The organism is Acinetobacter sp. ANC 4636 (assembly GCF_054454555.1).
The window spans coordinates 1-115,343 of the sequence record NZ_JBTKVD010000004.1; the positions used below are offsets into that span (position 1 = coordinate 1).

Here is a 115,343-nt window from a genome sequence, read left to right on the forward strand (position 1 = left end):
GATTGCACTGGGTCATCCACTCGGTGCTTCAGGCGCGCGTCTGGTGACTACAGCACTGAACCAGCTTGAACAGACTGGCGGCAAGTACGCGTTATGTTCAATGTGTATCGGTGTCGGTCAGGGTATTGCTTTGATTATTGAGCGAGTTTAAGTATGAGCCAGTTATATGCCAGCTTATTTTATCAGGATGATGTGACTGAAATTTTCAGTGATCGGTCTTTGATTTCTTACATGATTCAAGCTGAAGTGGCACTGGCAAAAGCTCAGGCTCAGGTTGGGGTAGTTCCTCAATCTGCGGCAGATTCGATTGAAGCAATTGCACAAAAAACAGCATTGGAACAGATCGATTTTGAGGTGTTGGCAACCGCAACAGGGCTTGCAGGCAATATCGCAATTCCTTTTGTAAAACAGTTGACTGCAATTGTGAAACAGCAAGACGAAGCTGCTTCACGTTTTGTGCACTGGGGTGCAACCAGTCAAGATATTTTAGATACTGCCTGTATTTTACAGTGCCGTGATGCGTTGCAGCATGTTGAACAGAGCGTGCAGAAAAACTACCAAACGGCATTGACGCAGGCACAAGTTTATCGTGATCAGGTGATGATTGGGCGGACATGGCTACAACAAGCTTTACCAATTACGCTGGGTCACAAGTTTGCTCGTTGGGCAAGTGCATTTAAACGTGATTTGGATCGGATTCAGGCAATGAAAGCCCGCGTACTGGCTGTTCAGCTCGGCGGTGCAGTGGGTTCATTGGCATCACTGCTTGATCAGGGATCCGCAGTTGTCGAAGCATTTGCCCAACAGCTCCAATTAGCGACACCAAGTTGCACATGGCATGGTGAGCGCGACCGTATCGTTGAGATCGCCAGTGTACTCGGCATGATTGTTGGTAACACAGGCAAAATGGCACGTGACTGGTCTCTGATGATGCAGACAGAAATTGCTGAAGTGTTTGAGCCAACAGCAAAAGGTCGCGGTGGTTCATCGACCATGCCGCACAAGCGTAACCCTGTTGCAGCAGCATCGGTACTTGCAGCTGCAAACCGTGTACCCGCATTAATGTCGAGCATTTATCAAAGCATGGTACAGGAACACGAGCGTAGTCTTGGCGCATGGCATGCCGAATGGTTGGCGTTGCCTGAGATTTTTCAGCTTTGCGCAGGTGCATTGTCACGTACCTTGGAAGTTTTACAAGGGATGGAAGTTAACCCGAGCAACATGCAACGCAATCTGGACTGTACTCAAGGTTTGATTATGGCTGAAGCAGTCATGATGGCATTGGCACCGAAAATGGGACGCCTCAATGCGCATCATGTGGTCGAAGCTGCATGTAAAACAGCAGTCTCTGAGCAAAAGCACTTAAAAGAAGTCATCGCTGAGCTTGATGACGTCAAAAATAATTTTTCTACAGCAGAAATTTCCACGATTTTTAAACCTGAATCTTATTTAGGCAATATTCAGGCACAAATTGACGCAGTTTTGCAGGAAGCACAGACAGGAGTGGCAAAGTGATGATCACGATTACCAATCGTCAAGGCAAACATTTATCGGTTTATGTGGAAGGTCTTGAGAATGCGCCTGCCATTGTTTTTTCCAACTCTTTGGGAACCGATCATGCCATGTGGCAGCCACAGGTTGCTGAACTGAAAAAACAGTTCAAAGTGATTACTTATGATACTCGTGGACATGGTCAAAGCGATGTAATCGCAGAGACAACTGTGCAAAACCTTGCAGAAGATGTAATTGATATTTTAGATGCGTTGGACATTGAAAAAGCACATTTTTGCGGTATTTCAATGGGCGGATTGACTGCACTGTATTTAGGTATTCACCATGCTGATCGTTTTAACAGCATTACAGTTGCCAACTCCGCAGCCAAAATTGGAACAGCAGAAGCGTGGCTAACACGTGCTGAAGCGGTTGAGCAAAATGGTTTGGCAGATTTGGTTGCATCGACGCATAGTCGTTGGTTTAGCAGTGAATTTGATTATCAGGAAAATACATTGGCACAGCAAACCATTCAAAGTTTAGCCAATACACCAGCACAAGGTTATGCCAATGCCTGCCGAGCTTTGGCACATGAAGATTTGCGTGAACAGATTGCCAATATTCAGATTCCAACCTTGTTGATCGCAGGTAAGTTTGACCCGATCACCACAGTCGCTGATGCTGAATTTATGCAGCAGCGCATTGCCCATAGCCAACTCAATATTTTGCCAGCATCGCATTTGTCAAATATTGAGCAACCTGAAGGATTTACTCAGGCTCTTCAGCGCTTTATTGAAGTGACTGCATAAAAGCCCACTGTTTTAAAAGGATTTTCGCCTAAGGAGGCAAATATGGCGTTTCAGGACACTGCTCGCCCAAATATGAGCATGGATGCACAGGCACTGATTAATGATTCACCATTAAGTGCTTATCAGTGGATGATTGCAGCCATTTGTTTTTTCATTGTTTTTTTAGACGGTATTGATACCGCAGCTATGGGCTTTATTGCGCCTGCACTGGCTCAGGACTGGGGGCTTGACCGTTCTCAGTTGGGCCCTGTGATGAGTGCTGCTCTTGGCGGCATGATCATCGGTGCATTGGTCTCGGGTCCAACGGCTGACCGTTTTGGTCGTAAGGTGGTGCTGTCATTTTCCATGCTGATTTTTGGTGGTTTTACCATTGGCTGTGCTTATGCCAATAACCTCGATACTTTGGTTATTTTGCGTTTCTTGACAGGAATCGGGTTGGGGGCAGCCATGCCAAATGCCACCACGCTGTTTTCTGAATATTGCCCGACACGTATTCGCTCTTTGCTCGTGACTTGTATGTTCTGTGGTTACAACCTCGGTATGGCGATTGGCGGATTCTTAAGTAGCTGGATGATTCCAAACTTCGGCTGGCACAGTTTATTCCTGTTTGGTGGCTGGAGCCCAATGATTCTGACTTTCTTCGTGGTTGGTTTCTTGCCAGAGTCTTATCGCTTCTTGATTGTTCGTGGTGGCAATAACGAAAAAGTTCGCAAGATCTTGAGCCGTATTGCACCGACTCAAGTTCAGAATGTGACTGAGTTTCATGTTCCTGAAGAAAAAAGTGCAGTACAGCAAAAGCAAAATGTGTTTTCGATGCTCTTTTCGCCAACGTACATCAAAGGCACGTTATTGCTTTGGTTCACCTATTTCATGGGTTTGGTCATGATTTACCTGCTCACGAGCTGGTTACCAACCTTGATGCGTGAAACTGGCGCGAGCATGGAACGTGCAGCCTTTATCGGCGGTCTGTTCCAGTTCGGTGGTGTTCTTAGTGCGCTATTTATTGGCTGGGCTATGGATCGCTTTAACCCGAACCGCATTATTGCAGGCTTTTATTTGGCAGCAGGTGTTTTTGCCTTCACCGTGGGTCAAAGCTTGAGTAGTCCGATTTTGCTTGCCGTCCTAGTGCTTTGTGCAGGTGTTGCAATCAATGGTGCACAGTCTTCTATGCCAGCACTCAGTGCACGTTTTTACCCAACCCAATGCCGTGCAACAGGTGTGGCGTGGATGTCAGGGATCGGGCGTTTTGGTGCGGTGTTTGGAGCGTGGATTGGTGCAGTACTTCTCGGTCAACACTGGTCATTTACCGCAATTCTGAGCATGTTGCTGATTCCAGCGACCGCTGCCGCAGTCTCTATTTTTGTCAAATCACTGGTTGCACATACTGATGCAACCTAATGAGGGTTTTCTTATGAATGATGATGAACGCTACAAACAAGGTATTCAAGTTCGCACGGAAGTTTTAGGCGAAAAGCACGTCAACCGTTCGATTGAAAACCTGAATGAGTTCAATAGCGACTTTCAGAATTTTATTAGCCGTTTTGCTTGGGGTGAAGTGTGGTCTCGCCCTGGCATGCCACGCCATACCCGTAGTCTGGTGACTATAGCGGTGTTGTTGGCACTGGGTCGTGAAGCAGAGTTACGTATGCATATTCGTGCGTGCTTTAACAATGGTGTCACTCAAGACGACCTCAAAGAATTATTTCTTCATTGTTCATTGTATGCAGGTTTGCCAGCAGCAAATGCCGCGATGCATATGGCAGAAGAAGTATTTAAAGAGCTAGGAATTTCACCTGGCCAGCAAGCGTAATGGATGCAATTTTTTTAAAATTTAAAGGAGAAATATGATGTCTCAGATTATTTGGGGTGCCTACGCACAGCGTAATACAGATCATCATCCGCCAGCACATACACCAGGCTATAAAACCAGTGTGTTACGTTCGCCAAGCAATGCATTGATTTCAATTGCGGAAACACTCACTGAGGTGACAGCACCACATTTTAGTCCAAATCAGTTTGGCCCTAAAGATAACGACTTAATCTTAAATTATGCAAAAGATGGTTTGCCAATTGGTGAACGAGTGATTGTGCATGGTTATGTACGTGATCAGTTTGGTCGTCCTGTAAAAAATGCACTACTTGAAGTTTGGCAAGCCAACGCTTCAGGTCGTTATCGCCATCCAAATGACCAGTTTATTGGTGCGATTGATCCTAACTTCGGTGGTTGTGGTCGTATGTTGACCGATGAAAACGGCTACTTTGTTTTCCGTACCATCAAGCCAGGTCCATATCCGTGGCGTAACCGTATCAATGAATGGCGTCCTGCGCATATTCACTTCTCTTTAATTGCAGATGGTTGGGCACAGCGCTTGATTTCACAGCTTTATTTTGAAGGCGATACATTAATTGATTCTTGTCCAATTATTAAAACTATTCCTTTAGAAGAACAACGTCGTGCCCTGATTGCTTTGGAAGATAAGAGCAATTTCATTGAAGCAGATAGCCGTTGCTACCGTTTCGACATCACCTTGCGTGGTCGTCGCGCAACGTACTTCGAAAACGATTTAACTTAATGGATGGAGTAGAAAAAATGAATGGCTGGAATTTTCAAGAATTAGCAGAAACCCCATCTCAAACAGGTGGTCCTTACGTACACATTGGCCTGTTGCCGAAACAAGCCAACATTGAAGTATTTGACAACAACTTCAACAACAATCTTTTGCAAGAACACACTCATGGCGAACGTATTCGCCTTGAAGGTCAAGTCTTTGACGGTTTAGGTTTGCCACTACGTGATGTATTGGTTGAAATCTGGCAAGCCGATGCCAATGGCGTTTACCCAAGTCAAGCCGACATTCAGGGCAAAACTGCTGATCCGCATTTCCAAGGTTGGGGACGTGCAGGCGCTGATTTCCAGACTGGCGTATGGCACTTTGACACCATTAAACCGGGTGCAGTTCCAGGGCGCAAAGGTACACAGCAAGCACCGCATATTGCACTGGTTATTTTTGCACGTGGAATAAACATTGGTTTACATACCCGCGTGTATTTTGAAGATGAAGCTGAAGCAAATGCCAAAGATCCGATCTTAAATGGTATTGAGTGGGCGCCACGTCGCAATACTTTGCTGGCTAAACGTGTAGAGCGTGATGGTCAGGTCGTTTATCGCTTTGATATTCGTATCCAAGGCGAAAATGAAACCGTATTTTTTGATATCTAAGCTGCGCGCTGTATGGATTTTTCATACAGCGACATTACACAAGGAATGGTAATGATAAACCTTAAACATAAAGTACTTCAGATGGCACTAGCATGCAGCATGTTGGGGACAGCATCCGTTGCGTTGGCACAACCACTGATGGCAGATCATTATGTCGTGAAAAATGTTGATATTGGTGTGATGCCAGTAAAGACCATCGTGCCGATTACAGCACAAACTGCTGATGAGGCAATTGCTCAGGCAAAAGTGATTGCGAGCAATCCCAATGCAGATATTGCTGAATTCCGTATTGATTTGTTGAACTTCGCAACGGATACCAAACAGGTGATTGCTTTAGGACAGCAGCTTAATCAGATTTTAAAAGACAAACCACTCCTTGCAACAATCCGTACTGCCAATGAAGGCGGTAAACTGAAAGTCAGCGATGAAGAATACGGCAAAATCTATAGTGCGTATTTGAAAAAACCGTTTATGCAATTGCTTGATATTGAAATGTTCCGCGATGCAAAAGTGGTACGTAAGGTAACGGATTTGGCGCATGAAAAACATGTGTTGGTGGTGATGTCGAATCATGATTTTGCCAAAACACCAAGCGAACAGGAAATTGTTGATCGTTTGCTCAAACAAGACCAAATGGGTGCAGATATTTTAAAAATTGCAGTCATGCCACAGTCTAAAGCAGATGTATTTACCTTGATGAATGCAACATTGAAAGTGAGCCAACAAAGCAAAAAACCATTGTTAACCATGTCAATGGGACGCTTGGGCACCATTTCCCGAATCGCAACTGCAAGTTCAGGTGGCAGTTTAAGTTTCGGCATGATTGGTCAGGCTTCAGCACCAGGTCAAATTGATGTGACCCAACTGCGCCAGTTCTTACAAACTGTACAACCCACACCATAATAAAAAGTGAATTAAAGGAATATCTGGAATGAAAGCAATTTCTTTGCGAGTGACCGCACTAAGTTTAGGACTATTGGCTTCAGGTTGGGCGGCTGCTTCAACCTACGTGGTTGATCGTTATCAAGATGACCAGAATCAGGGATCATTGCGCTGGGCGATTGAGCAGTCGAATGCCAATCCATCGGATGACAATCAAATCTTGATTCAGGCTGTAGGTAAAGCACCTTATAGCATTAAGGTAAATTCGCCACTTCCTGAAATTAAAGGCCCTGTAAAAATCATTGGAACACAATGGGACAAAACAGGTGAGTTTATTGCCATTGATGGTTCTAACTATATTCAGGGCGAAGGGGCAAAAGCCTGCCCAGGTGCTGTGCCTGGACAATATGGTACCAACGTACGCACGATGACTTTGCCAGGTCTAGTATTGCGTGACACACATCATGTTGTGCTGAAAGGTCTGGATATTCATCGCTTCTGTATCGGTATTTTGGTCAACCGTTCGAGCAATAACCTGATTCAGCATAACCGTATTAGCAATAACTACGGTGGTGCTGGGGTCATGTTTACAGGAGATGACGGCAAGGGTAATCCAACCTCAACCACGACCAACAATAACAAGTTCTTGGACAATATCCTTCAGGATAATGGCGATGGTTTAGAGTTGACCCGTGGTGCGGCGTTTAACTTAATTGCCAATAACCTATTTACCAACACCAAAGCCAACCCAGAGCCATCACAAGGTATTGAAATCTTGTGGGGCAATGACAACGCGGTTGTCGGTAACAAATTTGAAAATTACTCTGATGGTTTACAAATTAACTGGGGCAAGCGCAACTACATTGCCTATAACGAATTGACTGCCAATTCAACAGGATTCAACCTGACAGGTGATGGCAACATCTTTGACAGTAACAAAGTCCATGGTAACCGTATTGGGATTGCCGTGCGTTCAGAAAAAGATGCCAATGCACATATTACCTTCACTAAAAACCAGATTTGGGACAATGGCAAGGACATCAAACGCTGTGAAGCGGGCGGGACTTGTGTGCCAAATCAGCGGTTAGGTGCGATCGTATTTGGTGTGCCAGCACTGGAACATGAAGGTTTTGTCGGTTCACGTGGTGGCGGTGTGGTCATTGATCCGAGCAAATTGCAAAAAACCTGTACTGAGCCAACTCAGCAAGGTTGTAATGCTCAGCCGAACCAATGGATTCAGGCACCTAAACTGACTGCACATCAGGGGCAGCTTGTGGTGAGTTTCAAAGGTCAGGCGAACCAGCGTTACCGCGTGGAGTTCTTTGGTAACCGCAACGCACAGTCTAAAGAAGCAGAACAATTTGTCGGTGCAGCAACAGTTGCAACCAATGCACAAGGTCAAGCCACTTTGACTTGGAAACCAACCGAGAAATTTGCCAATTACACAGCAAATATCACAGATCACCTCGGCGCAAGTTCAGAACTCAGCCAACCCGTAAAACTAAAATGATGAAATATAGGCACTTTGACATCAGGTTAGAGTGCCTAACCCGATTAGGCTAAGGATAAGCAAATATGAAAAAAGTTAATTTAATGAAAATGAGTGCAGTTTCACTCGCGATTTTATGTAGCCAAGGTGTTATGGCAAATGAGCCATGGTCACAAGATCGTCAATGGCTATTTGGGGACTGGAATGGTAAGCGTCAGCAACTCGAAGACCAAGGCTATAAATTTACAGCATCGATCATGAGTCAGGCTGCGACCAATATTGATGGTGGCTACAACGATAACAATACGACTACGGTTGCATCACAGCTTACCCTTGGGGCAAATTTTGATTTAAATAAAATCGCAGGTTGGAATGATACAACAGCGGGCATCATGATTACCAAACGTGATGGTAATGCGCTGACCAATGAGCGGATTAAAGACCTTCGTTCTACCACGTTAGGTAATTCACAAGAGATTTATGGGCGTGGAAAAATCTGGCGTTTGACTCAAGCATGGGTGAAAAAAGGCTTTGATGACAACAAGGTTCAAGTCAAAGCGGGTCGTATGGGCATGTCAGATGACTTTAACAGCTCACAATGTGAGTTCCAGAACTTGCTACTTTGCGGTGGTCAGCTGGGTAAGTCGATTGGTTCAATCTGGTACAACTGGCCAGTTAGCGTCTGGGCAGCCAATGTCAAATACCAGTTCGCACCTGAGTGGACAATTGGTGTCGGGGTTTATGAAGTCAATCCAGATGACATTAAAACCCAGTCAGCCAGTGATGGTTTTAACCTTGGCATGAACAATGTTCAGGGGGCAACGATTCCTGTTGAGTTGGCGTGGAAACCAAAACTTAATGGCTTGCCTGGCGAATATAAAATCGGTGCATTGTATTCAACCGCTGAAGCCAAAGACATTAAAACCGCAGGTAAAGTCCATGATGGCAAACACAGTTTCTGGTTCAATTCACAGCAACAGTTGACCCAGCACGGTAGTGACTCAAAACGTGGTTTGTATGTCGGTTTTAATGCTGTATTCAATGATAAAGCTACTACATTTGTTGATAACACTGAACAATTGGCATTTTGGTACAAGGGCATGTTTGATAGCCGCCCAGCCGACACCATTGCACTTGGTTTTGCTCGCTATGGCGTTAATGACCGTGCTCGTGATAAGGAAATTGCAACCGACATCAGTCGTGGCTACTTCTCTTATGATCCGTTAGCAAGCAATTATGTTCCGATACAACGTAGTGAGTTGAATGTGGAACTAAATTATACCTATCAATTGTCACCTGCCGTCATGATTCGTCCAAACTTGCAATATATTCATCAGCCAGCAGGGGTGAAGGAAGTTGATGATGCTTGGGTTGCAGGTTTAAGTATGCGTGTAAATTTCTAATGTGAACTGGGAGCTTGCTGGGAATTTTGATGTAAGTACTCAGCAAGGTTCCAATATGGTTTCGACGATTAAGCACTATTTTTTCGGTTTTGAATTGTGTACAGATTCAAAACCACCGTTTTTAAACTGCGCTGCTTTATGGGTTGATGAGCCATCTGCTTTTTAGATTGCCGCATTAACATAAAGATGAAAGGAATCATCGTGACTATAGCAAAGGAGTGAAGCCGTTTTTATGCCAAAGGGTGTGAAAGCGATTTTTGGGTTTTTTGTTTTGGCGCATTGTGCAAATCCGTTGCAGCATCACAAGGTGTTGTTCTGTATCAGATGAAAAACTGATTTGACATCAAAACTGGAGATAGTTGTATGTCTGATTCACATACTCAGCCACACCCCATATTTAAGATATGGTGTGCGATCTTAGGATTGGCATTACTGGCTACAGGTTTATTCTATGTGATTGGTGGGGGTAAGCTCATCAGTCTCGGTGGTTCTTGGTACTTCTTGCTGGCAGGGGTTTTCATGACCCTTGCAGCTATTCTCATGTTGAGAAGAAAAGCACTCAGTGGCTTTATTTATGCTGCTGTATTTATTTTAACGCTGATTTGGTCACTGTTCGACAAAGGCTGGGATTTCTGGGGCTTGTTCTCTAACCTCATGTTCCCATCTGGATTATTTGTAGCCATCATGTTAACGCTGCCAAGCTTACGCTGTTATGAGCGAAAAGCGCGCTGTGCTACACCAGCATATGGTTCCGGTTTAGTGGTACTTGTGGGAATGTTGGTGGCATTTTATCAAATGTTCCAGCCACACCCGACCGTTGCAGCATCGGGTCAGGCATTGCCTTTAGTCCCTGTAGATGCAACAAAACAGCAAAAAAACTGGGATCACTATGGTAATGATGCAGGTGGTAGCCGTTTTGCTGCATTAGACCAAATTAACCGTGATAACGTCAAAGACCTGAAAGTGGCTTGGACTTATCAGACAGGGGATAAAACTACAGGTACAGGAAACGGTGCTGAAGATCAGGAAACACCATTACAAGTCGGCAATAAAGTGTTCTTGTGTACCCCACATAACAACGTGATTGCGGTTGATGCCGATACAGGTAAGCAATTGTGGAAAGCGGAAGTCAATTCACATGCTGATGCTTGGGAGCGCTGTCGTGGCGTTGCTTATTTTGATTCAACGCAAACCATTGAACAACCAAAATTTGCAGGTGCAACACCTGTAACTGCAGTTGCAAACAATACAGCTTGTCCACGTCGTTTATATACCAATACACCAGATGGGCGTTTAATTGCGATCAATGCTGACAATGGTCAACGCTGTGAAGATTTTGGTGATCATGGTACGGTAAATCTGCTTGAAGGCATGGGAGATGGTACGAAAGCTCCTCGCTTTGAGGTCACTTCTGCTCCGACACTGGCAGGTACAACACTGGTTGTAGGTAGTCGTATTGCCGATAACGTTGCTGCAGACATGCCAGGGGGCGTAATCCGTGGTTATGATGTGATCACAGGTAAATTACGCTGGGCATTTGATCCACGTAACCCGAATCCAAACTATGTGTTAAAACCAGGCGAAACTTATAAACGTAGTTCAGCAAACTCTTGGGCGCCAATGTCTTATGACCCGAAAATGAATACTGTGTACTTGCCAATGGGCAGTTCATCGGTAGATGTTTGGGGTGGTAACCGTAATGCACTAGATCACAAATATAATACTTCTGTGTTGGCGCTTGATGCGACAACAGGGAAAGAAAAATGGATTTACCAAACTGTACATAATGACCTTTGGGACTTTGACTTACCAATGCAACCAAGCTTGGTCGATTTCCCAATGAAAGATGGTACAACTAAACCTGCTGTCGTGATTGGTACTAAATCTGGTCAGTTCTTTGTTCTTGACCGTGTGACAGGTAAACCACTGACCAAAGTCATTGAACAGCCTGTAAAAGTTGCAGACATTCCAGACGAGCAGTATTCAAAAACTCAACCACGCTCAGTGGAAATGCCACAAATTGGCAATCAGACTTTAAAAGAGTCTGACATGTGGGGTGCAACACCATTTGACCAGTTGATGTGTCGTATCAACTTTAAATCTATGCGTTACGATGGTCTGTTCACTGCACCAGGGACTGATGTTTCACTCAGCTTCCCTGGTTCTTTGGGTGGTATGAACTGGGGCAGTATCTCATTTGACCCAACACATCGTTATATGTTCGTGAACGACATGCGTTTGGGTTTATGGATTCAGTTGATTAAACAAACACCTGAAGACATCAAAATTCAGGCGAGCGGTGGTGAGAAAGTCAACACAGGTATGGGTGCTGTACCAATGAAAGGTACGCCGTACAAAGTCAACAAAAACCGCTTCATGTCGGCTTTGGGTATTCCATGTCAAAAACCGCCATTTGGTACTATGACTGCGATTGACATGAAAACTCGTCAAATTGCATGGCAAGTACCATTGGGTACAGTTCAAGACACTGGACCTCTAGGCTTCAAAATGGGCTTGAAAGCACCGATTGGTATGCCAACCATTGGTGGTTCAATGGCAACTCAAGGTGGCTTGGTGTTCTTTGCTGCAACACAAGACTACTACCTACGTGCCTTTGATTCATCAACAGGGAAAGAGCTGTGGAAAGCCCGCTTACCTGTGGGTAGCCAAGGTACACCAATCAGCTATATTTCACCAAAAACAGGAAAACAATACATTGTGATTTCTGCTGGCGGTGCGCGTCAATCACCAGACCATGGTGACTACGTGGTGGCTTATGCGTTGCCTGAGAAAAAATAAGTGATGTGCTGTTGTCGAGCTGCATGTTGCTAGACAACAGATACTGAACAAAAATGGGCTGGTCTAGATGATCAGCCTGTTTTTTTTATGTATATAAAAGCGAACTCATACAGCCAAATGTATAAATCCTCATTTCAACAGAAAAGGTAACACACAGGATTAAGCACGTGAGTATAAGAAGAAAAGATGTGTTCGGAGCAGGCTAGAATAGGTAGATATCAAAATCGCACAAGTATCAAAAAAGATGATTTAGATGAAATAAAAAGGCGCCAGAAAAAGCATTTTTATTTGTAATGGAAAGTTTTATTCATATTCAACACTTTGGGTATGAGGTATCCCATACCCAAAATCAAGGCTTATGCTTTCAGAACAGGTGGGAAACCATCTTCTGTTAAAGCTTCGGTCAGTTGTTCAACACTGGCGCTGGTTTGGACTTCAACCAGTTTGCTTGCAACATCAATATTCACCTGTGCATTGGGATCAAGATCTTTAATGGTTGCTGTAACGCTACGTGCACAGCCGCCACAAGTCATATTGGCAATTTCAAATTTCATGATTGCTGCCTGATTTAAAGAAGAGAATTGCATTGTAAAGCTTACCCTCATGGTAAGGTCAAGTGGCTTTAAATCAGAATATTTTAAATCTGTATCTTGACCTTGCCCTTATGTCAAGGTTTAAGCTGAACAGTATAAATGATCATCAACAGAACTGTAGACGCACTGCTTGGTTGCGGTACAAGGAGGCAGCATGAGTCAGTCACAACATCCTTATCATCAATCACTTGATATTGAGGGCATGACGTGTGCCTCGTGTGTCGGGCGGGTGGAGAAGGCATTAAAAAAAGTGGACGGTGTCGCAGAGGTTGCAGTCAATCTTGCCACCGAAAAAGCCGTGATCCATAGTGATAAGGCTGTGCCGCGTGAAGATTTAGTGCATGCGGTCGAGCGGGCAGGCTATGAGGTTCGTACGCAGCCTGAGCAGCTATTTGAACTGAATATTCAGGGCATGACTTGTGCCTCATGTGTTGGGCGCGTAGAAAAAGCCTTAAAAAAAGTTGAAGGCGTGAGTGATGCAACGGTCAACCTTGCTACCGAAAAAGCCGTGGTTCATGCACATTTAGCCGATGCGAATGCATTAATTGCAGCGGTACAAAAAGCAGGTTATGAGGCACAGTTACAGCCACAGCATGTAGCACAACCTGGCAATGAATTGAGCGAACGCCGTGAACAGGAAGCCAGTCAGTTAAAGCGTGACTTATTGATTTCAGCTTGTTTAAGCCTGCCTGTGTTTATTCTGGAAATGGGTGGGCATTTGATTCCTGCCTTTCATCATTGGGTGATGCAGCACATTGGCATGCAAAACAGTTGGCTACTCCAGTTTGTTTTGACGACGTTGGTACTGTTATTTCCAGGGCGACGTTTTTATCAAAAAGGCATTCCTGCCTTACTGCGTTTTGCCCCCGATATGAACTCACTGGTTGCGGTGGGAACGCTGGCAGCCTATGGATTTTCCTGCGTTGCTACCTTTATCCCAACGTGGCTACCTGAGAATAATGTAAATGTGTATTTTGAATCGGCTGCAGTGATTGTGACCCTGATTCTGCTTGGTCGTTATTTGGAAGCCAAAGCCAAAGGGCGAACTTCACAGGCGATTCAGCACTTACTCGGCTTACAGCCAGAAACTGCACGCATTATTGTCAATGGACAAGTGCAAGAGGTGGAAATTGCCCAAGTGCAACTTGGCATGCAATTACTCATTCAACCAGGGGAGAAAATTCCTGTCGATGCGACAGTGATCGAAGGGCAAAGTTTTGTCGATGAATCCATGATCACGGGTGAGCCGATTCCCGTGGCGAAAAATCTGGGCATGACCGTGGTGGCAGGCACGATTAACCAACAAGGTTCGCTGACCATTCAAGCTACAGCCGTGGGTGCGAATACGGTTTTGTCACAAATTATTCGTTTGGTGGAGCAGGCACAGGGTTCCAAGTTACCGATTCAGGCTTTGGTGGATCGAGTGACCATGTGGTTTGTGCCTGTGGTGATGGGTTTAGCGCTCCTGACTTTTGTGGTGTGGTTTTTCTTCGGCCCTGAACCTGCGCTAAGCTTGAGTTTGGTCAATGCTGTAGCTGTGCTGATTATTGCTTGCCCATGTGCAATGGGACTGGCAACACCAACCTCGATCATGGTCAGTACAGGACGTGGTGCAGAACTGGGAATATTGTTTAAACAAGGGCAAGCCTTGCAGCAATTGCAGGAAACCCAGATTATCGCTGTCGATAAAACAGGCACAGTGACCGAAGGCAAACCGACACTGACCGATTTTGTAGCGTTTGATCCAGATCAAACTCAACACATCTTACAGGTAGTCGCTTCGGTTGAAGCCAAATCAGAACACCCAATTGCAGTGGCGATTGTGCAACATGCGAAGCAGCAAGGTTTAGCCTTGCTTCCTGTTGAGCAATTCCAAGCCTTGACGGGGTATGGTGTTGAAGCAACGGTCAATCAGCAGCAGATTCATTTGGGTGCAACACGCTTAATGCAACAGTTGGGTTTAAATGTCGAGGTCTTTTCCGAGCAGGTACAACAGTTGGCGGAACAAGGCAAAACCCCGATTTATGCCGCAATTGATCGAGAGTTAGTGGCGATGTTAGTGGTATCTGACTCGATTAAGCCAAGTAGTTACAGTGCGATTCAAAATTTGCACCAATTGGGTTTAAAAGTCGCCATGATCACAGGTGATCATCATGTTACGGCGCAGGCGATTGCCAAGCAGTTGGGTATAGATGAAGTGATCGCTGAAGTATTGCCAGAAGGTAAGGTCAACGCCGTACAGGCTTTGCAGCAGAAATATGGCAAATTGGCATTTGTGGGCGATGGTATTAATGATGCCCCTGCGTTGGCAGCAGCCGATATCGGTATTGCCGTGGGAACAGGAACGGATGTCGCGATTGAATCTGCCGATGTGGTGTTGATGTCTGGTAATCTGCAAGGAGTGAGCAACGCCATTGCTTTAAGCCAAGCCACCATTCGCAATATTCGCCAAAACCTGTTTTGGGCATTTGTCTATAACGCAGCGCTGATTCCTGTGGCAGCAGGGGTGTTGTATCCAGCCTATGGCATTTTACTGTCGCCAATGTTTGCAGCATTTGCCATGGGCATGTCTTCAGTGTTTGTACTGGGTAATGCCTTGCGCTTGAAACGCTTTCGGGGAGTTTTTGCATGAATATCGGGCAAGTTGCCAAACAGACAGGGCTGTCGAGTAAGATGATTCGCTACTACGAAGAAGTTGGATTGCTGCCCAATATTCAGCGAACGAGTGCAGGTTATCGAGTTTATACCGCGCAAGATCTTCAAGCCTTGCGTTTTATTCGCCATGCCAGAACACTGGATTTTTCAGTGGAGCAAATCAAGGAATTACTCAGTTTATGGCGTAACCAGTCGCGGCAGAGTGCTGAAGTCAAACAGTTGGCACTGGCACATATTCAGCAGTTACAGCAGCGTATAGCAGCATTGCAAAACATGGTGGAAATTTTGCAGCACACGGCAGATTGCTGCGCGGGGAATGAAACCGCAGATTGTCCGATTCTTGAGCAGATTGAACATGGGCAAACGGATTGAATGGTTGGCTAAAAAATCAGCGCCAAAATGGTGCGATCTGTGTTTATAATGCTAAGGCAACCATCAGGATAGATAGTCTATGTTTCAGCATGTTGAGCCTTATGCAGGCGACCCGATTTTAACTTTAATGGAAAAATTCCAAAAAGATGAACGCAACAATAAAGTCAATTTAAGTATTGGTTTATATTACACCGAAGAAGGGATTGTGCCGCAGTTAAATGCTGTGAAACAAGCTGCACTGCGCACCAATCAAGACGTGGATAAAGCCAAACTGTATTTGCCAATGTCAGGCTTGAAATCTTACTGCGACATTACTCAAGAATTACTTTTGGGTGCAGACAGTCAGGCGCGTAAAGAACAACGTGCAGTGACCATTCAGACTTTGGGTGGTTCAGGTGCATTGAAAGTTGGTGCAGACTTTCTGCATAAATATTTCCCAAGCTCTAAAGTCTGGGTGAGCCGTCCAACATGGGAAAACCACATTGCGATTTTCCAAGGTTCAGGCTTTGAAGTCGCTGAGTACCCATACTTCGATGCCAATACCAACGGCGTGGCATTCGACGACATGCTGGCGTGCTTAAAACAAATTCCAGAGCAAGACGTTGTATTGTTGCACCCTTGCTGTCATAACCCGACAGGTGCAGATTTGACTCCTGAGCAATGGGATCAAGTGATTGCGGTATTACTGGAACGTAACCTGATTCCATTCCTGGATATTGCTTACCAAGGCTTTGCAGAAGATCTGGATAAAGATGCCTATGCAATTCGTGCGCTAGACCGTGCAGGTGCAAAATTCTTGCTCAGCAACTCATTCTCAAAAATTTTCTCGTTGTATGGCGAACGTATTGGTGGGTTGACTGCAATTTGTGAATCGACTGAGTCGGCTGAACATGTCTTGGGTCAGTTTAAAGCGACTGTTCGTAAAATCTACTCAAGCCCACCAACGACAGGTGCGGTTTTAGTCGATACTGTATTGCGTGATGATGCACTACGTCTGGACTGGCAAGAAGAGTTGCAAGAAATGTGTGACCGCATTACCAAAATGCGTACCATCTTGCGCGATGAGTTAACCCAACGTGTACCAGGTCGTGACTTTAGCTACTTGGTGAAACAACGTGGCATGTTCAGTTATACAGGCTTAACAGGCGAGCAAGCTGACATTTTACGTGACGAATTCGCGATTTATTTGCTTCGCAGTGGTCGTATCTGTGTTGCAGGTTTGAACCAGAAAAATGTGTATTACGTTGCTGAATCTATTGCAAAAGTTTTGACACGTTAATCGGTGTAAAAACCAAAAAAGATTAAGTTATTATGCCAATCAGTTGAAAAATTGATTGGCATTTTTCATATTTAAGATGACAGATATGTCATGGAAATGTCATCCGCAACTGTTTGAGGCGGCAAGATTTTAAAAATATGCTGTTTCTGCGATTTATTTATCCAATGAATAATTTTGCCGAATTTTGCGGTAAATGGATTTCTTGCGAAGCTCAACTTCTTATTTGGCGAAACAAAAGAACGGATGAGCTTCTAAAGTATATTTAATATTGTTAGATCGCTATTTTTTTCGGGGTACGCCATGTCCAAAACAGTCCCCAAATAAAAGCCAATAAACCCACTGCAAAACTTTGTTGCAATGAACCGCCATGTTCAATCCAGAGTTTTGCCAACCACGGGCCAAATAACTGTGCGCCTGCATAAATGGTAATCATAGCTGCGGAAAGTTTCGGCCCTTGATGCGGCTGGAAAAAACGTGCCAGACGCTGGGTACACATGACTGAGCCAAGAAATCCAGCACCGACGAAGACCGCACAGCCTAAAATACCCCAAATATTTGGCATAAGCAAAATCAGTAATACGCCTAACGCTTGCATCCAGTATGAACCGAGCAATGCCTGACGATCTCCCCAACGTGCGCCTAAACTGTTCCAGATGGGAATAAACAGCGAACAGGACAGTGAGGTTATCAGCCAGACATTTTTCACCAAAAATGTATGCTCACCACCCACCTGATGTGCTAAAGCAGGCAAAAAGGTCATCGGTAAAATATAGCCTAAACCTGCACCAATATAAGAAATAAACAGTGGTGTACTGTTGGTATCAAACAGTTTTTGGTTTGCATGTGCTGTTTTAATTTGTGGATGAATCTGGATTTTTGAAATTTGATACAGGCTAAAGACCAATAGGGGAATGCAAGCGATGGCGATCGGTAGCCAGCGCCATTGCCCAGTAAAAAACGGGGCTGTCCAGTCCACCAAAATACCGCTGACGATTAATCCCAAACCTACACCAAAGTACACAAGGCCGCTTAAACGCGTCAGTTGATGTTCACTGAGCCATTCCAAAATCAGAGCAGGCGCAAGCACAAACACCAAGCCATTACTCATGCCATTGGCAAGGCGTAGCAATAACAGGGGTGTATAAGCAGCACTCAAACATTGCATTATGGTGAGAGCGGCATTGATCACTAAACCAAAGCATACATAACGTTTCAGTCGATCAGGTCGGTTTAAATAGACCGCCATTAATGCCCCAATCAAATAACCTAGATAATTACTGGTTGCGAGATCTGCACCTTGGTTAATGCTGATGAGATGATCTTGGATGAAATAGGGTAATAGCGGGGTAAAGGCAAAACGCCCAATGGCATGCACAAGCATTAAACTGCTAATCCCTGCAGCAATATAACCATAAGCCTGATAACGCAGTGAATGATCTATAGATGCCATTGCTTATCCCTCAGCATTTATGTGATTTTTCCTATTTTTCATAGCATACGGTAAATAATTCGAGAAAAGAATCAGTATAAAAAATGGACAGGATCAACATTACATAAAGATATACAGGCAAAAATCCATTTTTCAGTGCAGTATGCTATTGTCTAAAAAATCATCCAAAAACAACACGGAGAATAATATGAGCAAGCAGCTACTCATGCTCGTTGGTGATTATGCAGAAGATTATGAAACCATGGTGCCTTTTCAGTTTTTGACAGGACTCGGTTATGTGGTGCATGCCGTTTGTCCAGATAAAAAAGCAGGGGATCATATTGCGACCGCGATTCATGACTTTGAAGGTGAGCAGACCTATAGTGAAAAACGTGGGCATAATTTTGCAATCAACTATGACTTCGATGCAGTCAACCCTGAAGACTATGTCGGTTTAGTCATTCCAGGTGGGCGTGCGCCTGAATATTTGCGTATGTATGCACGCGTGGTAGAAATTGTACAAGCATTCGACGCTGCTCAAAAACCGATTGCAGCGGTCTGCCATGGGGCACAGTTATTGGCTGCTGCGAATGTATTGCAAGGTAAAACCTGTTCTGCATATCCTGCCTGTGCGGCTGAGGTCAAACTCGCAGGTGGAACCTATGCCGATATTGCAGTGACAGACGCCGTAACCGATGGGCACTTGGTGACTGCACCTGCGTGGCCTGCACATCCTGCTTGGTTGGCGCAGTTTGTGAAGTTACTCGGTGCTGAAATTCGGATTTAAACAAGCGATCTTGAAAAAGATAGGATTGAAAAAAAGGCTGCATTGCAGCCTGTTTTTTATCGCAATACATTGTCATTCTATTTTAAGTTAAGGTTGTTGTTTTTTAAGCTCACGAATTAACTGGGCTTCATAATCATCTAGAACCTGATTGATATTGGCAATCCATTTGCTGCCATTGGCAATTTGGCCAGAATTGGTCACTTTGCTATAAATATGAATGGGTTGGGATGAGGTTTTATTGTTGAGCACATCGCTGTCAATTTCAGAGTGAATTTTAATCGAGGTAAAACCAGGTTGAAACCAAGACCAGAACTTATTAATTTTTACAGTAAGAACCAAATTTGCAGTGGCTTTATTGGCGTCAGTATTTGGGAGTACCTGATAACCTGATTGGGTTAAGGCACGTTCTACGCGTTGTTGTACAACCTGAGTCACACTACCATCTTGCAATAAAATATCGCCTAAAGCATGCCCATAAGCATTGCGCTTACGTGCAAATGCACGGGCTTTTTCATCTTGAGTTGCTTGTGCCAGCCCACCTTTTAATGACGGGATATCTGGAGTTTTCGGGGCTTCTTGAAAAATACGGTCATCTTCAACCAGTGCAATCACTGCTGTATGTTGGTTGCTTTGTTGTGACGTTGTTACTGGGAGAGGTGTCGTTGCTGGCAGTTGAATCAGTCCGCGTGACGTAGCGCAGCCAGTGAGCGTTACAGATAAGAGCAAGGTCAAATTTAAACATATTTTTTGCATAATGATTTTCCATTGTTATTAAAATTGTAGATTAATTAATCATAATATATTTAAGCTGATCGATGAAACACGCTTGATCGGTTATTTTTCTGACGATAGAATATAAAAAACCGCATTTTTCGATGCGGTTAAAATTTATGTATTTTAAATACTTACAATAAACTTGGTAATAAAATTGCACCAATAATCACTAAAAATAAAATCCATTTGATTAAATAATACATGCGACGGTTTTTAGCTTTTAGCTCACGGCCTTTGGCATGAATCGCATAAAAATATTTAAAAATACGGTTAATAAAGCCTGTCTGGTCTTGCGCATCGTTAGGCGATGCTGATGCTGACATCACATTGCGACCGAACCAGTGATTGAAGTTTTGTGCCCATTGCCATTTCATTGGGCGTTCAATGTCACAAAACAAAATAATACGGGTTTGCTCAGCCTTGTTTTGTGCCCAGTGTACATAGGTTTCATCAAACACTGTCGCTTCACCATCGCGCCAGCTATAACGCTCCTGATCAACTTCAATAAAACACTCATCACTATTGGGTGTGCTTAATCCCAAATGATAACGTACTGAACCTGCATAGGGGTCACGGTGTTTACCCAAGTAGCTGCCTGAAGGTAATTCGGCAAACATAGCGGCTTTGACGGATGGAATTTTCTCTAAGATTGCGACGGTTTTGGGGCAAAGTTGTTGAGCTGAAGGATGACTGTCCTGATACCATTTTAGGTAAAAACGCTTCCAGCCACGTTTAAAGAAAGTATTAAAACCTGCGTCATTGTTACTTGAAGCCGCTTTAATTTGGCTTTGTAATGCAATGGCTTCGTCACGAATGATCTGCCAGTTATCCTGTAGTGGTTTCAACTCAGGGAAATCTTCAACTGGATAAAACGGCTGGGCAGGCAAACGGGAAAAACCCGTCATAAACATATTGACTGGACCTAAGAAGGTTGAATGATCAAATAGTTGACGTGACAGCTTTAGGCGCTCTTTCCCCCGAAAATAGGTATAGAGCAAGCTAATCACAAAAATCGTTACAATAATAATCGCGTACATAGAGAAGAATCACCACCATAATCACAATCAATGCAGATTGTATTTTAGTTCATTCTAGCAGAATCAGGTTGTTGGCGGATTTTAAACTGAATTCGTTAGAATCATCATCGATAAATTGTAAAAAAGTAATGGATTTTTTGATTAAATACAGCCATAAACTTGCAAAACAATGTCCTGAAAATGACACGGCATTTGCAACACTGTGAAGATGTGATGTGTTATAAAGCGACAAGCAAGAGACAGAATGATAAAAAGAATTCCGTTTTTTAGGCTTATTTTTATAGACCACACCAATCTGATATCACACTACATTTGATTTCTCATGTAGACAATGGCGTGAATTCGATAACATCCAGAATCCAAAAGTAAAATAGACTTCGTTGATTAAGCTATTTTATTGCTCTTGCGCTTCATTGAAATAGATTTGCATTGCTCAGAGAGAAAAACAAAAAGGCTGCATGTAAACTCTGATGAAAAAACCGAATATGCTTTAAATTGCTCATGGATCAATAGGAACATATTTGTACTTTTTTGATTGAGGTTTACAAAAAATAAAAACATCATGCCTAAGCGTTACTTACACTGTTTTTGCAACAGGTCCTTAGCTTAAACAGTTATAATCAGCTCAGGCAGAATTTCAAAATTAGATGGAATATCCCCACAGCATGTTTAAATCGTTTTTTCCTGCACCACGTGCATTTTTTCTTTCAGTTGTCGCATGGCTGTCGTTAAACCTGATCTTGTGGTACTCAGGTGGAAAGGCGTGGGGCACTTTACTGGGCTGGGCACAGGGGTATGCAGAAGCGCCGTCGGCGATTGGCGTGAGTCGCTTTTGGTCACCTGCATTTTTATGGTTTTATATCTGGTTCTTTGTTGCAACCGCCATTTTTGCAGGTTTTTGGCGTTTTTTTTCAGACAACAAATGGCAACGCTGGTCAGTCTGGGGATCCGCCCTCATTTTGTTTAATATCTGGTTTGGTGTGCAAGTCAGTGTCGCGGTCAATGCATGGTATGGTCCATTTTGGGACATGATCCAGAAAATGCTGGGAAGTGGCGGTGGCGACATCAAAGACCTGTATATGGGGACATTAACGTTCTTATACATTGCCATGGTTGCAGTAACATTTGCAGTATTGAACTCATTTTTGGTGAGTCATTACATTTTCCGTTGGCGTACTGCCATGAATGAATATTACAGCGAGCATTGGTTAAAATTACGCAATATAGAAGGCGCATCACAGCGGGTACAAGAAGATACCATGCGTTTTGCGACCACGATGGAAGATTTAGGTGTCCGCTTTGTCAAAGCGATTATGATCCTGATCGCGTTTTTACCGATTTTATTTCAGCTTTCAGCACATGTTCCCGCACTGCCAATCATTGGTGAAATTAAACATTCTTTAGTGTATGCAGCAGTGGCATGGGCAGCTTTTGGTACATTCCTGTTAATGTTTGTCGGTATTAAATTACCTGGTTTAGAATTTAATAATCAAAGGGTTGAAGCCGCTTACCGTAAAGAACTAGTGTATGGTGAAGACTGCATTGAACGTGCAGAACCTGCGACACTCAGAGAGTTGTTTGGTCATGTCCGTAAAAACTATTTCCGCCTGTATTTTCACTACACTTACTTTAACTTGGTGAGTACGTGGTATATGCAGCTCGATGTCTTGTATAGCCTTGTGGTGCTGTTCCCATCCATTGCTGCAGGGAAAATGACTTTGGGTTTACTCAACCAGATTGGTAACGTGTTCGATAAAGTACGTGAGTCATTTCAGTATTTGATTAGCTCATGGAAAACCATTATTGAATTGCTCTCGATTTATAAGCGTCTAAAAGCCTTTGAGTCGATTTTGCATAAATAAGTTTCTAAACGTCTAAATGAAAGAAGTCAGTCAATCAAAATATTGACTGGCTTTTTTTTGGCGGTGATTTATGTTCAGTATATTTTTAGTATTGTATAAGAGGCCATGATCATCAATCAGATGCATTTTGCCTGCGTTAAATGTTAAATACTTCACCTAAAAAATGTGCGATAGGGCGAAAAATACCCATCACCAGATTGGGAAGAAACTCAACAAATGCTTCTGCTAAAACCTCTTTCCAAAAAGAAGGCTCATTTTCTTCACTTTGAGATTCTGACATCGGATCTTGCATAAACCACCTGAATATAAAAATCTACAGAACAGCAGTTTGATCATGTTCATCAGTGTGACATAAACTTATAAAAAACACACGCCCAGCACTGCACCCAGCAACATAACCCAAAGCGGATGCACTGTTTTAAATAAGCCAAGTCCTGCTGTTGCCAAAATAATCACAGTCAATAAAAGATTTTGTGCTGATGCCGAACCAATCAGCCATGCACTGACCAAGACCAGTCCAACTGTCACAGGTTTTAGGGCTTTTTCAAAGCGTGAATGTAAAGGATGATCTTTGACTTGTCGCCAGAACTTGAGTGCATAAACCGTAATCACCGAAGATGGCGCAAACTGGGCAATCGAAGTCACCAGTAAACCTGCTGTCCCTGCAACATGCCAGCCAATCAGAGGGATAATCATCATGTTTGGGCCAGGCGCTGCTTGCGCCATTGCGAACAGGGCACTAAATTCTTCAGCAGTCAGCCAATGGTGGACATAGACCACCTGATACTGCATTTCAGGCAAAATCGCATTACCACCGCCAAATGCCAGTAAGGATAATTCTGCAAATACCAATGCCAGTGACCATAACACCCAAATCATGCGCGTTTTGCTCCCAAACTTAAAACCCACATATTCAGACCCAGCAAAATGATCAGGGTAAATAACAACGGTATTTTCACCACGACCATGAGCATAAAGGTCAGCACAATACTGCTGGCCGTCAAATAATTTTTCGCAATCGGTTTAAGCATTTTTAAACCTGTGGAAAATAACAGGCCTGCTGCCGCTGCAGCCAAACCTTGAATCGCATGCTGTATTGCAGGTAAATTTTGAAACTGGCTATAAATCTGATAAATCAGCAATACAATAATGGTCGGCGCACAGATTAATCCTAAAATGGCACACAGCGCACCCTTGACGCCATGAAACTCCATGCCAATCGCCACAGACATATTAATAATATTGCCACCTGGTAAAATCTGACAGACCCCAAGCAGGTCGGTAAACTGAGCCGTACTTAACCAGCGGTTTTCTTCCACAATCATACGATGTGCAAGTGGCAGAACACCGCCAAAACCCATCAATCCCAATTTTAAGAAACCTAAAAACAATGCTTTGCATGTTGGTATGTTGAGTACTTGTTCGCTCACCAGATCACCTTAACCTGTCCCAAGATGTATATAGCATGCAGCGCTTATGCTATATTGACAAATGCTATTTTTACCTTAAACCATGCCTAAAAAGTATAGCAATGATTGAGATTCATAAACTTAATGCCTTTGTTGCCGTGGTTGAAGAAAGTAATATTTCTAAAGCTGCAAATCGTTTGTATATGCAGCAACCGCCTTTAACACGATTGATTAAAAGTCTGGAACGAGAACTTGGAACAGTATTGTTTAAACGCTTGCCACGTGGGGTAGAAGTGACAGAAGCAGGGCGGGTATTGTATCAAGAGGCCGTGAGTATCCTGGCGCATGCACAGGCGATTCCCAAACGGGTGCAAAATATCGCACAGGGGCTGGAAGGACAGCTTCATATTGGATTTACCCACTCAGTAGGCTTGCATCCTTTTTTACCCACGCTACTTCGCCAGTTTCGTGAACAGTTTCCTGCAGTTACGATTCAGCTAGAAGAAGAAAGCAGTCGTGATTTAATTGATGCTGTCCTCAATGAAAAACTAGATCTCATTTTTTTGCGTAAGCCCGCACCACTTCGCGCCGAGTTGCATAGTGTACATGTGCTGGATGAACCATTAATTGTGGCGCTGCCGAGTAATCATCCTCTGACAGAAAAAAGTGGCGCAATTCGCTTGCTCGATTTAGAACCCTATGAGTTTGTCTTATATCGGCGACTGGCAGGGCAGGATTTATTCGATAATATTTTAGCGCATTGTTATCAGGCAGGTTTTAGCCCCAATATTGTTCAGGAAGCACCGCGTTTAACCTCGAGTCTAAATCTGATTGCCGCAGGGATTGGCGTGTCGATTGTGCCTGCTTCAATTCAGGATTTTTGGAATAAACAGATTGTATATAAGATGCTTAAAGCCGAGTCGCCGTGTATTGCCCCGATTTATGCGGTGTATCGGGCAGATGCAAATGTTCGGGTACAGCATGTGCTGGAATTGCTGGCTGCACCTGCCAGATCGATACAGAGTCATAACACCTAAGCATCATGTCGTATGTTAAAAAGAAGCCAATGACTGAATGGAGTTTTAGAATGTCCACACAACGTAAACATGTATCTTTGAGTCGAGCACTTTTGATGGCAGCCGCTGTCTTTGGCACCACCCAAGTCACGATGGCAAGCCCAACCGTTGATCGACTCAGTGATTGCTTGATGAAATCTACTACTGCAACCGATAAAACCGCAGTGTTGCAGTGGACGTTTGTGGCGTTGTCTAGTCATCCCGATTTAAAACAGTTTAGTCATGTGACAGATGAGCAAAAAACTGCACTGGATAAAAACGTAGCACAGGTGTTGCAGCGCATTTTGGTTGACCAATGTTCGACTCAGACCAAAGCTGTGATACAGGCGGAAGGCGTGCAAGCGGTAGGAGAGAGCTTCCAGCAGTTGGGACAGATTACAGGTGAGGAAATTATTAAAAACCCTGAGGTGAAGCATCAGCTTAATGGTTTGTTGCGTTATGTGGATGTAAATAAGTTGGTGGTGACGTTTTTGACGCCTGATATTTGGAATCAGTTGGGGACGATTCGAGGGAAGTAATCTCTCACTAACCCTCTCCTAAAAGGAGAGGGCTAGCACGTAAAGAATGACTTAGATGTTTAGATAAGTGCTAATTAATTTTTATTGCTAACTTTTATCCAAATTTTTGATTTTCTAAAAAATTAGTTAAATCATCATTTGAATTAATTTGATTATCTTTGATTTTTAGTATTATTTTTATAATACTCATGGCTAAGTAATATCTTATTTGTTTTAAATCTTTAATTTCAATATTGATATTTCCACCATGAGCAATACCACTACGTTTTGAATATAAATCAATCATGGTTTTGTATATCTGCTTTCGACTTTCAATATCATTTTTGGCTATTAAAAAAGCAGTATTTTCTGCTAATGTTTTTGTAATTGCATCTCTGCCTGAATTTAATAATGATTCTATTCCAATTGCACAGAATAGAAAACTTTCATTTATATTTGTTGATTTAATTGATGAGCTATACCAATTTATGGCTGTACGGAGTTTGTCTAATAGATCATTTTTAAAGTCAGTAGATAGTAGAGGGAAACATAAATCTATAAATGTAAAGCCTATCTTATTTTGATCTTCATTTTTTTTTGATAAGTCAAAAGCTACATTATAAATAATCTCATCATTTAGCGCACTTGTACTTAATTCATCATAATTTAGACATAATGGTTCTATGAGTTGTTCATTTTGATATGTACTAAATTTAATATTAAATCTATAAGGTACAGATATATCAGAAATAAAAATTATTTGATTTATGAGATCTTCAGCTTCAATTTTACTTTTTTCTTTAGCTATTAATGGGTCTCCAGAATTAGAAACTTCAATAACTAATTTGTTCTTATATTTTCTTATTGTTTTCTTAAGTTCCAATAAAAATATATCATTAGGGTTGAAAGTCCCTAATTTTTTATGTTCCTTTTCGACCAGTTTTATATTTTTCTTTATTTTTTCGGAAAAAGAAGGGGTGGTTGTTTTTTTATTGAAGTTACCTAAAGTTAAATTTCCAAAGGAATATATCTCATTACAGATCAATCCATCTATAGGGAAATAAAAAAAATTAGTTTGATTGGCATAAATTTTTAATTCTAAAATGAGTTGATGAAACTCATTAAATAAATTTAAATTACTTTTGATTAAGTATTCTTGAAATAGTTCTTTCATTTTTTTATCAATGGTTTTTATAGAAATCAAGTCAATTAGGTTAGCTTTTTTTAATATAGATATTAAGAAAGAATTCCACTTAATAGATGTTTCTCTTGTAAACCCGTAACTTACATTTCCAAGAGTGGCGAAACCACCTTCATTTATTGAATTCATAGCGGTATGAAAATCGAGAGTATTATCTTTAAAATAATCAAAGCATTGTTGTATAGATCTTGATTTATCTATTTTAATGTTATTGAAATCCATATAAAAACCCCACATGAAGTGAGGTTTTTATATCATGAAATTAATTGACTAGCTAATAAATCAACCAATCAACTTCTTCATCAATTCATTGACTTGTGCAGGGTTAGCTTTGCCTTTTGCAGCTTTCATCACTTGACCGACAAGACCATTAAAGGCTTTTTCTTTACCAGACTTGTACTCTTCAACCATTTTTTCATTGGCTGCAAGCACTTCTTTGATGATCGCTTCAATTGCACCTGTGTCAGTTTCCTGCTTCAAGCCTTTTTCAGCAATAATAGCATCGGCAGTTTTGCCTTCTTCCCACATAAAGCCAAACACTTGCTTCGCGATTTTGCCGTTAATGGTGTTGTCCACAATACGTGCAATCATGCCGCCAAGTTGCTCAGCAGATACAGGAGAGTCAGCCAAGTCCAAGCCTGCCTTGTTTAAAGCACCTGAGAATTCACCCATGACCCAGTTTGCAGACACTTTACCCTGAGCCGCACCACCTGCCGCCGCAACGACTGCCTCATAAAAGTCAGACATTTCACGAGAAAGCGTAAGGACATGCGCATCGTACTCAGTCACGCCAAAGTCAGCGACAAAGCGTTCACGACGTGCCGCAGGTAACTCAGGCATGGTGGCTTTAATCGCTTCAATTTGCGCATCTGGAATAATCACAGGCAACAAGTCAGGGTCAGGGAAGTAGCGGTAATCGTTCGCTTCTTCTTTAGAACGCATTGAACGCGTTTCCATTTTCACAGGGTCGAACAAACGGGTTTCTTGATCAATCGTGCCATCCCATTCCAAAATTTCCATTTGGCGTTCAATTTCAACATTGATCGCTTGTTCAATGAAACGGAATGAGTTGAGGTTTTTCAATTCACAACGTGTACCAAACGGCTGACCTGGACGACGCAAAGATACGTTACAGTCACAGCGGAACGAACCTTCTGCCATATTACCGTCAGAAATACCGAGCCAACGCACTAACGTGTGAATTGCTTTAATGTAGGCAACCGCTTCTTCAACCGAACGCATGTCAGGTTCAGATACGATTTCAAGTAAAGGCGTACCTGCACGGTTCAAGTCAATGCCTGACATACCTTCAAACTGGTCATGGATTGATTTACCTGCATCTTCCTCAAGGTGGGCACGGGTGACGCCAATGCGCTTCACTGTGCCATCTTCAAGTTGAATGTCGATATGACCCAAGCCCACAATCGGGTTGTCCATCTGGCTAATCTGGTAGCCTTTTGGAGAGTCAGGGTAGAAGTAGTTTTTACGGGCAAACACAGACGCTTGGTCGATGTAGGCATCGATACCCAAACCAAAACGGATCGCCAGATCAACCACTTCAGCATTTAGCACAGGTAAAACACCAGGCATCGCCAAATCAACAAGGCTGGCCTGAGTATTTGGGTCTTGACCGAACTCAGTCGATGAACCTGAGAAAATTTTTGATTTAGTTGCAAGTTGAGTGTGAATCTCAATCCCGATTACCACTTCCCAACCATCAATCAGGTTTGATTTAGGCTTTTTTTGAGCTTGTGCCATTATGCATTCTCCTCAGCAATTGCCGCACGTTGGGTGTGGAAGTCGGTGTTTTGTTGGTATTGATGCACAATCGACAACAATTGTGATTCAGACCAGTAGTTACCAATCAACTGCAAGCCGACAGGCAAGTTGTGATCATCTAAACCTACAGGTGCGTTAATCGCTGGCAGACCTGCCAAGTTGACTGCAAGGGTGTACACGTCACCCAAATACATTTCTGTTGGGCTAAGGTTCGCACCGATTTTGTAAGCTGTAGTTGGTGCAGATGGCGCAGCAATCACATCGACCTGTTCAAAGGCTTTTAAGAAGTCTTGTTGAATTAAACGACGAACTTTCTGTGCTTTGACATAGTACGCATCGTAATAACCCGCAGAAAGCGCATAAGTCCCGATCAGGATACGACGCTTCACTTCTTCACCAAAACCTTCAGAACGAGAACGCTTGTACAAGTCCATCAAGTCCACAGGGTTTTCACAGCGGTAGCCATAGCGTACGCCGTCATAACGAGACAAGTTTGAAGATGCTTCAGCAGGCGCGATTAGGTAATAGGTTGGCACATAAGCTTCAACCATATTCAGGTCAACTTCGACCAAGATCGCGCCCATGTCTTCAAGTTTCTTCAAAGATTCTTCAACACGTGTTTTAACGTCAGCGGCTAAACCTGCAACATTAAAGTATTGTTTAGGAATACCAATGCGTAAACCTTTCACCGAAGTTGCATTCAAGTTTGCAACATAGTCATCAACCTCTTTATCGACAGAAGTTGAGTCTTTGGCATCGTGACCTGCAATGACATTCATCAGGTAAGCACAGTCTTCAGCCGAACGTGCCATTGGGCCTGCTTGGTCTAAAGATGAAGCGAATGCGATGATCCCGAAACGAGAAACGCGACCATAACTTGGTTTTAAACCCGTCAAACCACAAAAAGATGCAGGTTGGCGAATTGAACCGCCTGTGTCTGTACCCGTTGCAAACGGTGCAAGGTCTGCTGCAACTACCGCTGCTGAACCACCTGAAGAACCACCTGGTACATAGTCCAAGTTCCACGGGTTTTTGGTTGCGCCGTAGTATGAGCTTTCCGAGGTTGAACCCATGGCAAACTCGTCCATGTTCACTTTACCCAAAGTCACCAGACCCGCTGCTTTGGCTTTGGTCACCACAGTGGCATCGTAAGGTGAAATGAAGTTGTCGAGCATTTTTGAGCCCGCAGAAGTGCGCACACCTTGGGTACAGAAAATGTCTTTATGCGCAAGCGGAATCCCAGCAAGAGCCATCGCATTACCTGCTTTGATCGCGGCATCGGCAGCATCGGCTTGGCTAAGTGCAAGTTCAGGCGTTACGGTGACATAACTTTTGACCTGAGCGTCAATTTTTTCAATACGCTTTAAATAATGTTGTGTCAGCTCACGAGAAGAAAATTTGCCTTGTTGCAAACCTTCTGATAACTCGCGAATAGAGAGACGATGTAAATTAGTCATAATTTAAAATCTGATCTAAAAAGTAGCACGATTTGGTTATTTCGTTGGAAAGTACGACAAAAGTGCGAGTATTTACAAAATGAAACAAAAGATTATTCGATCACACGTGGTACAAGATACAAGCCATCTTGGGTTGCAGGTGCAACAGCTTGATATTCTTCACGGTGGTTTGTTTCAGTGACCACATCAGGGCGTAAAGGTTGTGGATGGTCAAATGGGCTTTTTAATGGCTCAATACCAGTAGTATCAATGCCTTTTAAGGTTTCCATCATGCCTAAAATTTTATTTAGACTTTGTGCGTACTCTGCAGATTGCGTATCATTGAACGATAAACGTGCAAGATTGGCAATTTGCGATACGGTTTGAGCATTTAGATCTGAATGCTGAGCATCCGATGTAGACATAACATCACCTTGTCAGTATCAAAAAATTTCAAAATATCGTGCTATATGATAAGCGATTGACTTGTTCAAATCATCACATTTAGTTAAAGTTGCGACCTTGCGTCCACATTTGTAAAAACTGAGTACGACCCGTGATTTTAAAACGACTAATTGGCTTGTTTTCGCCAGATCTTGCGATTGATTTAGGTACAGCTAACACACTCATTTATGCACCAGGACGGGGCATTATCTTGAATGAACCGACGGTGGTGGCAATTCGCCACAGTGGTTCACAAAAAATTGTTGCAGCCGTTGGTCTAGATGCGAAACAAATGCTAGGTCGTACCCCTGCCAATATTTCTGCAATTCGTCCGATGAAAGATGGTGTGATTGCAGACTTTGAAGTCACCGAAACCATGTTAAACCAATTTATTGGTAAAGTGCATGAAAAACGTTTATTCCCACCAGCGCCGCGTGTTGTCGTCTGTGTGCCATGCAAATCAACACTGGTTGAACGCCGTGCCATTCGTGAGGCAGTTTACAATGCGGGTGCCCGTGATGTTCGCCTGATTGAAGAGCCGATGGCAGCAGCAATTGGTGCTGGTTTGCCAGTTGAGCAAGCATGTGGTTCGATGGTGGTCGATGTAGGTGGTGGTACGACAGAAATTGCCATCATTTCTTTACAAGGTTGTGTATACGCAGATTCTTTACGTATTGGTGGTGATGTCTTTGATGAACAGATCATTAATTATGTTCGTAAAGCACACGGCTGTGTGATTGGTGAAACAACTGCTGAACTCATTAAGAAAGAAGTGGGTATGGCCGTTGAAGATGAACACACCAAGAAACTTGAAATTGAAGTGCGTGGTCGTAATCTGGCAGAAGGTGTACCTCGCTCAATTACCGTGACTTCTGAGGAAGTGATGCAAGCGATTGCAGACCCTCTACAAAGCATTGTCAGTGCGGTAAAATCTGCACTTGAGCAAACACCTCCTGAACTTTCTTCAGATATCGCCGAACGTGGCATCGTCTTGACAGGTGGTGGTGCATTACTACGTAACTTGGATAAATTATTGGCACAAGAAACTGGCTTGCCAGTGGTTGTGGCTGAAGATCCTTTAACTTGCGTGACACGCGGTGGTGGAAAAGTCCTTGAGTTCTTTGACAACCCAAACCATGACATGCTTTTTGTAGGATAAAATAGGACAGGGCGGTGCAACCGAATATTTTTTCAAGACAACCGCCATCTTTTCGCTCATTCATTATTGCAGTCATTACGTGTTTGCTAGTGCTTTTCTTTGATTGGCGCATGCCTCATGTAGTGAAACCTGCGAGGGATGTCTTGTACGCAGCATATAATCCCATTTATGCGCTTGCAAGCTATCCAGTCATGTCGCGAGAGTGGCTGAATCAACAAACCAAGTCTGAAGAACAACTGCGTCGTGAAAATACTGCAATGCATGCTGAGTTGTTACAAGCGCAAGTACGTCTGCAAAAACTTTCTGAACTTTCAGCCGAAAACGCCCGTTTACGTGGTCTGCTCGACACGCCTTTAATTATTGATGGCCGTATGGCAATTGCTGAAGTCATTGGGACTGATGTAGATCCATTACGTCATATTATTGTGATTAACCGAGGCAAAGCTGACCGTCTTTATCTGGGACAAACGGTGTTGGATGACCACGGAATTATGGGGCAGATTATTAACGTCTACCCACATAGTGCGCGTGTACTCCTATTGTCTGATAAAGAAAGTTCTCTATCTATTCGGATTGAGCGCACAGGTATGCGTGCAATTGTGTCGGGTACAGGTGATTCTGGAATCTTGCAAATGCAATATGTTCCAACCAGTGCAGATCTTGTTGTTGGGGATCGTGTGTATAGTTCAGGTTTGGGCGAGCATTTTCCAGCAGGGTATCTGGTCGGTACAGTGTCGAAAATTCAGCGACATAATTCAGGGGAATTTGCCCAGATTGATGTCACACCAGCAGGTCAACTTGCAGGCGGACATTATGTCGTCGTGCTGTTTTCTGACTCTCTAGCGAAGGAGCAGCCTTATGCTAGTCGCTAATTATCGGCCTCAGAAACCTAGAGATCCATTTATCTGGATTGTGATTTCGACAGTGTTGGCATCTGTGCTGGTGGTCTATCCATTGGCATATGATGCGTCAGCATGGCGACCATGTATCATGCTGTTGGTGATGCTGTTTTGGGTACTGTGTCAGCCAACATGGTGTGGCGTATGGTTTGCTTTTGGTCTGGGTATTTTTACCGACTTGCTGCTTGACGCACCGCTTGGGCAAAATGCGCTGATTTATGTCGTGATTACTTTTGCAGCACGTTACTTTATTCGTGAACGTCGAGTTCTCACTTTTCTGAATTTATGGATTATTGCGATTCTTGCGATTTTGGCTTATGTCATTTTTGTTTGGGTGACGCAGGTGATGGCGGGTATTAACTATCCTGTCATGCGCCGTTGGCCACCATTAATCAGCAGTGTTTTTGCTTGGCCTGTGTTATATTATTGCTTGAAAAAATGGCGCGCTTGATTTTGGCTTCAAGCTCACCACGTCGTCGTGAGTTGCTTTTACAGCTTGGTTTACAATTTGAGGTCTTTAGCCCTGAAATTGATGAAAGCATCTTGGAAGGTGAGTTGGCCTCTGAGTATGTTGCGCGGCTTGCACAAGCCAAGGCTCAAGCAGTATTACGCAGGTTTTCAGATGCAACCGTGATTGCTGCTGATACCAGTTTGTCTGTCGATGATGAAATTATCGGGAAACCTGAATCCAAAGCACATGCGTTTAGCATTTGGCAAAAACTCTCAGGACGTTGTCATGATGTATTGACAGGTGTTTGTGTTGCAAATGCTGAGCAGATTTTATATCAAGTGGTGCAGACTCAAGTCGAGTTTCAGCCACTTACGCCGAATGATATGGAAAATTATTGGGCCACAGGCGAGCCTGTGGGGAAAGCAGGTGCTTATGCCATACAAGGGCAGGCAGCGCAGTATATTCCCCGTATTGTAGGCAGTTACACCAATGTGGTTGGATTGCCGTTGCATGAAACAATCAAGCTATTAAAAGCGGTTAATGCATCAAACTGATCGCTTTACAAGAATTCTTATAATGTTTTGAGTTTATTATGTCAGATGAATTGCTGATTAATGTCACGCCGATGGAGTGCCGCGTCGCATTAATTGAAAATGGAACAGTAAATGAGCTTTTTGTCGAACGTACGGTAAAACGTGGTTTGGTTGGTAATATCTATAAAGGCAAAGTCGTGCGCGTACTTCCTGGTATGCAGGCTGCTTTTGTCGATATTGGTTTATCGAGAACTGCATTTTTACATATTAACGATATGGTCTGGTCACGTAACCAGCCAACGCCCAATGTTTTTGATCTCCTTCAACCTGGGCAAATCCTGACGGTTCAGGTGATGAAAGATATGCTGGGAACCAAAGGCGCACGCCTAAGTACCGATCTTTCAATTCCCTCGCGTTATTTGGTTTTAATGCCGTTTGGTAACCATATCGGAGTTTCTCAGCGTATTGAATCAGAACAAGAGCGTGATCGCTTGCGGACATTGATTGAAAAAATCCAGAAAGAGCATCAGTTACCAGGTAGTGTGATTGTGAGAACGGCTGCTGAAGGAATTGATGAAGCCTCAATTGCACAGGATATGAATTATCTGGCAAAACTCTGGGAATATATCCAGCGTAAGCAAAAAAGTATTGCGGTGCCTTCTCTTATTTTTGAAGAATTACCATTACATCAGCGTATCGTACGTGATCTGGCATCTGAATCGACCAGTAAGATTTGCATCGATTCACGAGAAATTCATGCAAAACTCAAAGATTTTATTGATGAGTTTATGCCAGAAATGCAAAGCCGCCTGATTCATTATCCAGGTGAGCGTCCGCTATTTGATCTTTACAATGTTGAAGAGGATATTCAAAAAGCCTTACAAACCCGCGTGGCATTGAAGTCTGGTGGCTACCTGATGATTGATCAGACTGAAGCCATGACCACTATTGATGTTAATACGGGGTCTTATGTGGGTGGACGTAGCCTTGAAGACACTGTGTTTAAAACCAATATGGAAGCGACTCAGGTGATTGCCCGCCAGTTACGCTTACGTAATTTGGGTGGCATTATTATTATTGACTTTATTGATATGCAAGAAGCCACGCATCGTGATGAAGTCATGAAGCAGTTTGAGCGCATGCTTGAGCGCGATCATGCTAAAACTAAAATTACACAGGTTTCCGAGCTTGGTCTGGTCGAAATGACGCGTAAGCGTACCCGTGAATCACTTGAACACTTGTTGTGTGAGTCATGTCCAACCTGTCAGGGGCGCGGTTTTGTAAAAACAGCAGAAACGGTATGCTATGAAATTTTCCGTGAAATTTTACGCTATGCACGTGCTTATCAATCTCAGGCAGGATTTATGGTGGTTGCCAATCCATTAGTGATTGACAGATTGTTAACTGCCGAAGCGCCAGCAGTGGCAGATTTAGAGCACTTTATTAACCGAGTAATCAAATTTCAGGTGGAAAACCTCTATACGCAAGAGCAATACGATATCATTCTTAGTTGATTTTGTAACAGAATTTCGCATAAGCCTTGTTACAACTCGCTGTTTACTTTCATTGAGCATTTCCCAATACTATAAACTTAAGTGAGTAGCCAAAGACCTTTAGTCTTAGCCAGATGGGGAATTGAAATATGCATATGCGAGAAGATAACAATTTGACAAACCATACTCAAACCAACGCAGAGCATCGTCCTGTTAAAAACGATTGTTATATGGTTGATGAACACGGTAAAGAAGTCCAGATCACCACTTCAATGGTACAAGATATTTGTATTAAGTTGCTTGAGCAATGTCGTACAGTCAGAAGTTAAAATAAAAGGGCGAATCATACGCCCTTTTATTTGTGTTAAAAAATTGAAAAGTTGGGTTTAACCCACGTGTTTTAAATCTGCTTTCTGCTCTTCAGAGACAGATACCGTTCCAAGGTGGCGCTCATAATTTTGAATTTCTTGTTCAAGGAGCATCAGTAAACTTTGTACTTTAGGTAAAGTATTACGGCATGCCACAATTCCCACTTCAAGTTTATCTAAATAACTCGTCAGCGTAATATTCAATGCCTGTCCATCAAAGACAACAGATGCGGGATATAGCGCTTCTAGTTTCGCTCCATTCCAGTACAGCGGTTCACGTGGACCTGGAACATTGGAAATCACGAGATTAAATGCCTGATGCTTAGGCATCAGCCCAGAAATAATATTTAAACCCGCAGCAGCATATACAAATGCGCTATAGCCTAAAATTTGGTCTTGGGTCATGCGCTTAAAGCGGGTTTTGGCGTTACTGACGCTACGCGAAATAATTTTTGCACGTTCAATCGGGTCACTGATATGTGTTGCCAGATTGGCAAGAATCATGGTGATGCGGTTGCTGGTATCAGAGTCATTATCTGAACGGATTGAGGTCGGTACCATTGCAATCAGTGGCTTGGCAGGCAGGCTGTTCAAGCTTATCAAGTATTCACGTAAAGCACCTGAGCAGACCGAAAGAATCACATCATTTAAGGTAATCTGTAAGGCTTTGGCAATATGACGGAAGCGCTGCAGGTTAAAAGATTGTGCTGCAAAACGTCGAGATGCACTGATACGCTGGTTTAAAATACAGGCAGGGGCCTGAAAGCTTGAGACGTAGTCAGGGTCATGGCGACGGTCATGTAGAGCCTGAGTCAGTTCATGATATACGCCAGGCACAATATTCATTTGTTGTTTTAAGTGGTCTAGCTTACTGCTCAAGCGGCGAACGGGATTCTTGTTCTCTTGTTGTGGGCGGCGCTTTTCAATACACCACGGCGGTACGATGCTGTGAATATTCGGATCTTTGGCAAAAGATTTTTCCATCAAACGCATACTGGCGACACCATCAACCATGGCATGATGAATTTTGAAGTACATTGCAAAACGGTTGCCTTCAATACCTTCAATGATAGTACATGTCCAAAGTGGTTTGGCGCGGTCAATTAAAGTGCCATGTTCTTGTGAAATGTAAATCAGCAGCTCGCGAATACGTCCAGGGTGAGGCAGGGCAATATGTCGAAAGTGATGGTCAAGATCAAATTCGTCATCTTTATCCCAAAATAGGCCATTGAGGGTATTGTTGAATGGTGCAACGGGTTTGCATTTTGAATTACGAATATCAGTAACCAAGTCCTGAATAAAGGTCGTAGGAGAGTTTTTGGGAATTTGAAATAGAAACAATCCCCCTACATGCATAGGCTGCTGTCTTTTTTCTAGAGATAAAAAAATAAAGTCGATTGGGTGTAATGGTCGCATTACGATGTGCCTCACTGCCTATGCCTATTTATTCAGTATATGACTGATTGTCATTCTATTTTTGCTTACTTTTGTTATAAGTATATACTGAAAAATCAGTCGTCCAAACTATCAGTATAAATAAATAACCACTGCAAAGCAGTGGTTATTTATAAAAAGTCTATAACAAATTATTTTTTCAAGTTGCCAGCATGCAAGCCACATTCTTTATGTGTCGCTTCTTCCCACCACCAGCGACCTTCACGTTCGTGCTGGTTGGGTAAAACTGCACGTGTACAAGGTTCACAGCCGATGGATATAAAACCACGCTCATGTAGTGCGTTATATGGGATTTCCATCATGCGAATATAATTCCACACGTCAGCACTTGACCAGTTGGCAAGCGGGTTGTATTTGATGAGTTGTTTGCCTGGGCCTGAAAAGCCTGCATCGGCTTGAATCACTGGAATTTCATTACGTGTGCCTGGACTTTGATCTTTGCGCTGACCTGTAATCCAGCCATCAAGTGTTGCCAGTTTTTTACGAAGCGGCTGAACTTTACGCACACCACAACATTCCTGATGCCCATCTGCAAAAAAGCTAAACATGCCTTTTTCAGTCACCAGTTTTTGTACAGCTTCAGATTCTGGGAAGCAGATTTCAATATCGATTTTATAAAATTTGCGAACGGCTTCTAAAAATTGATAGGTTTCTGGATGTAAGCGTCCTGTATCTAAGCTAAACACGCGAAACGGTTTGCGCAGGCGATAGGCCATATCAATCAGCACGACGTCTTCTGCACCTGAGAAGGAAATGGCAACTTCGCCCTGTTGGTTTAAAGCAAGCTCAAGAATTTCACTTGGTGATTTGTCTGTATATTCGGCAGCAAGTGCATCAATCAGATCAATAGAGGGAATGGTGTCGGTCATGGTTATTCCTGGCTGTCAGCTTGGATGCTTATTAATAAGACAGAGATAAAGTCAAAATGAAATAAAGTAAAGCATAAAATCAAGAGATAAATAAAAGGTAAATACTTATAAGTAAAATCGATTTAAGTAATATCATCCAATTCGTCAGGTTTGGCGCTATGATCCTCAAATTTTGAACAACGAACAATATGAGAAAAGGTCGATAGAAATCATTTGCCTTGACCTGAATAGCGATATCATTTTGCTTGAAAATAGCGTTTAAGCAATCAGAAGCATATAACTTGCCATATTCCAAAGCATGACATGTGGGTCATGCACCATTTAAATGGTTTAAAACTGCATGACTTATTATTGAATGTTCCAACAATATAATTTAGCAATTTTCAGATATTTATAAAGATGAAAAGTTAAAAGATATCGTGCATTGAGTGTCATCGCGTACGATGATAAACTAAAATGTGAAGGTGTAGAGCATCTATGTCTTATTCGTATTTTGCAAAAATCCAACTAAAATAATCAAAATTTTATTGAAATGACGCATAGCATTTTTTACTGAGCAGTATAATCGTGGCATTGTTTTTCCTTATCTCCCAAACTTTAAGATGGTTATGTCTATATCTACTCAACCAGCGCAGCAAGGAAGCTGGATTAGTGTGATAGCACTCGCTTTAGCCGCTTTTATTTTTAATACCACAGAATTTGTGCCTGTTGCATTGCTCAGTGATATTGCACAAAGTTTTCATATGCAGGCTGAACAGGTCGGCATTATGTTGACGATTTATGCATGGGTGGTGGCTCTGACTTCATTACCAATGATGCTGATGACCCGCAATATGGAACGCAAGGCATTATTACTGTCGATCTTTTTACTGTTTATGATGAGTCATTTGCTGTCGAGTATTGCCAGTAATTTTATGATTCTCTTGATCAGCCGTATCGGGATTGCTTTTGCACATGCTATTTTCTGGTCAATTACCGCGTCATTAGCGGTGCGTGTTGCCCCCGCAGGAAAAGGGGTGCAGGCACTTGGATTACTTTCTACAGGAACGGTACTGGCACTGGTACTGGGGATTCCATTTGGTCGGGTGATTGGTGAATGGTTTGGCTGGCGCAATACCTTTGCACTGATTGCAGGCTTGGCGCTGTTGACCATGCTTATTCTTTGGACCACGCTACCTAAATTGCCAAGTCAAAACTCGGGTTCATTGAGTAGTTTACCTATCTTGCTCAAACGTCCTGCATTGCTCTTATTGTATCTTGCAACGATTGTGGTGATTACCGCGCAATTTACTGGCTATAGTTATATAGAACCTTTTACCTTGCATATTGCACATTTTCAATCGGCACAAACCACGTCACTATTGTTGATTTATGGTGGTTCAGGAATTTTGGCGTCAGTTTTGTTTAGCCGATTTAGTCGTAAATTCCCAAAAACTTTTGTGATGGCATCTAGTCTAGGAATCAGTATCTCAATGTTGCTGTTGTTGCCATTGGCAACTCATGTAATGGGTTTAATGACGCTCACCGTATTTTGGGGGCTGGCAATTATGAGTTTTGGTCTGGCATTGCAGTCCAAAGTTTTGCAATTAGCCCCTGATGCCACAGATGTTGCCATGTCATTATTTTCAGGGTTATATAATGTCGGAATTGGCGGCGGCGCGTTGCTCGGCAGCATCGTCAGTTTGCATTATGGTTTACAGTCGATTGGAATGATTGGTGGCGTTTTGGGCTTAATCGGTTGTGTAATCTGTTTTGTGATGATCAAACGACCTGATTTTATGCCAAAAGCAAGACATTAATTAATAAGCAACGGTACGCGTAAAGAGTAACGGTTCAGCTCCCAGATTGGCATAGCTGTAGGGAACGGAGCTGGCATAGACAAAAGATGAACCTGCACTGAGCTGATGTTGCACACCATCTAGCGTCAGGGTCAATGAACCTTGCACAATATACAGCAGTTCGCTCCAGCCTTCGGGATCGGCTTCTGCCTGATAAACATCACCACTGGCAAGTGACCATGTCCATAATTCAACCTGTTGCTGGGCAGGGGCAGAGCAGTGTAGCTCGGCAAAGCTATTGCCATTTGTACTTTGCCAAGTTTTAACACGATGAATATGTGGATTTTTTGCAGTAGGTGAGCTGACTAACTCGGCAAAAGAAACCTGTAAAACACTGGCAATCGCAGCCAGTTTGGTCAGGCTGATATTCATTTCGCCTGATTCCAAGCCTGCAATGGTACGCCGACTGACCCCAGACTGATCTGCCAATTGTTGTTGGCTGAGTTGGTGTTGTTCGCGTAAGCGTTTCAGGTTATCACTGACATATTCTAAAATTCCCTGTTGAGTCATGCATGAACACCATAAAACTGCGAATTAACCGTCGGGAAGATTAGCATATTTGTGCAATATATTGCGCAAAAAACTTAATGATTATATGATGTGCAGTATATTGCACAATTTGTTCAAAATCATGCCTAAAACTTTTTTGCATACTTATGCGCCGCAGCTCTCCTTAATCTTGATCACCTTGATTTGGGGCAGTACATTTCTCATCGTCCAGCATGCATTGAGTGCCAGTTCGCCGATGTTTTTTGTGGGTTGCCGTTTTGCAGCAGCAGCGGGCATTATGACGGTATTGTCTTGGAAAATACTGTCTGGCATATCGCGCTATGATGTCATTGCAGGTGGATACATTGGGATCATGATTGCAATTGGTTATGGTGCACAAACCATTGGTCTGCAAACAATTTCGAGTAGTGAGTCTGCTTTTTTAACCGCGCTTTATGTCCCGATGGTCCCTATTTTACAATTGTTGATCTTTAAGAAAGTACCCAAACCGATGATGTGGTGCGCCGCAGCTTTTGCATTTATTGGCTTAATTTTATTGACTGGAAATGGTTTTTCACGCATTCAGCTGAATGCAGGGCAAATGATTACTTTATTTGGTGCGATTGCGATTGCCATGGAAATTATTCTGATCAGTTACTTTGCAGGACGGGTTAATACGCAATGCGTCACGGTTATTCAGTTATTGATTGCTTCAGTTTGTGCATTTGTCAGTATGCCAATGGTCGGGGAAGTGAGCATTCCACATTTTAGCTGGACCTTATTCTTTACGGTCACTGGATTAGGCCTTGCGAGTGCACTGATTCAGTTAACCATGAACTGGGCGCAACGTTCGGTTGACCCTTCACAAGCGGCGATTATTTATGCGGGTGAACCTGTTTGGGCAGGTGTCTTTGGGCGCTTGGCAGGTGAGCGCTTAGGGGGAATGGCATTGCTGGGTGGATTGTGTGTGGTTTTTGGAGTGATCTTAAGTGAAATGAAGTGGAGTCGGAAAAAGAAGCCTTCTAAAGTTGCTTATGAAGATCACAGCTAATATAGCGGATCATTGAATTCAGTCTCACACGAAAAACCTTATGAAATAGTATTTTACGAAAATACTTTTGCACGATGATCTTTAAAGTTGAGTTATCGCATTTCAAAGCATCTATGTGATAGCAAACTGGATTACTGTTTTATATTGCGATAGCTCGACAACTTACGCTGTTTCAAGACTCGGCACTTCAAGGGCTGTATAAGCATGTTGCAGATCATTGGATTGAGCCCAAATTATTTCATTATTTAAACCAATGGTTTCTTTCATCATCTTTACTCGCCGTTGTTCTTCCTAAGCAACATTGAGGTTCCATTTCAATGAAGCACAAGAGAAATCAAATCGACTTATGAAAGAAAATCTATGGAGTATCCATGGCAATCTGTATTTTTTATTTAAGAGCAGATTGAATCAGTGGATAGGCATTATTCAGCAATATACCTTGTGCTTTTGCATTGGGATGAACCAGATCTTTTTGCATGAGTTGATTATTGCCTGCAATGCCTTGCATGAAAAATGGCAATAACTGAACTTTGTATTGTTGACTCACCGTACGGTAACTTTGTTCAAAGGCTTTACTGTATGCCGTGCCGTAATTGGGTGGAATCTTCATACCTAGCACAATCACTTTGGCATGAGCTTGCTGGCTCAGTTGAATCATTTTTGCCAGATTCTGCTGTAACGTTTGCGGGGGTTGCCCACGTAAACCATCATTGCCGCCCAGTTCCAAAACCACAACATCGGGGCGATGAGTTTTTAAGGCTAAAGGAAAACGTGCCAGCCCGCCTGAAGTGGTTTCGCCACTCACACTGGCATTGACCACGTTGTGTTTTTTCGGATACTGTTGTTCAAGACGTTTTTGTAATAAATGAACCCAACCTTGTTCGGGGTTCAAACCATAACCAGCACTAATACTATCACCATAGACCATCACAGTTTTTGCTGTTGCTGTATGTGTACCCAATATACCTGTGCCAATCAATGCAAGTACTGAAACATAGACCGCGTGTTTGTTATTTTGCATTTGGCTTGTCCTATGATTTTTTATGGATGTTTCTCATCATGCCACAACCGATTCTTCGCGCCCAGCATTTAAGCCAGCAAATTCAGGTTCAAAACAAAACCCTGCAAATCTTACAAGATATTCAGCTTGAAATTTTTGCAGGAGAGCAGGTTGCGATTACGGGGCGTTCGGGTTCAGGCAAATCAACTTTATTGGGTTTGTTGGCAACGCTGGATCAAGCCAGTTCAGGGCAGCTCTGGTTATGTGAGCAACCTGTACATGAGCTAAATGAAGAACAGCGGGCAAAATTGCGTTTGCAATACACAGGATTTGTTTTCCAGTCTTTTCAGTTACTCAGTCATTTGTCAGCATTGGAAAATGTACTGTTACCGTTACGCCTACAGCCTAATTTTCATTATGCCACTGCGGTTGCCAAGGCTAAAAAACTGTTGCAACAAGTGGGTTTGGAACGTCAAATTGATCAGACGCCACAAGTTTTGTCGGGTGGAGAGCAGCAGCGTGTTGCGATTGCCCGAGCACTGGTGGCAGAACCGAAAATCATCTTTGCCGATGAACCGACTGGAAACTTAGATGAACAAACAGCGCAAGAAGTAGAGCAGCTGTTATTTCGTCTCAATCAGGACATGGGCGTAACGCTGGTACTGGTGACGCATGACATGAATCTGGCATCGCAATGTCAGCGGCATTTTATTTTGCATGATGGACAGCTTTGTGAACAACAGGGGTAGCCTATGAATCATTTGATTAAACCCTTATTGCAGCAGAGTTTTCGCAGTCAGGGCGTGTGGCTGCTGATTGTGGCTCTCAGTCTGGCGATTTGTGCTACAACTGCCTTGAAATTTAGTAATGGGCAAATTCAGCAAGCGATTTTATTGCAAGCAGCGCAATTGCTGGGTGGTGATATGGCGATCACAGATACCAAGCCGATTGCTGCCGAATATATCCAGCAGGCAAAACAACAGCAGTTGCAACAGGCTCAGGTGACGGTCTTTAGCAGTATGGCACATACGCAAGATCAGTTTGTGATGGTCACGGTCAAAGCCATTGATCAGGCATTTCCGTTGCGAGGGAGTTTACAGATTCACCCTGCTACGCGACAGATTCAGGCGGGAGAGGTCTGGTTGAGTCAACGTGCCCAAGACTTGTTGCACGTCAAACTGGGTGACGCGGTGTTTATTGCCGATGCTGAATTTAAATTTACAGGGTTGATTGAGCAAGACAGCAATCAGGAAACAGGCTTTTCTGGTTTCTCGCCAACAGTGATGATCAATCAGCAAGATGTGGTACGCACACATGCCATTCAGGCAGGCAGTCGGATTGAATACCGTTTGTTACTGGCAGGTCAGGCTCAGGCGGTAGAGGATTATCAGCACTGGTTTAACTTAAAAAATCCACATGCCAGTGACCCACAGCGTGATCCTGCCAATGCCGATAATAATCTGCAATTACGCTCTGCAAAACAGGGCAATACCCGTTTACTCAAGCCGCTAGAAAATCTAGATACTTTCCTGCAACTCACCAATTTGCTGACGATTTTACTCTGTGGTGTTGCGATTGCCTTGTCGAGTCGCCGTTATGTGCAACAAACTCAAGATCAGATTGCGTTACTGCGTTGTCTAGGCGCCAGTCAACGTCAAATCATGGGTGCAATTGCGATTTTACTCTTAATTGTCATGCTGATTGCTTCAGGCATCGGAGGGATTTTAGGCGGGTTATTGGGTATCGGGTTATTACAACTGATGCTGCAATTTGTGCCGAGTCTTCAGATGCAAATTGAAGTGCTTAGCAGTATTTTACAACCTTTACCGATTGGCTTTTTAACCAGTGCCATCGTCTTACTTGGGTTTATTTTCCCCAATATTTACCAGCTCTTGCGGACACCACCAATTCGGGTGATTCGCCAAGTACCCGCTTTTGGGCGAGTTTATGTCTGGACATTTTTAACAGGTCTAACCAGCCTGATTTTATTTAGTGTGTTGTTGACGCATGCGATTCAACTGACCTTGCTCGTGCTGCTGAGTGTTTGTGTTGTTGGGCTGTTGATGTATGGCATGTTATGGCTGGTTTTGCGTGAGATTAAACGCAGCCAAAGTAACTGGGCAATGTATGTGCGTGTGCCATCGCAAACAGCGTTACAAATGACGGCGTTGGCACTTGGAATTAGCCTGATTTCGGTGCTGATTGTGCTGCGTACAGACTTGTTATCGCGTTGGCAGCAAGAACTTCCAGCCAATACGCCGAATCAGTTTATTTATGGTTTGTCACCCATGGATAAGCCAAGTTTTGAGCAACAACTGCAACGCTATGGCTGGGGAAATACGCTACTCTATCCCAATGTACGTGGACGCTTGATTGCACATAACGATCAGGCATTTACCCCACAGCAGATTGAACAAAATAACGGTTTACGCCGTGAACTTAATCTGACCCAGTCTGCAAGCTACCCTGCCGATAATGTTATTACGCAAGGCACAGCTCAACTGCAAAAAGCAGGTGAAGTTTCAGTAGAAGAAAAAACTGCGCAAAGCTTGGGAATTCGGGTGGGTGATCGCTTAACTTTTGCATTGCCCGAAGGCGAACTGCATGCCAAAGTGGTGAATTTACGTCAGGTTGACTGGCAAAGTTTCAGTCCGAATTTTTTCTTTATTTTTGCTCCGAAAACTTTGGATGAAAATGCAGGCAGCTACCTTGCCAGCTTGTATGTGCCATATCGAGACAAAGCTAAGTTATTACAGTTAATTCAGCAGCATAGTACGACAGTCTTTATTGATGTTGGCATGATTCTGGAGCAAATCAAACATCTGCTCAATGTCATGGTGCAGATTGTTACGCTACTGGCGATTCTGGTGGCAGTTTCTGGGATTTTGGTGCTGTTGGCCTGTCTGAACTTACTCATGGATGAACGCAAAAAAGAAGTAGCGTTAATGCGCGCTTTTGGTAGTTCTCAGGCACAAATCAAAAATATGCTAACCCGTGAATTTGCCATGATGGGGCTGTTGTCGGGGCTAGTTGCCTGTTTGTTTGCCGAGGTGATTAGTGCGATTGCCAGTTCGAAGTTGCAGTTAAGTCTGCAACTTCATGTAGGTTTGTGGCTGAGTTTGCCTGTCGGTATGGCGATCTTGTGTGCGTTGGTCGGGCGTTATCGTCTAACTTATCTGACACGGATTAGCCCGTTAAAAAGTCTGCGTGAGCAAAGCTAGGCAGGCATATCAAACTGTTTCAGGATCAGGTGCCATAAGGGCAGTAAGCCTGCTTGGACAAGATGCTGACAGTACAGATAACTGGCAATTAACAGCGCAATCCCGACACTCAGGCCAAGCAAACTGCCAAGGGTATTACGTTCGTGAACGGTACAGCGATACCAGATCAGGCTTTGCACGACACCCATGATTGCACCGCCCAAATGCGCGGCATTGTTAATGTTGGGAATCAGCATACCCAAGGTGAGGTTAATGCCCATAATGAGCAATAAACTACGTTTCACCAGTACAAAAGGCACATTGGGTAGGTTAGGAAATAATGACAAGACAGTCAGCGCACTGCCCAAGCCCATAATTGCGCCCGATGCACCTGCATTGACGCTCGGTAGCAGGGCAGTATTGGCGGTTTCTAAGTACAAATAACTATGATGAATATTTAACCAGCTACTGAGCAAGCTGCCAGCTAAGCCACAGCAGATATACATGCCTAGAAAATAAAAACGTCCGAAAATCTGCTCGGCAAGACTGCCAAAAATATACAGTGCCCACATGTTGAGTGCCAAATGCAGAAAACCAAAATGAAAAAACATACTGGTAAATAACCTCACTGGCTCAGACAAAAAGGTCAATGGTGCAAAGTCTGCTCCCCAAGTCAATGCAGCGTCAATGCTTGGTTGACTTGGATTGATACCGACTGCAATTTGCCATAAATATAACCCAACATTGATACCAATTAAGGTGGCTGTAATCCACCAAAGCTGAACATCAAGGTTGCTGCGATAAAACGGAGGCTGTTGCATCTCAGACATGGTATGCTGTGTCGATTTTTTAAAAACTCAGCTTAACATATCGGGTGAGATTGGGAGTAGTTGCACATCATGAAAACATTGTTCATGCGTATTTTTTTGATTTTAATGACTTTGTTTATGGTGGTTCAACTCTGGATCTTTGCCAGTTTGTTGTGGTGGCGAACGCACCCCGTAGACCGCAGCATGTTTATGCGTATCGATGCATTTCAGTATCCTGATGAAACGCTACAACATAAGTGGCGTGATTATGATGAAATCAGCAATCAGTTTAAACATGCTGTCGTGGCAGCGGAAGATGGTAAGTTTTTGCACCATCATGGCTTTGACTTTGAAGGGATGCAGGTTGCCTTACATCGTAACGAAAAAGCAGATGAAATTGTGGCGGGTGGTTCGACCATTTCTCAGCAACTGGCAAAAAACCTGTTTTTGTTTAATCAGCGTTCTTTCGTTCGCAAAGGGCAAGAAGCCATTGCGACATGGATGATGGAACGTATGTGGTCAAAACAACGCATTCTTGAAGTGTATATGAACTCGGTAGAACTGGGGGCTAACATTTATGGTGTCGAAGCGGCATCACGTCATTATTTTCATAAAAGTAGCAAAAATCTGACACGTGAACAGGCGATTTTCTTAGCGGCTTTATTGCCGAATCCACGTTATTATCAGCAACATCCTGAAGATGAGAAATTTAGATTCCGTAAGCGTTTTATTGCGAAATACATTCGATATAGCCAAATTCCAACATAGACATATTCACTTGCATAGTTTATGTTCAAACTTTATGAAATTGTCATAAATATGCAGCATACTGCTCAAATAACATGAAAAATACGTATGGAACGACATATGAATACCGAAGTATCTCCTGCGCCGACACCAGCACCTGTTGCTAAACGTGTAACTGCCGCGGATTATGCTTATAACGACCGTTATATTAATCGTGAACTCTCGATTTTAGATTTCCATTTACGGGTGCTTGAACAAGCTGTAGATCCATTACACCCATTACTTGAACGCTTAAATTTTTTATTAATTTTTTCACGCAACCTCGATGAATTTTTTGAGATTCGTGTTGCGGGTGTCATGGAACAACTGACTTTGGGTAATGAAAGTCATAGCCCAGATGGTTTGACTCCCAAGCAAGTTTTAGAACAGATCTCAAAAACTGCGCATATCGCGATTGAACGTCAGTATCGTATTTTAAATCAGGAAATTCTAGCGCGCTTACGTGAAGAGGATATTTGCTTCTTGCGCCGTGGGGAGTTAACTCCTGCGCAAACGGCATGGATTAAGAAGTATTTTCAAGAACAGGTTGCGCCTGTACTCACGCCAATTAGTTTAGATCCAGCGCATCCATTTCCGCGTTTAGTCAATAAAAGCTTAAACTTTATTGTCACTTTAGAAGGTAAAGATGCCTTTGGTCGTCAAATTGATCTGGCGGTCGTACCTGCGCCACGTTCATTACCACGAGTAGTTCGCTTGCCTGATGAATTGACCGATGGTAAAGAACACCATGTCATGCTATCAGCGATTATTCATGAGCATGTTTCTGATTTATTCCCTGGTATGACTGCAACAGGCTGTTATCAGTTCCGCGTCACACGAAATGCTGACTTGGCTTTGAATGAAGATGTTGATGATTTAGCAAAAGCACTCAAAGGTGAACTCAGCTCACGCCGTTTTGGTCGCGCAGTGCGTTTGGAAGTGACAGAAAACTGCCCGAAACATATTTATGAGTATTTGCTGAATGAATTTGAGCTGGATGAAGACCAGCTTTATAAAGTTGATGGTCCTGTCAATTTGGCACGCTTGTTGTCGAATTTCAAACGCCCACATCTAAAATATGATGCGTTTACGCCAGTGATTCCAAAGGTGCTAACCAAGTCTGAAAATATCTTTGCGGCAATGCGTAAACAAGATATTTTACTGCATCATCCGTTTGAATCTTTTGCGCCAGTGATTTCATTTCTGCGTGAAGCTGCGCGTGATCCACAAGTCTTGGCGATCAAGCAAACTTTGTACCGTAGTGGAGCAAACTCAGAGATTGTGCAGGTGTTGGCAGAAGCCGCTCGTAATGGCAAAGAAGTTACTGCTGTAATCGAGTTGCGTGCCCGCTTTGATGAAGAGTCCAATATCGAAGTTGCTAATGTTTTGCAAGAGGCAGGAGCAGTCGTGGTATACGGTATTGTGGGTTATAAAACCCATGCCAAAATGATTTTGGTCGTACGCCGTGAAAACAATAAATTGGTACGTTATGCACATTTGGGTACAGGTAACTATCATGCGGGTAATGCACGAATTTATACCGACTATGGCTTGCTGACTACAGAGAAAGAACTTTGCGAAGATGTGCATCGCATTTTCCAAGAACTGACAGGTATGGGGAAAATGGCAAAGCTGAAAAAGCTGCTACATGCGCCATTTACCTTACATAGCCACCTCGTTAGTTGTATTGATGATGAAATTGCAGCCGCAAAAGCAGGTAAAGAAGCAAGAATCATCATTAAAGTGAATGCTTTGACTGAAGTTCAGCTCATTAACAAACTCTATGAAGCTTCACAAGCTGGTGTACAGATTGACTTGATTATTCGTTCAATTTGTTGCTTACGCCCAGGGCTACCTGGTTTATCAGAAAATATTCGGGTACGTTCAATTGTTGGGCGTTTTCTTGAACATACGCGAGTGTATTATTTTGCCAATCAGGGCAATGCGCGAATTTACTGTTCAAGTGCTGACTGGATGAACCGCAACTTGTTTAATCGTGTGGAAGCCTGTTTCCCGATCGAAGATCCTTCACTGCGTAAACGCATTTATCAGTTTGGTTTGCTTAATTATTTACAAGATAATCAGCAGGCATGGTTGTTGCAAGGTGACGGGGTTTGGGTACGTGTACAGCCAAAACAAGGCGAGCCATTATATAATGCTCAGCAAACCTTGCTTGAATCCTTCCGCTAAATATAAAGCTTCTGTTGGAGCTATTTCCCAAAATATTTAAATGAAAAGCCTCAATTGAGGCTTTTTTGTATTTTTCAGATACTGCAATTCAGTGCTTTGAATGCTTAACGTTTTATTTCGATAGGCTCAGTATGCTCGCGGGCTTCGTGTAGAGTTTTATACAGTTTGGCAGAAATGAAGATGCACTGCATAAAGTTATCTCGAGATAAGTTGTCTATGAGATATTTTAAAAGTCATATGAATGAGATGGATGTTTGATGCATAGTATTGAATAAATTTAAAGCGTTAGGCAGACTTGGTATTCAAGTTATATCTTAAACTTGATAACGATAAGAATTCTTTAATTTGAATATGCTGATGCAACAAGACCTCTGTGGCTCAATCTCGGATTTTATTCGTTATGCCATTTACTATTTCACATGCTGTGCTTGCTTTACCACTTAGAAAATTATTTAAACATCAGTTGCCTATGGCAGGTCTTGCAATAGGATGTATGGCACCTGACCTTGCGTGGCTATTCAGCGCGAATGTGCAATCACACCAATGGTCTAGTCTGGTTTTTCCCGATTTATTGGTTGGTTTATTCTTTGCAGCAATATGGTATTTGATTTGGCGTCCTATATTTTATGACTATTTTAGAATCAGGGATCCATTACAGATCGTCGATATAGATGGTTATTGTGATTTCTTTCTTAAATTATCTATAGCAATTATTTTAGGGACAATTACCCATGTCTTGTGGGATGGTTTTAGTCATGATGATGTTAAAAATATCGCTTTTAAGGAGCTTTTGAGTCAGCCGATTGTATTTTTAAATATACAGACTAAAGTTTCTATACTCACGCAGGTTTTATTTTCTATAGTTCCTCTTCCGATCATTTTTTACATATTATATTGCTATTATCAAGATCATAAGGATGTGCTTCAGGCGAGGTCGATAAGTTCACTATTCATCATATTGTGTGTTATCGGTGCAATGATCTTCGGCATAATACAGGTTGAAAAATTAGTAGAAAATCATGCTTATGAAACTGTTTCTTGGTTTTCTTATCAAATGTTGTCTGCAAGTGTTTTTAGCTTTTTTAGAGGATTTTTAAGCTGTTTCGTGCTAGCTTTTGGCATCTTGAGATTATTCTATATCAAGGTGCTGATATGCAATGAATAAAAAAGAGGAGCCGAAGCTCCTCAAATTGGTTATTTACGGGATTTATAGTCATAACTATATTGATAGTCATAACCGTAACCGTAAGCGCCACTTGTTTTATGAATATCATTAAGAATAACACCATGTACTTCACGACCACTTTGTTTAAAGCGGTTGATGGTGATATCAACTTCTTTTAGGTGGGATTTCCCAAAACGAACCACCAATAAGTTTAAATCTACAGATTGCGAAATGATCGCTGCATCTGTCACTGCAAGAAGTGGTGGTGTATCAATCACAATATGATCATAGTATTGTTTTAATTGCTCAATAATAGCCGCGAATTTCCCATTGTTGAGTAGTTCAGCAGGATTTTTAGGTGACTTACCCCGAGCAATAAATGCCAAGTTTTCAACATTAGTATTCTGAATGACTTGATTTAGTTCTGTAACATTATCAGTGAGTAAATTTGAAAGACCAAGATTGTTAGAGTTAGCAAAATACTGTTGTAAGTAGCCGCGACGCATATCTCCATCAATCAATAGTACACGTTTACCACTTTGTGCCAAAATTGTGGCGAGGTTAATCGCAATAAAAGATTTACCGATTTCAGGAGATGTTCCTGAAATTAGAATGGCCTGATTACCATGCTCTTTGCCCAGTGCAAAATAAATAGCAGTACGTAAACTTCTTAAACTTTCGACAGCTCCATCTTCAGTATCTTTGACTGCTAAAATTGGTAACTGGCGCTTTTTCTTCAGTAAATGAGTGCGACGCAACTGTAACTCTGAACGAGGCACAGTCGCATAAACAGAGATATTAAATTCATCTTCAATTTGTGATGCATCTTTAATACCACTTTGCATCATACTACGAAGCAGCGCTAATAATATGCCAATGAAGCCACCTATAACAATTGAAAACACTAAGATAATCAGTTTTTTAGGTTTAATAGGTTTAATGGGTTCAATCGCCATATCGACAATACGGACATTCCCAATTTCACCAGCTTTTGCAACACTCATGGTTTGGTAAGTGTTTAAAAGGTTTGTATATAATTGATTTTTGACTTCAACATCACGGTAAAATTGCAAATATCTGCGCTGGATGTCGGGTAAACGTTTCAGTGTTGTATCGAGTTCACCAATTTTTTTATTAATTGCATCTAACTGTGCATTAACCTCCTGCATCATGGGATGTTCAGAGGTATATTTGGCAGCAAGTTCAGCTTGCTTTTGTTGCAATTGAGTTTTTTGTGTTTCAAGGTCAATACTTTGCTTTAAATACAGCTCGGATTCCTGATTAACATCTACCGTATTATTCGCTTCACGAAACGCATTAAATTTTCTTTCAGCATCGTCTAAATCTGCTTTAAGTTGTGGGAGCTGTTTATTTAAAAAAGCTAAGGTTTGTTCTTTTTCTGCGGAACTTTGTTGTACATTTTGAGCTTTATAGGTTGATAAAATCGTATTGAGCACATGGGTAATATGTAAACCATCTTGACCTTGGTAACTAACGTTAATAATACCCGTTTGCTTAACTGTTTCAGAAGCAGTGAGGTTGCTTTGAACAGTCTGCACAGCAGAAGGTAAAGATTGTTTTGTTAAAATATAATCTTGATTAATTGGCATTTTTGCAAAAATTGCGACACGCCATGTACCCTCAGTATTTGATGCGATATTGTATTGATTCAGCTTACCTTTGAATACCACAAGGTCTGTTCTTTTATCGGTTAGAGTCAGCTGATCACCAGAAATATGTAAAATGAGGGCTTTATCTTCAAAGCTTTCTGGAACTTTTAACTCTTGAATCGTGAAATTATCACTATCATTATGTACAGCAATATCTTGTACGGAATACTGGGTTTGAAAATCTGATTTAGTAATAATGCGCTGTAATAAAGAATTTTGTGTTGGGCTAACTTGAATGTTCAAGTTTAAGGTTTGTATGGTTGTGCCTAAGACTAAACGTGATTGTAAAATTTGAATCTCAGCTTGAGCTTGTTGCTGTCCAAGACCAGAATCCATGACACTCGATAACTGCTGACCTAAAAGTGCTGCAGAAGCACCGCCTTTGCCTGATTCAATCTGTACTAAACCATTTACAGCATACGTCGCTGGTGTTACACGTAAGTAGAGGATTGCACAGATGAAGCTCAGTAGCATACAAACAGCAATGAGTTTCCACTGCAGAATTAGTGAGTAAAATAATTCTTTTAAATCAATTGTATCGTCAGTCTGTTGCGTTGTATTCATTATCTTCACATTCTAAAATTACAAATATTCGTGCCAGTCTGCTAAGCAATGTTGAATGCTGCTACAGGTTTGGTCAAAAAAGGCTTGGTCTTGTTGATAAGGATCAATAATATCTTTATTTTGCCAGCGCCCAAGTCGGAACACCTTTCCTTTACTAAATGCCCAAGTCTTTTCGATATGTTGTTGTTGGCTCATTGTCATTACCAAGACTAAATCTGCTTGCTTAAGCATAGTTGAGTCAAGCTGCCGAGCAACATGAGTGGAAATATCAATCTGTGCAAGGTGCTGCATAGCATGCATGGCTTTTTCATCTGCAGGGTGTCCAATCATCGCATGAATACCTGCAGATGATACGTCCAGTGTAGGAACCTCTCGTTTAAGCAAATATTCAGCCATTGGGCTACGGCAGATATTTCCAATACAAACAACTAAAAGCTTTTGAAACTTCATCGTCGAGTTACTGCCCTAACTGTTTAGTGCTATAGAGTGCATTTGAGAACGGGAGAATTTGATTGACTACACGCTGCCAGCGAGTTAAACCTGTTGGATCGAAATACACAATATCATTGCTGTGCATTTTGAACTGATTGGCAAGACCAAAATTACCAATACTGTTGAGATTGAGATGGTAAATAGCCGTTGTATGATCGGTATTATTGCTTCGAAGAACATAAATACGCGCAGCACTCGCAGATAACGGATTAAGTCCTAAGCTTTCACCAATCACATCACTTAAGCTCATACCTTGATCTCGCATAGGTATAGCCTGGTTTTTACCTGCTTCACCCATGACATAGATCTTTTGGTTTTCACGGGCATTGACATAAATTGTATCGTTCGGCTGAATTATCAACTTATGTAAAGATAATCCTTGTTTTTCCAACTCTATGGTATTGAGGTTAAAAGTTTGCCCGTGACGAATCAATTGAATTGAAGTCGGATCGCCCAGTTGTGTAACGCCACCCGCCATACCTAAGGCGGTATATAAGCTGGTTGGTTGATCTGTTAAGAAAAACTGGCCACCTTTAGTTACATTGCCTTGCACATAGTAACGCTGTCCTTGATAAGACACAATTCGTACGACTAAATCGGGCTGTTTTAGGTAACGGGAAAAAGCTGATTTTAATTCAGTTTGAATTTGATATAAGGTTTTGCCTGAGGCTTTATATCGACTAACTAAAGGCAGTTGCACATAACCTTGTTGATCAATGCTATAACCACTTGCATTTGCAAGGGAAGAAATTTCAGGATAATTCCACAGTTGGATCGATAAGATATCACCTGATGTTAAGATGTAAGTGTTTTTATTATTAGATTGGAATAAAGCACTATAATATTGCGGTGAAAAATCTTGCGCAGCTTGTGTTGCAGGAAGTGTATCCTGATTTAAAGCAATAATGTTTACTGGTACGCCCAAGTTTGTTGTATATGCGCCTTGACGGGGAAGGTCATAGGTTTGCAAACCAGAAATAGCGGTGCAACCTGTGATTACAAGGCTGAGTGATGTAACTGCAAAAACTGAACGAAATTTCACGTCTTACCCTTGGTGGTTTTTTGTAATATCTACCTATTTTTATCACAATTAAGATGTTTTTCTGCAACACTTAAATGTAGTTAAAAATATTAAATTTCCTTGAATTCTACACTATATCTAATAAGCTGTAATTATTTTGCTAGAAAAAACCTTTGTTGCATATTTGTATAAAAAGTTAAAATTTAACACACTACTCTTTTTATAAATCTTTTTTAAGGAATTGTGCTGTGTACTACTATGGGTTGCTAAAAATTAGCGAAACTGTGATGAAAAATCTATATGGCTATAATTGATATATACATACTTGCAGATATCTAGATAGATCATGAATAAAATGATGCAAATAATAGGTTGTTTTTTAAAGCTATAGTCTAGATGGTACGTAACGTATCTTAGCGTAATTTACTGTCCAAATTTGGAAAATGAAATATTTCATTATTAATGATGCTGTTGTAAGGTGCATCATCGCTATAGTCGGAGTGCTAAAAGTGACCTATTGTTAGATTATAGATCAATCGTAGAGGTGTAGTGATCATTACTGATTTTGGTTGATAATTTTAAAAAGTTAGTTAAATTTTGTTTGATTTTTAGGTAAAATTATAATTTTACTTAAGTTAATCCATTATTTTGAGAGATGAATTTCCAATCATTATTAGTATATCAGGAATTTGATATGGGTTGGCTGTAAAGATGATTTTATGACCGATATGCAAAAGTAGTCATTTCACCGAAAGTGGATTGTAACGTTTAGTGTGTATTCAAGTTCTCTCTATGACAGTTTTTGATAGAAATTATTTTAGTAAATTGAAAGAATTTAAACGTAGTGCTAAATACAGTTCTAAAACAAACTTAAGTTTTACTGTTATTATTTATGTATGTGCTGGCGTAATTAATTCACGTTAACTCTCAATCAAAAAAAATACTAGGTATTTTTATAGTTAACTATTGGTTTCCACAATACTTTATATGGTTCCTTTATATATTTTAATTTAAGCTATAGGTTAATAGTATATACTTTGGAAATATAAATTAAAGGCTTAAAATTTTTGGATAGTGTATGCAAGAGTTGAAACTAGGCATAATTTTGTCATATTTAACAATTATAGTTTCAAATATGAGTGGACTAATCTCGACTAGCTTGATTGTAAAGAGCTTACCCACTTCAGAATATGGGATTTATATATTAGCTGGCTCTATAGTGGCTATACTTTCTATTCTTGATTCTGGAATTACTGCCTCTGTTACTCGATATATTGCGAAATATAGATTAGAAAAAAATATTGAAAAAGAAGGGAGATTTTTAGGATTTATATTAAAGTTGCTTTTTTTAATTTTAATTTTAATTTTAATTTCTGCTACTATTTTTTATAATTTATTTGATGAGATTTATAAAAGTAGTTTTAATAGTCAACAAATTAATTTATTTAAAAATATTTGGTTTATTACAATAGCATCTTTGTTGGTTTCTATTTTAAGTAATTATTTTTCTGGTTGCTGTTTTGGATATGAAAAATTTATAGTAATTAAAGTTTCTATTATTGCTAAGCTTTTTTTTAAAATTTTTATTATTTTAATGTTTTTTGTTAATCATCCGAATATCATGAATTTGGTTATAATAGATTTTTTGTTGAATTTTTTTGTTTTTTTAGTTGCTTTTTATTATTCTGTTTTTGTATTGAAAATTAGAATTGATTTTAATCGGTTAGATTTTTCTACACACTATGACATATTAAAGTATGCTTTTGGAATATTTATCTTTTTAGTTGCTAGTAATTTGCAATGGCAAGTTGGACAGATTATTTGTTCTCACTACTTAAATAGTGATGGAAGCGCAATTTTTGGCATAGGAATTATGTTGGGTTCATTTTATGGAGCATTTGCTAGTGCAATTTCTGGTGTTTTTTTAGCTCGTACAACTAATCAAGTTACTAATACTGATACTCTTAATTTGGCAAATGCAAAAGTAGGTATCTCAACATTCTCAATTCTATTTCCGATTTTTTCTGGGTTTTTACTATATGGAGATATTTTTATAAAATTTTGGGCTGGAAATAGCTATAGTCAGTCTTGGATAGTTGCATTAGGTATTATGGTTGTTTCAACAATTCCTCTGGGTTTAGGGATAGCAAGTCAAAAATCTGAAGCTTTAGGTTTGTTTAAATATCGTGCTTACTTAAATCTTTTGAGCGCTACTTTTGGTGTAATTCTCTCTATAATATTAGTGAGATCATTAGGTATCTTAGGTGTATTAATTGGCCTAGTATTGGGTGTTGCAATTAATAATTTATTTTTAATTAATTTTTATATTAAACGGGTTGGTATGAATTTTAATTTATTGATTGAAAAAGGCCTTAACTTATTTCTTTTGACAATAATAGTTACTGCACTTAATTATCTAGGAAGATTATTTTTGCAAGAAATTTTACACTTTAATGATTTATTTACTATTCTTGTAGGTCTTAGTATATTTTCTATTAGCTATATAGGAATTGTATACGTTTTATTTTATCGAAAAAATCAATATTTATACAGGATTTTTCAATGAAAACAGCTTTTATAATAACTTGTCATGATGTTTATAATCATGGGGCAAGTTTACAATGCTATGGCCTTTCTACATTTATTAAAAGTCAGAAATTAAAGGTTGTGGTTATAGACTATAAGCCAAAGTATTTGCAAAAAAACTTTAGCTTTTTTTATGTTCCATTAGGGAAATGGAGAAGATTTTTATTTATAAGATGGTTTTATATTTTGGCTAAAGTACCAGAACGTTTTCAGAGTTTATTGAGAAAAAGAAATTTTGATGATTTTACTCAGAAGTATATAATTGTATCATTAAAATCTTATACTAATAATGATGAGCTAAAAGAAATTTCCAAAGAAGCAGACATTTATATTTGTGGCAGTGATCAAATTTGGAATACCCTTTTTTCGAATGGTGCAGATCCTGCTTTTTACTTAAATTTTGTTGATAATACAAAAGTAAAAGCTTCATATGCTGCAAGCTTGTCCACAGAAAAAATCTATCATAATTTAGAGGGTTTTATTAGAAAAGAAGTTGAGAAACTAGACTTTATTAGCGTTAGAGAGAATATGGGGAAAGAGTTGCTAGAAAGTATAGGAGTAAATAAGCATATTACTCATGTTTTAGATCCGGCCTTTCTACTCACTACTGAAGAGTGGGATAATATTGCTCTAAATGTAAGTTTTTCTGAGCGCTATTTATTGATATATGATTTTGAAGAAAGTGATTTAATTAAGGAAATTGCATTAAGTATAGCTAGTCAGCAATCGTTAAAAATATATACTGTTAATCCTGGTAAATTTAATTATGCTGATAAAAAATTTAATAATGTAGGTCCTGATATGTTTTTAACATTAATAAAGAATGCTAGGTATATTATTTCAAATTCTTATCATGCTGTAGTTTTTTCTATAATATATAGAAAAGATTTTTTTGTAGTAAATCGTGCTGAGGCAATTAATGTACGTATGCATGATTTACTAACCTTACTAGGTTTGGAAAGTAGATTGGTTTCTAATGTTTCAGACATTAATTTGAATGATAAAATTAATTTTAATGAAACTAAATTGGAAGAGTGTATTGATTTTTCAAAAAATTTTTTAAAGCAAGTTTTACTTTAGTAGGGATTGAAATATGAAGAAAAAGCTAATTTTTATTATTGATTCATTGGAATCTGGAGGTGCAGAGAAAAGTTTGGTTACCCTGCTGAATATGTTGGATTATAATAGATTTGAAGTTGATTTAGGTTTGGTATCAGTATCGGGCCTTTATTTGTCATTAGTCCCAAAGCATGTAAATATATTTCAAATATCAAAAAAAAATGAAAATTATTATGATAAACTATTATATTCAGTTTTAATAAGAGTAAATAAATTTTTTTTAAAGAAACATGCCGCTCAAACTTATTGGAAAATTTTTGGTTGTAATTATCTTGCTTTAAATAAAAAATATGATGTAGCGATTGCTTATACTCAAGGTTTTCCAACATATTACTGTGCTACCTATATTAAATCTAAAAAAAAAATTGCATGGGTAAATACTAATTATGATTTAGCAGGTTATTCACCTAAATTTGATTTATATTTTTATGATCAATATGATAACATTTGTTTAGTTTCTAATGAGGCAAAAGAGGTTTTTGTAAAAAAACACCCTATGTTTTTTTCAAAATTGTTGGTAATTAAAGATATTATTTCTGAAAAATTTGTTAAAAATTTATCAATTGCGAATCCTTATCCTGAAAAATCTGATGATTTTAAAATATTAACTATAGGGCGCCTTGTTCCTAGTAAAGGATATGATTTGCTTATTGCTGCAGCAAAAAAATTAGACTCGCAAGGGTTTTCTTTTCATTGGTATATTATTGGAGAGGGGCATCTATATCAAAATATCAAAAATGATATTAGTATTTTGGGTCTTCAGCATAAAATAACTTTATTAGGAACTTTTGAGAATGTTTATCCATACATTAATCACTGTGATTTGTACTGCCAAACTTCTCGTTTTGAAGGATTTGGTATGGCTATTGCTGAGGCAAGAATTTTATCTAAGCCTATAGTAGTAACAAATTTTAATACAGCAACGGAACAAATTATTAACGGTGAAAATGGTTTGATAGTTGATTTTGATGGTGAAAAAATTGCATCTGCTATTAGTAAATTAATTTTGGATCAAAGGTTAATATCTAAAATGATTTTATCTCATGAAAATTACCCAGCAGACACAAGTTATGAATTAAATAAATTTAATAAAATTGTAAACTAAGTATTTCATTAATGTAATAAGTATTTGTAAAATATGATCAATATATATCAATCCAATCAATTAAAAGCAATAGCAGTCTTAATGATGCTTTGTTTGCATTTATTTAATACACTGGATTATAGTACTTTATTTAAACCTGTTATATTTATAGGTAAGGTTCCTCTAATTTATTATATTTCTTTATTTTGTGATGCTTGTATTCCTATATTTTCATTTGTTAGTGGGTATGGATTGTATTTAAAATATAATAAAGATTCTACTGAAAATTATCAAAAGAAAAATCTTGTTCGTATAAAAAAATTATATGTTAATTATTGGATTGTACTTATATTATTTGCTGTGGTTTTAGGAAAATTAATCAATCAAACAAATTACCCTGGAAGTTTTTTAAAATTTTTTCTTAATTTTACAGCTATAAATACATCATATGTTGGCGCATGGTGGTTTTTTACTACCTATGTTTTATTTGTGGTTACTTCTAGAATTTTGTTTACTTTACTCGATAAAATTAATGGTTATTTGTTTTTTTCTATATTATTAATACTTTATTTAGTTGCTTTTTATTTTAGAGTTTATAATTCAGAAATATTTCATCAGCCTACTTTAGATTGGTTGCAGAGACAAGTATCTTTGTATTTTTGTACTATTTTTCAATTTATGGCAGGTGCATTTTTTTTAAAATATCGTTGGGACATTAAATCTAAAAATATTTTTTCTATGTTATCATATAAAAATTTATTATTGATATTGTTGATCTTATTATTGATGATTATTCATGCAATGATACCTAACTTCATAATAGCACCATTTACGGGTCTTGCTTTTATTTTTATTTTCTTGGAAATTAAAAAACCTAATATATTATCTTTCTTTTTAAATTTTATCTTCCCACATACAACTAACATATGGTTAATACATATGTTTATTTATATGGTTTTTTTTAAAAATTTTATTTATGGGTTTCATTATCCTTTTCTTATATTTACTGCGTTATTAATAATATGCTTAGTTAGTTCTTATATTGTAAATTTCATTAATTATAGGATTGTTAAACTCTTATGAAATTACTCTACATCACAAATGGCATTAATGGTTCTGGTGGACTAGAAAGGGTTCTATCTATTAAAGCATCAATGTTGGCTGATCAATATGCTTATAGCGTAAGTATATTGACTCTAAATGAGCCTGATGAACAGCCATTTTACGAGTTTAGTCAAAATATAAAGATCATGCCAATTAATACTACGCGTTATAATAGTTTGGATTATTTTCTATCTTATCGAAGAGAAATTCAGAAAGCAATTAATAGTCTGACCCCTGATATTATTTGTGTGTGCGATGATGGTTTAAAAGGTTTTATGCTACCTTTATTAATTAAGACAACAGCAAAATGGGTTTATGAGAGACATGCTTCTATAAATTTAAATACTACAGAGAGCATTAAAGGTAAGGTCTTATCATGCCTTATGAGAAAATTTGCTAAAAGTTTTGATAAATTTGTTGTTCTTACCCCTTCTAATCTGAGCGAATGGCAACTTAAAAACGCTATTGCGATTGCAAATCCATTAAGCTTTGAATGCGAAATTAGTGATAATTTATTAAAGAAAAAGTCAATTATTGTTGTGGGATCACATTCATATAATAAAGGCTATGATATTTTATTAGATATCTGGAAAAATATAGAAGATAGATATTCAAATTGGGAATTGAATATATATGGAAAAGTTGACTTAAATAAAACATTTATAAAAATTGCACACAAACTAAATCTTAAACATGTAAACTTTTTTGATCCAGTTCAGAATATCAAAGATAAGTATCTTGAATCGTCCATCTTGGCAATGACTTCTCGTTCAGAGGGGTTTGGGATGGTACTTATTGAAGCAATGGCGTGTAGTGTGCCTTGCGTAAGCTTTGATTGTCCTTCAGGACCTAGGGATATTATCATTAATAATGAAGATGGTTTTTTGATTGAAAATGGTAATATCCAACTATTTCAAGAGAAGTTGGAGCATCTCATGCTAGATAGAGCATTACAGCTATATATGGGGAGTAAAGCTTATGAAAATGTTAAACGCTTTTCCGCAGAGAATATTGTAGCAACTTGGGATAATCTATTTAGAGATTTGATACAATGAAAACTATCCTTATTACTACAGATCAAATTTATTTGCATGGTGGTATTGAGAAGGTCATGTCAACCAAGGTTAACTATTGGGTTAACCAACCAGATGTTGAGGTCTGCATATTGACGACTGAACAAAACGACCTGCCTCCTCGTTACTCATTAGATAATCGAGTTAAATTGATTGATTTGGGTGTTAATTATAACCGTAAAAAATCTTACTTATCTATTGAGAATATTGTAAAAGCCATTCAGCATTTTATAAAACAAAAAAAAGCCATCAGAAAACTAAAACCCAATGCTATTATTTCTCCTAACTATAGTTTTGATCATTTTTGGCTACCGTTTATTAAAGGTAATGCTGTATTAATAAAAGAGCGGCATAGCTCAGGCTATCAAGCATTTAAGCAGCAGATAAAGCTCTCATTCCTTACTCACATTAAATCAATGTTTAATAATTGGATTAGCGCCAAATATGATTATATTGTTGTTTTGAATGAAGATGAGAAACAATATATTAGTAGCAATAATGTTGTAGTTATACCAAACCCTATAGAATTATCAGAACTTGTAGCGAACCAAAACGCAAAAAAAATCATAGCGGCTGGCAGATTATCACCCATTAAAGGATTTAATAAATTAATTGATGCTTGGGCATTGATACATGCTGCTAGACAGGATTGGCAATTGCATATTTATGGAGAAAACTATCTAGAAACAAAGCAGCGACTTCAACACCAGATTGATGTGTTAGGCCTTCAATCCTGTGTGGAGCTGAGAGATAGTGTACCCAATATTCCTATAGTTATGACTGACTATAGTCTATATACTATGACATCTGAATCTGAGTGTTTTCCAATGGTGTTACTTGAAGCTTTATCCGTTGGTTTGCCTATTGTTAGTTTCGACTGCCCTAATGGGCCAAGGAATATTATCAAAAATAGGGAAGATGGTATTTTAGTACCATTAGATAATATCAAGGAGTTAGCATCAACAATACTCAGTTTGATGGATAATTTACCCATGAGAATTAGTATGGGAATAAATGCAAAACAGAATATAAAACGTTTTTCTACTACCACTGTCATGCAACAGTGGGATGTTTTATTAGGTTTAAAATGATATGCTAACCTTAATACCTTTAGAATATTATACTGCTTTTTATTATTACTTTCTCTTAGTCATAGTTTTTTTAGTGTTGCTATATACTCAAGTATCGGCCTTTGATTCTAGATTTGAAAGCAATAGAAAATTTTTTAAAATCCTGGGAAGCATAACATTTATTTTTGTGATTTTTTATATCGGATTTAGACCAATTAGTGGTTACTATTTTGGTGATATGTCTACTTATAATAAAACATTTGAAGATTTAAAGTTTTTTGGCGTTACAACAGCAATTCCTGAAAATGATATTGTTTTTTATTATTATATTTTTATAACTTCGAAGATAATGGAAGCGGGAGGATTTTTTTTATTAACTGCTTTTATATATACAATTCCTATATTTATAATTGGTAAAAAAATATTTGGTAGATATTGGTTTTATTTGTTTTTAATGTTTGTAACTTCATTTTCATTTTGGTCGTATGGAACTAATGGTCTGCGTAATGGTTTAGCAACCTCTATTTTTTTATTAGTGTATTCAACTCGTAGATTATCTCTAAGATTATTAATATTATTGCTGGCATGTCATATTCATTCATCTATGATAATTCCAACTGCAGCTTATGTTATAGCGTTAGTTACCCAAAGAACTATATTATTATTTTATGGTTGGCTTTTGACTATACCATTATCTTTAGTTGCTGGAGGTTTTTTTCAAGGCTTATTTTCTAGGTTTTTTAGTGATGATAGAACTAGCTACCTCACTGAAGGTAATATAAATGGTGATAATTTTTCGTCAACAGGGTTTAGATGGGATTTTATTCTATATAGTGCTACGGCGGTATTTATAGGTTATTACTTTATCTATAAAAAACACTATCAGAACCGCCTATATCACCTTATTTATGGTACTTATTTGGTAGCTAATGCATTTTGGATTTTAGTGATTAAAGCTAATTTTTCTAATCGATTTGCCTATTTGTCATGGTTTATAATGCCGTTGGTTGTTTTATATCCTCTGTTGGAGCAACCAAAAACTAAGTACAATCATCAATTAGTTGGGTATGCTATATCACTATATTTTTCTTTTACTTTGTTTATGTTTATAAAATCAGGTGCTTAGCTAGCTATGATAAAATTAACCGTATTTACGCCAACATTTAATCGATCTTATATTTTACCTCAACTTTTTGAAAGCTTACAAAGGCAGACTAATAAAGAATTTATATGGTTAATTGTTGATGATGGCTCTACAGATAATACTAGAAAATTAATAGAAGCTTGGCAAGCTACAGCACCTTTTGATATCCAATATATTTATCAAGAAAATCAAGGAATGCATGGTGCTCATAACACAGCTTATGAGCATTGTATAACTGATTATAATATTTGTATTGATTCAGATGACTATATGCCGGATAATGCTGTAGAGAAAATTATTTATTATATTTCTGATTTACAAGATAATTTTGCTGGAATTGTAGGGTTGGATGCTAATAAAGAAACCAAAAAAATTATTGGTTCAATGTTTCCTGCTCAACTTGCTAAGGCTAAGTTGAACAAACTTTATAGCATTTATAATGTGACTGGTGATAAAAAATTGGTTTATCGAACATCAGTAATTAAAAAATATCCTAAATATCCTATTTTTAAAAATGAAAGTTTTGTTCCACTAGATTACTTATATTTATTGATCGATCAAGATTATGATTTAAAGCCTATTAATGAAGTATTTTGTATAGTTGAATATCAGGATGATGGCTCAACAAAAAATATATTTAAACAATATATGCGACACCCTAATGGCTTTGCTTTTTCTCGTATATCTCGTATTAAATATGGTGCGACGTTCAAAGAACGGTTTAAAAATGCTATTCACTTAGTATCTTCTTCAATTTTCGCTAAGGATATAAATTGGTTGTTTAAGGCTAATAAAAAGAGTTTAGTGATTCTAGCATTTCCATTTGGAGTTGTTCTAAATATTTATATTAGGATGAAAGCATGAAGAAAAAGTATTGTATTTTTAATGATTTGTATAGATATACGGGTAAAAAAAATTTAATACTTTTATTGCGTTATATAATTTTTACGTCTGGATTTAGATACATATATTTTTTTCGGGGATATCAAAATTCAAATAATTTTATAATGAAAATTATTTGGAAGCTTTTATTAAGAAGAATTATGTTTCGTACTTGTATTCAAATTCCACCAGAGACTATAGTTGGTGAGGGATTTAGGATAGCTCATTTTGGTCAGATTGTTATTAACCCTAATACCATCATAGGGAAAAATTTCAATATATCGCAAGGCGTAACATTAGGGCATGCGGAGGGTAAAAAAGTTGGTTCTCCTATTATAGGAGATAATGTCTGTGTACAACAAAATGCAGTTGTTGTTGGAAATGTGAGAATAGGTAATGATGTACTTATTGCACCTAATGCGCTTGTTAATATTGATATACCTGATGGATGTATTGCTATTGGCAACCCAGCAACTATTCTTTATAAAGAAAAATCAAGTGCTAAATATATTGTTTATAAAATTTAAATTAAATATTTCATTAAGATAGGATTTTTATAAATGAATATTTTATATGTTATCACTGGGCTAGGCTTAGGTGGTGCAGAAAAAGTTGTGGCGGATTTAGCAGATCAAATGTTTCTTAAAGGGCATGAGGTAAAGATAGTTTATCTGACAGGACCTATGTTAGTTAAACCAAAGTCGGAGCAAATAGAAGTTATCTATTTAGGGCTAGATGGCTTAAAAGATTTTTTTAAAGTATCAGCTAAATATCATGAAATTGTTAGCAAATTTAAACCGGATGTTATTCATGCACATATGGTACATGCCAATCTTTTTGCACGCCTTAATCGTATAAGAACGAAAGCCCCACGTTTAATTTGTACTGCACATTCTTCAAATGAAGGCGGTAAGATTAGAATGATAGCTTATCGTTTAACTAACTCCTTATCTAATTTTAATAGTAATGTTAGTCTAGAAGCAGTTAATGCTTTGATTGCAAAAGGTGCGTTTAGTCAAAAAAATATTACGACTGTTTATAATGGTATTGACTTAGATAAATTTACTATGGCTCTTAGCAATAAAGATACTATCAAGACTAATTTAAATTTTGTATCGGTTGGTAGGTTCAATGAAGAAAAAGATTACCCTAACTTGTTACAAGCTATTTTTAAAGTCATCCACTCTACTAATAAAAATCTAAATTTTTCCATTGCAGGAGATGGAGATTTACGCCCTACACTTGAAGAGTTGATCAATAATTTAGAATTAGTGAGTACAGTTAGCTTGCTAGGAATTCGACATGACATTCCACAATTATTACAAAAAGCTGATTTTTTTATACTGTCTTCAAAATTTGAAGGTTTACCAACTGTTGTAATAGAAGCAATGGCTTGTGGTACTTTTGTGATTGCAACTGATTGTGGTGGTACAGCAGAGATAATGGGAGATACAGGTATATTGGTTCCACCTCAAGACCCTGAAGCTTTAGCGAATGCGATTGAAAAAGCTTTAACTATGTCATCAGATGAAATAGAAAATAATAACCAAAAAGCTAGAGAAAGAGTTGAGCGACTATTTTCATTAGATGCTAGTGTTAAAAGATGGTTAGAAATATATGAAACAGCATAAAATTCTCATCATCGGCACTATAGCTTCAAGTTTATATACCTTCCGTAAGGATTTGATTTTAGCTCTAGTCGCCAAAGGCTATCAAATCTACGCTTTGACTACTGACAGTGATCCGACAGAGCTTGCAAAAATCAGTGACTTGGGAGTGATTGTTAGCCACTATGAATTTAGTCGTGGCGGATTAAATCCTTTGGCTGATTTAGCCAATACTTATGCATTATATAAGAAAATCAAAGCAATTCAGCCCGATGTTGTCTTTAATTATTTTGCTAAACCGGTAATATTTGGGACTATAGCAGCTAAACTGGCAAAAGTGCCAAAAATTTATGCGATGATTGAAGGGTTAGGTTATTCCTTTACTGATCAACCAGATGGTATTAGCACAAAAGCAAAAATCATTAAAAACATTCAAGTCATGCTATTTAGGGGAGCTTTGCCATTAGCTGATAAAGTGATTTTTTTAAATCCTGATGATCCTAAAGACTTGCTCAATCAATTTAATATCAAAGTTAAGCAAAAAGATATCTTAGGTGGTATCGGTATTCATCTAAACGATTATCCTTATAGTCCTAGACAATTAAGCTATATTACGACCTTTTTATTTATTGGTCGGTTATTAAAAGAAAAAGGCATTAATGAATTTGTAGCTGCTGCAAAAATTGTTAAGCAAAAATTTCCTACAACCCATTTTGTGGTATTGGGTAGCTTGGATAAAGATAATCCTGGTTCATTATCAGAAGATCTACTGAATCAATTAGTCAATACCCAAATTATTGAGTACCCTGGACAAGTAACCAATATTGTTGATTGGATTACAAATAGCGATGTGTTTGTATTGCCGTCTTATCGTGAAGGGGTACCTCGTAGTACTCAAGAAGCCATGGCAGTTGGGCGAGCCGTTATTACAACTGATGTGCCGGGGTGTCGTGAGACCGTGGTTGATGGTCGAAATGGTTTTTTAGTACCGAAATGGAACCCTCAAGCTTTGGCTGAAAGAATGATTTACTTTATAGAAAATCCTGAACAAATTAAGAAAATGGGCGATGAGAGTTATCATATCGCTCAAGAGAAGTTTGATTCGAATAAAGTAAATGCAAAATTACTAAAAATTTTGGAGATTGAGTGATGTTAAAACGTACCTTTGACATTATCGCTTCGGCTTTTGCTTTAATTACCCTTGCACCTGTGTATGCGATGATTGCCTACAAGGTCAGAAAAAATCTCGGCTCACCTGTACTATTTCGCCAAACTCGTCCAGGTTTGCATGGTCAGTCGTTTGAAATGATCAAGTTTCGTACCATGAAGGATGCTATTGATAAAGATGGTAACCCATTGCCTGACAGTGAGCGTTTGACCGATTTTGGTAAAAAGCTACGCGCCACCAGTCTTGATGAGTTACCCGAGTTATGGAATGTACTCAAAGGTGATATGAGTCTGGTTGGGCCACGGCCACTCCTTATGGAATATTTACCGCTTTATAGTGCTGAGCAGGCAAAGCGTCATAATGTTCGACCCGGCATCACAGGATATGCTCAAGTTAATGGACGCAATACAATTGGCTGGGAAGAAAAATTTAAACTCGATACATGGTACGTCGAGCATCAATCATTTTGGCTAGATATTAAAATTTTAGTACAAACAGTAAAAAAAGTAGTTGTGAAAGATGGTATTAGTGCTGAAGGTGAAGTGACTATGAGCAAATTTACAGGTTCAAGAGTAGATAAAACCAATGACTGAGATCTATGCCATTTATGGAGCTTCAGGCTGTGGTCGTAGTTTAATGCCTGTCGCTAGAGAACACCTTACTCGTTTAGGCATTCAGTCTCGTATTTACTTTATTGATGACCGCTTGACTGAAGTTACTGAACTTAATGGGCATCCAGCTTTGAATTATCATATGTTTAAGGCTCTACCATATGCTAATAAGTTTGTGTTGATTGCTATTGCGAATAGTCAAATTCGTGAAAAAATAGCGCACCAGCTAGAAAATGATGGTGTGCCTTTATGGTCAGTACAGGCCAATAATACCGTAATTATGGATCATGTTGAAATTGCAGCAGGCGCTGCATTGAGTCCTTTTGTCACCATAACTTCAAACATTAAAATTGGTAAATGTTTTCATGCCAATCTATACAGCTATGTCGAGCATGACTGCGTGATTGGGAACTATGTGACTTTTGCACCAGGTGTAAAATGCAACGGCAATATTCATATTGAAGATCATGCCTATATTGGTACTGGTGCAGTGATTAAACAGGGTACTCCAGACAAACCGTTAGTGATTGGAAAAGGTGCTGTCGTGGGTATGGGGGCGGTAGTCACCAAAAGTGTGCCACCGGGTGTGACTGTGGTGGGTAATCCAGCACGAATTTTAGAAAAAAGATAAGCTTCAATTTTAGTTTAGGAAAGATTATGTTAAACACTGCATTTGAGCCATGGCCAAGCTTTACTCAGCAAGAAGCTGATGCCGTTTCCCAAGTCCTACTTTCAAATAAAGTCAATTATTGGACTGGGCAAGAGTGCCGTGAGTTTGAAAAAGAATTTGCCGATTTTGTTGGAACTCAATATGCTGTAGCTTTGGCCAATGGTACTGTAGCACTGGATGTTGCACTGAAAGCACTGGGTATTGGAACTGGAGATGACGTGATTGTCACTTCGCGCACCTTTTTGGCTTCGGCGAGTTCGATTGTTACGGCAGATGCCAATCCTGTATTTGCCGATGTTGAGCTAGACTCGCAAAATATTTCTCGCCGTACTATTGAAGCAGTTTTGACCCCAAATACCAAAGCGATTGTTTGTGTGCATCTGGCAGGTTGGATGTGTGATATGGACCCAATCATGCAGTTGGCTGAAGAAAAAGGGTTGTATGTGATTGAAGATTGTGCTCAGGCGCATGGTGCCCAGTACAAAGGGCGATCAGCGGGTTCAATCGGGCATATTGGTGCATGGTCGTTTTGTCAGGACAAGATCATGAGTACAGGTGGTGAAGGTGGGATGGTCACTACCAATGATGAAAAATTATGGGAAAAAATGTGGTCGTATAAAGACCACGGTAAGAATTACGACAGTATCTACAACAAACAGCACCCACCAGGGTTTCGCTGGTTGCATGACTCCTTTGGTACCAACTGGCGCATGATGGAAATGCAGGCAGTAATTGGACGCATCCAGCTGAAAAAAATGTCGGAATGGACTAAAAAACGTGCTGAAAATGCAGCAAAGATTTTAAAAGTATTTAAAAAATCATCTTTTTTTAAAGTTCATATCCCTTCAGATGATTACGTACATGCATATTATAAATGCTATGTTCAGGTTAATTTGGAAGCATTACCAGATGGTTGGTCACGTGATCGCGTGATGCAAGAGATTAATGCTCAAGGCGTGCCTTGCTTTAGTGGTTCTTGCTCAGAAGTGTACTTGGAACATGCTTTTGATGGGACACCTTGGCGTCCGGCACAACGTTTGATCAATGCCAAGCAGTTGGGTGAAACCAGTCTGATGTTTTTGGTACATCCGACGTTGAGCCCTGAGAGTATAGAGAAGACCTTAAGTGCTATCCAGAAGGTCATTTATGCTATGCAAGTATAATATTTTATTTTTTAAATTTTGTGGGTAAACCCTATGTAATGACCCACATTCATAATAAAACAGAAAATTAGCAAAACTGATTTTCTTTATGTCGTTATTTAAAAAATGGCATAGAGTCAGTGAAGGAATTTCCGTGAAGCATACTATTATTCAATTGTCATCTATTTCTAGAAGGGCTAAACAGTCAGGTTTATCGCTGTTAGATTTGTTGGTTTTTCCTGTTCTGTTGTGGATGTGTTATGCCATTCGACTTGTTGAGTGGGATATCGATGTTATGCCGGGTATGGCATTCGGTTGGGTTCTAGTCAGTATACTTTCAGTTTTAAGTCTGTTACTCATGGGCGTGTACCACTTCATTGTACGTGCCTTTAGCGAGCTGTTTATTGCCAAGTTAGCCCTTGCTGTAAGCTTGATGGTGGTCGTTTTATATACCTTAGCTTATAGCACTTCAGCCTTTATTCCCATGTCTATTCCGCTTATGTATGGTTTTTTCATGTTTGGCTGGGTGTGGTTTAGCCGTGCATTGATCCGTTTTGTTGTGCAGGCTGCGCAAGAGTCTCAAATCAGGAAGAAGCGTGTTGCTATATATGGTGCTGGTCTTGCTGGGCAGCAAATCATGGCAGCCTTACTGCATTCAGATGAGCATATCCCCCTATTTTTTGTTGATGATAAAAGCGCCTTACAGAAACAGATAATCGGAGGTTTAAAAGTTTATTCGATTCAGGAAGCATTGGCTCGTACCTTTAAAAAATATGCAATTGATGAAATTTTAATTGCATTGCCATCGGTAGGCCGTGCGCGTAAAAGTGAAATTATCCGTCTTCTTGAACCAGCACATTTAAAAATAACCGAGCTTCCGGGTTTGACTCAACTTGTTGATGGTGATATTAAGATTACTGATATCCGAGAAGTAGATATTATTGATCTGCTGGGACGTGATCCGATTCCACCAATTGAGCCATTACTGACCAAAAATATCCAAGATAAAGTAGTGATGGTAACTGGGGCTGGCGGATCAATTGGTTCTGAATTGTGCCGTCAGATTGTGAAAAATCAGCCTAAACAACTGATTATTTATGAATTAACTGAGTTTGCACTTTATAGTATTGATAAAGAGTTACGTTTAAATAGTGATTGTGACATTATCCCGATTTTGGGCAGTGTACTGGAACAGGGTAAACTGGAACGGGTGATTGAGCAATATGCTGTGCAGACAGTTTATCATGCTGCTGCTTACAAGCATGTGCCTTTGGTAGAATGTAATCCGATTGCCGGTTTGAAAAATAATGCATTGGGAACAGCCTTTAGTGTAAATGCAGCTGTCAAAAAAGGGGTAGAAACCTTTGTACTGATTTCAACTGATAAAGCAGTACGCCCAACCAATGTGATGGGAGCTTCAAAACGTATGGCTGAACTTTACTGCCAGGCCATGGCAAAAGTACAGCATCAAACTCAGATTAGTATTGTCCGTTTTGGTAATGTTCTTGGATCATCAGGTTCTGTCGTACCTTTATTTAAACAGCAAATTAGTAAAGGTGGTCCGATTACAGTGACTCATCCTGAAGTGACGCGTTACTTTATGACTATTCCAGAAGCATCACAATTGGTGATTCAGGCGGGAGCACTAGGTACTGGAGGAGATGTATTTTTACTGGATATGGGTGATTCAGTACGAATTCAGGATCTTGCTCGGCAGATGGTGATGCTGAGTGGTTTACAGATTAAGGAAGTTGGAAGTACATATGGTGATATTGAGATTCACTATACAGGATTAAGACCTGGTGAGAAGCTCTATGAAGAGCTATTGATTGATCAGGACGATACTGAAGTTACTGAACATAGCCGAATTTTACGTTCTTTTGAAAAAGATTTCCCTTTAGAAGAATTGCAACCTATCTTTAAATCTCTAGAAAAAATTAAAGCGACGGAACAGGATATTAATTGGGCACTCACACAACTGGAGTGCTATGTTGATGGCTATCAACGTAGTGGGCAAATACAAGTGAATTAATTAACATCGAAATTCACTTATATTTGTAGCGAGTGCCTGACTTTAATTTTTAGCAGTGAATGATTTTTACGATTGCTTTAAATTCCCACAAGGGAGTTAGCTGTATGGTGCACTGTACTGTAAAGGTATTCGTTTATAAGACGAATATAGATTAAGTATTTTCTATACTGCTGAATTTAATGTTATTTTTATATTTATTTTGATCATTGAAGATAAAAATAAACAAAAAATTGGTGCGGTCTGCGGGACTCGAATTTTTGATTTATATGATTGATGTATAATGGAATAAATAAATTTGAAAATTTTTGTACTGCATATTGTACCGTAAAAAAGAAAAGTGCTATCTAATTGATATTTAAAAATTCGGTGTTGACTTGATAACGAGTATTTCGCCCTCCACCATCTAGTTTGATTATACACTCTTTTTCTAGCAAATCTGTTAAATGGCGTGTGGCTGTTGCTTTACTGACTTTAGCGACCTTCTGGTATTGAGAAGCACTAATGCCATGTTCAAAACCATTCTCACCACCATCTAATAAACGATTCAAGACCTTTCGTTGCCCTTCATGCAAATCTAGGTTTGAAAATTTTTGCCAAAATTGGCTTTTGAGCAATGTTCGCTGAATTTGTTTTAATGTTGTGTCGAGGCTGTCATTTAAGGTGTCTAAAAACCAAATCAGCCAATTTGTAATATCTGAATCACTTTTCTGTGTTTGCTCTAAAATTTCATAGTAACTTTTTCTTTTATTTAAAATAGATGGTGATATGGCATATAAACGAATGCTCTGTTCATCCATTTGTGCTAATGCAAGATCAGTGAGTGCGCGTGTAATACGACCATTACCATCATCAAAAGGATGAAGTGTAATGAACCATAGATGAGTGATAGCTGCACGAAGGAGTGGATCAAGTAATGAGTCGGTCAGGCTATGATTAAACCAATTTATAAATGAGCTTAAAAGGTTTTCTAATCCCTCTCTAGGTGGTGCTTCAAAATGTACAGTTGGATAATCTAATCGACCAGAAACAACCTGCATTGGTTCTGAGCCTCTCAGTTGTCCAATCCTTAATCGTTGCATTGTCCAATCAGGATCATTAAAGAGCCATTGATGCCATTGCATGAGACGCTCAACAGTAAGAGCTTGTTTTACACTATTCAATGCATCCAACATGATGTTTGCTAAGCCTTCAGATCGGTCAGAACTTGGGTAGGGGTGTTCAAGACTGACACCTAAACGGCGAGCAAGTGAGGAGCGTAAAGAAGAGACATTCAAAGTTTCATTTTCAATGGCTGATGATGCTACCAAATTGGCAAGCAAAGTATCTAAAGTGAATTGTTTTTTTGCTAAATCATGCTGACTGTGCCCAAGGAGCATACCAATTTTTTGATGAATCTTTCGAGTCTTGGGTAAGATAATCTCATCTTTCCATGTGAAATTTGTCCAATTGTTCGTCTGCCAAATCCATTCATTCATTTTGAACTCTGCTGAGAAAGCTTCTAGGGTGAGTCAAATATAGCATATATTTGGCTCATAATTTGAGTTGAATGTATTCTTTGTTCGGCTTGTGATTTTAGCTATAACCACTTAAAACAGAACGTTGCTAGGGGGATTTTTTGAGTTGTAGGTTTTACAAAAATGCACTCTGTTGGAGGAAAAACGGAGCCATTCTACAACCATTAAATAGTCCCAATGATTAGAGGCTTCTCTGATTTTTTTTTCATATGAGTAAAATTTATTGTCTATCATTTTGCAATAAAACCATCTTTGACCATTTTAACAATAGTTGATCATCAAGCTTCTAATTTCCATCCCTTTCAAAATGAACCACTCAAATCAGTAGCTCATCTATCTCTGTCAATTTTATAGCTTTACAGAAATTAGCCATCTCCATCTTAAGTGCTGTGTTGAATAGCTATCTATTTTTGATTAAAAAATAGTCTTACTGGTTGTTGGATTGATATGTTATTAACTTGTGAACTTTATTGTTTTATATTTGGATTAATGTATGATTATTTATGGAATAATATGTTTTTAAAAATATAAAATTTAATTTTTAATTAATTAAATTACAGTTACTTATGGTGTAATTTTATGCTTAAATCAACAATTATTAATAATAAAGATCTATTTTTGGTTTTAGAGAAGAAGTATCCCTATGCAATTGATGATTGGGGCAAAGATGAAAATAAAAAAATTTCAATTTTTCGAGACTGGATTGGGCTATTTAATTCGCTATGTGAGTTAGAGAAAAATTATCAGGAAGAGCGACAAATAGATGAGAGTGATTTCAAAGAAGACTCTTTCCATTCAGAAAAGATGCGTGAATTATTTCGTCCTTTGCTGATAAATCGAGAAATCTTTTTTTATAAAAATGCAATCAATTTTGAACTTTTCCAAGTTTATAAATGGTGCTTAGAAATTTATGATCTGCGAGGACAGGGAGCTGGAAGAAATAAAATTTTTCAAGTGTTAAGACGTTATCAAGTATTAGAAGTAGCGTTTCCTGTTCAGGCATGTTTACTTTTTTATTCGATTTTTACTGAACAGTTGCGTTTAAAAAACATAGGGGTGAAGTACTCGTACTCGGTACAAAATCAGCAATTACTTGTTGAAGCACAAAAAGAGGTATTGGAGCTTTCCAAACGATATGGGCATTTGTATACAGTGAATGTAACGTATCAGCTTAAGTTGCCTAATAATCTTAGCTCTACAATTGATATTCGTAGGGGATTCCATGAATTACATTTAATAGAACAAAAAATTGTATTGGATAAGCGGTTACTCAAAGTCTTATTCAAGTTTGAAGATGATGGTTTGCATGGTTGCTTATTAAATTGTATTTTAATTTATCCGATGCAAGCTCTTTCTAATGTTAAACAATGCCTAACACAGCTTGAAACTATTTCAGAAACGAGTGCTAATGGTACTCAGATTAAATTTCAGAATTGGGGAATGGTTCTCAACCATATTGCTGAGGTAGAAGTTGTTGGGCACATTGATCAGAGTGAAAAATTACAAAACTTTCTGTATTGGACACTAGGGTCATTTTATCGACATGATGATTTTTTTTCTTACTGTTACCCATTAGCAAATGATGGAAATTTTATCCATGAGCAAGTCTTAGAACCTTGGGCTTTAAGCTTAAAAGTACCTAAAAAAGGAATACAAGTAAAAGATATAAATAGAATTTATTCTGAATTAATGAATTCTATATCTGATGTCGATGAAGTGTGGTCTATAAGTGTATTGCCGAAAACTCTTCAAAAGGAGTTGGCAATCGATAAAATCATGCTATCTGAAATTGTCTATGAGTTGAGATACGATAGTGCATTCAATGGTGAAGTTCTGGGTTGTTTACAAGTTTTTTATACATTTCTAAAGGTCGGTGATGAACCTTTTTTTTACATTGTTAAATTTAAAGATCTCGTTACTGACATTAAGCCGAGTAGATTGGGTCGCCAATTCATCTATCTTTATAATGCCTTGTGTCAACAACCAGAAATTATAAGTCAAATCGAAGAGCTTGATTCTATGTTAGGTCAACGCTTTCAAATGCTTTTGAATAGTCAGTTATGGGTGTATATAAAGGAATTAGTACGGACAGATAATACCATCATTAGCAAAGTAGAGACCTTACATACGCTCAATCAACTATGTGGTTACTATCGACTAAATCAAACTAGAATACCTAGTTACCCATATACTATTGATGATTTTGTCGCATCTGAGAGAAGAACAGCAGATGCCTATAAATATTTTGAAGGGTTGCTTCAGGGTAATCAATTGATATGTAGGTTTAAGTTTTATGCAGATGTAGAAGGCATTTCATTTCTAGAGAAAAGAGAAATTTTCGCAAAACACTTCACCGAATTTTTAAGAATTCATAAAAGAAGTAGCTTGTTAAAAAACTTAAATGGCTATTTTTTAATTTGGTTGGATGAACCGTACGAGAAAGGCTTTCAGGATAGAAGACCACCAAAACCATATGTGGACGTGATTTTTATTATGGAATTTGTATATGGACTCAGTTATCAATCATTCGAGCAAGATGTCCTTAATGCATGGAAAGAATACAAAGGTAAGAAATCTTTAATAGGTGAAAGTCTAAATCAATTTCGTACTAGGGCTTTCCAAGGAGAGTATCTCATGCATTCTGAGGAATCCTTGAAATCAACATTTGTAGTCTTTGAGAAGAAAAACAAAAAATTGAAGAGGGTGTTACTGGAAAAATTGCTTCCATACTTTACCTATCGACATTTTTATTTGTCTAAGCTTTATGATGATAAACAAGACTCAAAGATCAAAATGTTTAGTAAAGGTGTTTTGAGCAAAAAATCTCATTCAAAATGAATATATTCATGTAGCGTAACTTTAGCTCGATTGCTTTTTACTTAATTTTTCTCATCTAGGGGAAGTTGTTGAATTTATTGTGTACGTGATACAGGAATGTTTTAAGAATTTGTTAGTGGGTTATTAATGTAATGAATTAATTATATAAATCATACTATTACATAACATAAGTATTCTATGTAAAACTTGAATTATTTCCTAGTGATATGAGTTTAATCATCAACAAGGAAATTCTCATGACAAATGCGAGTACAGCACTCAATGAGTCTAAGGTACTGACGGATATAGATAATTTTATCATCTCTATGTATAAGGCATACAGCGAAGAAAGCTTTAAACAGGAATTGATTAAGTTGATTCCTCAGTTCAAGACAATTTACCAATCTACACGACAATACTCTGAATGTATTAAGATATTTCATTCTCTAGCAAATGTTGTTGATGAAATCTTGAATGGTCAGGATATCTCATTAGTCCAATCTTTTGATGACAGGCATTTCTGGAGACTTGTAGACACTTTATCCGATTTAAAGTCGAATGCTTCACTTCAATTTATCAAGTTTAAGGCTCAGGAACGACGAAATCAGAAAAGCCTTTTGTTTTATTTACAGCAACTTATCCAACATTATGCAAAGCTATTGTTTGTGCGTGTCGATTTAGCGATTCAAATGGAATATCAACATGAAGTAGATATTCAGCAATTCAATCAATATTTGCAGCACTTCTTAAATCGAGTTCAGAATCAAGATACCTGTTTTAATGATTTGCAAGGCTATGCATGGGCACTGGAGCAAGGTGAGGATAAAGGTTATCACTGCCATGTCTTACTTGTTTACAATGGGCATCAGCGTCAAAATGACTTTTGGATTGGCTTACAGGTCAGGGATTGTTGGTCTGCATTAACAGATCAGAAAGGCTATGCTTTTGTTTCAAATGCGCCTGAGTATAAGAAGAAGTTTGAAGATCAAGGTACGCTAGGGATTGGAATGATTCATCGGAATCAGCCTGAGCAAGTGCAAAATGCGATACAGGCTGCCATGTACTTGGTCAATCCAGAAAAAGATAAACAATATCTTCGGGTTAGTATGTCGGGTATGCGTAGTTTTGGGCGTGGATTATTTGCAAATACTAAGCGTAGAGGGCTAACGGAGTCTTCGATTGATCAAGACGTTGTAAGTTAGGTGATTAGTGCGATGAGAGATGTGTATTTTTTTGCGGAACTACACATCCTATGTACCAATTAACGAATCTGATAAGTCGATGTTCCATTCACCGTACTAATTGTGCTTGGATTCATTTCCCCCAGCTTTTCCATAAGCTCAACCGTATATTCCTGCTTTTAGCTGGACGTTATGCCTTACGGCTATTGGCAAGCTTGGCAAGTGCTGCGATTCAGCTCACCATGAATTGGGCACAACGTTCAGTTTACTCTGCTCAAGCTGCACCTGTCTGGGCTGGCTATTTGGGCGATTGGCAGGTACATTTGGGCATTATCACATTACTTGGTGGATTGTGTGTGGTATTCGGTGTGATTTTAAGTGAAATGAAGTGGGCTCGGAAAAAAAGAATGTGAAAGTGGCTTGTGAGGATCCAAGCATCTAAAATTTATATTTCATTGGATATAAATTTGACTAATAAAGTCACGTGGTTGATTAAATTTTTAAGGATGATTTAAAAGAGAGTTAACGTGTTTAAATCGAAGAGAAAATCGTATTTTAAGACCGTTAAATACATGTAAAATCTTTAAATCATTTTTTATATCGCAAAAATATTAAGTTATATATCACTTAACTTTTGAAGTATAAGGCTTATTGGGGTTTGTAAGCTATTGTGTGTTAATAATTTTATTTGTTATAGATGTTACGTTTTATCGTCCATTTAGTTGACGAGAAAATAAAAAAGAATAAAAAATAATCAGAATATAGCGTTTCTATCGCATTTATTTTTGATCATAAATAAAAAGTAGAATTCGCTGTTCTCAACAGGTTTTATGCAGCTATATATGGAATTTGATTGTTGCATATTCAATGTTTTGTCAATTTAACGCTATTGATGAAGTGGTTCTATTCACAATACAAGGAGCGTGTGATGAATTTTTCCAAAGTATTGATTATTGCGGCTAGTGTGATGCTGGCAACATCAGTGACTTATGCAGATGAAACAATGCGTAGTAAACATATGTCGAGTTGGAAAGCTTCAATGCAGAAAAAGCATATGATTGCGAGTGCGATGAGTGCCGCACCCAAAAAAGTCAGTGCAATGGCAACTATTGTTTATATTGATGCTCAAGGTCATATGCAGACTTTGCGTAAGGGACACAATAATTTTATTTGTATGCCAGATAACCCAACAACACCTGGACCAGATCCAATGTGTATGGATCCAGCTTCAATGGAATGGGCAGAAGCATGGATGATGCACAAGATTCCTCCAAAAGGAAAAGTGGGGTTGATGTATATGCTTGCAGGTGGAACAGATGCGAGTAATGTTGATCCTTATGCAACTAAACCAACAGCTGGCAATCACTGGATTAAAACGGGCCCACATATCATGATTGTTGGTGCATCTCAAAGCTTTTACGATATGTATCCTAAACATAAACAACCCGATACTTCGGTACCATATGTGATGTGGTCTGGAACACCTTATCAACATTTAATGATTCCGATTAAATAAGCCTGCTGATTATTTTTTAAGATCTCAAGAAATTATGAGTGATTATTTGATTTCTTGAACTGAAATGAGAAAGGCTAGCATGTCAGATGCTATTTAAGCATTTTATATCTAGCCTACCGTGATTCAACATTATTCTCGCGTACTCATGGTCAGGGTGGATTTGTATTTCTCTGCTAAGCTCAGGTGGATATGACCTACATCGTTGTCATCAGTATCTACAAATCTTATTAAACCGTCTATCTAATCGAGATGGCTGTTTTAGTAACTTACACTGGTGGGCATGGGCGTTGGAGCAGGGTTTGCAACGTGGTTATCATATTCATTTACTTCTAGTTTATGATGGGCATAGGCACCAGAATGACTATTACCTAGGGCTAGAAGTTGGGCGTTATTGGAGAGATATCTTAACGGATGGCGAAGGTGAGTTTTATACGTCCAATCAGCCACAAGTCAAACATCGCTACGCTTTAATGAATCGCTTAGGAATCGGGATAATTTATCGTGATAACCCTGTAGCGGTTGAGAATGCACTCAATGCCTCAGCTTATTTGGTGAGCCCTGAAAAAGAGACACAAATGTTAAGGGTGAAAAAGCCCAATATGCGTACCTTTGGAACAGCACAATTTGATGTAGTTCGACGTCGAGGCATACATTGAGTAGAAGCCCTAAAGATGTATTCATTAGGGCATTCATTTTAACGAATCTGAACAGTCGATGCTCCATTAACCAATACTACATACGCTAGTCCTTATGGTGCTGCTTTGGCTTCAGAAGCTGGGTGAGTGAATTTATCCAGATCATTGACACTGCTATTGACCATGGCTGAGGCTTCTGCCGCATCACTTGCGGATGTTTCAGCACTGGCTGAAGGTGAGGAGGTGGTTTTCTCTTGGCAGCCCGTGAGAGTGATTAGGCAAATCAATCCTGTGATCAGGCTCAGGCGTTTATGAATAGGCATGTTTTTATTCTCATTCTAAGTGGGAAGCAACTTGCTACTGTGCTGAATCTCGGTGTGATTGTTAAAAGCTCAGTCAGCAGCAAGCTCAATCAGGCTTATTTGCAAAGTCCAGCACGAACCGCATCTACCATACGGGGTTGTGCTGGATCAGCAGCGAGTTTTAAGCAAATCGGCTGTTTATTTTTCTCAGCTTTCATAATCAGTGCTTCACCTGAAATCGGTTGAGAACCACCTGCGTTATACACCATATAGCGTTTGCCAGAGGTGGCTTTAAAGGTATAGGCATCTCCTGATTCGCCATAACCTTCAATCTTTTTCACGGTGACTGTGACTTGTTCAGTTTTTGCCAGTGCAGGCAAGCTGCATAAGGTACAGCTCAGAGCGAGAAGTAGTTTTTTCATTGTGATTATCCTGATGTTTCTGCTGTAGTTGAAATTAATTAAACATGGAAATTGGCCAAACAATTGCTTTGCCGAGGTTGTACATATAGCTGCGATCCGCAGTGGCACTGCATCCTTTCAGGTAAAAAGAAAACAGCACTGCCACAACGATATAAAATCCAATCACATAGTTTTTCATGATGTTTTCCTTAGCGAGCCTGACAATGTTGAACTGCATTGACCATGGCATCACCAAAATCAGCAGGAAGTTGCATATTGCTTGGATTCATTTCCCCCAGTTTTTCCATGAACTCAGGTGAATAGTGTTTTTCTAGACGATCATAGACACATGAACAGATAGATCGGTTTTGTCCCCCTGATTGACAGCCTGCATTAAAATCACGTTTTGCCTTACTTTCACAGCCAGATAACAGCCCCGACATGAGTAAGACCAGTACTGATAAGCCTGCATACTTCGACATGGCTCTTTTCCTTATGGTTTATTGTGTTATTAGAAACGATCATCAGGTTTGTCCCAGCCTGCCAAAGACAGCAATGCCCATAGCAAGACCATAATGACAAAAAAGCCAAGAATGGCAGGACCTAACCAGATCACCAGCCCAATGATTAAAATCAGGCGTGCAAAAAGCTTCATACCGCTGCTCCTTATGACATGTACCTCAAAATGGCATGTACTCCAGACAGGTGATGTCTGAATGCATAAAAAACTTACAGATGAATGCTTAGGTCTGAGACAAGATCGAAATATAAGGCGAAGACAAGCCATGCCTGAGCGGCATAGAAGAAGAAAATAAACAATGAGAAACAGTCATAGCGACTCCTAGATGTAATAGAAGTTCTGCCGAATCACTGTCAATTGATTATGGTGGCAGAACGAAAAGGGGTTGACAGACTGGACATCTAGAACCAGCACGCGCGAACGCGTCCCCCTCCCGTTCTACCGCAAAGGGGGACGAGAAGGTTACACATACAAGTCATGCTCAGAAAGAGCTAAACCTGATGCGCTAGATGAAACGGTCTGTCAAAACCGACTGACAATGTAGGTCAGCCCTTGCATGATAATCTGCACTTTTTAAAAGGTCAATTGCTGCCAAATTCAATTGATTAGCAACGCATCCCAATTATTTTGAGATACATATCACCGAGATGAAACAAGACCTGTTTAGCACAGTGCAACAGGTCTTCCAACATGCCGATTTAAATCACATCGTATTTCATCTATAGGGAGTATCTCACGATGCCATATCAACACCATGAGGATGCAAATGCATTCTACGAAGATCAGACTTTTACTCCACCGCAACCACTCATGCTGCTTTCCCCAAATAACCTTGCTCAGCTCGGACTGTATGTCTCACGCTCTTTGGGTTATTCCCCATGGATTGGTGCCATTGCAGGTGCAGCGATTGGAGGTGTCGTCCTAGCCATCATTGATCATCAACAGCAGCCTCCACAATTCTCTAAATCCTTTACCGACCACCAGTACTAATCGAGGACAAAACCATGGCACATCTACTTGAACAAATGGCCTATGTCGGTGAAACCCCTTGGCATGGTCTAGGTAATAGTCTGACACCTCATCAACCGATTGAAGTCTGGGCACAGCAGGCAGGCATGGACTGGCGGATTGAATCCTCCAATGTCAGCTACATGGCTCAGAATGAGCGAGGGCAAAGCATCATTCTGCCCTATGAAGAACAACGGGTACTATATCGTTCTGATACCCATGCACCACTTTCTGTGGTCAGTCAGCGTTATCAGGAAGTTCAACCCTTGGAGATTCTGGAATTCTATCGGGATCTGACTGAACAGGCTGGCTTTGAACTGGAAACCGCAGGGGTACTCAAAGGCGGCAAGAAGTTCTGGGCACTGGCGAAGACGGGACAAACCTCTATGCTCAAAGGCAAGGATGTCAGCAATGGCTATATTCTACTTGCGACAGCATGTGATGGCACACTCGCCACTACCGCACAATTCACTTCAATCCGTGTGGTGTGTAACAACACTTTGGCAATTGCCCTAAAAGGACAAAGCAGTAGTGCAGGTGTGGTGAAAGTACCCCATAGCACCAAGTTCAATGCCGAGAAGGTTAAACAGCAACTGGGCATTTCCGTTCGGGTATGGGATGAACACATGTATGAAATGAAACAGCTCAGCCAACGTAAAGTCACGCAAACCGAAGCAGCAGCCTATTTTGATGCAGTGTTTAACAACACTAGCCTAAGCCTTGCGGATCAGGACGACAGCATTATTCAGTTCTACCGCAATGTTGCCACCCAAGCACAAAGCAATCCGACAGGCAAAACCGAGAATAAAGCTGAACCGAATGGACGTGCCATGTCTAAAGTGATGAGCATGTTTAATGGTCAGGGACGCGGTGCCGAACTGAGTTCAGCCAAAGACAGTGCCTATGGCTTGCTGTGTAGCATCACCGAATTTGCCGATCACGAACGTCGTGCCATGAGTCAGGATCACCGTCTGGATTCGGCATGGTTCGGGGCAGGTGCAGCCCTGAAACAACGAGGACTAGAACAAGCATTACGTTTGATTGCCTAAGCTTGATCGCTAGCTTGTACGGTAGATAGCGATCAAGTTAGCGTACAAGCCAGCCCACTCTGATCTTCAAATCATCAAAGCCATTTATTTATTCAATCACATTCAAAGCTGTGTCTTCGGACATAGCTTTTTTTATGCCCAAAATTGAACAACTACAGGACATTCTCATGAATACAGCACTGTCTATTTCAAACCCATCGACATCGCCTCAGCCAATTCTAAATAACACTCGTCCGAAACTGTTTACTGCCAAACGCTTTGTGGATACCCGAAAGCTCAGTCAAGCCGAATGGCTAGAAGTGCGTCGGCAGGGCATTGGCAGTAGTGATTGTGCGGCCGCTTGTGGACTCAACCCTTATATGTCGATGTTAGAACTGTGGATGATCAAAACTGGACGCATCCAGCAAAACATCGAAGATGAACATCAAGGGCATTCGCCTTTGTACTGGGGTAAACAGCTAGAACCCTTAGTCGCAGAATACTACAGTCTGCATACTCAGCATAAAGTCCGTCGGGTCAATGCGGTGTTACAGCATCCTGATCCCGATAAGCATTTTATGCTGGCGAATCTAGATTATGCCGTAGTGGGCCATCCTGAAGTGCAGATTCTGGAATGTAAAACCGCAGGCGAACATGGGGCAAAACTGTGGCGGGAGGGTGTGCCTTTATACGTGCTTTGCCAAGTGCAACATCAACTGGCGGTGACAGGCAAACAAGCAGCACATGTTTGTGTGTTGCTGTGTGGGCATGAGACCAAGATTTTTAAAGTCACCCGCAATGAATCAGTGATTACTCACATCATTCAGGCTGAACGTCAATTCTGGGATTGTGTGCAACAGGATATTCCACCGTCAGTCGATGCCAGTGCTTCAGCTGCCAAAGCCTTGCAATTGCTCTATCCAGAGCATGTGCCATTGAGTACGACTGATCTGTCTGAAGATAACGATGCCAATCAACAGTTTGAGCAACTGCTTCAACAGCGCAATTTGATTGAACAGCATCAGGAACAGTTTGATCTGCTCAAGCATCAGCTACAAGCCAAGATACAAGATGCGGAACGTGCCGTGTTTCAAGCAGGCTCAGTCACATGGAAACGCTCCAAGGACTCAATCAGTCTGGATAGCAAAGCCCTATTGAAACAGCATCCTGAATATCTACAGCAGTTTCCACAAACCAAGCAAGGCAGCCGACGTTTACAGATTTACAGCGATTGAATGGAGTGGCTTCATTCAACTGTTTTCACATTCAACCAACTTCAGAAATCCCGTGCTCAGTGCATGGGATTTTTTATTTGTAATTTAACTACTCACTTATGAAATGAATAGAGGACATCCACATGATTAAAGGTTTAATTATTACCCCGCCCGTACTGGGTCGTATCAGTATCGGTAAAGTGGTGGAAAAGAACGGTAAACGTCTACCTGAAAAAGACGATCAATTTACCATTACCAGTCAAATCCATACCAAGGAGGGGTGGGTCAAGCATCCTCTGGATGAGCAGCTTCGTGCCAAAGCCCCCAATCAGAAACTCAGAAGTATTCCAGTGCGGATGTTATTTGATGATCCAGAACTGAATTTACGTGCCGAATATACTTTATTTGACCGTCAGACTGGACGACCAATCTGTATTGGTAATGGGGAAATGTGTCAGCGTCGAACAGGTAATGGGGTTGAACAACATCCTTGCCCATCACCTGATCTATGCCCGTTAGCACAAGGCGGGCAGTGTAAGCCCTATGCCCGTTTATATGTCAATTTGGATGAACAGGATGAGCTGGGCAGCTTTGTCCTCAGAACCACAGGCTTTAATACGATTCGTACCTTAACCGCACGGCTGCGTTATTACCATGCCGCAGTCAATGGCTTGCTGTCCTGCCTGCCTCTGCAACTCACTTTAAGAGGAAAAAGCACCAGTCAGAGTTATGGCACACCAATCTACTATGTGGATCTGACTTTAAGGGAGGGAGTCAGTTTGCAACATGCCATCATTGCCGCTAAGCAACTACAACAGGAAGCCCAAGCCTGTGGTTTTCAACAGGAGTTACTGGATCAGGTGGCACGGCAAGGTTATGCCAATGCGGTGTTTGATCGGGATGAGGGGGAGGATGGAATAGAGGTTGTGGAGGAGTTTTATCCTGAGCAGTCGAATGAAGCATCCTCAATTGATCAGAAGCAGAACATCTCTGAAATTCAGCAGATTCAACAAGGTTTGCAGCAGAGTGTTCGGGTGGTGAATTAGGCGTGAGTGGGGTAAGGGTATCCGAGCAATAAGTTTTTACAGGATGCCACATCATTTGAGCGAAAGACACAGCTCGCTTTATTGATATTAGGAGCACCCGTCATGACTACATTTATTGGTCAAACATTTGTAATGAATCAAATCATTAACTTAAAAGAAGTTATTCAGATTACAGGCCTGAGTCGAGCAACGATTTATAACATCATGAATGAAAAACATAAGCAATATGATCCAACATTTCCAAAGCAAGTTAATTTAACGGTTGGGCGTGTTGGTTGGTCTGCATTGGAAATTAACCAATGGATTGAATCTAAGTTAGCAAACCGCTAACTTAGATGGGAGTTTCGGCTCCCTTATTTTTTTAGTAGACTATAAGTACTTAGAAAAATTCAGAAAAATATGAATCAAACCATCAATTACTATAATGCCAATGCCCAAATGTTCTGTGAGACGACGTATAAGGTCGATATGGAGAGCTTGTATCAGCCATTCCTAAGATTCTTGCCTGAACATGCGTTTATTCTCGATTTGGGGTGTGGTTCAGGTAGAGACACTCTAGCTTTTAAAAATAAAGGTTATCAAGTTGAAGCAATCGATTATGCTGAAGCCCTTGTGGCCAAGGCGAGAGAGCTTACAGGGCTGGAAATACGTCAGCAAAGTTTTTATGACTTAAATGAAAATGAAAAGTACAATGGCATCTGGGCATGTGCATCATTACTGCATTGTGAGAGAAATCGACTACCTGATGTTCTGGAAAAAATGCTTCATGCTCTCAAGCCGAATGGCTTGATCTATATGTCTTTCAAATATGGTGATTCTGATCGAGAGAAGGATGGTCGAAAATTTACTGATTTGAATGAACAGCATGCTCAAGAATTGTTGGCACAATTTGATGAAACTAGCTTAATTCAACAGTGGATTACTATTGATAAAAGACCTGATCGTACAGAAGAGTGGTTGAACTTACTTTGGAAGAAAAATGTTTAATTCCATTCCATCAGCACAACAACAACTTAAATTCTTAAAAAATATTCAGTTGATCTTACAGTCAGGTAGCTTTAGTAGTACCTATAAATTTGCCTTACTGATTAGTCTTAGTCGATTAGCAATTGAGAGAGGTCAAGACAGCGGAGAACAGTTGGCACTTGAGTATACAGACATTGCTGAGAAGTTTATTGAACTCTATTGGAAGCAAGCTGTGCCATATACATTTCATGAAGAAGGTCAACTGATCCTCAATCAGAATAATGGTAAGCAGGCGGCTATTGTCAATCAAATCGTTTTGCTCAGGCAGAGATATTCATCACTTGGTGTATTACGCCGAGATTCATCGGTTTGGTTAAGGTTGCTGAAGGATGTGGCAAGAACAGTCAAAGAAATGCCAGTACGTTATCTGCAAAACTTAAATGGTCAGAATTTTGAGTTTTTATATCAGTTAGAAAAATCTAATCACCAACTGATCTTATTACCTCAAGTGATGTTTTGCTTACGCCAGTTCAGTGAAATTATTGAAGAACTGTGTCAAAAGCGGTGGATTGATTACATTCGAAAAAACAGTAGTAACGCACCCATCTTAAATAAGCTTCCGAACCTTGAACAGTTTATGTTTGAGCCGAGCCGTAATCAACTAAATGCAGTTGCAAATGTCTTGACCGAGCTACAAGAGTGCAAATGCTTCTATTGCAATAAAGAAATGAAAAAAGGTAATTATGCGGTTGACCATTTTATTCCATGGTCAATGTATCCATCCGATACTGGGCATAATTTTGTCCTTGCAGATGTAAGTTGTAACTCTAAGAAAAGCAACTCATTGGCTTCTGAAGAGTTTTTGCATAAATGGCAGGAACGGAATGAAGCGCAAGATTTAATTATTATCGATCGGATATCTGTATTAGGTTTTCTGACGGATAAAGAAAGATCACATATGGTGGCTGATTGGGCTTATGCACAAGCCAGTGAAAATAATTACTTAATATGGTCCCTCTAACCTAAAAATTTGAGTACTTTTATAAAAAATATAATAATCGTAACCTGATATCAATAGACTCTAAGATTATTAGAATTTGTAGGGGAAAAATGGCTTCACTATATCTAAATCGACTAAAAGCAAATGAACGAGAACAGTTAATAAACGTATTACATGAAGCACAAAAGGGTATGTGCTTTATATGTGAAAAGCCAATTGATTTAGTTATTCACTCTGACAGTATTGATATTGATCATGTGATACCGTCTGCTCATAATGGTAAAGATGATCCGAGTAACTTTGCTTTAACACATGCGAGTTGTAACCGATCAAAGCAGGCGAGTAATCTAGAAGTTGCCCGTATTTTGCAACGCTTTAAGCAGCTGAAAGAAGATCTACAACATGGAAATAAAGTTCCGAATTTAGCGCATATACTTGAGAATGCTAAAGGCGGACAACATGAATTAAATTTTAAAATAGAAGATGATGTCATTCACTTTAGTTTTTCTAGTATAGGTGATGAAAAAATTTATCAGTTACCTCTTTATCAAGATGATCTCAGTGGCTTTAAATATTTTTTTGCTAAAATGCCTATTGAATATTTGCATCATGATCAAAGAATTAACCCAAGATCAATTGGTCCAAATATTAGTAAGTTGGTTGAAGAATTTTATCAAAAAAGACCACAACTACATATTCCTTTAGCGTGGATGCAAAGCCAAAACAATAAATCAGGTATTTTTATCTTTGATGGTCAGCATAAAGCCGCTGCACAAATTATGTTGGGTGTTCGCTCATTACCTGTTCGAGTTTTTGTGGATGTAGATGCCGATGTATTAATTACGACAAACTTTAATGCTGGGACAACATTAAAACAAGTTGCTTTCGATAAATCAGTTCAACGTCATCTTGGTAGCACTTTATATCAGGATAAATTACAGCGTTACCGTATGGATACCACTCGAGCTGAAGATGATTTCAGTTTTTCCGAAAAGGACTTAGCCTCGCATTTCAAAGGTCAGTCTAGAGAGATAAAACGATATGTATTGGATTCGGTTCGTAATGCAGTAATTACCAGTCCAGAAAATAAGTTGCGTGATTATATTGATATGGCAGGTAAGGCGACTGAAAAACCAATTTCCTACATTAGCGTGGAGCGTACATTCTATTCTTTCTTTATTCATTCTGAATTATTAGAAACCCGGTTGGATTATAAATCTGATGTTGGTGAAAATCCTCGGGAACTTGAAGTTAGTCAACTAGTTCAGTTAATGAATATCATTGCTGAAGAATTTTATATTGAAAAGTATGATTTCGAAATTGGGACAGGTCAGATTGAAAGTAAAATCCAAAAAGGACAAACCATACCTTTAGAGCACCTGAAGGCTTTCCGTCTGAGTAAAGAAGAGATTGTTTATAATTGGTTATCATTGATTCGTGAATTAATTACCAATTATTACAGTACAGTTGGTGGAGCTTACTATCCGAATAAACCTTTTCAAATTAAATTCCCTGATCAATTGTGGACAAACATCCGAAATTTTTTAAGAAATTTTGCAGCTCTACCTTTCTTGGTTAATACACAGCTTTCATCGACCATTTTTAGTGGGAAGCGATCTACTGATTATTGGCAGACAATTTTGAAAACTGGTGAGAGTAATGATGGTATTCAAGTAATGCCTGAAGGCCTTATTCTCGTTCAAATGCAGAAACCACTATAATATGTACACCCTTTGCAGAGTTCCCTCTGCAAAGGGATACATCTAAAACTTGTAAATCCCACTGATTTCTTTTAAAGCATTGGTATAAAGTGAGGACTTTAGCTCTTGTAAATTGCCTTGTTTAGTTAAAAAATCTTGATGTAACACGATCCAATTAGGATCACTTTTATTCATTTCTATTGGCGATGGAAGAAAAGAACGTTTAGCATCGTATGCACATACAAACTCATCTGATAAAAAGGCAGGTGGTGTTATCCGATCACGAACGATGAAGCAATCCACTAAAGTAAAATTTACAGGTGGTTTTCCAGTAAATTCTCCTTGAATCATCCAAACAATATCATCAGTTTTTAGATTCTTATTTTGCTTGGCGTAAACCATTGGTTGAGGTAAATCATGGTAATAAAATGAGCTCTTATCTTTCGTGCTTACTTTATGATAAGCAAGCCAATGTCTGCGCATAAAAAAAATATCCAAGAAAAGCAAAAAATATTCAAATTATTTTAACGCAATTCACATAAAAATAATTTTTTCGACAATGCTAAAAACTTTGACGTTTCTATTACAATGAATGTGATTTTTTGAATTTCTTCGGCTCATTTAGAATTTTTTATTGGGTCGAAATTTATACTTGTAGGTAAAAAATGCCGTTAACGCTTAGCCAATTAGAAAATCATTTATTTAAAGCTGCAGACATCCTGCGTGGAAAAATGGATGCATCTGAATTTAAAGAATATATTTTTGGTATGTTGTTCATTAAACGCTGTTCGGATGTTTTTGACGAGAATAGAGAGCGTTTGATCAAAGAGTTTATTGAAGCAGGTCATTCTGAAGAGGAAGCTCAGGAAGCATCTAAGCTTAAGGACTTTTATAAAGAAGAAGGTTCTTTTTGGGTTCCTGAAGAATCACGCTATGATTTTATTGTAAAACACGCTCACAACAACGTTGGCGATTACCTTAACAAAGCCCTTGGTGGTCTTGAGGTAAATAACGTGAGTCTAGAAGATGTTTTAGAACATATCGATTTCAATAGAAAAATTGGTAAAAGCCGAATTAAAGACATCAATTTACGACAACTTATTTCGCATTTTGCAACTTACCGTTTGAGAAATGAGGACTTTGAATTTCCTGATTTACTTGGAGCTGCATACGAGTATCTTATTGGTGAGTTCGCAGATTCAGCTGGTAAAAAAGGCGGTGAATTCTATACACCTCGATCAGTTGTTCGATTGATGGTACGCATGATGCGTCCTCAACAGCATCATCATGTTTATGATCCATGTTGTGGTTCTGGCGGTATGCTGATTCATGCAAAAGAATATATGGATGAGCATGGTCAGGATGGACGTAAAGCAAATCTCTATGGGCAAGAAGCCAACGGGACAGTTTGGTCGATTGCTAAGATGAATATGCTGTTACATGGTATTAGTTCAGCAGATTTGCAAAATGATGACACGCTTGAACACCCTCGCCATTTAAAAAATGGTGAATTACGTCGTTTCGACCGTATTTTGACTAACCCTCCATTTTCGATCCCATGGGGGAGTAAAGATAAAAACGAAAAAGGGGAAATTGCGTGGAAGCCTGATTTTTCAGATATTCGCTTCCCTTATGGTGAGGTGAAGTTAGGTTCTAAAAAAGCAGATTTGATGTTTGTACAGCACATGTTGGCGGTCTGTGCAGATGAAGGTCTCGTTGCGACTGTTTTACCTCACGGTGTGCTATTCCGTAGTGGCGAAGAAAAGACGATTCGTCAGGGCATTATTGATGATGATTTATTAGAAGCTGTCATCGGTATTGCACCAAATCTGTTTTATGGCACAGGTATTCCAGCGTGTATCTTAATTCTACGTCAGCGTAAAAACGATGCATCAGAGCGTATTAGTGGAAAACCGCAAAATCGACAAGGCAAAGTATTATTTATCAATGCGGATCGTGAATATTTCGAAGGCCGTGCGCAAAACTATCTATTACCTGAACATATCGAAAAAATCGCTTCAACCTATGAGAATTACTCAGAGTTGGATAATTTCTCTAAAATCGTTGATTATCAAGAGATTGTAGATAACGATTACAACCTTAATATTCGTCGCTATGTAGATAACACGCCTGAACCAGAACCTCAGGATGTTCGAGCACATTTAGTTGGTGGTATTCCTAAGCCTGAAGTCTCAAATAAAGCGCCTTTATTTCAAGCACACGGTCTAGATGCATCAGCTTTGTTTGTTGAACGTGATGAAAAGTACTATGACTTTTTACCTGAGATGCAATCAAAAGCAGAGTTTAAATCTTTAATCTCACAACAAGCTTCAGTCGTGGCGAGAGAAGCAGAAATTAAAGCGTCATTTGAAAAGTGGTGGTCAGAAAACGCAAGCTCAATCACAACATTGGTTGGTGAGAAAAGTTTTGTAAGTGTCCGCCAGCAATTACTTGAAAGTTTTAGTCAAACTTTGAATCAAGTGGGTATGCTCGATAACTTCCAAGTTAAAGGAATGATTGCTGGTTTTTGGTATCAAGCAAAATATGATTTCTTGACGCTAATGGCACGTGGTTCAAGTGGTGTAGTGGATGCTTGGCGTACAGGTATTGTGACTGCGCTTGAGGACAAGACTCGTAAAGAAAGCCCACTTGAGCACAAGTTGGTAAAATTCCTAATGGGTGATTTCGTTGATGATTTAGAGCAGTTGAATGCGAAAAAGACTGAGCTTGAAGGTCAGTTAGCTGCTTTAGAAGGTACGGAATCAGATGAGGAAGAAAGTGAGTCTGATCAAGCTTCGATTAAAGATTTGAAAGAGCAGAAGAAGACGAAAGAGGCTCAAATTAAGCCACTCAAGCAATCTGTGAGAGCCCTTGAAAAAGAGCGTAAAGCTTTAAATGTACAACTGAAGAAACTGCAAAAAGATGCATTGCTAAATCAGGATATGATTGTAAGCATTGAAGTACAAACTCAAGCGATTGATAGTCAGGAAAGCAAAGTGCATCGTCAAATTCAAGTGATTGAAAATGAGCTTGAACCAGTCTATGAGGCTTTAGAAGCTTATGCCGCTGTAGAAGCTGAGTTAAAAGAAGCAAAACAAGCGGTGTCTGAAAAAGAAGCACAATTTGTTGAGTACTTAAACCAAGCAGTAGATGGCTTAGACAGTGAGCAAGCAGCTATTTTAATTTTGAATATTTTGCATAACGATATGACTCAGATTTTAAATCGTTATATCAATATTCAACGTCAGGCCGTGGTGCAGTGTTTTGAAACGTGGTGGGATAAATATAAAGTTACGTTAAATGAAATTGAGCAAGAGCGAGAGAAAGTAGCATCTGAATTATCAGGTTTCTTAAAGGAGCTTGGTTATGTTTGATCTAACTAATATCACTTTCGATAAAGTCAAAATTCGTGATTTAGTTGAATCCCAATATGCAGGGGAATGGGGGGATGACTCTTATTTCCCAAATGCTAATGTAATTCGTGCGACTGAAATTAAAAATAATGGTGAAATTAATTACAATACAGCGGTAAAACGAAAAATTGATCCACAACAGCTAGAAAGAAAAAAATTGCAATTCGGTGATATCTTAGTTGAAGGCTCAGGTGGAAGTCCTACACAACCTGTTGGTCGTATTGCATATTTTAATAAAAATGCCGACGAGAATTTTATTTGTTCAAACTTTTTTCGAGTGATTCGCTTAAAAAGCAATATCAATAGTAAATATATATTTTGGTTACTCCACTATATTTACTTTCAACCAATCATAATGCGATTTCAGCAACAGACGACAGGACTAATTAATTTTAAGTTTCAGGAATATTTAGATCTAGAGATTTTTGTTCCATCAAATCCAAAGGATCAGGAATATATTGCTAGAGTTTTAGATAATCTTCAAAATTTAATTAATCTTCAAAAGAATATTATTCGTAAATTGGTTAGCAAGAAGCAGGGACTTTTAAATGATCTACTTACTCGTGGCGTAGACTCAAAAGGAAATCTCCGGTCAAGTTATAAAGACGCACCTGATCTTTATCATGAGACTGAACTTGGGTTTATTCCAAAGGATTGGGATATCTCTTTGTTAGATAATATTGCTACCAGAGGAAGTGGACATACGCCAAATAAGAATGTTCCTTCATATTGGAATGGGGGGATTAAATGGGTTTCACTTGCAGATTCCTCTAAGCTAGATCAGATTCATATTTCTGAAACAGATAAAGAAATTAGTGATTTAGGTATACAAAACTCTTCGGCAGTAATGCACTCTAAAGGTACGGTTATCCTTTCTAGGGATGCAGGAATTGGTAAGAGTGCCATACTGACTGAGGATATGGCAGTCAGTCAGCATTTCATGGCTTGGAAGTGTTCAAGACAATTAAACAACTATTTTTTGTATTACAGGTTGCAGAAGGATAAACTTGTCTTTGAAAATATTGCCATTGGAAGTACGATTAAAACGATTGGTTTACCTTTTTTTAAAGCCTATCAAATTGCTGTTCCGACAACAGTAAGTGAACAAGAAAAAATTTCGGCGATTTTATTAAATGCTGATAGACATTTAAGTAACGAAATTGAAAAATTAGAGAAATTAGAGAAAGTAAAAATAGGTCTCTTAGAAGATTTACTTAAAAATTAAAGTATGGAATGAATAAGTGAGCAGAGAATATTTAGATGTAGAGCTTCCATTGATTGACCAGCTAAGAGGGATAGGCTGGTCACATTATATTAATGGCAGTGTAGAAGATCCGAAAGTAACGTTACGTCAGAACTTTACAGAAGTTTATCTTGAATCTATCTTGCGAAAAAAATTATGTGAAATTAACTTGCGTGATGGCAAAGAGTGGCTAGATAAAGAACGTATTGATGACACAGTTAAAGCACTACAACTAAATGCAAAAAATAAACTTTTAGAACTTAACAAACAGGTGACTGAAAGTTTATTGCTCAAGGGACATGAAGTTGATGGATTAGAAGGGTGGAATGGTGGACGTAGCCAAATCATTCAGTTCTTTGATTGGGAAAATGTTCACAATAACCGATTCACGATTGTTCGCCAATTCAGAGTAGATTGCCCACCTGGGTATGATAAGGGTAAAGGCTACATCATTCCTGATATTGTTCTATTTGTGAATGGTTTACCATTGGTCGTAATTGAATGTAAATCTCCTGCTGTTCAAGAACCTATCATTCAAGCGATTGATCAATTGAGACGATACACTAATCAACGGTTTGAATCAGGTGAAGTACATGATAAGGAAGGTAATGAAAACCTATTTATTACCAATCAATTACTCATAGCAACGAGCTTTGATGAAGCTCGAGTGTCCACAATTGGTGGTTTAGCTGAGCATTACTTGCCTTGGAAAACGACCTATCCTGAAAAAGAAGAAACGATTTGTGAAAAATTAGGTGTTTCGCAACTAAGCGAACAGCAACGTTTAGTACAGGGAATTCTTGAGCCGAAAAATTTACTCGACCTTGTTCGACACTTTGTCATTAATCAAACTGAAAATGGGCGATTAATCAAAATAGCACCTCGTTATCAGCAATACAGAGCAGTGAATAAAGCCATAGAAAGATTAAAAAATGGTGATACACGAGCGGTTGACGGCGAGCATGATAAGCGTGGTGGGATTATCTGGCATACGCAAGGCTCAGGTAAGTCACTAACCATGGTTTTCTTGGTACGTAAAATGCGTTCCGATTACCATTTGCAGACGTTTAAAATTGTGATGGTCACAGATCGTAAGCAATTACAGAAGCAATTAGCTGCCACCTCCATTTTAACGGGTGAAAAAGTTTATGTAGCTAAAGATGCTAAAACAGTGAATAAGCTGATTGAAAGCACAACACCTGATATTGTCTTCGCAATGATTCAAAAATATCAGGATCAAGATCTGAAAGCGATTAAATCAGATGAAAAAATTGCTTTAGATCAATTGACCAGTACGACCAAGAAATCATCAAGAGTTAGAAATGCCAATGAAAATATTCTTATCTTGATTGATGAAGCGCATCGAACTCAAGCAGGTGACTTACATGCCAATCTCATGGCTGCTTTACCAAATGCAGCCAGAATCGGTTTTACAGGTACGCCTATTATCATGGGTAAAAAGAAATACACACATGATATTTTTGGTGAGTTTATTGATCGCTATACGATTAAAGAGGCGGAAGAAGATGGTGCGATTGTACCGATCCTCTATGAGGGTCGTACTGCAAAAGGTGCATTAAAAGATGGTGCAACTTTGGATGAGCTTTTTGAAGATCTCTTTGCAGAGAAATCAAAAGAAGAGCTAGAAGAGATTAAAAAGAAATATGCAACCAAAGGGGATATTAGTGAAGCCCCATTGCTTATTGAAGATAAAGCTTACGATATGCTGTGCCATTACGTGACACATATCATGGCAAACGGGCTGAAAGCACAGGTTGTAGTATATAGTCGTTTGGCAGCGATTCGTTATGTCGAAGCTTTGAATAAAGCAAAAGAGAAACTTCTAAAGCAATCGAGTTTAATCTCTGAATCAGATAAAAAAATATCTGCTGAAGAGTTGGTACAAAAGCCATTGAAAAAGCAGGCTCTTATACAGGCGTATCGTCAAAAGGATTTACTACAAAAAATCGATTTTGCTGCAATTATTTCTGCTGATAATAATGATGATCCAGCATGGAAGGAATGGACGGATCATGAGGTACAAGAAACGAGAATTGAAAATTTTAAAAAACCACTGATACATTCTAATCCTGAAAAAATGCACCCCCTTAGTTTTATTATTGTTAAATCAATGTTACTGACAGGCTTTGATGCTCCAATTGAGGGGGTGCTATATTTAGATCGTTCAATTCAAGAAGCAGAACTTCTACAAGCAGTGGCACGTGTAAACAGGACGGGTTTTGGAAAGAAAGCCGGTTTGGTTGTGGACTATTATGGTGTTGCTGAACATCTAAAGGATGCATTATCGCAATACAGCCAAACAGATATTGAAGGTGCATTAGCAAGCATTAAAGATGTTCTGCCTAGTTTAAGAGATGCTTATACACGTGTCATGAAATGTTTTACCACTCATGATTTAGATATTTACAGTGATTTAAACGAGTGTGTTTATCTGCTTGAGAGTGAGAAGATTAGGGCTGAATTTACTGTTAAATTAAAGAAAATGCTTGCTCTCTTAGATATAATATTACCACGTCCAGAGGGATTAGAGTTTGTCAAAGGTGCCAAGCAACTCGCTTACATTTATGCTCGAGCACGTAATCAGTATCAAATGAACAGCACGCCAATTGGGAAGGATGTTGGAGCTAAAGTCAGACAATTAATTGATGATCATGTTATTGGCATGGGGGTGGATCCGAAAATTCTACCTGTTACATTGCTGGATGCTGGTTTTAGTGACTATTTGGAGCAAATTGAGAAGCAGGCTGGCAAACGAGCTAAAGCATCGGCAATGCAGCATGCTGTCCGTGCTCACGCTACCCAAAATATGGATAAAGATCCGGTCAAATATGCAAAATTAAGTGAGTACGTTGAAGAAATTCTAAAAAATATGCATGAGCATTGGGAAGAGCAAATTAAGGCATTCCAAAAGATATTAGATCAGGAACTAACACAACAGGCTTTTGATTTTGAAGATGATAAACAGCCTGACATGCCAGATGAATATAAGCCATTTTATAATGTAGTCGTAGATGAAGTTTTCAAAGATGTTAAGTTAACTGAACAACAGCAATCCCAGATATGTAGCACCATACAGGATTTAGTTGATATGATTGCTAACGAATTGACGGAAACTTTCTGGGAGTCACATAAAGCCGCAATGCGAGATTCGCTTCAGTCTAGAGTAGTGCAAGATTTATTTAAATCTAAATTGGTACCTATAACTAAAGCTTCATTGCTTGCGAATAAAATTATGGATATTGCTCAAGCAAACCATGAAGCTTTGTTAAATTTGTAATGCAAACAAAAATTGGCGAATTCGAAATTAATGTTAAACACAGCAGAATTAGAAATTCAATGTGTTTAACAGTTGAAAGAGATGGTTCTATTTCTCTTGCTCTACCTCTTGATGCAACGCATCAAGAGGTAGAGCAATTCGTTAAGTCGAAGACTTTTTGGTTGTATACGAAGTTAGCTGAAAAGGAAGAATTGAGACAGAAAACTATACCTAGAAAACAATTCGTTGCAGGTGAAGGTTTTTTGTACCTTGGCCGTAGTTATCGTCTCAAAATTGAAAAGAATATCGAATTGCCAATACAACTCAAGAAAGGCAGATTAGTGCTGTCATCAGATAAAGTTGATGAAGCTCAAAGTTACTTAATTAGTTGGTATAAGAAGAAAGCAGAAAAATGGATAGAAGCAAGATTTGAAGATTTTAAAAGTCAGATTGTTGTTCAACCTGAAAAGATTCATATCAGAGATTTAGGATACCGTTGGGGATCATGTAGCAGAAATAAATATTTATATTTTCATTGGAAAATTATTTTACTCCCGAAGTCACTTATTGATTATGTGTTAGTACATGAACTTATTCATTTAATTGAACCAGAGCATAATGATGCATTTTGGAAATTAGTGGCACTAATTATGCCTGACTATGAAGAGCGTAAGATTCAATTAGACAAAATAGGAGCCGAAACAGATTATCTATTCTAAAAATGGGGAATTTGAGGTAATTATTTTATTTATTAATTTTTAAAAATTAGCACTTTGTAATTTGAGTTCAATAGCTACCTCCTCAAAACTAGATCTCTTGTAAAGATTAAATAAGCCAATTGATTTTCATCAATGACTATATGAGGTGGGAGGGTATCCGACGATAACGCCCAGCACTGTTATCATCAATATTCTTTAAAATGAGTTGATGAATGTTGCGAATTTGCCATTCTGAAAAATGCTCATTCTTGCGAATGATATCTTCCACGTAATAAATTGCATCACGGTGATTGATGGCTTCAAAGTGTTCACGTAGTGCTTTGCCACCAACAGTAATCCCTTCTAAAACAACCTTGGTTTCAAGCAAAGTCAGTGTATTGCCTTCAATTGCATTGGAGTGATATGTCCAACGCAGGATTAAATCTTCCTGTAAATTTTTGACAATCGAAGGAGCAAGAGGACGATGTTGATCCAATTTGTGTTTTAAAAGATCAATATCTTCAAACATAGCTTTGCCACAACACGATAAAAATCAAAACTAAATCTTGATGTTAAACATATATCGATTATTGTGATGAGCTTTTCAGCTCATCACAATAATTTGCCCATGTCTGCATCATCACTTTTCGCTTTTCTAAATGCTTGGTGCGGTTATAAGCACGACCATGCATGTCTTTGACTTGATGAGCGAGCTGTTGCTCAATCAGTTCAATTGGAAACTCTAAAACTTCTTCCAAAATGGTACGTGCCGAAGCACGAAAACCATGCCCACATACTTGTTCGCTGGTATAGCTTAGGCGACGTAATGCTTGATTAATTGTATTTTCAGACATTGGCTTTAAGTTGGATGTTGTTGCAGGAAAAACATATTCACTTTTATGCCGACTAATTTGAGAAAGTTCCGAAAGCAAATGAATCACCTGAGTGGATAGGGGCACAATATGCTGGACACCTGTCTTTAATTTTGTTTTCGGTGGGGTATAACACCATAGCCCTTTTTCAAGATCAATATCTTGCCATTTAGCATGTCTTAATTCCCCTGGGCGTACAAACACCAATGGTGCAATTCGTAAGGCATAGCGTGTAATAGCTGAACCTTCGTAGTGGTCAATATCTTGTAAGAGTAAAGCAAAGTCTTTGGGTTCAACCAATGCTGCCATATGTTTTGCACGAGGGGTTTTTAGAGCACCTCGCAAATCTTGCGTTGGATCACGTTCGCATAAACCAATTGATACGGCGTAACGTAAAATCTGACCACATTTCACTTTAACTTTCTTGGCAGTTTCTAATTTTCCTTCTTTTTCATAAAGCTGACAAACTTTAAGCACATCCATTGGTTTGATCTCATGAACAGGCATTTTTCCGATATGCTGATTAATCACTTCTAAAAGTCGTTGCTGCCCCTTTACAGTAGACTCAGCAAAATCTTGTTTGGCAAACCATTCTGCTGCAATTTCTAAGAAAATATTCTTATTTGCATTTAATATCTCATTCTCAATTCTGATTTTTTCAGAATAAGGATCAATATTCTGAGCGAGCAGGGTACGAGCTTCATCTCTTTTATGGCGAGCTTCGGCTAAACTGACAATTGGGTAAATACCAAAACTAATCGTATTACGTTTTTTGGTGAATGGACGACTGTAGTCAAACTTCCAATATTTGTAGCCATTTTTGTGAATGAACAAATAAAGACCAAGCCCATCCGAAATACGTTGGTGTTTATCTGGATCTGCTTTGAGATTTTTGATCTTACTATCGGTAAGGCTTTTGACTATTTTTGGCATTTTTACAGTACAAGGTTTTGCGTATAAAAGTTTGTACTGTATTTTATACTGTAAAAAATATTAGTCTACAAGAGAGATTAAAAGACTTATCTGGACTGTTTATTTATATAAGATACTGAGTTTATTTAATTTTCAATGGTTGATTTGACCGTTAAAGATAAAAATAAACACTAAATTGGTGCGGTCTGCGGGACTCGAACCCACGTCGGTCGCTTAGGAGGCAACTGCTCTATCCAGTTAAGCTAAGACCGCAGCTCAGGCGTTACTCTACCGCAAACATTCATAAAAAAAAAGTTATTGCGGGGCAATAACTTTTTAAAAATACTCAGAAAATCAGGTTTTGATGAGATAAGATGACCTCTAACCCATTTTTCCTTAAGATTTTTTAGCAGCAAGCATTTTAAAGAGCATAAACATCAGCGCAATCCAAATCGGAAGCATGATCACAGACTCTTTAAAGCCTTGCATCCACATGATGTAAAGCACAACCACGATAAAAGCTAAAACAATATAGTTGGTGATCGGGTATAACAATGAAGGATATTTAGTTTTAATTCCTTCGCTAATCATTGCCTTTTTAAATTTCAAATGGGTCAGTGCAATCATTGCCCAGTTCAGAACCAAAGCCCCAACAACAATATACATGAGGTGACCTAAAGCATCCTCAGGAACAAAGTAGTTCAATAACACACAAGCAAAAATCAGTAGCGCTGAAAATAACACCGCAGGAATTGGCGTGCCTTGTTTATTGACCTTCAGGAACACTTTTGGTGCATTGCCTTGTTCTGCCAAACCAAACAACATACGGCTGTTGGCATACATGCCACTGTTATATACAGAGAGCGCTGCTGTTAAAATAATGAAGTTCAGAATACTCGCAGCCCAGCCAATACCTAACTGGCTGAAAATCATCACGAATGGGCTTTTGTCTAAACCACCGAGTTGTAGTTTGTCCCAAGGCACAAGTGATAATAAAATCGTGAGTGAACCGACATAGAAAATCAGAACACGGAAAACCACCTGATTAATCGCTTTCGGAATGGTTTTTTCTGGTTGCTCAGCTTCTGCCGCTGCCATACCGATCAGTTCAATTCCACCGAAGGCAAACATGATAAAGGCAAGCATGTAAAATAGACCACTAAAGCCTTTCGGGAAGAAACCACCATGGGTCCATAGATTGGTAATCGTTGAACCTGAGCTTGGGTCAGCTGTGACTAATAATACAATTCCGAAAATAATCATGGCAATTACGGCTGTAACTTTAATAATTGCAAGCCAGAACTCGGATTCGCCATAGAATTTGACATTGCCTAAGTTGACTAAGGTAATGACAATAAAGAAGAAAAGCACCGACACCCACGCAGGGATAAATGGCCACCAGTAGTGAATATATTTTGCAACGGCCGTTAATTCAGACATTGCCACTAAAATATATAAAATCCAGTAATTCCAGCCTGTTAAAAAACCTGGAAAATTTCCCCAATACTTATACGCAAAATGACTGAATGAACCTGTCGTTGGTTCATGAACAATCATTTCCCCGAGTTGACGCATAATTAAAAATGCAATTAAACCACCAATTGCATAGCCTAAAATAATCGATGGCCCAGCAGATTGGATGACTTGTGCGGAACCTAGAAACAGACCCGTACCAATTGCACCACCCATTGCAATCAGTTGGATATGTCTGTTTTTTAAGCCACGCTGTAATTTCGATGACTCGTTACTCAAAATGGTATGCTCAGTAATCCACAAGATTGCGTATTGTAATAGATTGCTATAATTTAGCCTAGCCTTATGAATGACTGGTTGATGTGCAACTTTTGTATGATAACTTTTTGAAAATAATAAATATTTTTTGATTAAAAATTATTCGATTTTCAATCTTGGTTGTGTATTTTGCTGAGATCGCTCAGATTTTTTTGAAAAAAAACAACAATCAGGCGATAATGCTTTTTATTTTGAGATGATTAATATGACAATTCCTGCTTGTCCAAAGTGCCAATCTGAATATACCTATGCCGATGGTGAGTTATTGATTTGCCCAGAATGTTCTTATGAATGGAAAGAAGGCGAGGTAGCTGCTGAACAAGCTGAGCAAGTTGTCGATGCACATGGTCAAGTATTGCAAGATGGCGACAGCGTCACTGTAATTAAAGATCTAAAAGTCAAAGGCTCATCATTAGTCGTCAAAGTTGGTACCAAAGTGAAAGGTATTCGTTTGCTTGCTGATGCGAGTGATGGTCACAATATCGATTGTAAAATCAATGGTATTGGAGCGATGAAGCTTAAATCAGAATTTGTTAAAAAAGCGTAATTTCAATATATCCGAGGCAGATGTGTCAATAATCGCATCAATATCTGCAGACGTTTTAAAATCTGCACAGCAACAAATTCAACAGGATTTAACACAAGCATTAGATGCTTTTGCACTGCCTGAGCCTTTAAAAGGTGCGGTATATCATGCTGTGATGTTAGGTGGTAAGCGTGTACGACCTGCACTGTGTTATGCAACTGCGGCGTTACAACCGCATATGCATTCGGCGGCAGTACGTCGTGCGGCAGTTGCAGTTGAATTGATTCATTGTTATTCGCTGGCACATGATGATTTGCCGTGTATGGACAATGATTCTTTGCGTCGTGGGCAACCGACGTGTCATGTTGCATTTGGGGAAGATACTGCTTTACTGGCAGGCGATGTGTTGCAGTCGATGGCCTATGAAGTGCTGGGCAGTCGCCTGTTTGATACAAGCGTAGCAATTGAACCCAGTGTCGTCTTAAAGCAAATGCAGATTTTAGCAACAGCCAGCTCGAAAATGGTTTGCGGTCAGGTACTTGATTTACAAGCTGAAGGTAAAAAAGTTAATCAAGATGCCTTAGAAAATATTCACCGTAACAAAACAGGTGCGTTGATTCAGGCTGCAATCATGATGGTGGCAGTGACGATTTTTAAAGGTACAGATCCTGCAATTCCACAGTTGCGTCAGTTTGGACAGTCAATTGGTCTGGCGTTTCAGGTACAGGATGATATTTTAGATGTCACTGCTGAAACTGAAGTCTTGGGTAAAACGGCGGGTAAAGATCTGGAAGTTGAAAAATCAACTTATCCTGCGCTTTTAGGTTTAGATGCTGCACAAGCTTATGCACAGCAATTGCATGATCAGGCGCTACAAGCTTTAAGTCATTTTGGGGAAGATGCACAGCAATTGCATGCGATTACCCAGTTTTTACTGGCGCGGCAACATTAAAAAAAGCGGCTAAGCCGCTTTTTTTATTTTTAAATCAATTATTTTAAAGTACGTCCCATAATGCCACGAATGGTATTCAGTACATCAGCTGGGAGTACCACAGTTTTGGCATTGTTGGATTTTGCCATATCCTGCATGGCTTTAATGTACTGTTCACCAAGTAAATAAGACACAGGAATTTCCTGTTCGCCGATTGCTGAACTCACCATGGCAATCGCTTTTTGTGAAGCCTCTGCCAAAACCACTTGTGCTTCAGCATCGCGGCGTGAAGCTTCTAAACGTCCATCCGCTTCTAAAATGGCAGCTTGTTTTTCACCATCGGCTTTGGTGACGGTTGCACGGCGCTGACGTTCTGCCGCGGCTTGCGCTTCCATAGCAGCCTGCATTGTTGTAGAGGGTTGAATATCCTGAATTTCTACAGTCTTTAAGGTGATGCCCCAGTCGGCAATATCATCGGAAATTGCAGCTTTGAGCTTAGCTTTAATATGATCACGTGACGACAAAGCATCATCCAGATCCATTTCACCGACAATTGAACGCAAGGAAGTTTGCACCAAATTCTGAATTGCAATATTAAAATTTTCAATACCATAGACTGCTTTTTCAGGTGTGGTCAGGTTGATGTATGCCACAGCATTCATCATTAAAACGGCATTGTCACGGGTAATGACTTCTTGAGAAGGAATGTTGAGAACAATATCTTTGGTTGTGACTTTATAAGCAATATCATCAATATACGGAATAATGATACTTAAACCTGGCCCAAGAGTTGTATGGTATTTACCTAAGCGCTGCACGATCCATTTGTTGCCTTGTGGAACAATACGTACGCCTTTAAAAATAGTGACTGCAACAAAAGCAAGAAGTGCTAAAACAATAATACTTGCGTTCATTATTATTTTCCTTGTTGTGAAGAGGAAGGATTTGAAGAATAGCGTTGTACCAGCAGGTCATTGCCTAATATATCAGTCACAATAACGCGATCACCGACCTGTACATTGGATGCAGTGCGGCATACCCATTCATCTGCACCGAGTATAGGCAAGGAAAACCGAACTTTGATTTGCTCGTGATTGAGCCCAGTCTGAATGACCATACCAATTTGCCCGATGGTAGCTTCACGGGGTAAACCAGCCTTGGTTTTATCAATTGACAAAGGTTTTATAAATTTAAACCAGAGTATGGTGCATAAAATTGATAAAACAGTCCATGTTACGACTTGGGTGGCAAAACCCATCCACGGAAAAATCCAATATAAAATACTGACCATGATTGCAGCGAGACCAAACCAAATCGCTGCAAAAGTGGGTATAACCAGTTCAATCAGCATCAAGCCAATGCCTAAAACAAACCAGTGCCAAGGTTCCAACACAATCTGCATAAGTTGTCTCTATTTATTGGTTTTATGTGCAAAAATCACATCAGTTACGCACTAATGTAGCAGATGATATTGCTAAAAAATATGTTTATTGGGTGTTTTTAGAAACGCGGGCGTGGAGCAGGTCTTAGAGCAGCAGGTGATTTTTTAAAGTTGGCAATTGCTGCTTCTATGGCAGGAATCTTCGCTTGAGCGGCTTGTTCGCCTTCTAAAATCGCATTTTGGCTAGAGCTCAAATCAAGCACACCCAAATTGCCGACTTTAGGCTGAATCACTACAGTAGCTTGTTGTAATTCTTGTTGAATGCTTTGTTGCCCCATAATGTTAATGGTTTGATCAAGTAGACCAAACATGTTACCTGCACCAGTTTTACTTGGACGTGCAGAAATATCAACTGCAATCACAATATCTGCGCCCATGCTTTTTGCGGTACTGACGGGAATAGGGCTGACTAATCCGCCATCGACATACTTCACACCAGCAATGGTTGCGGGTACAAATACGTTAGGAATACTACAAGAGGCGCGAACAGCCTGACCGACATTGCCACGAATAAACTCGGTTTTTTTGCCATTGTCCAGACGTGTTGCCACGGCTGCAAAACGGATCGGGAATTGCTGGATGGGCTTATTGCCAACATTGGCATTAACATAATCTTGAAGTTTTTGCCCCAGTACAACACCTTGACGGTTAAAGGTCAGATCACGTAAGTCCGACTCTTTGAGCTGAAAAGCCAGTTGTTGTAATTGATAAGGTGTTTTTCCACTTGCATATAGACTGCCCACAAAGCTGCCTGCGCTGGTTCCCGTGACAATTTTGGGTCTGATCCCGTGTGATTCGAGTACTTTAATCACGCCAATATGTGAAAAACCCTTGGCTCCACCACCGCCTAGGGCAAGTGCAATAACGGGTTCGCGTGGTTTAAGTGTTGGAAGTGTTTTTTTAGAACCTGTTGTGTCACATCCCAATAGTCCTGCACCCAGTAAGGCAATGCAAGACCAGCGTGTTATTTTAAGTATCATATAATCAAATGTTATGTGCATGAAAAAATGGGAGCGCTTATATCAGCAAATTTTTTAGATATTGACCAGTATTTTTACAAAAGTTTGCGTAAGGGTTCAGACAGCCATTCAAGGCGTTTTGGATAAAATTGCCCTTTATAGTGGGTTAATATTTTGTCTAAATCCTGCTCGTAGTCACCACTCGGTTGCACTGCACCTAAGCAGCGTAAAACTTTCTTTTGATAATCAAGTGCAAACATAACAATCGGCACATTTGCGCCTGTGGCAATACGGTAAAACCCAGTTTTAAGGTTTTGGGCGTGTTTACGCGTGCCTTCAGGTGCCAGACCAATCCAGATTTTTTCTCTGGATTGCATAATCTGAATGGCTTGTTCAGTAAAACCGCTCTTGCTGTTACGCTGAATAGGAATGACGTCAACTTGTTCAAGTAATGGTTTGAGCGGTGTTTTAAATAATGATGCCTTACCTAAAACCGAGATTTTAACCCCTAAACCCAAAATCCCGATCAGAGCATACCAGGCATCATAATTCGATGTATGCGGCATGAGAATCGCGACCCCTTTGGGCAGGTTAGGAATTTCGCCTTCAAAACTCCAGCCTTGTAAAAATAACAATTGGCGAAACCAAGCACGGCTATTTGCTGTACCACGTGCAGGTAATTGGGGAGGTAGATTCGGAAAATTTTTGGCTTGCATATTGATCGTTCAATGCCATTTTGACAGAAATGCATTGTAAACTGATGTGCCCATCATGGTTTTACAAATTGTAAATTTTGATTTTAATTCCACGACACACACCATTTTGTATATGTAATAGTCTGATTAAATAATAATCGTTTATTTGCATATTTTTAATGATAGATGGGTACTTGAGAGAGTTTCACCTTATGCATTTTGGTCATGATTTTTCTCAGTCATAGGCGTAGCTGTTACTTTTTTGGCAGTGTTTTGGGGGGATTTGCAGAATTGTATAGAAAATATGATTATTGATTTTTTAGATCAATTTGTTGTTTATGAATTAAAGATAAGATTTTAATTACAAGCAAGTGTTTAAAAAATGTACAAAAATTAAAAAATTACATTTTTCTTTTGATCAGAGTATTGGAAAAAAATGTATTTAAAGTTATTTTTTTGTGTAATTCTACGACTTAAGCTGTATAGAAATATATTGAATAAGCAAGGAAGATTAAATTTATTAAGGGATTGTCATAATTTTGTTACTTTAGTTTGGAATAGTAGCGATACTTTCAAAACAACAAGTTTTTTTTATTGGATGGAGAATACTGTGGTCAAGGTAAAAACATTAGCACTTTCAGTAAGCGCAGCTTTAGCGTTGGGCGCAATGGGTTCTGCTCAAGCAGCAACAACAACACAACAAGTTGCTGACTTAAAAGCACAAGTTGCAGAACTTCAGCAAATGGTTCAAAGCCTTTCTAGCCAACAACAGCAACAAGCAGTGCAATTGCAACAACAAGCAGAAATTGCTGCAGCTAAACCAGCACCAGTTGCACCAACAGCATCAAGCACTAAACCAGGTTGGATCACACTTGCAGATGGTCAAACCCAGCTTAGAGTTTATGGTAGCGTTCGTGCAGACAGCACTTATGACACTAAAGGTGGAAACTCTGATACCACAAGTATTACCAACAATACCAACAAAGTACCTTTAAATTCTGCAAATGGTACTCGAAATAACCTGAACGTATCTGCTGCAACTTCACGCCTTGGTGTTGATGTTGTTCGCCCAACACAATATGGCGACTTAACTGGTAAACTTGAAGCTGACTTTATGGGCAGCAGCAGCACAAATGGCGATGGTTCATTCCGTGTGCGTCATGCTTACCTTTCTTTGGGTAAATGGTTAGTTGGTCAAACTACATCTCCATTTGTCAATGTTGATACTATGCCTGAAACTGTTGACTACAATGGTGCAATGGGTGGTGGTACAAAACGTAACGTTCAAGTACGTTATACACAACCAATCACTGCTAACCAAAAAGTGTTAGTTGCGTTGGAAGGTGGTGATGTTGATAAGTTAAGTACTGCTGGTACTGCAATTACTGCTGGAACAACAACTACATCTTCAGGCGGTAACCGTTTACCTGCGTTAACTGCACGTTATGACATTGCTACTGCTGATAAAAAAGGTTTGTTGCAAGTTCACGGTATGTTGCATGAAAACCGTATTTCTGCTGCAACAGCAGCTAACAATACTGGTTATAACATTGACGAAACCAAGTTGGGTTGGGGTGTTGGTGTAGGTGGTAAATATAGCTTTACACCAAACGATACTGTATTTGCTAACTACTATCATCTAAAAGGTGATAACCGATATATGTTCTTCCAAAATGATGCATATGTTGCTTCTCGTGTTGGTACAGATCTTTATATTGGTGAATCTGAATCTGATTCTGGTTTGCTCGGTTACTCGCATAAATGGTCACCAAAATTCCGCTCAACTGTAGCAGCTGGCGCAATTTGGTATAAAAATAGCGATACTTATGCAAACTACGCAAAAACAACAGCTTCTCAAACTTTGAACAAGAGCTTGTATAACATTATTGTTAACAGCTTCTACTCACCTGTTAAAGACGTAGATTTGGGTGTTGAATACACTTATGGTCAACGTGAAACATTTGCAAGCAAAACTGCACTTGTAGACAACAAGGGTGATTACTCTCGTGTAGGTTTGATGGCTCGTTATAACTTCTAATTTAACGAACACGAACGTAACACTTTAAAACCGTAGCCGAATGGCTGCGGTTTTTTATTTTTGGGTACATAAATTTATTGGTTTAGCCTCAAAGGTATAAGTGACTGGTTTTGGTTTGAAGGATCTATTTCTTGTGGCTGAGCTTTGGTCTTATATACGTTATAACGTGAAGCAAAATAGCGAGTTGAGCATATACATGACCTCATAATCTATTTCCAATCAGAATTTAACTAGCTATTCACAAGGTTTGAAATGGCTACTTTAGGTTACATAATTGCTTTTACCGTGAAATCCTACAAGTTATACTCCAAAACTCAAAAAATTTACCCATAGTTTTAATCATGGTTTTAGATCCTGTATTTCTAACTATTGAACAATAAAGATCAGATATATTTTAAGTATGAAAATACTCGAATTAAGAATAAAAATAAAAGAATCAATAAATTGAATTAATTTTAAAAAAACTGATATTAGAAAGTTTTAGCAGATTAAGAACACTGTATTCATTATTATTAGGGGATTACGTGCCAAGAAATTGCTACAAATCAAAATGTAAAATCTGTTTTGGATATAGAGTTTTTAGTACGAATAACAATCCTCAAGTATGAATGCAAGATCGTGGGGGCGAAGAAGCCAATGAAGCCTATACCATCTAGATGTATTTATACCGCTGAAAATATCTAGCAATAGCCTAGCCCGAAAGATAGAGCAGATCTTGGAAGAAGAGTGCGACTATGTATGAAAGATATGCGCTAGATTCCACAATAGAAATATCAACACAGCACGAATTATTCTTACGCAATATTGTTTCTCTGAGAATGTACATTTTACAGGAAGAGCCGTCTTGCTTTAACAAGGCTAGATGTCAATAGTTATCGTTTAAGTGTTTTTTAAGTTAGTCCTTATACATTGGAATTTCCATATGGAAGAATAATTAAGCTGAATTTTGATTCAGTTTAAAGCCAAATTCTCGCCAATCAGCTTGAACTGTTTGAAGTCGTGCTGGTTTGAGTGTTAAGGCTTTATTATTCTGCAGGGGTAAAAATTTTAGGGCAAGTAGAACAGAAAATGGTCGACTGTCTTATTCTTGGTGATTGCTGGATGTACTGTGTATTTTGTTAGATGTATAGGGAGAATGATCCCGAACGAATTCAGAATATGATGCAAACAGGTCACATTAGCCATTCTTTCATCATTTTTTCGCTAGACAAAATTGAAATATATTTCAATTGCGTGTAAGAAAAATAAAATAGGTTTATGAAAGTCGCTGATACAAGTATTTGCTGTGACTCGGTTTTATGATGATTATCCCTATAGGTATAATTTTCGATAACTGCTTAAGAAAAAAGACTTGATGTCGGCTTTGGAGAAAGACAAGGATTGTAATCGGTTTGATTATTGCTGGTAGTGTGGTTGATTTAAGTGATCTTCACTTTAGTTGTTGTTTTGTGGGCATTAGAAGTTAAGTCTCTACGCTTACCAAATAACGAGTTTGGCGCAGGATTTAAACTATGGGACAACATAGACAGATCCTTAAGCCATAAGTGATTGCTCAACATCAGTTCAGATCGCAATGTCCTTGTGATTTAGAAGTGTGAATGAGAAAAATTGCTCAATCGTGATGATAATAGTATTGTTTATATTCATCATATTTGAAGTGATTGATGTTGTAGCTAACCATGATAAGTATCAAACAGGTTTTTGGTATTTATCGAACTATAGTGAGCCACGGCTGAAATTCTTTGTATATGTATGGTGCGCGATATACTTTAGTACCATTCCTGCAAATTCATAGTTTCGGGATGATATGGTTTTTTCCAGAGTGGTGCAGAAACAAATACGTCGTGTGCTTGTTATATAACAGCAGCAACAAAAAGTGGGCATGATAATGTGCTTCCAACTTTGTTGAAGTTGCTGGATATCGACAGTCATGTTATCCACCCCGAATTAAATATGTTGGTGTAGTGTGCCAACCTGTAAATTGTAATTAGAGTGCATCGAATGTCGAAGATCTTAATAATTGAAGATGATTTTATGATTGCAGAGTCCACCATTACCCTGTTGAAATATCATGGTTTTGATGTTGAATGGGTCAACAATGGTGTTGATGGTCTGGCAGAATTGTCTAAGCAAGCGTTTGATATCGTGTTGCTTGATCTTGGCTTGCCGATGATGGATGGCATGCAGGTTCTTAAGCAGATTCGCCAACGGACACAAATTCCAGTTTTGATTATCTCGGCACGGGATCAGTTAGAAAATCGTGTAGATGGTTTAAATCAAGGTGCAGACGATTATCTGGTGAAACCTTATGAATTTGAGGAGCTATTTGCGCGTATTCAGGCACTGTTGCGCCGTGCGGGTATTGGCGTAAAAACTAGCACCAATGATAAAGTCTTGATTAATGGTGATTTGGTACTCGATATTGAGCAGCACATTGCCAAGCTTAATGGGCAAATCATTGAATTATCGAATCGTGAATGGGCAATTTTAACGCCACTGATGACACATCCAAATAAGATCTTTTCCAAGTCTAATTTGGAAGATAAGCTGTATGATTTTGATAGTGAAGTGTCTAGTAATACCATTGAGGTTTATATTCACCATTTGCGTGCCAAACTCGGGAAAGATTTTATTCGTACGATCCGTGGCTTGGGCTATCGTTTAGGGCATAACTGAGTTCAAATACAAGAATGCAAAAAGCTAAGTCTTTAGGATCAAAACTGGTTGTTCTCACATCGCTGTTGAGCGTGGTGATGGCATGTATTTTGATGTTCTCGACTTATCATATTGCGCTTAAAGAATTGACCCGAATACTCGATACCCAAATGCAGTTCTTGGCAAGGCGTGCGACCACATTTAATTTAAAAAGTACTCATAGCAGCTTTAATCTTGATCATGAATATGAGCGCCAAGAGCTGTTTATGGATATTTGGTCGTATGATGATGTGAATCAACCCAAAACAAATCAGCTACTTGTCCCTCGAGTCAGCAAGGCGGGTTTTTATCAGCATGAAACTGATAATGGCACATGGTATACCTATGTGTTACCAACGCCGAAATTTCAAATTCAGGTCAGTCAACATGAGCGTACCCGACAAGTTCTAGCGTTAGAGTTGGCGGGCAGTATGGTGCTGCCTTATATTCTGATTATGCCATTTGTGCTGTTTATTATTTTCTGGATTATTCGGGGAAGTCTGAAACCACTGGATGATCTGAAAAGTGAACTGGCGCAGCGCGATTCCAATGAGCTTACTCATATTCAGGAAGAACAGTATCCAATAGAACTGTTACCCGCAATTCACGAAATTAACTATTTGTTTGACCGTATTTCTAAAACTCAGCAGGAACAGAAACAGTTTATTGCCGATGCTGCGCATGAACTGCGTACTCCGATTACGGCATTGAATTTGCAAACTAAAATTCTATTGCGTGATTTTCCTGAAAATACGGCATTGATTAATTTAAGTAAGGGCTTGGCGCGAATTCAACATTTGGTCAGTCAGTTACTGGCACTTGCCAAGCAGGACGCCTCGCTCAATATTTTGGAAATGTCGAAGAAATTTCGTTTAAACGATGTCGCATTAAACTGTGTTGAACAGCTGATGAATCTGGCGATGGAAAAAGACATTGACCTAGGCTTTGAACGCAATGATGAAGTTATTCTACAAAGTTATGAGCCGACGGTGCATTCCATTATTTATAACCTGATTGATAATGCGATTAAGTACACCCCAATACAAGGGGTGATTAATATTGCTGTATATCCAGATCAACAGCAGCAAGTTGCGTATATTTGTATTGAAGACAGCGGCCCTGGAATTCCACAAGAGCAGTATGAAGACGTACTCAAACGATTTTATCGAGTACATCACCATTTGGAAGTGGGCAGTGGGCTAGGGTTATCGATTGTACAAAAAGCGATTCAGCATGTAGGTGGAACATTGAGCTTCGACAAAAGCTTGGAATTGGGAGGCTTAAGAGTTTTGGTCAAGCTACCGCTTCGCCTTCCAGCACTGAACTCATGATAAAGTGGGGGTGAGGTTTTTTAAGAAAATCAGAAAGATTTTCATGCGTTTACCATCATTTCCTGTTTTTTCTACACCTACGCTGTTTAGCCATGCAAAACGACGTCCAACTTTACTGAGCTGATATAAAATGTCCTGACGGTCTTTGAGTGCCTGCTTGACCAACTGTTCCATCACAGGGCGTTCCTGTTCATTGAAGCGAAATGCCGTAGAAAAAAGTAAACATAGCCAGTCACGCGCCTGACAAATTTCAAGATCAAGTGTTGTACGTGGGTCAGTTTCAAAGTCAATAAAAGAAATATTTTGCTGGCTATCAATCAAAATGTTGCGAGCAAAGGCTTCACTTAAATAACTATTTTGAGCATGGATCTGTTTTAGAGCGTGAATTGTGACTTCAAACAAATATTTGCGTTTTTTAAAGTCAGATTCACGTGCCAGGGCATGATCAAGTTGCATCAGTTGTTGATCGTCATTGGCAATATCTTGAATCAGCAATCCAGAGTCGGATTCTGCAAGGACTTTGGGAACGGCAACACCAATTTTTTCGAGTTGGCGAATACGTTTTGCCTCACAATGAATGGCATCTGCACCACCATAGTTTGGTACAGGCGCCAAAATTTGTATATTGATCAGTTTGGAAAGCCATTGCACCGGTAAATAGAGCCACCAAGGATGACGTTTTGATGCCTTCTTGAGCCATACTTTTAAACCATCAATCACATAGGGTTGAATCGATTGACTTTGTGTGGGTGCAGTATGCTCTAAGAACTCTTGATATTTGTGCATGCAAAAAACGACACCTGATTTAGGTGATATACGAAAACAAATTGGAATGAAAATGTAGCTCAGTTTGCAAAATAAGTATAGAAATATCTTTTAAAATATTCTGTTTTAGATTGAAGATGAAAAACAGGATGAACCTAAAATAAGTTCATCCTGTCAAAGACTTAGAATTTACTTTCTTCAGCATTTGCCGAAATTTTATGGATGGATAAATCCGCACCACGGTATTCATCTTCTTGGGTCAAGCGGATTCCCATGGTAACTTTAAGTAAACCATAGACGCCAAAACCACCCGCCAGCGCAATCACAATCGCCAGTAGTGTACCAATCATCTGTGCAATAAAAGACACACCACCTAGCCCGCCAAGAGCAGTTTGCCCAAAAATACCTGCAGCAATGCCTCCAAATGCACCACAAACACCATGCATTGGCCAAACACCGAGTACATCATCGACTCTGAGTTTGTTTTGGGTATAGGTAAATAGCTGTACAAAGACAACTCCGGCAATCCCGCCAATCAATAGTGCTCCGACAGGATGCACGATGTCTGACCCTGCACAGATGGCAACCAATCCTGCCAATGGACCATTATGCAAGAAGCCAGGGTCATTTTTACCCATATAGTTCGCGGTAATTGTGCCACCAACCATTGCCATGAGTGAATTGATAGCAACCAATCCTGAAATAGCATCTAAACGTTGGGCACTCATGACGTTAAAGCCAAACCAGCCGACCATTAAAACCCATGAACCAAGTGCCAAAAATGGAATCGAAGACGGTGGGTGAGCTGCAATCGCGCCATCTTTACGGTAGCGTCCATAACGAGCGCCCAGTAAAATCACTGCAGCAAAGGCAATCCAGCCGCCCATGGCATGAACAACAACTGAGCCCGCAAAGTCATGAAAACTCGCACCGAAAGTATGTTGTAACCAGTTTTGGAATCCTAGATTGCCGTTCCAGATGAGTCCTTCGAAAAATGGATAAACTAAGCCGACTAACAATAAAGTGGCGATTGCTTGTGTGCGCATTTTTGCACGCTCTGCAATTCCACCCGAAATAATAGCTGGAATGGCAGCAGCAAATGTTAGCAGAAAGAAACAGCGCATCAGGTTGTAGCCATGTTGTTCTGCAAGTACCTGACCCGAATGGAAAAAGTGTTGACCATACGCGATGTAGTAACCTACAAAAAAATAAGCAATTGCAGAAATGGCAAAATCTGACAAGATTTTACTCAGTGCATTGACCTGATTTTTATGTCGAACTGTACCCAATTCTAGAAACGCAAAGCCAGCGTGCATGGCAAGAACCAGAACTGCACCGAGCAATAAAAATAAAATATCGAAATTTTGCATCATGATCGCTTAAAAATAGTGCTAATTTGGAAATATGCACAAGTATAGCGATGCCTGTTGCACCAATATAGAAATGATTGGATGGAAATTCTAATGATAACAATGCAAAAGCAGCTAAGACTCGATATAAAGCAGTTTTTGCACTAAAACAGAAAAAAAGCACAAAAATAGTGCTTTATTGAATATGGTTCGTCAAAAGGAAGGCGGTGCTTTACAAGAATATCAGAAATGAATAAAGTGAAATAAGTCATAATTATAGATATAACAAAGGATAAAATGTCTGATTTAAAAGATCCACGTGTGCTTTTAGCTTTAGAACGTACATTATTGGCTTGGAATAGAAGTAGTTTGGGGTTAATTGCGTTTGGTTTTTTATTGGAGCGTTCAAGTTTGCTTATACACGTGCTTGAATCGACCCAAAACTCGCCTAAAGTTGCATTAAGCAAATGGTTTTCTGTATTGATTGTCCTCTTGGCAGTATTGATTAGCCTTTTTTCAATACGCCAATATAAAGTTGCTTTGAAGTCGTTAAACCCTTCTGAAATGATTGTTGGTTATCGAACAGATTTACCCGTAATGTTAGGCTTAATTAACATCTTATGTGCAGCGATGCTATTTGTGATTTTTTTCGTATAGCGATTGCTGGGTAGGTTAAATTGCACTTTTATTGTTGATATGTTCGCAGATTTTAAATCTTCTCGTTAAAACGAGGTGAAATCGTATTGTAATCTGGGTATTTGAAGCGTTCATAAAGAGACTACTTCAACGAATGCAATGAGCCGTACTGCTGCGTTGTCTCGGCAATCTTGCTATAGTGCTGGTTTTGCAAGTTTGATTGGCGATGACCACTGATCTAAAGATAAGCGTACAGAAAAAAGCTGAATTTTCCCCACAGCAAAAAAAGCTCAATCGCCTGATCGACAAAATCGAACAGCAAAAAATCAGCCTTGCTAGTTGGAAAAATGCTCAGGATGAGATTCAACAACACACGCGGCAAAAGCTCTTGCCTGTCTATGCTGAACTGCATACTGTACTTTTTCAGCAACTTGAACAACTCTGGAACATGCTACACAGCCATGAATTTTCCAAAGCAGAGATACAGCAACTGGATGAGAAAATTGCCAGTCTTGCCAAAATCTTAAAACATTCGAAATCACTGTCTGCCGAGCAGCAAACCCAAGTTGCTAAAATCAATACCTTTTATCAGCAAGTTGCAGTGCAATCGACCACTAAAAAAAGCAAAAAACCGCAAAATGTGAGTGTCGAGTATCAGGGTATTCCTCAGCAAGATGAGCTTGAGATAGAGCAAGACTTTGAACAATATGCCGCTGAGCAACAGCAAGAACGAGAACAAGCCAAACAGCAACGTCTACAACAAAAACGTGAGCAAGCCGAGCAAATGGCAGCGCAGTCGCTGAAAACTGTGTATTTAAAAATTGCAGCGATGATTCACCCTGACCGTGAACAAGATGAATCGAAGAAAGTCGAAAAAACCGAGTTGTTTCAACAGGCAAGTCATGCCTATGAACAGCAGGATTTGTTCTATTTGCTAAAAATGCAGTTACAGCTTGAACAGAATAAGGGAGCGACTTCAAAAGAATTAACTGCTGAGCAAGTGAAGTTTTATCAACTGGCTTTGGATGCGCAAAGTCAGCAGCTTGAAAGCCAAATGAGTGAAATTTTAGAGTCTTTTTATTTGGGCAAAAAGGTCAAAGCGGAGCATGTGCATATAAGTGATGTCTATAAAGCTATAGATGCTGATTGTGCCGAGTTAAAGCAGCAGTTGAAGTGGGAAAAGGAACGCTTGAAGCATATGAAAAAGGTGAGTGGGGTGGAGATGTTGATGGAGCATGGGGCACTGTAACCTCTCCCTAACCCTCTCCAGAAAGGAGAGGGAAAGTTGAAAATTAACTTTGTTCTGTAATTTGATTATCTTTACTAATTTCTACATCTGCTGATTTTTCATCAGAATCTAATTTTTTATTAGCAATACCAAAAGGAATATGAACAGAAGCAATACTA

104 protein-coding genes, 1 tRNA gene and 2 pseudogenes (1 of these 107 running past the window's edge) are annotated in these 115,343 nt (G+C 39.5%); 70 read left to right on the forward strand and 37 right to left on the reverse strand.

Features of this window, described 5'->3' with window-relative positions:
* From ACX1N5_RS05350 to ACX1N5_RS05400, 11 genes and pseudogenes are all read left to right on the forward strand, one after another.
* Positions 1–151 (forward strand): annotated as a pseudogene (locus ACX1N5_RS05350) (acetyl-CoA C-acyltransferase); the annotation flags it as partial.
* 2 nt (positions 152–153) lie between these two features.
* Positions 154–1,515: a 3-carboxy-cis,cis-muconate cycloisomerase gene (locus tag ACX1N5_RS05355; RefSeq protein ID WP_458800689.1), complete on the forward strand. Its 1,362-nt coding sequence runs from the start codon at positions 154–156 to the stop codon at positions 1,513–1,515.
* Positions 1,515–2,300 (forward strand): 3-oxoadipate enol-lactonase, encoded by a 786-nt coding sequence (gene pcaD / locus ACX1N5_RS05360; protein WP_458801015.1) that lies wholly within the window; start codon positions 1,515–1,517, stop codon positions 2,298–2,300. The genes ACX1N5_RS05355 and pcaD overlap by 1 nt, the downstream gene beginning before the upstream one ends.
* 42 nt (positions 2,301–2,342) lie before the next feature.
* Positions 2,343–3,698 carry an MFS transporter gene (locus ACX1N5_RS05365; protein ID WP_131380500.1) on the forward strand — a complete coding sequence of 452 codons (1,356 nt, stop codon included), beginning with the start codon at positions 2,343–2,345 and terminating at the stop codon, positions 3,696–3,698.
* A gap of 13 nt (positions 3,699–3,711) precedes the next feature.
* Entirely contained in the window at positions 3,712–4,110 is a 399-nt protein-coding gene (gene pcaC, locus ACX1N5_RS05370) for a 4-carboxymuconolactone decarboxylase (protein WP_004750837.1), read from the forward strand.
* Positions 4,111–4,147: 37 nt separating this feature from the next.
* Positions 4,148–4,873, forward strand: a complete 726-nt coding sequence (gene pcaH / locus ACX1N5_RS05375; RefSeq protein WP_004750839.1) for a protocatechuate 3,4-dioxygenase subunit beta — start codon at positions 4,148–4,150, stop codon at positions 4,871–4,873.
* Positions 4,874–4,890: 17 nt separating this feature from the next.
* Complete coding sequence (pcaG, locus tag ACX1N5_RS05380) at positions 4,891–5,520, forward strand: protocatechuate 3,4-dioxygenase subunit alpha (RefSeq protein WP_131388329.1); 630 nt, start codon at positions 4,891–4,893, stop codon at positions 5,518–5,520.
* A gap of 99 nt (positions 5,521–5,619) precedes the next feature.
* Complete coding sequence (gene aroD / locus ACX1N5_RS05385; protein ID WP_228259262.1) at positions 5,620–6,423, forward strand: type I 3-dehydroquinate dehydratase; 804 nt, start codon at positions 5,620–5,622, stop codon at positions 6,421–6,423.
* Between the two features lie 28 nt (positions 6,424–6,451).
* Complete coding sequence (locus ACX1N5_RS05390) at positions 6,452–7,912, forward strand: right-handed parallel beta-helix repeat-containing protein (protein ID WP_458800692.1); 1,461 nt, start codon at positions 6,452–6,454, stop codon at positions 7,910–7,912.
* 65 nt (positions 7,913–7,977) lie between these two features.
* A complete protein-coding gene (locus tag ACX1N5_RS05395) occupies positions 7,978–9,294 on the forward strand; it encodes a carbohydrate porin (RefSeq protein WP_458800694.1) in 1,317 nt (438 codons plus the stop codon).
* Positions 9,295–9,657: 363 nt separating this feature from the next.
* Positions 9,658–12,093 (forward strand): glucose/quinate/shikimate family membrane-bound PQQ-dependent dehydrogenase, encoded by a 2,436-nt coding sequence (locus tag ACX1N5_RS05400; RefSeq protein ID WP_458800696.1) that lies wholly within the window; start codon positions 9,658–9,660, stop codon positions 12,091–12,093.
* Positions 12,094–12,449: 356 nt separating this feature from the next.
* Here the strand turns inward: ACX1N5_RS05400 and ACX1N5_RS05405 are convergent, their stop codons facing one another.
* The gene (locus ACX1N5_RS05405) at positions 12,450–12,647 is read right to left on the reverse strand and encodes a heavy-metal-associated domain-containing protein (protein WP_034426131.1); all 198 of its coding nucleotides are present in this window, start codon (positions 12,645–12,647) and stop codon (positions 12,450–12,452) included.
* Between the two features lie 193 nt (positions 12,648–12,840).
* Between ACX1N5_RS05405 and ACX1N5_RS05410 the strand changes: the two genes are divergently transcribed.
* The 3 genes from ACX1N5_RS05410 to ACX1N5_RS05420 all read left to right on the forward strand — a co-directional run bounded on the left by ACX1N5_RS05410 (position 12,841) and on the right by ACX1N5_RS05420 (position 16,992).
* A complete protein-coding gene (locus ACX1N5_RS05410; RefSeq protein ID WP_458800698.1) occupies positions 12,841–15,318 on the forward strand; it encodes a heavy metal translocating P-type ATPase in 2,478 nt (825 codons plus the stop codon).
* Positions 15,315–15,713: a Cu(I)-responsive transcriptional regulator gene (gene cueR, locus ACX1N5_RS05415; RefSeq protein ID WP_131380487.1), complete on the forward strand. Its 399-nt coding sequence runs from the start codon at positions 15,315–15,317 to the stop codon at positions 15,711–15,713. The genes ACX1N5_RS05410 and cueR overlap by 4 nt, the downstream gene beginning before the upstream one ends.
* 79 nt (positions 15,714–15,792) lie before the next feature.
* Positions 15,793–16,992 (forward strand): amino acid aminotransferase, encoded by a 1,200-nt coding sequence (locus ACX1N5_RS05420; RefSeq protein ID WP_458800700.1) that lies wholly within the window; start codon positions 15,793–15,795, stop codon positions 16,990–16,992.
* 271 nt (positions 16,993–17,263) lie between these two features.
* Here the strand turns inward: ACX1N5_RS05420 and ACX1N5_RS05425 are convergent, their stop codons facing one another.
* Positions 17,264–18,442 carry a YbfB/YjiJ family MFS transporter gene (locus ACX1N5_RS05425; RefSeq protein ID WP_458800702.1) on the reverse strand — a complete coding sequence of 393 codons (1,179 nt, stop codon included), beginning with the start codon at positions 18,440–18,442 and terminating at the stop codon, positions 17,264–17,266.
* A 187-nt stretch (positions 18,443–18,629) separates the two neighbouring features.
* On the opposite strand from ACX1N5_RS05425, the gene ACX1N5_RS05430 reads away from it, so the two are divergent.
* A complete protein-coding gene (locus ACX1N5_RS05430) occupies positions 18,630–19,208 on the forward strand; it encodes a DJ-1/PfpI family protein (protein ID WP_131380481.1) in 579 nt (192 codons plus the stop codon).
* Between the two features lie 87 nt (positions 19,209–19,295).
* Here ACX1N5_RS05430 and ACX1N5_RS05435 read toward each other — a convergent pair whose 3' ends face one another.
* A complete protein-coding gene (locus ACX1N5_RS05435) occupies positions 19,296–19,961 on the reverse strand; it encodes a YajG family lipoprotein (RefSeq protein ID WP_458800704.1) in 666 nt (221 codons plus the stop codon).
* Between the two features lie 152 nt (positions 19,962–20,113).
* Positions 20,114–21,019, reverse strand: a complete 906-nt coding sequence (gene lpxO, locus ACX1N5_RS05440) for a lipid A hydroxylase LpxO (RefSeq protein WP_004899734.1) — start codon at positions 21,017–21,019, stop codon at positions 20,114–20,116.
* Between the two features lie 665 nt (positions 21,020–21,684).
* Here lpxO and sbmA point away from each other — a divergent pair.
* Positions 21,685–22,881, forward strand: a complete 1,197-nt coding sequence (sbmA, locus tag ACX1N5_RS05445; protein WP_116731529.1) for a peptide antibiotic transporter SbmA — start codon at positions 21,685–21,687, stop codon at positions 22,879–22,881.
* A gap of 136 nt (positions 22,882–23,017) precedes the next feature.
* On the opposite strand, the gene ACX1N5_RS05450 is transcribed toward sbmA, so the two are convergent.
* The 3 genes from ACX1N5_RS05450 to ACX1N5_RS05460 all read right to left on the reverse strand — a co-directional run bounded on the left by ACX1N5_RS05450 (position 23,018) and on the right by ACX1N5_RS05460 (position 24,311).
* Positions 23,018–23,173 (reverse strand): hypothetical protein, encoded by a 156-nt coding sequence (locus ACX1N5_RS05450; RefSeq protein WP_458800707.1) that lies wholly within the window; start codon positions 23,171–23,173, stop codon positions 23,018–23,020.
* Positions 23,174–23,238: 65 nt separating this feature from the next.
* Positions 23,239–23,760, reverse strand: coding sequence for a chromate transporter (locus tag ACX1N5_RS05455; protein WP_458800709.1), 522 nt, complete (start codon positions 23,758–23,760; stop codon positions 23,239–23,241).
* Positions 23,757–24,311, reverse strand: a complete 555-nt coding sequence (locus tag ACX1N5_RS05460; protein WP_458800710.1) for a chromate transporter — start codon at positions 24,309–24,311, stop codon at positions 23,757–23,759. The genes ACX1N5_RS05455 and ACX1N5_RS05460 overlap by 4 nt, the downstream gene beginning before the upstream one ends.
* A 101-nt stretch (positions 24,312–24,412) precedes the next feature.
* Here ACX1N5_RS05460 and ACX1N5_RS05465 point away from each other — a divergent pair, with 101 nt between their 5' ends.
* A complete protein-coding gene (locus ACX1N5_RS05465; RefSeq protein WP_458800712.1) occupies positions 24,413–25,327 on the forward strand; it encodes a LysR family transcriptional regulator in 915 nt (304 codons plus the stop codon).
* A gap of 50 nt (positions 25,328–25,377) precedes the next feature.
* On the forward strand, positions 25,378–25,884 hold the full coding sequence (locus ACX1N5_RS05470; RefSeq protein ID WP_458800714.1) for a hypothetical protein: 507 nt from the start codon (positions 25,378–25,380) through the stop codon (positions 25,882–25,884).
* A 94-nt stretch (positions 25,885–25,978) separates the two neighbouring features.
* Here ACX1N5_RS05470 and ACX1N5_RS05475 read toward each other — a convergent pair whose 3' ends face one another.
* The 4 genes from ACX1N5_RS05475 to gatC form a co-directional block, all read right to left on the reverse strand.
* Positions 25,979–27,286, reverse strand: a complete 1,308-nt coding sequence (locus ACX1N5_RS05475; protein WP_458800715.1) for a hypothetical protein — start codon at positions 27,284–27,286, stop codon at positions 25,979–25,981.
* 60 nt (positions 27,287–27,346) lie between these two features.
* The gene (gene gatB / locus ACX1N5_RS05480) at positions 27,347–28,822 is read right to left on the reverse strand and encodes an Asp-tRNA(Asn)/Glu-tRNA(Gln) amidotransferase subunit GatB (protein WP_458800717.1); all 1,476 of its coding nucleotides are present in this window, start codon (positions 28,820–28,822) and stop codon (positions 27,347–27,349) included.
* Positions 28,822–30,300: an Asp-tRNA(Asn)/Glu-tRNA(Gln) amidotransferase subunit GatA gene (gene gatA / locus ACX1N5_RS05485; protein ID WP_458800719.1), complete on the reverse strand. Its 1,479-nt coding sequence runs from the start codon at positions 30,298–30,300 to the stop codon at positions 28,822–28,824. Before gatA ends, gatB begins: the two co-directional genes overlap by 1 nt.
* Positions 30,301–30,392: 92 nt before the next feature.
* Positions 30,393–30,704, reverse strand: a complete 312-nt coding sequence (gatC, locus tag ACX1N5_RS05490) for an Asp-tRNA(Asn)/Glu-tRNA(Gln) amidotransferase subunit GatC (protein ID WP_004750883.1) — start codon at positions 30,702–30,704, stop codon at positions 30,393–30,395.
* A gap of 131 nt (positions 30,705–30,835) precedes the next feature.
* Here gatC and ACX1N5_RS05495 point away from each other — a divergent pair, with 131 nt between their 5' ends.
* From ACX1N5_RS05495 to ACX1N5_RS05520, 6 genes are all read left to right on the forward strand, one after another.
* Complete coding sequence (locus tag ACX1N5_RS05495) at positions 30,836–31,882, forward strand: rod shape-determining protein (RefSeq protein ID WP_004750884.1); 1,047 nt, start codon at positions 30,836–30,838, stop codon at positions 31,880–31,882.
* Between the two features lie 14 nt (positions 31,883–31,896).
* Entirely contained in the window at positions 31,897–32,754 is an 858-nt protein-coding gene (gene mreC / locus ACX1N5_RS05500; RefSeq protein WP_004750885.1) for a rod shape-determining protein MreC, read from the forward strand.
* Complete coding sequence (gene mreD / locus ACX1N5_RS05505) at positions 32,741–33,232, forward strand: rod shape-determining protein MreD (RefSeq protein ID WP_004750886.1); 492 nt, start codon at positions 32,741–32,743, stop codon at positions 33,230–33,232. Before mreC ends, mreD begins: the two co-directional genes overlap by 14 nt.
* Entirely contained in the window at positions 33,220–33,786 is a 567-nt protein-coding gene (locus ACX1N5_RS05510; RefSeq protein WP_116726518.1) for a Maf family nucleotide pyrophosphatase, read from the forward strand. The genes mreD and ACX1N5_RS05510 overlap by 13 nt, the downstream gene beginning before the upstream one ends.
* A gap of 38 nt (positions 33,787–33,824) precedes the next feature.
* The gene (gene rng, locus ACX1N5_RS05515) at positions 33,825–35,279 is read left to right on the forward strand and encodes a ribonuclease G (protein WP_004750888.1); all 1,455 of its coding nucleotides are present in this window, start codon (positions 33,825–33,827) and stop codon (positions 35,277–35,279) included.
* A 128-nt stretch (positions 35,280–35,407) separates the two neighbouring features.
* Positions 35,408–35,587: a PA1571 family protein gene (locus ACX1N5_RS05520; protein ID WP_116726517.1), complete on the forward strand. Its 180-nt coding sequence runs from the start codon at positions 35,408–35,410 to the stop codon at positions 35,585–35,587.
* A 57-nt stretch (positions 35,588–35,644) separates the two neighbouring features.
* Here the strand turns inward: ACX1N5_RS05520 and ACX1N5_RS05525 are convergent, their stop codons facing one another.
* The gene (locus ACX1N5_RS05525; protein ID WP_458800724.1) at positions 35,645–37,042 is read right to left on the reverse strand and encodes a WS/DGAT/MGAT family O-acyltransferase; all 1,398 of its coding nucleotides are present in this window, start codon (positions 37,040–37,042) and stop codon (positions 35,645–35,647) included.
* A 170-nt stretch (positions 37,043–37,212) separates the two neighbouring features.
* Positions 37,213–37,950: a phosphoadenylyl-sulfate reductase gene (locus ACX1N5_RS05530; RefSeq protein ID WP_131380450.1), complete on the reverse strand. Its 738-nt coding sequence runs from the start codon at positions 37,948–37,950 to the stop codon at positions 37,213–37,215.
* 608 nt (positions 37,951–38,558) lie between these two features.
* On the opposite strand from ACX1N5_RS05530, the gene ACX1N5_RS05535 reads away from it, so the two are divergent.
* On the forward strand, positions 38,559–39,749 hold the full coding sequence (locus tag ACX1N5_RS05535) for a sugar transporter (protein ID WP_458800726.1): 1,191 nt from the start codon (positions 38,559–38,561) through the stop codon (positions 39,747–39,749).
* Here the strand turns inward: ACX1N5_RS05535 and ACX1N5_RS05540 are convergent, their stop codons facing one another.
* Positions 39,750–40,298: a helix-turn-helix domain-containing protein gene (locus ACX1N5_RS05540; RefSeq protein ID WP_458800727.1), complete on the reverse strand. Its 549-nt coding sequence runs from the start codon at positions 40,296–40,298 to the stop codon at positions 39,750–39,752. It lies immediately after the preceding gene.
* A 121-nt stretch (positions 40,299–40,419) separates the two neighbouring features.
* Here ACX1N5_RS05540 and ACX1N5_RS05545 point away from each other — a divergent pair, with 121 nt between their 5' ends.
* Positions 40,420–41,328, forward strand: a complete 909-nt coding sequence (locus ACX1N5_RS05545; RefSeq protein ID WP_458800729.1) for a DMT family transporter — start codon at positions 40,420–40,422, stop codon at positions 41,326–41,328.
* A gap of 388 nt (positions 41,329–41,716) precedes the next feature.
* Here the strand turns inward: ACX1N5_RS05545 and ACX1N5_RS05550 are convergent, their stop codons facing one another.
* Positions 41,717–42,349, reverse strand: a complete 633-nt coding sequence (locus ACX1N5_RS05550; protein WP_131388302.1) for an arylesterase — start codon at positions 42,347–42,349, stop codon at positions 41,717–41,719.
* A 38-nt stretch (positions 42,350–42,387) separates the two neighbouring features.
* Between ACX1N5_RS05550 and ACX1N5_RS05555 the strand changes: the two genes are divergently transcribed.
* Together ACX1N5_RS05555 and ACX1N5_RS05560 are read left to right on the forward strand one after the other, a co-directional pair.
* Positions 42,388–43,077, forward strand: coding sequence for an ABC transporter ATP-binding protein (locus ACX1N5_RS05555; RefSeq protein ID WP_458800731.1), 690 nt, complete (start codon positions 42,388–42,390; stop codon positions 43,075–43,077).
* 3 nt (positions 43,078–43,080) lie between these two features.
* Positions 43,081–45,549 carry an ABC transporter permease gene (locus tag ACX1N5_RS05560; RefSeq protein WP_458800733.1) on the forward strand — a complete coding sequence of 823 codons (2,469 nt, stop codon included), beginning with the start codon at positions 43,081–43,083 and terminating at the stop codon, positions 45,547–45,549.
* On the opposite strand, the gene ACX1N5_RS05565 is transcribed toward ACX1N5_RS05560, so the two are convergent.
* Positions 45,546–46,358, reverse strand: a complete 813-nt coding sequence (locus ACX1N5_RS05565) for a rhomboid family intramembrane serine protease (protein ID WP_458800735.1) — start codon at positions 46,356–46,358, stop codon at positions 45,546–45,548. The two genes, ACX1N5_RS05560 and ACX1N5_RS05565, sit on opposite strands and share 4 nt — an antisense overlap.
* Positions 46,359–46,427: 69 nt before the next feature.
* Between ACX1N5_RS05565 and mtgA the strand changes: the two genes are divergently transcribed.
* The 3 genes from mtgA (at position 46,428) to ACX1N5_RS05580 (ending at position 50,478) form a co-directional block, all read left to right on the forward strand.
* Positions 46,428–47,105, forward strand: a complete 678-nt coding sequence (mtgA, locus tag ACX1N5_RS05570) for a monofunctional biosynthetic peptidoglycan transglycosylase (RefSeq protein WP_458800737.1) — start codon at positions 46,428–46,430, stop codon at positions 47,103–47,105.
* A gap of 99 nt (positions 47,106–47,204) precedes the next feature.
* Positions 47,205–49,313 carry a polyphosphate kinase 1 gene (gene ppk1 / locus ACX1N5_RS05575; RefSeq protein WP_131380433.1) on the forward strand — a complete coding sequence of 703 codons (2,109 nt, stop codon included), beginning with the start codon at positions 47,205–47,207 and terminating at the stop codon, positions 49,311–49,313.
* Between the two features lie 400 nt (positions 49,314–49,713).
* Complete coding sequence (locus tag ACX1N5_RS05580) at positions 49,714–50,478, forward strand: DUF4184 family protein (protein WP_458800739.1); 765 nt, start codon at positions 49,714–49,716, stop codon at positions 50,476–50,478.
* A gap of 29 nt (positions 50,479–50,507) precedes the next feature.
* Here the strand turns inward: ACX1N5_RS05580 and ACX1N5_RS05585 are convergent, their stop codons facing one another.
* Genes ACX1N5_RS05585 through ACX1N5_RS05595 form a run of 3 tightly spaced genes read right to left on the reverse strand, consistent with a single transcriptional unit; the run spans position 50,508 to position 54,246 of the window.
* On the reverse strand, positions 50,508–52,712 hold the full coding sequence (locus ACX1N5_RS05585) for a polysaccharide biosynthesis tyrosine autokinase (protein ID WP_458800741.1): 2,205 nt from the start codon (positions 52,710–52,712) through the stop codon (positions 50,508–50,510).
* An 18-nt stretch (positions 52,713–52,730) separates the two neighbouring features.
* Positions 52,731–53,162 carry a low molecular weight protein-tyrosine-phosphatase gene (locus ACX1N5_RS05590; RefSeq protein WP_458800742.1) on the reverse strand — a complete coding sequence of 144 codons (432 nt, stop codon included), beginning with the start codon at positions 53,160–53,162 and terminating at the stop codon, positions 52,731–52,733.
* A 7-nt stretch (positions 53,163–53,169) separates the two neighbouring features.
* Positions 53,170–54,246 carry a polysaccharide biosynthesis/export family protein gene (locus ACX1N5_RS05595; protein ID WP_458800744.1) on the reverse strand — a complete coding sequence of 359 codons (1,077 nt, stop codon included), beginning with the start codon at positions 54,244–54,246 and terminating at the stop codon, positions 53,170–53,172.
* A 1,057-nt stretch (positions 54,247–55,303) separates the two neighbouring features.
* On the opposite strand from ACX1N5_RS05595, the gene ACX1N5_RS05600 reads away from it, so the two are divergent.
* From ACX1N5_RS05600 to ACX1N5_RS05670, 15 genes are all read left to right on the forward strand, one after another.
* Positions 55,304–56,791: an oligosaccharide flippase family protein gene (locus ACX1N5_RS05600; RefSeq protein WP_458800746.1), complete on the forward strand. Its 1,488-nt coding sequence runs from the start codon at positions 55,304–55,306 to the stop codon at positions 56,789–56,791.
* Entirely contained in the window at positions 56,788–57,891 is a 1,104-nt protein-coding gene (locus tag ACX1N5_RS05605; protein ID WP_458800748.1) for a polysaccharide pyruvyl transferase family protein, read from the forward strand. Before ACX1N5_RS05600 ends, ACX1N5_RS05605 begins: the two co-directional genes overlap by 4 nt.
* A gap of 13 nt (positions 57,892–57,904) precedes the next feature.
* Positions 57,905–59,035 (forward strand): glycosyltransferase, encoded by a 1,131-nt coding sequence (locus ACX1N5_RS05610; RefSeq protein WP_458800750.1) that lies wholly within the window; start codon positions 57,905–57,907, stop codon positions 59,033–59,035.
* A 33-nt stretch (positions 59,036–59,068) separates the two neighbouring features.
* Positions 59,069–60,097 carry an acyltransferase family protein gene (locus ACX1N5_RS05615; protein WP_458800752.1) on the forward strand — a complete coding sequence of 343 codons (1,029 nt, stop codon included), beginning with the start codon at positions 59,069–59,071 and terminating at the stop codon, positions 60,095–60,097.
* Entirely contained in the window at positions 60,094–61,173 is a 1,080-nt protein-coding gene (locus ACX1N5_RS05620) for a glycosyltransferase family 4 protein (protein WP_458800754.1), read from the forward strand. Before ACX1N5_RS05615 ends, ACX1N5_RS05620 begins: the two co-directional genes overlap by 4 nt.
* On the forward strand, positions 61,170–62,282 hold the full coding sequence (locus tag ACX1N5_RS05625; protein WP_458800756.1) for a glycosyltransferase family 4 protein: 1,113 nt from the start codon (positions 61,170–61,172) through the stop codon (positions 62,280–62,282). Before ACX1N5_RS05620 ends, ACX1N5_RS05625 begins: the two co-directional genes overlap by 4 nt.
* Position 62,283: 1 nt before the next feature.
* Positions 62,284–63,387 (forward strand): EpsG family protein, encoded by a 1,104-nt coding sequence (locus ACX1N5_RS05630; RefSeq protein ID WP_458800757.1) that lies wholly within the window; start codon positions 62,284–62,286, stop codon positions 63,385–63,387.
* Between the two features lie 6 nt (positions 63,388–63,393).
* Entirely contained in the window at positions 63,394–64,269 is an 876-nt protein-coding gene (locus ACX1N5_RS05635; RefSeq protein ID WP_458800759.1) for a glycosyltransferase family 2 protein, read from the forward strand.
* On the forward strand, positions 64,266–64,814 hold the full coding sequence (locus ACX1N5_RS05640) for a serine acetyltransferase (protein ID WP_458800761.1): 549 nt from the start codon (positions 64,266–64,268) through the stop codon (positions 64,812–64,814). The genes ACX1N5_RS05635 and ACX1N5_RS05640 overlap by 4 nt, the downstream gene beginning before the upstream one ends.
* A 33-nt stretch (positions 64,815–64,847) precedes the next feature.
* Positions 64,848–65,918: a glycosyltransferase gene (locus tag ACX1N5_RS05645; protein WP_458800763.1), complete on the forward strand. Its 1,071-nt coding sequence runs from the start codon at positions 64,848–64,850 to the stop codon at positions 65,916–65,918.
* Complete coding sequence (locus ACX1N5_RS05650; protein WP_458800765.1) at positions 65,905–67,044, forward strand: glycosyltransferase family 4 protein; 1,140 nt, start codon at positions 65,905–65,907, stop codon at positions 67,042–67,044. The genes ACX1N5_RS05645 and ACX1N5_RS05650 overlap by 14 nt, the downstream gene beginning before the upstream one ends.
* On the forward strand, positions 67,044–67,655 hold the full coding sequence (locus tag ACX1N5_RS05655) for a sugar transferase (protein ID WP_458800767.1): 612 nt from the start codon (positions 67,044–67,046) through the stop codon (positions 67,653–67,655). Before ACX1N5_RS05650 ends, ACX1N5_RS05655 begins: the two co-directional genes overlap by 1 nt.
* Complete coding sequence (locus tag ACX1N5_RS05660) at positions 67,648–68,304, forward strand: NeuD/PglB/VioB family sugar acetyltransferase (protein WP_458800769.1); 657 nt, start codon at positions 67,648–67,650, stop codon at positions 68,302–68,304. The genes ACX1N5_RS05655 and ACX1N5_RS05660 overlap by 8 nt, the downstream gene beginning before the upstream one ends.
* Positions 68,305–68,330: 26 nt before the next feature.
* On the forward strand, positions 68,331–69,506 hold the full coding sequence (locus tag ACX1N5_RS05665) for a DegT/DnrJ/EryC1/StrS family aminotransferase (RefSeq protein WP_458800772.1): 1,176 nt from the start codon (positions 68,331–68,333) through the stop codon (positions 69,504–69,506).
* Positions 69,507–69,639: 133 nt separating this feature from the next.
* Positions 69,640–71,517 (forward strand): polysaccharide biosynthesis protein, encoded by a 1,878-nt coding sequence (locus ACX1N5_RS05670; protein WP_458800774.1) that lies wholly within the window; start codon positions 69,640–69,642, stop codon positions 71,515–71,517.
* A 344-nt stretch (positions 71,518–71,861) separates the two neighbouring features.
* Here the strand turns inward: ACX1N5_RS05670 and ACX1N5_RS05675 are convergent, their stop codons facing one another.
* Entirely contained in the window at positions 71,862–72,992 is a 1,131-nt protein-coding gene (locus ACX1N5_RS05675; RefSeq protein ID WP_458800776.1) for a Fic family protein, read from the reverse strand.
* 618 nt (positions 72,993–73,610) lie between these two features.
* Between ACX1N5_RS05675 and ACX1N5_RS05680 the strand changes: the two genes are divergently transcribed.
* From ACX1N5_RS05680 to ACX1N5_RS05700, 5 genes are all read left to right on the forward strand, one after another.
* On the forward strand, positions 73,611–75,869 hold the full coding sequence (locus tag ACX1N5_RS05680; RefSeq protein ID WP_458800778.1) for a hypothetical protein: 2,259 nt from the start codon (positions 73,611–73,613) through the stop codon (positions 75,867–75,869).
* Between the two features lie 236 nt (positions 75,870–76,105).
* Entirely contained in the window at positions 76,106–77,050 is a 945-nt protein-coding gene (locus ACX1N5_RS05685; RefSeq protein WP_458800780.1) for a YagK/YfjJ domain-containing protein, read from the forward strand.
* A gap of 50 nt (positions 77,051–77,100) precedes the next feature.
* On the forward strand, positions 77,101–77,442 hold the full coding sequence (locus tag ACX1N5_RS05690) for a hypothetical protein (RefSeq protein WP_458800782.1): 342 nt from the start codon (positions 77,101–77,103) through the stop codon (positions 77,440–77,442).
* A gap of 515 nt (positions 77,443–77,957) precedes the next feature.
* A complete protein-coding gene (locus tag ACX1N5_RS05695) occupies positions 77,958–78,545 on the forward strand; it encodes a hypothetical protein (RefSeq protein WP_458800784.1) in 588 nt (195 codons plus the stop codon).
* A gap of 299 nt (positions 78,546–78,844) precedes the next feature.
* Positions 78,845–79,201 carry a hypothetical protein gene (locus ACX1N5_RS05700; RefSeq protein ID WP_458800786.1) on the forward strand — a complete coding sequence of 119 codons (357 nt, stop codon included), beginning with the start codon at positions 78,845–78,847 and terminating at the stop codon, positions 79,199–79,201.
* Positions 79,202–79,293: 92 nt separating this feature from the next.
* Here ACX1N5_RS05700 and ACX1N5_RS05705 read toward each other — a convergent pair whose 3' ends face one another.
* From ACX1N5_RS05705 to ACX1N5_RS05725, 5 genes are all read right to left on the reverse strand, one after another.
* The gene (locus ACX1N5_RS05705; RefSeq protein ID WP_458800787.1) at positions 79,294–79,503 is read right to left on the reverse strand and encodes a hypothetical protein; all 210 of its coding nucleotides are present in this window, start codon (positions 79,501–79,503) and stop codon (positions 79,294–79,296) included.
* 95 nt (positions 79,504–79,598) lie between these two features.
* Positions 79,599–79,904: a hypothetical protein gene (locus ACX1N5_RS05710; RefSeq protein WP_458800789.1), complete on the reverse strand. Its 306-nt coding sequence runs from the start codon at positions 79,902–79,904 to the stop codon at positions 79,599–79,601.
* 34 nt (positions 79,905–79,938) lie between these two features.
* Positions 79,939–80,082 (reverse strand): hypothetical protein, encoded by a 144-nt coding sequence (locus tag ACX1N5_RS05715; RefSeq protein ID WP_458800791.1) that lies wholly within the window; start codon positions 80,080–80,082, stop codon positions 79,939–79,941.
* 10 nt (positions 80,083–80,092) lie between these two features.
* A complete protein-coding gene (locus ACX1N5_RS05720) occupies positions 80,093–80,365 on the reverse strand; it encodes a hypothetical protein (RefSeq protein ID WP_458800792.1) in 273 nt (90 codons plus the stop codon).
* 29 nt (positions 80,366–80,394) lie between these two features.
* Positions 80,395–80,538: a hypothetical protein gene (locus ACX1N5_RS05725; RefSeq protein ID WP_458800794.1), complete on the reverse strand. Its 144-nt coding sequence runs from the start codon at positions 80,536–80,538 to the stop codon at positions 80,395–80,397.
* 603 nt (positions 80,539–81,141) lie between these two features.
* Between ACX1N5_RS05725 and ACX1N5_RS05730 the strand changes: the two genes are divergently transcribed.
* The 8 genes from ACX1N5_RS05730 to ACX1N5_RS05765 all read left to right on the forward strand — a co-directional run bounded on the left by ACX1N5_RS05730 (position 81,142) and on the right by ACX1N5_RS05765 (position 88,386).
* The gene (locus tag ACX1N5_RS05730) at positions 81,142–81,393 is read left to right on the forward strand and encodes a hypothetical protein (protein WP_458800796.1); all 252 of its coding nucleotides are present in this window, start codon (positions 81,142–81,144) and stop codon (positions 81,391–81,393) included.
* Between the two features lie 14 nt (positions 81,394–81,407).
* On the forward strand, positions 81,408–82,460 hold the full coding sequence (locus ACX1N5_RS05735) for a DUF932 domain-containing protein (protein ID WP_458800799.1): 1,053 nt from the start codon (positions 81,408–81,410) through the stop codon (positions 82,458–82,460).
* A gap of 167 nt (positions 82,461–82,627) precedes the next feature.
* Entirely contained in the window at positions 82,628–83,674 is a 1,047-nt protein-coding gene (locus ACX1N5_RS05740; protein WP_458800800.1) for a YqaJ viral recombinase family nuclease, read from the forward strand.
* Between the two features lie 122 nt (positions 83,675–83,796).
* A complete protein-coding gene (locus ACX1N5_RS05745; protein WP_458800802.1) occupies positions 83,797–84,699 on the forward strand; it encodes a recombination directionality factor in 903 nt (300 codons plus the stop codon).
* Between the two features lie 102 nt (positions 84,700–84,801).
* A complete protein-coding gene (locus ACX1N5_RS05750; RefSeq protein ID WP_131390084.1) occupies positions 84,802–85,029 on the forward strand; it encodes an AlpA family phage regulatory protein in 228 nt (75 codons plus the stop codon).
* A gap of 69 nt (positions 85,030–85,098) precedes the next feature.
* Positions 85,099–85,686 carry a class I SAM-dependent methyltransferase gene (locus ACX1N5_RS05755; RefSeq protein ID WP_458800804.1) on the forward strand — a complete coding sequence of 196 codons (588 nt, stop codon included), beginning with the start codon at positions 85,099–85,101 and terminating at the stop codon, positions 85,684–85,686.
* The gene (locus ACX1N5_RS05760) at positions 85,679–86,686 is read left to right on the forward strand and encodes an HNH endonuclease domain-containing protein (protein WP_458800806.1); all 1,008 of its coding nucleotides are present in this window, start codon (positions 85,679–85,681) and stop codon (positions 86,684–86,686) included. The genes ACX1N5_RS05755 and ACX1N5_RS05760 overlap by 8 nt, the downstream gene beginning before the upstream one ends.
* Positions 86,687–86,775: 89 nt before the next feature.
* Complete coding sequence (locus ACX1N5_RS05765; RefSeq protein ID WP_458800809.1) at positions 86,776–88,386, forward strand: HNH endonuclease; 1,611 nt, start codon at positions 86,776–86,778, stop codon at positions 88,384–88,386.
* 42 nt (positions 88,387–88,428) lie between these two features.
* Here ACX1N5_RS05765 and ACX1N5_RS05770 read toward each other — a convergent pair whose 3' ends face one another.
* Positions 88,429–88,848 carry a hypothetical protein gene (locus ACX1N5_RS05770; protein WP_458800810.1) on the reverse strand — a complete coding sequence of 140 codons (420 nt, stop codon included), beginning with the start codon at positions 88,846–88,848 and terminating at the stop codon, positions 88,429–88,431.
* Between the two features lie 182 nt (positions 88,849–89,030).
* Between ACX1N5_RS05770 and ACX1N5_RS05775 the strand changes: the two genes are divergently transcribed.
* From ACX1N5_RS05775 to ACX1N5_RS05790, 4 genes are read left to right on the forward strand one after another with little or no spacing between them, the layout of a single operon-like run.
* Positions 89,031–91,739, forward strand: coding sequence for a type I restriction-modification system subunit M (locus ACX1N5_RS05775; RefSeq protein ID WP_458800812.1), 2,709 nt, complete (start codon positions 89,031–89,033; stop codon positions 91,737–91,739).
* Positions 91,732–93,003, forward strand: coding sequence for a restriction endonuclease subunit S (locus ACX1N5_RS05780; protein ID WP_458800814.1), 1,272 nt, complete (start codon positions 91,732–91,734; stop codon positions 93,001–93,003). Before ACX1N5_RS05775 ends, ACX1N5_RS05780 begins: the two co-directional genes overlap by 8 nt.
* A 16-nt stretch (positions 93,004–93,019) precedes the next feature.
* The gene (locus ACX1N5_RS05785; RefSeq protein WP_458800816.1) at positions 93,020–96,319 is read left to right on the forward strand and encodes a type I restriction endonuclease subunit R; all 3,300 of its coding nucleotides are present in this window, start codon (positions 93,020–93,022) and stop codon (positions 96,317–96,319) included.
* Positions 96,319–97,017 (forward strand): M48 family metallopeptidase, encoded by a 699-nt coding sequence (locus tag ACX1N5_RS05790; RefSeq protein ID WP_458800818.1) that lies wholly within the window; start codon positions 96,319–96,321, stop codon positions 97,015–97,017. The genes ACX1N5_RS05785 and ACX1N5_RS05790 overlap by 1 nt, the downstream gene beginning before the upstream one ends.
* Before the next feature lie 157 nt (positions 97,018–97,174).
* On the opposite strand, the pseudogene ACX1N5_RS05795 reads toward ACX1N5_RS05790, so the two are convergent.
* The 4 genes and pseudogenes from ACX1N5_RS05795 to ACX1N5_RS05810 form a co-directional block, all read right to left on the reverse strand.
* Positions 97,175–97,525, reverse strand: a pseudogene (locus ACX1N5_RS05795) (Fic family protein); the annotation flags it as partial.
* A gap of 58 nt (positions 97,526–97,583) precedes the next feature.
* The gene (locus ACX1N5_RS05800) at positions 97,584–98,801 is read right to left on the reverse strand and encodes a tyrosine-type recombinase/integrase (protein ID WP_458800820.1); all 1,218 of its coding nucleotides are present in this window, start codon (positions 98,799–98,801) and stop codon (positions 97,584–97,586) included.
* Between the two features lie 176 nt (positions 98,802–98,977).
* A tRNA-Arg gene (locus tag ACX1N5_RS05805) sits at positions 98,978–99,053 on the reverse strand.
* A 123-nt stretch (positions 99,054–99,176) separates the two neighbouring features.
* On the reverse strand, positions 99,177–100,532 hold the full coding sequence (locus ACX1N5_RS05810) for an amino acid permease (protein ID WP_131380344.1): 1,356 nt from the start codon (positions 100,530–100,532) through the stop codon (positions 99,177–99,179).
* Positions 100,533–100,776: 244 nt separating this feature from the next.
* On the opposite strand from ACX1N5_RS05810, the gene ACX1N5_RS05815 reads away from it, so the two are divergent.
* Together ACX1N5_RS05815 and ACX1N5_RS05820 are read left to right on the forward strand one after the other, a co-directional pair.
* Positions 100,777–101,118, forward strand: coding sequence for a zinc ribbon domain-containing protein YjdM (locus ACX1N5_RS05815; protein WP_004750994.1), 342 nt, complete (start codon positions 100,777–100,779; stop codon positions 101,116–101,118).
* Positions 101,119–101,140: 22 nt separating this feature from the next.
* Complete coding sequence (locus tag ACX1N5_RS05820; RefSeq protein ID WP_458800822.1) at positions 101,141–102,049, forward strand: polyprenyl synthetase family protein; 909 nt, start codon at positions 101,141–101,143, stop codon at positions 102,047–102,049.
* A gap of 38 nt (positions 102,050–102,087) precedes the next feature.
* Here the strand turns inward: ACX1N5_RS05820 and ACX1N5_RS05825 are convergent, their stop codons facing one another.
* The 4 genes from ACX1N5_RS05825 to ACX1N5_RS05840 all read right to left on the reverse strand — a co-directional run bounded on the left by ACX1N5_RS05825 (position 102,088) and on the right by ACX1N5_RS05840 (position 105,144).
* The gene (locus ACX1N5_RS05825; RefSeq protein ID WP_004750999.1) at positions 102,088–102,942 is read right to left on the reverse strand and encodes an SPFH domain-containing protein; all 855 of its coding nucleotides are present in this window, start codon (positions 102,940–102,942) and stop codon (positions 102,088–102,090) included.
* A gap of 2 nt (positions 102,943–102,944) precedes the next feature.
* The gene (locus tag ACX1N5_RS05830; RefSeq protein WP_131380336.1) at positions 102,945–103,430 is read right to left on the reverse strand and encodes an NfeD family protein; all 486 of its coding nucleotides are present in this window, start codon (positions 103,428–103,430) and stop codon (positions 102,945–102,947) included.
* A gap of 98 nt (positions 103,431–103,528) precedes the next feature.
* A complete protein-coding gene (locus ACX1N5_RS05835; RefSeq protein ID WP_165492993.1) occupies positions 103,529–104,449 on the reverse strand; it encodes a patatin-like phospholipase family protein in 921 nt (306 codons plus the stop codon).
* A gap of 74 nt (positions 104,450–104,523) precedes the next feature.
* Positions 104,524–105,144: a 1-acyl-sn-glycerol-3-phosphate acyltransferase gene (locus ACX1N5_RS05840; protein ID WP_458800825.1), complete on the reverse strand. Its 621-nt coding sequence runs from the start codon at positions 105,142–105,144 to the stop codon at positions 104,524–104,526.
* Positions 105,145–105,733: 589 nt separating this feature from the next.
* On the opposite strand from ACX1N5_RS05840, the gene ACX1N5_RS05845 reads away from it, so the two are divergent.
* The 3 genes from ACX1N5_RS05845 to ACX1N5_RS05855 all read left to right on the forward strand — a co-directional run bounded on the left by ACX1N5_RS05845 (position 105,734) and on the right by ACX1N5_RS05855 (position 111,186).
* Positions 105,734–107,161, forward strand: a complete 1,428-nt coding sequence (locus ACX1N5_RS05845; RefSeq protein WP_131380332.1) for a DcaP family trimeric outer membrane transporter — start codon at positions 105,734–105,736, stop codon at positions 107,159–107,161.
* Between the two features lie 2,001 nt (positions 107,162–109,162).
* The gene (locus ACX1N5_RS05850) at positions 109,163–109,837 is read left to right on the forward strand and encodes a DNA-binding response regulator PmrA (RefSeq protein WP_004751009.1); all 675 of its coding nucleotides are present in this window, start codon (positions 109,163–109,165) and stop codon (positions 109,835–109,837) included.
* A gap of 14 nt (positions 109,838–109,851) precedes the next feature.
* Positions 109,852–111,186, forward strand: coding sequence for an ATP-binding protein (locus ACX1N5_RS05855; RefSeq protein ID WP_458800828.1), 1,335 nt, complete (start codon positions 109,852–109,854; stop codon positions 111,184–111,186).
* Here ACX1N5_RS05855 and ACX1N5_RS05860 read toward each other — a convergent pair.
* Entirely contained in the window at positions 111,181–111,972 is a 792-nt protein-coding gene (locus tag ACX1N5_RS05860) for a BUD32 family EKC/KEOPS complex subunit (protein ID WP_458800830.1), read from the reverse strand. The two genes, ACX1N5_RS05855 and ACX1N5_RS05860, sit on opposite strands and share 6 nt — an antisense overlap.
* Before the next feature lie 161 nt (positions 111,973–112,133).
* Positions 112,134–113,321, reverse strand: a complete 1,188-nt coding sequence (locus ACX1N5_RS05865) for an ammonium transporter (protein WP_034425760.1) — start codon at positions 113,319–113,321, stop codon at positions 112,134–112,136.
* Positions 113,322–113,597: 276 nt separating this feature from the next.
* Here ACX1N5_RS05865 and ACX1N5_RS05870 point away from each other — a divergent pair, with 276 nt between their 5' ends.
* Together ACX1N5_RS05870 and ACX1N5_RS05875 are read left to right on the forward strand one after the other, a co-directional pair.
* Positions 113,598–113,957, forward strand: a complete 360-nt coding sequence (locus ACX1N5_RS05870; RefSeq protein ID WP_131380328.1) for a YidH family protein — start codon at positions 113,598–113,600, stop codon at positions 113,955–113,957.
* Positions 113,958–114,162: 205 nt separating this feature from the next.
* A complete protein-coding gene (locus ACX1N5_RS05875) occupies positions 114,163–115,185 on the forward strand; it encodes a molecular chaperone DnaJ (protein WP_458800832.1) in 1,023 nt (340 codons plus the stop codon).
* Positions 115,186–115,228: 43 nt separating this feature from the next.
* On the opposite strand, the gene ACX1N5_RS05880 is transcribed toward ACX1N5_RS05875, so the two are convergent.
* A protein-coding gene (locus ACX1N5_RS05880) for a 5'-nucleotidase (protein WP_458800834.1) crosses the window boundary here: on the reverse strand, positions 115,229–115,343 show its 3' portion. The gene runs 887 nt beyond the window's last position; only the last 115 of its 1,002 coding nucleotides appear in the window; the start codon falls outside the window, past its right edge — the gene reads right to left on this strand; it ends in the stop codon at positions 115,229–115,231.

What these genes read in the sequence shown, in the direction of transcription:
- ACX1N5_RS05435 (WP_458800704.1), bottom strand. Translation starts at nt 19,961, where the DNA reads ATGCAAAAAATATGTTTAAATTTGACCTTGCTCTTATCTGTAACGCTC.
- gatA (WP_458800719.1), bottom strand. Translation starts at nt 30,300, where the DNA reads ATGACTAATTTACATCGTCTCTCTATTCGCGAGTTATCAGAAGGTTTG.
- ACX1N5_RS05555 (WP_458800731.1), top strand. Translation starts at nt 42,388, where the DNA reads ATGCCACAACCGATTCTTCGCGCCCAGCATTTAAGCCAGCAAATTCAG.
- pcaD (WP_458801015.1), top strand. Translation starts at nt 1,515, where the DNA reads ATGATCACGATTACCAATCGTCAAGGCAAACATTTATCGGTTTATGTG.
- ACX1N5_RS05545 (WP_458800729.1), top strand. Translation starts at nt 40,420, where the DNA reads ATGCCTAAAACTTTTTTGCATACTTATGCGCCGCAGCTCTCCTTAATC.
- ACX1N5_RS05580 (WP_458800739.1), top strand. Translation starts at nt 49,714, where the DNA reads ATGCCATTTACTATTTCACATGCTGTGCTTGCTTTACCACTTAGAAAA.
- ACX1N5_RS05620 (WP_458800754.1), top strand. Translation starts at nt 60,094, where the DNA reads ATGAAATTACTCTACATCACAAATGGCATTAATGGTTCTGGTGGACTA.
- ACX1N5_RS05365 (WP_131380500.1), top strand. Translation starts at nt 2,343, where the DNA reads ATGGCGTTTCAGGACACTGCTCGCCCAAATATGAGCATGGATGCACAG.
- mtgA (WP_458800737.1), top strand. Translation starts at nt 46,428, where the DNA reads ATGAAAACATTGTTCATGCGTATTTTTTTGATTTTAATGACTTTGTTT.
- ACX1N5_RS05640 (WP_458800761.1), top strand. Translation starts at nt 64,266, where the DNA reads ATGAAGAAAAAGTATTGTATTTTTAATGATTTGTATAGATATACGGGT.
- ACX1N5_RS05470 (WP_458800714.1), top strand. Translation starts at nt 25,378, where the DNA reads ATGTCCACACAACGTAAACATGTATCTTTGAGTCGAGCACTTTTGATG.
- ACX1N5_RS05410 (WP_458800698.1), top strand. Translation starts at nt 12,841, where the DNA reads ATGAGTCAGTCACAACATCCTTATCATCAATCACTTGATATTGAGGGC.
- ACX1N5_RS05765 (WP_458800809.1), top strand. Translation starts at nt 86,776, where the DNA reads ATGGCTTCACTATATCTAAATCGACTAAAAGCAAATGAACGAGAACAG.
- ACX1N5_RS05560 (WP_458800733.1), top strand. Translation starts at nt 43,081, where the DNA reads ATGAATCATTTGATTAAACCCTTATTGCAGCAGAGTTTTCGCAGTCAG.
- cueR (WP_131380487.1), top strand. Translation starts at nt 15,315, where the DNA reads ATGAATATCGGGCAAGTTGCCAAACAGACAGGGCTGTCGAGTAAGATG.
- ACX1N5_RS05525 (WP_458800724.1), bottom strand. Translation starts at nt 37,042, where the DNA reads ATGCGACCATTACACCCAATCGACTTTATTTTTTTATCTCTAGAAAAA.
- ACX1N5_RS05655 (WP_458800767.1), top strand. Translation starts at nt 67,044, where the DNA reads ATGTTAAAACGTACCTTTGACATTATCGCTTCGGCTTTTGCTTTAATT.
- ACX1N5_RS05590 (WP_458800742.1), bottom strand. Translation starts at nt 53,162, where the DNA reads ATGAAGTTTCAAAAGCTTTTAGTTGTTTGTATTGGAAATATCTGCCGT.
- ACX1N5_RS05390 (WP_458800692.1), top strand. Translation starts at nt 6,452, where the DNA reads ATGAAAGCAATTTCTTTGCGAGTGACCGCACTAAGTTTAGGACTATTG.
- ACX1N5_RS05775 (WP_458800812.1), top strand. Translation starts at nt 89,031, where the DNA reads ATGCCGTTAACGCTTAGCCAATTAGAAAATCATTTATTTAAAGCTGCA.
- ACX1N5_RS05695 (WP_458800784.1), top strand. Translation starts at nt 77,958, where the DNA reads ATGAATTTTTCCAAAGTATTGATTATTGCGGCTAGTGTGATGCTGGCA.
- ACX1N5_RS05800 (WP_458800820.1), bottom strand. Translation starts at nt 98,801, where the DNA reads ATGCCAAAAATAGTCAAAAGCCTTACCGATAGTAAGATCAAAAATCTC.
- ACX1N5_RS05675 (WP_458800776.1), bottom strand. Translation starts at nt 72,992, where the DNA reads ATGAATGAATGGATTTGGCAGACGAACAATTGGACAAATTTCACATGG.
- gatC (WP_004750883.1), bottom strand. Translation starts at nt 30,704, where the DNA reads ATGTCTACATCGGATGCTCAGCATTCAGATCTAAATGCTCAAACCGTA.
- aroD (WP_228259262.1), top strand. Translation starts at nt 5,620, where the DNA reads ATGTTGGGGACAGCATCCGTTGCGTTGGCACAACCACTGATGGCAGAT.
- ACX1N5_RS05750 (WP_131390084.1), top strand. Translation starts at nt 84,802, where the DNA reads ATGACTACATTTATTGGTCAAACATTTGTAATGAATCAAATCATTAAC.
- ACX1N5_RS05395 (WP_458800694.1), top strand. Translation starts at nt 7,978, where the DNA reads ATGAAAAAAGTTAATTTAATGAAAATGAGTGCAGTTTCACTCGCGATT.
- ACX1N5_RS05510 (WP_116726518.1), top strand. Translation starts at nt 33,220, where the DNA reads ATGGCGCGCTTGATTTTGGCTTCAAGCTCACCACGTCGTCGTGAGTTG.
- ACX1N5_RS05780 (WP_458800814.1), top strand. Translation starts at nt 91,732, where the DNA reads ATGTTTGATCTAACTAATATCACTTTCGATAAAGTCAAAATTCGTGAT.
- ACX1N5_RS05550 (WP_131388302.1), bottom strand. Translation starts at nt 42,349, where the DNA reads ATGCAAAATAACAAACACGCGGTCTATGTTTCAGTACTTGCATTGATT.
- sbmA (WP_116731529.1), top strand. Translation starts at nt 21,685, where the DNA reads ATGTTTAAATCGTTTTTTCCTGCACCACGTGCATTTTTTCTTTCAGTT.
- ACX1N5_RS05815 (WP_004750994.1), top strand. Translation starts at nt 100,777, where the DNA reads ATGACAATTCCTGCTTGTCCAAAGTGCCAATCTGAATATACCTATGCC.
- ACX1N5_RS05630 (WP_458800757.1), top strand. Translation starts at nt 62,284, where the DNA reads ATGCTAACCTTAATACCTTTAGAATATTATACTGCTTTTTATTATTAC.
- ACX1N5_RS05835 (WP_165492993.1), bottom strand. Translation starts at nt 104,449, where the DNA reads ATGATACTTAAAATAACACGCTGGTCTTGCATTGCCTTACTGGGTGCA.
- ACX1N5_RS05400 (WP_458800696.1), top strand. Translation starts at nt 9,658, where the DNA reads ATGTCTGATTCACATACTCAGCCACACCCCATATTTAAGATATGGTGT.
- pcaH (WP_004750839.1), top strand. Translation starts at nt 4,148, where the DNA reads ATGTCTCAGATTATTTGGGGTGCCTACGCACAGCGTAATACAGATCAT.
- ACX1N5_RS05680 (WP_458800778.1), top strand. Translation starts at nt 73,611, where the DNA reads ATGCTTAAATCAACAATTATTAATAATAAAGATCTATTTTTGGTTTTA.
- ACX1N5_RS05660 (WP_458800769.1), top strand. Translation starts at nt 67,648, where the DNA reads ATGACTGAGATCTATGCCATTTATGGAGCTTCAGGCTGTGGTCGTAGT.
- ACX1N5_RS05565 (WP_458800735.1), bottom strand. Translation starts at nt 46,358, where the DNA reads ATGTCTGAGATGCAACAGCCTCCGTTTTATCGCAGCAACCTTGATGTT.
- ACX1N5_RS05605 (WP_458800748.1), top strand. Translation starts at nt 56,788, where the DNA reads ATGAAAACAGCTTTTATAATAACTTGTCATGATGTTTATAATCATGGG.
- ACX1N5_RS05770 (WP_458800810.1), bottom strand. Translation starts at nt 88,848, where the DNA reads ATGCGCAGACATTGGCTTGCTTATCATAAAGTAAGCACGAAAGATAAG.
- ACX1N5_RS05535 (WP_458800726.1), top strand. Translation starts at nt 38,559, where the DNA reads ATGTCTATATCTACTCAACCAGCGCAGCAAGGAAGCTGGATTAGTGTG.
- ACX1N5_RS05530 (WP_131380450.1), bottom strand. Translation starts at nt 37,950, where the DNA reads ATGACCGACACCATTCCCTCTATTGATCTGATTGATGCACTTGCTGCC.
- ACX1N5_RS05650 (WP_458800765.1), top strand. Translation starts at nt 65,905, where the DNA reads ATGAAACAGCATAAAATTCTCATCATCGGCACTATAGCTTCAAGTTTA.
- ACX1N5_RS05755 (WP_458800804.1), top strand. Translation starts at nt 85,099, where the DNA reads ATGAATCAAACCATCAATTACTATAATGCCAATGCCCAAATGTTCTGT.
- ACX1N5_RS05725 (WP_458800794.1), bottom strand. Translation starts at nt 80,538, where the DNA reads ATGAAGCTTTTTGCACGCCTGATTTTAATCATTGGGCTGGTGATCTGG.
- ACX1N5_RS05465 (WP_458800712.1), top strand. Translation starts at nt 24,413, where the DNA reads ATGATTGAGATTCATAAACTTAATGCCTTTGTTGCCGTGGTTGAAGAA.
- rng (WP_004750888.1), top strand. Translation starts at nt 33,825, where the DNA reads ATGTCAGATGAATTGCTGATTAATGTCACGCCGATGGAGTGCCGCGTC.
- ACX1N5_RS05720 (WP_458800792.1), bottom strand. Translation starts at nt 80,365, where the DNA reads ATGTCGAAGTATGCAGGCTTATCAGTACTGGTCTTACTCATGTCGGGG.
- ACX1N5_RS05790 (WP_458800818.1), top strand. Translation starts at nt 96,319, where the DNA reads ATGCAAACAAAAATTGGCGAATTCGAAATTAATGTTAAACACAGCAGA.
- ACX1N5_RS05615 (WP_458800752.1), top strand. Translation starts at nt 59,069, where the DNA reads ATGATCAATATATATCAATCCAATCAATTAAAAGCAATAGCAGTCTTA.
- ACX1N5_RS05870 (WP_131380328.1), top strand. Translation starts at nt 113,598, where the DNA reads ATGTCTGATTTAAAAGATCCACGTGTGCTTTTAGCTTTAGAACGTACA.
- ACX1N5_RS05690 (WP_458800782.1), top strand. Translation starts at nt 77,101, where the DNA reads ATGTACCAATTAACGAATCTGATAAGTCGATGTTCCATTCACCGTACT.
- ACX1N5_RS05540 (WP_458800727.1), bottom strand. Translation starts at nt 40,298, where the DNA reads ATGACTCAACAGGGAATTTTAGAATATGTCAGTGATAACCTGAAACGC.
- ACX1N5_RS05875 (WP_458800832.1), top strand. Translation starts at nt 114,163, where the DNA reads ATGACCACTGATCTAAAGATAAGCGTACAGAAAAAAGCTGAATTTTCC.
- ACX1N5_RS05600 (WP_458800746.1), top strand. Translation starts at nt 55,304, where the DNA reads ATGCAAGAGTTGAAACTAGGCATAATTTTGTCATATTTAACAATTATA.
- ACX1N5_RS05665 (WP_458800772.1), top strand. Translation starts at nt 68,331, where the DNA reads ATGTTAAACACTGCATTTGAGCCATGGCCAAGCTTTACTCAGCAAGAA.
- ACX1N5_RS05730 (WP_458800796.1), top strand. Translation starts at nt 81,142, where the DNA reads ATGCCATATCAACACCATGAGGATGCAAATGCATTCTACGAAGATCAG.
- ACX1N5_RS05450 (WP_458800707.1), bottom strand. Translation starts at nt 23,173, where the DNA reads ATGCAAGATCCGATGTCAGAATCTCAAAGTGAAGAAAATGAGCCTTCT.
- mreD (WP_004750886.1), top strand. Translation starts at nt 32,741, where the DNA reads ATGCTAGTCGCTAATTATCGGCCTCAGAAACCTAGAGATCCATTTATC.
- ACX1N5_RS05585 (WP_458800741.1), bottom strand. Translation starts at nt 52,712, where the DNA reads ATGAATACAACGCAACAGACTGACGATACAATTGATTTAAAAGAATTA.
- pcaG (WP_131388329.1), top strand. Translation starts at nt 4,891, where the DNA reads ATGAATGGCTGGAATTTTCAAGAATTAGCAGAAACCCCATCTCAAACA.
- ACX1N5_RS05475 (WP_458800715.1), bottom strand. Translation starts at nt 27,286, where the DNA reads ATGGATTTCAATAACATTAAAATAGATAAATCAAGATCTATACAACAA.
- lpxO (WP_004899734.1), bottom strand. Translation starts at nt 21,019, where the DNA reads ATGTACGCGATTATTATTGTAACGATTTTTGTGATTAGCTTGCTCTAT.
- ACX1N5_RS05635 (WP_458800759.1), top strand. Translation starts at nt 63,394, where the DNA reads ATGATAAAATTAACCGTATTTACGCCAACATTTAATCGATCTTATATT.
- ACX1N5_RS05520 (WP_116726517.1), top strand. Translation starts at nt 35,408, where the DNA reads ATGCATATGCGAGAAGATAACAATTTGACAAACCATACTCAAACCAAC.
- ACX1N5_RS05625 (WP_458800756.1), top strand. Translation starts at nt 61,170, where the DNA reads ATGAAAACTATCCTTATTACTACAGATCAAATTTATTTGCATGGTGGT.
- gatB (WP_458800717.1), bottom strand. Translation starts at nt 28,822, where the DNA reads ATGGCACAAGCTCAAAAAAAGCCTAAATCAAACCTGATTGATGGTTGG.
- pcaC (WP_004750837.1), top strand. Translation starts at nt 3,712, where the DNA reads ATGAATGATGATGAACGCTACAAACAAGGTATTCAAGTTCGCACGGAA.
- ACX1N5_RS05645 (WP_458800763.1), top strand. Translation starts at nt 64,848, where the DNA reads ATGAATATTTTATATGTTATCACTGGGCTAGGCTTAGGTGGTGCAGAA.
- ACX1N5_RS05685 (WP_458800780.1), top strand. Translation starts at nt 76,106, where the DNA reads ATGACAAATGCGAGTACAGCACTCAATGAGTCTAAGGTACTGACGGAT.
- ACX1N5_RS05860 (WP_458800830.1), bottom strand. Translation starts at nt 111,972, where the DNA reads ATGCACAAATATCAAGAGTTCTTAGAGCATACTGCACCCACACAAAGT.
- ACX1N5_RS05760 (WP_458800806.1), top strand. Translation starts at nt 85,679, where the DNA reads ATGTTTAATTCCATTCCATCAGCACAACAACAACTTAAATTCTTAAAA.
- ACX1N5_RS05355 (WP_458800689.1), top strand. Translation starts at nt 154, where the DNA reads ATGAGCCAGTTATATGCCAGCTTATTTTATCAGGATGATGTGACTGAA.
- ACX1N5_RS05855 (WP_458800828.1), top strand. Translation starts at nt 109,852, where the DNA reads ATGCAAAAAGCTAAGTCTTTAGGATCAAAACTGGTTGTTCTCACATCG.
- ACX1N5_RS05825 (WP_004750999.1), bottom strand. Translation starts at nt 102,942, where the DNA reads ATGAACGCAAGTATTATTGTTTTAGCACTTCTTGCTTTTGTTGCAGTC.
- ACX1N5_RS05430 (WP_131380481.1), top strand. Translation starts at nt 18,630, where the DNA reads ATGAGCAAGCAGCTACTCATGCTCGTTGGTGATTATGCAGAAGATTAT.
- ACX1N5_RS05715 (WP_458800791.1), bottom strand. Translation starts at nt 80,082, where the DNA reads ATGAAAAACTATGTGATTGGATTTTATATCGTTGTGGCAGTGCTGTTT.
- ACX1N5_RS05610 (WP_458800750.1), top strand. Translation starts at nt 57,905, where the DNA reads ATGAAGAAAAAGCTAATTTTTATTATTGATTCATTGGAATCTGGAGGT.
- ACX1N5_RS05865 (WP_034425760.1), bottom strand. Translation starts at nt 113,321, where the DNA reads ATGCAAAATTTCGATATTTTATTTTTATTGCTCGGTGCAGTTCTGGTT.
- ACX1N5_RS05745 (WP_458800802.1), top strand. Translation starts at nt 83,797, where the DNA reads ATGATTAAAGGTTTAATTATTACCCCGCCCGTACTGGGTCGTATCAGT.
- ACX1N5_RS05740 (WP_458800800.1), top strand. Translation starts at nt 82,628, where the DNA reads ATGAATACAGCACTGTCTATTTCAAACCCATCGACATCGCCTCAGCCA.
- ACX1N5_RS05405 (WP_034426131.1), bottom strand. Translation starts at nt 12,647, where the DNA reads ATGAAATTTGAAATTGCCAATATGACTTGTGGCGGCTGTGCACGTAGC.
- ppk1 (WP_131380433.1), top strand. Translation starts at nt 47,205, where the DNA reads ATGAATACCGAAGTATCTCCTGCGCCGACACCAGCACCTGTTGCTAAA.
- ACX1N5_RS05705 (WP_458800787.1), bottom strand. Translation starts at nt 79,503, where the DNA reads ATGCCTATTCATAAACGCCTGAGCCTGATCACAGGATTGATTTGCCTA.
- ACX1N5_RS05735 (WP_458800799.1), top strand. Translation starts at nt 81,408, where the DNA reads ATGGCACATCTACTTGAACAAATGGCCTATGTCGGTGAAACCCCTTGG.
- ACX1N5_RS05830 (WP_131380336.1), bottom strand. Translation starts at nt 103,430, where the DNA reads ATGCAGATTGTGTTGGAACCTTGGCACTGGTTTGTTTTAGGCATTGGC.
- ACX1N5_RS05840 (WP_458800825.1), bottom strand. Translation starts at nt 105,144, where the DNA reads ATGCAAGCCAAAAATTTTCCGAATCTACCTCCCCAATTACCTGCACGT.
- ACX1N5_RS05455 (WP_458800709.1), bottom strand. Translation starts at nt 23,760, where the DNA reads ATGATTTGGGTGTTATGGTCACTGGCATTGGTATTTGCAGAATTATCC.
- ACX1N5_RS05710 (WP_458800789.1), bottom strand. Translation starts at nt 79,904, where the DNA reads ATGAAAAAACTACTTCTCGCTCTGAGCTGTACCTTATGCAGCTTGCCT.
- ACX1N5_RS05420 (WP_458800700.1), top strand. Translation starts at nt 15,793, where the DNA reads ATGTTTCAGCATGTTGAGCCTTATGCAGGCGACCCGATTTTAACTTTA.
- ACX1N5_RS05425 (WP_458800702.1), bottom strand. Translation starts at nt 18,442, where the DNA reads ATGGCATCTATAGATCATTCACTGCGTTATCAGGCTTATGGTTATATT.
- ACX1N5_RS05850 (WP_004751009.1), top strand. Translation starts at nt 109,163, where the DNA reads ATGTCGAAGATCTTAATAATTGAAGATGATTTTATGATTGCAGAGTCC.